This window comes from Micromonospora sp. NPDC047548 (genome assembly GCF_040642975.1).
Classification (GTDB): domain Bacteria; phylum Actinomycetota; class Actinomycetes; order Mycobacteriales; family Micromonosporaceae; genus Micromonospora.
This window is the reverse complement of sequence record NZ_JBEYTI010000021.1, coordinates 1-107,255: the sequence shown is the minus strand read 5'-3', so window position 1 is coordinate 107,255 and position 107,255 is coordinate 1. Positions and strand designations below refer to the sequence as shown.

At 70.5% G+C, this 107,255-nt stretch carries 62 protein-coding genes and 5 pseudogenes; 24 read left to right on the top strand and 43 right to left on the bottom strand.

Annotated elements, in window-relative coordinates; genetic code table 11:
• Window positions 1–167: 167 nt before the first annotated feature.
• Both ABZ807_RS21225 and ABZ807_RS21220 read right to left on the bottom strand, forming a co-directional pair.
• A pseudogene (locus tag ABZ807_RS21225) lies at window positions 168–686 on the bottom strand (ABC transporter permease); the annotation flags it as partial.
• A 70-nt stretch (window positions 687–756) separates the two neighbouring features.
• Window positions 757–1,596, bottom strand: coding sequence for a hypothetical protein (locus ABZ807_RS21220; protein ID WP_357160489.1), 840 nt, complete (start codon window positions 1,594–1,596; stop codon window positions 757–759).
• 155 nt (window positions 1,597–1,751) lie between these two features.
• Here ABZ807_RS21220 and ABZ807_RS21215 point away from each other — a divergent pair, with 155 nt between their 5' ends.
• Window positions 1,752–2,330 (top strand): peptidase inhibitor family I36 protein, encoded by a 579-nt coding sequence (locus ABZ807_RS21215; protein WP_357160486.1) that lies wholly within the window; start codon window positions 1,752–1,754, stop codon window positions 2,328–2,330.
• A 76-nt stretch (window positions 2,331–2,406) separates the two neighbouring features.
• Here ABZ807_RS21215 and ABZ807_RS21210 read toward each other — a convergent pair whose 3' ends face one another.
• The 10 genes and pseudogenes from ABZ807_RS21210 to ABZ807_RS21165 form a co-directional block, all read right to left on the bottom strand.
• Window positions 2,407–3,444, bottom strand: a complete 1,038-nt coding sequence (locus ABZ807_RS21210) for a CU044_5270 family protein (RefSeq protein ID WP_357160483.1) — start codon at window positions 3,442–3,444, stop codon at window positions 2,407–2,409.
• A 1-nt stretch (window position 3,445) separates the two neighbouring features.
• On the bottom strand, window positions 3,446–3,994 hold the full coding sequence (locus ABZ807_RS21205) for a sigma-70 family RNA polymerase sigma factor (RefSeq protein WP_357160480.1): 549 nt from the start codon (window positions 3,992–3,994) through the stop codon (window positions 3,446–3,448).
• Between the two features lie 352 nt (window positions 3,995–4,346).
• Window positions 4,347–4,598, bottom strand: a pseudogene (locus tag ABZ807_RS21200) (ABC transporter permease); the annotation flags it as partial.
• Complete coding sequence (locus ABZ807_RS21195; RefSeq protein ID WP_357160477.1) at window positions 4,595–5,440, bottom strand: ATP-binding cassette domain-containing protein; 846 nt, start codon at window positions 5,438–5,440, stop codon at window positions 4,595–4,597. The pseudogene ABZ807_RS21200 and the gene ABZ807_RS21195, both read right to left, overlap by 4 nt.
• Window positions 5,441–5,929: 489 nt before the next feature.
• The gene (locus ABZ807_RS21190; protein WP_357160474.1) at window positions 5,930–6,268 is read right to left on the bottom strand and encodes a hypothetical protein; all 339 of its coding nucleotides are present in this window, start codon (window positions 6,266–6,268) and stop codon (window positions 5,930–5,932) included.
• Between the two features lie 490 nt (window positions 6,269–6,758).
• Window positions 6,759–7,403 (bottom strand): winged helix-turn-helix domain-containing protein, encoded by a 645-nt coding sequence (locus ABZ807_RS21185; RefSeq protein WP_357160471.1) that lies wholly within the window; start codon window positions 7,401–7,403, stop codon window positions 6,759–6,761.
• A gap of 579 nt (window positions 7,404–7,982) precedes the next feature.
• The gene (locus ABZ807_RS21180) at window positions 7,983–8,234 is read right to left on the bottom strand and encodes a hypothetical protein (protein WP_357160469.1); all 252 of its coding nucleotides are present in this window, start codon (window positions 8,232–8,234) and stop codon (window positions 7,983–7,985) included.
• Between the two features lie 281 nt (window positions 8,235–8,515).
• Window positions 8,516–9,436 (bottom strand): carbohydrate ABC transporter permease, encoded by a 921-nt coding sequence (locus ABZ807_RS21175; protein WP_357160466.1) that lies wholly within the window; start codon window positions 9,434–9,436, stop codon window positions 8,516–8,518.
• Window positions 9,436–10,887, bottom strand: coding sequence for an ABC transporter permease subunit (locus ABZ807_RS21170; RefSeq protein WP_357160463.1), 1,452 nt, complete (start codon window positions 10,885–10,887; stop codon window positions 9,436–9,438). Before ABZ807_RS21170 ends, ABZ807_RS21175 begins: the two co-directional genes overlap by 1 nt.
• On the bottom strand, window positions 10,887–12,188 hold the full coding sequence (locus tag ABZ807_RS21165) for an extracellular solute-binding protein (RefSeq protein ID WP_357160460.1): 1,302 nt from the start codon (window positions 12,186–12,188) through the stop codon (window positions 10,887–10,889). The genes ABZ807_RS21170 and ABZ807_RS21165 overlap by 1 nt, the downstream gene beginning before the upstream one ends.
• Window positions 12,189–12,762: 574 nt before the next feature.
• On the opposite strand from ABZ807_RS21165, the gene ABZ807_RS21160 reads away from it, so the two are divergent.
• The gene (locus ABZ807_RS21160; RefSeq protein ID WP_357160458.1) at window positions 12,763–13,872 is read left to right on the top strand and encodes a uroporphyrinogen-III synthase; all 1,110 of its coding nucleotides are present in this window, start codon (window positions 12,763–12,765) and stop codon (window positions 13,870–13,872) included.
• A gap of 426 nt (window positions 13,873–14,298) precedes the next feature.
• Here ABZ807_RS21160 and ABZ807_RS21155 read toward each other — a convergent pair whose 3' ends face one another.
• The 16 genes from ABZ807_RS21155 to ABZ807_RS21080 all read right to left on the bottom strand — a co-directional run bounded on the left by ABZ807_RS21155 (window position 14,299) and on the right by ABZ807_RS21080 (window position 67,391).
• Complete coding sequence (locus tag ABZ807_RS21155) at window positions 14,299–44,439, bottom strand: toxin glutamine deamidase domain-containing protein (protein ID WP_357160455.1); 30,141 nt, start codon at window positions 44,437–44,439, stop codon at window positions 14,299–14,301.
• A 90-nt stretch (window positions 44,440–44,529) separates the two neighbouring features.
• Window positions 44,530–44,868, bottom strand: coding sequence for a hypothetical protein (locus ABZ807_RS21150; protein WP_357160452.1), 339 nt, complete (start codon window positions 44,866–44,868; stop codon window positions 44,530–44,532).
• Window positions 44,865–45,284, bottom strand: coding sequence for a YbaB/EbfC family nucleoid-associated protein (locus tag ABZ807_RS21145; protein ID WP_357160449.1), 420 nt, complete (start codon window positions 45,282–45,284; stop codon window positions 44,865–44,867). Before ABZ807_RS21145 ends, ABZ807_RS21150 begins: the two co-directional genes overlap by 4 nt.
• A 68-nt stretch (window positions 45,285–45,352) precedes the next feature.
• Window positions 45,353–48,217, bottom strand: a complete 2,865-nt coding sequence (locus ABZ807_RS21140; protein ID WP_357160446.1) for a hypothetical protein — start codon at window positions 48,215–48,217, stop codon at window positions 45,353–45,355.
• Window positions 48,217–48,591 carry a hypothetical protein gene (locus tag ABZ807_RS21135; protein ID WP_357160443.1) on the bottom strand — a complete coding sequence of 125 codons (375 nt, stop codon included), beginning with the start codon at window positions 48,589–48,591 and terminating at the stop codon, window positions 48,217–48,219. Before ABZ807_RS21135 ends, ABZ807_RS21140 begins: the two co-directional genes overlap by 1 nt.
• 211 nt (window positions 48,592–48,802) lie before the next feature.
• Window positions 48,803–49,090 carry a WXG100 family type VII secretion target gene (locus ABZ807_RS21130; RefSeq protein ID WP_357160440.1) on the bottom strand — a complete coding sequence of 96 codons (288 nt, stop codon included), beginning with the start codon at window positions 49,088–49,090 and terminating at the stop codon, window positions 48,803–48,805.
• A gap of 70 nt (window positions 49,091–49,160) precedes the next feature.
• The gene (locus ABZ807_RS21125; RefSeq protein WP_357160436.1) at window positions 49,161–49,478 is read right to left on the bottom strand and encodes a hypothetical protein; all 318 of its coding nucleotides are present in this window, start codon (window positions 49,476–49,478) and stop codon (window positions 49,161–49,163) included.
• 121 nt (window positions 49,479–49,599) lie between these two features.
• Window positions 49,600–50,931, bottom strand: a complete 1,332-nt coding sequence (gene eccB / locus ABZ807_RS21120) for a type VII secretion protein EccB (protein WP_357160433.1) — start codon at window positions 50,929–50,931, stop codon at window positions 49,600–49,602.
• Between the two features lies 1 nt (window position 50,932).
• Window positions 50,933–52,342: a type VII secretion integral membrane protein EccD gene (eccD, locus tag ABZ807_RS21115; protein ID WP_357160430.1), complete on the bottom strand. Its 1,410-nt coding sequence runs from the start codon at window positions 52,340–52,342 to the stop codon at window positions 50,933–50,935.
• 31 nt (window positions 52,343–52,373) lie between these two features.
• Entirely contained in the window at window positions 52,374–54,401 is a 2,028-nt protein-coding gene (locus ABZ807_RS21110) for a hypothetical protein (protein WP_357160429.1), read from the bottom strand.
• Window positions 54,398–58,468: a type VII secretion protein EccCa gene (eccCa, locus tag ABZ807_RS21105; RefSeq protein ID WP_357160425.1), complete on the bottom strand. Its 4,071-nt coding sequence runs from the start codon at window positions 58,466–58,468 to the stop codon at window positions 54,398–54,400. The genes ABZ807_RS21110 and eccCa overlap by 4 nt, the downstream gene beginning before the upstream one ends.
• Window positions 58,469–58,723: 255 nt before the next feature.
• Entirely contained in the window at window positions 58,724–59,233 is a 510-nt protein-coding gene (locus ABZ807_RS21100) for a hypothetical protein (protein ID WP_357160422.1), read from the bottom strand.
• A gap of 104 nt (window positions 59,234–59,337) precedes the next feature.
• A complete protein-coding gene (locus ABZ807_RS21095; protein WP_357160420.1) occupies window positions 59,338–62,826 on the bottom strand; it encodes an AAA family ATPase in 3,489 nt (1,162 codons plus the stop codon).
• Complete coding sequence (locus ABZ807_RS21090) at window positions 62,823–64,637, bottom strand: hypothetical protein (RefSeq protein WP_357160417.1); 1,815 nt, start codon at window positions 64,635–64,637, stop codon at window positions 62,823–62,825. The genes ABZ807_RS21095 and ABZ807_RS21090 overlap by 4 nt, the downstream gene beginning before the upstream one ends.
• The gene (locus tag ABZ807_RS21085; RefSeq protein ID WP_357160414.1) at window positions 64,634–65,884 is read right to left on the bottom strand and encodes a hypothetical protein; all 1,251 of its coding nucleotides are present in this window, start codon (window positions 65,882–65,884) and stop codon (window positions 64,634–64,636) included. The genes ABZ807_RS21090 and ABZ807_RS21085 overlap by 4 nt, the downstream gene beginning before the upstream one ends.
• A gap of 91 nt (window positions 65,885–65,975) precedes the next feature.
• Window positions 65,976–67,391 (bottom strand): galactosyltransferase-related protein, encoded by a 1,416-nt coding sequence (locus ABZ807_RS21080; protein WP_357160412.1) that lies wholly within the window; start codon window positions 67,389–67,391, stop codon window positions 65,976–65,978.
• 319 nt (window positions 67,392–67,710) lie between these two features.
• On the opposite strand from ABZ807_RS21080, the gene ABZ807_RS21075 reads away from it, so the two are divergent.
• Both ABZ807_RS21075 and ABZ807_RS21070 read left to right on the top strand, forming a co-directional pair.
• Window positions 67,711–68,259: a sigma-70 family RNA polymerase sigma factor gene (locus ABZ807_RS21075; RefSeq protein ID WP_357160409.1), complete on the top strand. Its 549-nt coding sequence runs from the start codon at window positions 67,711–67,713 to the stop codon at window positions 68,257–68,259.
• A gap of 86 nt (window positions 68,260–68,345) precedes the next feature.
• Complete coding sequence (locus tag ABZ807_RS21070) at window positions 68,346–69,440, top strand: ATP-binding protein (RefSeq protein ID WP_357160406.1); 1,095 nt, start codon at window positions 68,346–68,348, stop codon at window positions 69,438–69,440.
• 47 nt (window positions 69,441–69,487) lie between these two features.
• Here the strand turns inward: ABZ807_RS21070 and ABZ807_RS21065 are convergent, their stop codons facing one another.
• The gene (locus tag ABZ807_RS21065; RefSeq protein WP_357160403.1) at window positions 69,488–71,845 is read right to left on the bottom strand and encodes a hypothetical protein; all 2,358 of its coding nucleotides are present in this window, start codon (window positions 71,843–71,845) and stop codon (window positions 69,488–69,490) included.
• A 4-nt stretch (window positions 71,846–71,849) separates the two neighbouring features.
• Window positions 71,850–72,503: a response regulator transcription factor gene (locus ABZ807_RS21060; protein WP_357160400.1), complete on the bottom strand. Its 654-nt coding sequence runs from the start codon at window positions 72,501–72,503 to the stop codon at window positions 71,850–71,852.
• Window positions 72,504–72,646: 143 nt separating this feature from the next.
• Between ABZ807_RS21060 and ABZ807_RS21055 the strand changes: the two genes are divergently transcribed.
• Both ABZ807_RS21055 and ABZ807_RS21050 read left to right on the top strand, forming a co-directional pair.
• Window positions 72,647–74,638, top strand: a complete 1,992-nt coding sequence (locus tag ABZ807_RS21055; protein WP_357160397.1) for an Hsp70 family protein — start codon at window positions 72,647–72,649, stop codon at window positions 74,636–74,638.
• Window positions 74,639–74,681: 43 nt separating this feature from the next.
• Complete coding sequence (locus ABZ807_RS21050) at window positions 74,682–74,810, top strand: hypothetical protein (protein ID WP_357160394.1); 129 nt, start codon at window positions 74,682–74,684, stop codon at window positions 74,808–74,810.
• Window positions 74,811–74,911: 101 nt separating this feature from the next.
• On the opposite strand, the gene tnpA is transcribed toward ABZ807_RS21050, so the two are convergent.
• Window positions 74,912–75,343, bottom strand: coding sequence for an IS200/IS605 family transposase (gene tnpA, locus ABZ807_RS21045; protein ID WP_357160390.1), 432 nt, complete (start codon window positions 75,341–75,343; stop codon window positions 74,912–74,914).
• A gap of 23 nt (window positions 75,344–75,366) precedes the next feature.
• Between tnpA and ABZ807_RS21040 the strand changes: the two genes are divergently transcribed.
• Window positions 75,367–76,542: a transposase gene (locus ABZ807_RS21040; protein WP_357160388.1), complete on the top strand. Its 1,176-nt coding sequence runs from the start codon at window positions 75,367–75,369 to the stop codon at window positions 76,540–76,542.
• A gap of 17 nt (window positions 76,543–76,559) precedes the next feature.
• On the opposite strand, the gene ABZ807_RS21035 is transcribed toward ABZ807_RS21040, so the two are convergent.
• Window positions 76,560–77,459 carry a hypothetical protein gene (locus ABZ807_RS21035; protein ID WP_357160385.1) on the bottom strand — a complete coding sequence of 300 codons (900 nt, stop codon included), beginning with the start codon at window positions 77,457–77,459 and terminating at the stop codon, window positions 76,560–76,562.
• A 424-nt stretch (window positions 77,460–77,883) separates the two neighbouring features.
• Here ABZ807_RS21035 and ABZ807_RS21030 point away from each other — a divergent pair, with 424 nt between their 5' ends.
• The 3 genes and pseudogenes from ABZ807_RS21030 (at window position 77,884) to ABZ807_RS21020 (ending at window position 79,468) form a co-directional block, all read left to right on the top strand.
• Window positions 77,884–78,885 (top strand): hypothetical protein, encoded by a 1,002-nt coding sequence (locus ABZ807_RS21030; RefSeq protein WP_357160382.1) that lies wholly within the window; start codon window positions 77,884–77,886, stop codon window positions 78,883–78,885.
• A 110-nt stretch (window positions 78,886–78,995) separates the two neighbouring features.
• A pseudogene (locus tag ABZ807_RS21025) lies at window positions 78,996–79,221 on the top strand (MerR family DNA-binding transcriptional regulator); the annotation flags it as partial.
• Window positions 79,222–79,249: 28 nt separating this feature from the next.
• On the top strand, window positions 79,250–79,468 hold the full coding sequence (locus ABZ807_RS21020; protein ID WP_357160379.1) for an integrase core domain-containing protein: 219 nt from the start codon (window positions 79,250–79,252) through the stop codon (window positions 79,466–79,468).
• A gap of 340 nt (window positions 79,469–79,808) precedes the next feature.
• Here the strand turns inward: ABZ807_RS21020 and ABZ807_RS21015 are convergent, their stop codons facing one another.
• The 6 genes and pseudogenes from ABZ807_RS21015 to ABZ807_RS20990 form a co-directional block, all read right to left on the bottom strand.
• Window positions 79,809–81,275: a cell wall anchor protein gene (locus tag ABZ807_RS21015; RefSeq protein ID WP_357160376.1), complete on the bottom strand. Its 1,467-nt coding sequence runs from the start codon at window positions 81,273–81,275 to the stop codon at window positions 79,809–79,811.
• A gap of 423 nt (window positions 81,276–81,698) precedes the next feature.
• Window positions 81,699–82,301, bottom strand: a complete 603-nt coding sequence (locus ABZ807_RS21010; RefSeq protein ID WP_357160373.1) for a GNAT family N-acetyltransferase — start codon at window positions 82,299–82,301, stop codon at window positions 81,699–81,701.
• The gene (locus ABZ807_RS21005; RefSeq protein WP_357160492.1) at window positions 82,298–82,639 is read right to left on the bottom strand and encodes a WhiB family transcriptional regulator; all 342 of its coding nucleotides are present in this window, start codon (window positions 82,637–82,639) and stop codon (window positions 82,298–82,300) included. Before ABZ807_RS21005 ends, ABZ807_RS21010 begins: the two co-directional genes overlap by 4 nt.
• A 392-nt stretch (window positions 82,640–83,031) precedes the next feature.
• Complete coding sequence (locus tag ABZ807_RS21000; RefSeq protein WP_357160370.1) at window positions 83,032–83,622, bottom strand: acetylxylan esterase; 591 nt, start codon at window positions 83,620–83,622, stop codon at window positions 83,032–83,034.
• Window positions 83,573–83,776: pseudogene (locus ABZ807_RS20995) on the bottom strand (DUF4259 domain-containing protein); the annotation flags it as partial. The gene ABZ807_RS21000 and the pseudogene ABZ807_RS20995, both read right to left, overlap by 50 nt.
• Before the next feature lie 165 nt (window positions 83,777–83,941).
• On the bottom strand, window positions 83,942–87,391 hold the full coding sequence (locus ABZ807_RS20990) for a CHAT domain-containing protein (RefSeq protein WP_357160367.1): 3,450 nt from the start codon (window positions 87,389–87,391) through the stop codon (window positions 83,942–83,944).
• A 98-nt stretch (window positions 87,392–87,489) separates the two neighbouring features.
• Here ABZ807_RS20990 and ABZ807_RS20985 point away from each other — a divergent pair, with 98 nt between their 5' ends.
• The 3 genes from ABZ807_RS20985 to ABZ807_RS20975 are packed head-to-tail and all read left to right on the top strand — an operon-like array spanning window position 87,490 to window position 90,238.
• Window positions 87,490–87,864: a hypothetical protein gene (locus ABZ807_RS20985; RefSeq protein WP_357160364.1), complete on the top strand. Its 375-nt coding sequence runs from the start codon at window positions 87,490–87,492 to the stop codon at window positions 87,862–87,864.
• Window positions 87,861–88,757, top strand: coding sequence for a hypothetical protein (locus ABZ807_RS20980; RefSeq protein WP_357160361.1), 897 nt, complete (start codon window positions 87,861–87,863; stop codon window positions 88,755–88,757). Before ABZ807_RS20985 ends, ABZ807_RS20980 begins: the two co-directional genes overlap by 4 nt.
• 17 nt (window positions 88,758–88,774) lie before the next feature.
• A complete protein-coding gene (locus tag ABZ807_RS20975; protein ID WP_357160358.1) occupies window positions 88,775–90,238 on the top strand; it encodes a hypothetical protein in 1,464 nt (487 codons plus the stop codon).
• 22 nt (window positions 90,239–90,260) lie between these two features.
• Here the strand turns inward: ABZ807_RS20975 and ABZ807_RS20970 are convergent, their stop codons facing one another.
• Window positions 90,261–90,578: a hypothetical protein gene (locus tag ABZ807_RS20970; RefSeq protein WP_357160355.1), complete on the bottom strand. Its 318-nt coding sequence runs from the start codon at window positions 90,576–90,578 to the stop codon at window positions 90,261–90,263.
• Between the two features lie 76 nt (window positions 90,579–90,654).
• Complete coding sequence (locus tag ABZ807_RS20965; protein WP_357160353.1) at window positions 90,655–91,029, bottom strand: hypothetical protein; 375 nt, start codon at window positions 91,027–91,029, stop codon at window positions 90,655–90,657.
• Window positions 91,030–91,230: 201 nt separating this feature from the next.
• Here ABZ807_RS20965 and ABZ807_RS20960 point away from each other — a divergent pair.
• A pseudogene (locus ABZ807_RS20960) lies at window positions 91,231–91,817 on the top strand (transposase); the annotation flags it as partial.
• Between the two features lie 167 nt (window positions 91,818–91,984).
• On the opposite strand, the gene ABZ807_RS20955 reads toward ABZ807_RS20960, so the two are convergent.
• On the bottom strand, window positions 91,985–93,343 hold the full coding sequence (locus ABZ807_RS20955) for a hypothetical protein (protein WP_357160350.1): 1,359 nt from the start codon (window positions 93,341–93,343) through the stop codon (window positions 91,985–91,987).
• A gap of 470 nt (window positions 93,344–93,813) precedes the next feature.
• Between ABZ807_RS20955 and ABZ807_RS20950 the strand changes: the two genes are divergently transcribed.
• From ABZ807_RS20950 to ABZ807_RS20915, 8 genes are read left to right on the top strand one after another with little or no spacing between them, the layout of a single operon-like run.
• A complete protein-coding gene (locus ABZ807_RS20950; RefSeq protein ID WP_357160348.1) occupies window positions 93,814–94,860 on the top strand; it encodes a LacI family DNA-binding transcriptional regulator in 1,047 nt (348 codons plus the stop codon).
• Window positions 94,861–94,899: 39 nt separating this feature from the next.
• Window positions 94,900–96,495, top strand: a complete 1,596-nt coding sequence (locus ABZ807_RS20945; RefSeq protein ID WP_357160345.1) for an FAD-dependent oxidoreductase — start codon at window positions 94,900–94,902, stop codon at window positions 96,493–96,495.
• Between the two features lie 23 nt (window positions 96,496–96,518).
• A complete protein-coding gene (locus ABZ807_RS20940) occupies window positions 96,519–97,799 on the top strand; it encodes a sugar ABC transporter substrate-binding protein (RefSeq protein WP_357160342.1) in 1,281 nt (426 codons plus the stop codon).
• A 7-nt stretch (window positions 97,800–97,806) separates the two neighbouring features.
• On the top strand, window positions 97,807–98,754 hold the full coding sequence (locus tag ABZ807_RS20935; RefSeq protein ID WP_357160339.1) for a sugar ABC transporter permease: 948 nt from the start codon (window positions 97,807–97,809) through the stop codon (window positions 98,752–98,754).
• Complete coding sequence (locus ABZ807_RS20930) at window positions 98,744–99,586, top strand: carbohydrate ABC transporter permease (RefSeq protein ID WP_357160336.1); 843 nt, start codon at window positions 98,744–98,746, stop codon at window positions 99,584–99,586. The genes ABZ807_RS20935 and ABZ807_RS20930 overlap by 11 nt, the downstream gene beginning before the upstream one ends.
• Complete coding sequence (locus ABZ807_RS20925) at window positions 99,583–100,482, top strand: ROK family protein (RefSeq protein WP_357160333.1); 900 nt, start codon at window positions 99,583–99,585, stop codon at window positions 100,480–100,482. Before ABZ807_RS20930 ends, ABZ807_RS20925 begins: the two co-directional genes overlap by 4 nt.
• 48 nt (window positions 100,483–100,530) lie before the next feature.
• Window positions 100,531–101,244 (top strand): putative N-acetylmannosamine-6-phosphate 2-epimerase, encoded by a 714-nt coding sequence (locus ABZ807_RS20920; RefSeq protein ID WP_357160330.1) that lies wholly within the window; start codon window positions 100,531–100,533, stop codon window positions 101,242–101,244.
• The gene (locus ABZ807_RS20915; protein ID WP_357160327.1) at window positions 101,241–102,881 is read left to right on the top strand and encodes a DUF4127 family protein; all 1,641 of its coding nucleotides are present in this window, start codon (window positions 101,241–101,243) and stop codon (window positions 102,879–102,881) included. The genes ABZ807_RS20920 and ABZ807_RS20915 overlap by 4 nt, the downstream gene beginning before the upstream one ends.
• Window positions 102,882–102,964: 83 nt before the next feature.
• Here the strand turns inward: ABZ807_RS20915 and ABZ807_RS20910 are convergent, their stop codons facing one another.
• Window positions 102,965–103,327, bottom strand: a complete 363-nt coding sequence (locus ABZ807_RS20910) for a hypothetical protein (RefSeq protein ID WP_357160324.1) — start codon at window positions 103,325–103,327, stop codon at window positions 102,965–102,967.
• Between the two features lie 358 nt (window positions 103,328–103,685).
• Here ABZ807_RS20910 and ABZ807_RS20905 point away from each other — a divergent pair, with 358 nt between their 5' ends.
• Window positions 103,686–104,777 carry a DUF6461 domain-containing protein gene (locus ABZ807_RS20905; protein WP_357160321.1) on the top strand — a complete coding sequence of 364 codons (1,092 nt, stop codon included), beginning with the start codon at window positions 103,686–103,688 and terminating at the stop codon, window positions 104,775–104,777.
• A gap of 174 nt (window positions 104,778–104,951) precedes the next feature.
• A complete protein-coding gene (locus ABZ807_RS20900; RefSeq protein WP_357160318.1) occupies window positions 104,952–105,299 on the top strand; it encodes a VOC family protein in 348 nt (115 codons plus the stop codon).
• Between the two features lie 344 nt (window positions 105,300–105,643).
• Here ABZ807_RS20900 and ABZ807_RS20895 read toward each other — a convergent pair whose 3' ends face one another.
• Window positions 105,644–106,999, bottom strand: coding sequence for an IS4 family transposase (locus ABZ807_RS20895; protein WP_357160316.1), 1,356 nt, complete (start codon window positions 106,997–106,999; stop codon window positions 105,644–105,646).
• Between the last annotated feature and the right edge of the window lie 256 nt (window positions 107,000–107,255).

Genomic DNA, 107,255 nt, shown 5'->3' with positions numbered 1-107,255 from the left:
GGCACACCCGCACCCGCACCGGCCCCCGCACGACCCGCCAACGCGAAACGGAACGTACCCGCGACATCACGTACGAGATAATCATCGCCCCATCCAGCCTATACAAAAGCACCGAAACGGCCAAAGTTTAGGTCAGTGCTTCATGCCTGCACGAAGGAGACACATCGTCAACTGATCTTGCGGTGGTAGATGGCCATGGCGACGCCATACGCGACGATGAGGAGGCCGGCACACCAGGCAATGGCGATCCAGATGTCGCCACCGACCTGCTGCTGAGCGAACAAGTCGCGGATCGCGTTGACGATGGACGTCACCGGCTGGTTCTCGGCGAAGGCGCGCACCGGGCCGGGCATGCTCTCCGTAGGTACGAAGGCCGAGCTGATGAATGGCAGGAAGATGAGCGGATAGGAGAAGGCGCTCGCGCCGTCCACGGACTTCGCGGTCAGGCCCGGGATGACTGCGAGCCAAGTCAGGGCCAGCGTGAACAGCATCATGATGCCAGTGACCGCGAACCAGTCCAGCGCGCCGGCCCCCGAGCGGAAGCCCATGACGAGGGCGGCCAGCACCACCACCACGAGCGAGATCAGGTTGGCGACCAGCGAGGTCAGCACGTGCGCCCACAGTACGGACGAGCGTGCGATCGGCATGGACTGGAACCGCTCGAAGATGCCGCCCTTCATGTTGAGACTGGGCGCGTTAGTTGGCCGCTGAGCGGCGCAGTTGGCCGCATGATCATTTGTGGTAGGTGGGAACGGTTCAGCGGTGTGCCGGTGCGGAGGTGAACATGCCGGTCTCCTCCGGTTGGCCATCTATCGTGCGAATAATTTGGTTGATGCAGGTCTCGATGATTTGGGCTAGTGCGTCGTGGTGGCGCCAGGGGTCCTTGTGGAAGGCTCGCCACTCGCCGAGGAGGCTGCCTCTCAGGCCGTAGCGGTCGGCGGGGTTGTGCGCGGGCAGGATTGTCGTCGGGGCGAGGAGGTGTTCGCTGCTGGTGATGGTCGTCCAGGCGACCCAGGAGACGAAGCGCCTTTTGCGTTCTCCCCAGTCGGTGATGCCTCGTCGTGACGGTGGGGTGTGGCAACGACCGAAGGTGACGGCTTCCCATTCCTCGGCGGATATCGACCAGTGTGCCAGGCGTTGCCGGCGGGTTCCGTAGTCGATCAGGGCGGTGGCGGCATCCAGTTCGTCGGCGAGGTTGTTGAGGGCCGCGGTGAATGCATGGGAGTTGGCCTTGTTCCGAAGCCACGGGCTCAGCTGGATCAAGGTGGTCTTGGTGACGGATTCGGGTAGGCCGAGGTGTCTGCCGGCTTGGGCGTAGGAACCGCCGTTGACCATGCGGACCAGCCGGATCGCCGCGGCGCGGCGTAGAAGCCGGGGGCTGCCTTTCGGCAGGTGACGGAAGTGACCGTCGAACCAGGCGTCGGGCAGCCGCTGCGGGATGTGGCGGTGGTCGAAGTTCCCGCGGCGGGTGGGCCCCAAGTGGCTGCCGAGCGTCCCGGCCGCCGGGCTTGCCAGTTTGCCGAGGCGGGGCTGCAGCGCGGTTTGCAGGCCGGGTGAGACGTTGCGACGTTCGGAGCAAACCTCGCCTACCCGCATTACGGGGTCGCGCCGGGATCGATCGGCGTCTAGCTTCGGCAGCAGGTTGTCCGCCTCCCCAACGGACCAGCCGATGGGGAGGCGGACAGTTCGCAGCCGTGGTGCGCCAACACCGCGGCCGCAACCGCCCTCATTTCCTGTCCAGAGGAGGTTTCATGAGGACACGTACCAGATTACTCGCCGGCGCGGCAGTCGCCGTTCTCGGCGTGACCGGACTAGCGAGTCCGGCGACCGCCAGCCCGGCGCTGCGCGACCCGTCGCTCGCCTCGTTCCAGGGACGCACCATCGACCTGTCCAAGAGCTGGGAGGGCGCGCAGGTCTGCGCCGTCCTGTCCCTCAGCGAGGTGCGCTGCTACGCCTCGAACTCGGAGGCGAGCGCTGACCTGGCCTCTCGTATCACGTCGACCGGCACGCCGCGCGATGCCGCCGGTCCCATTGGGACCCTCGCCTGGCACGGGTGTGACAACGACTGGCTGTGCATCTACGAGCACGCGGACTTCGGGGGCCGCAAGCTCCAGTTCAGCGACGAGTACTGGCACGACCTGGACGAGTGGGGGTTCGTGGACATGACCTCGTCCTGGGTCAACAACCAGGGCGGAAGCTGGACCGGGTGTTCGGGCAGCGACAGCGGCACCCTCGGCGACGGGGCTGGCAACAACCGCACGATGACCGACTGCACGGCGTCCGCGAACCTCGGCAGCTACAACGACAAGGCCGAGGACATCCACGGCTGATGCCCTGACCTGACCAGCACCAGCTCGATCACCGGGTGGGTGACGCCTTCGCGGTGTCACCCACCCGTCTCGCTTTTCAGCGGGGCATGGCGGCATACTCGGCGACCAGGTATGACCGATAGGTGATCACCGCGGGGATTGTCACGTTCAACTTGCCTGCCGTCTCCGTCAGCACCGCCTCGTACCCGAGCAACGAGCCGGATCGAGGATCAACGATCACGGCGTACTGGGCAGGCAGACCGTGGGCGCTGGACGTGATCGAGAACGCTTCACCGGAGCGCCCGGCCCGGTCGGTAACCGTGCCGGCCACCGTGATGCCCGGAAGGTCAGCCAGGAACCTGAGCACCGCCGCACGCTGCGCCGGGGCCAGCAGCCGCACGCCAGCAAGCTCAGCGACATCCTCCAGATATTGCACCGGCGCCTCATGCTCCGATGCACCCGCGGTCAGCCACTCACGCAGCGCGGTGACGTCCGTAGGCACCGCGCCCTTCCAGCGGCTGTGGAACTCCCCGGCCGCGTAGTCACGCACCTCCTGCGACGGGTCCACCCGGCCACCCCGCCGCTGCCACTCCCGCCGGTCAGCATCGGAGCGGAACGTCGGGGGCAGTTCCTTCTTGACCATGCGGCCGGCGTTGTCGTCGGTGCGCCAGGACCGCCACTGCTGTGGCACCACGGCGGACGTCGTCCGACCGCCAGTGATCGAGGAGTTCAGGAACCAGTTCGCCGACTCCAGGTACTCCGCGGTCCCCGCCGGCCGCTCCGGCGCCGGCTGAGCCGCCGCCACCGCGGCCAGGCGCCGCAGCCGGGCGTTGGCCGGTTCCGTACTCGCCGGCGGACCATAGCTCAGGATCGCGGGGGTAGCCGCGTACGCCGGCTGCGGCTGCCGGTACGTCTCGAGCGCGACCGCCCCAGTAGCAACCGCCAGGGCCGCCGCGCCGGCTGCTGCCAACACGAAACGGCGCCGCGGAACCGTTCGCCTCGCGCTGCCCGTAGCGCGGTCAGAGGCGAGGATGCGCGCAAGGTCTTGCACGCGGCGGTTCTCGTCGGCAGGTTGGACGTCTCGTGCCGGATCCAAGCCGCCCAGCAGCTGGCGCACCTCATCGACGGCGTTCATCTCATGCACCCCAATTCGACATCGACGGCGCCGTCCACGGCGTCCGCTCCGCCCCGTCACTGACCACGCCCAGCTGCGTCCGAAGCCGGCGGCGAGCTCGCATCAGCCGCATCGCGTACGTCGCCCGGGATTGGCCGAGTACGACCGCGGCCTCAGCGGTGCTCAGCCGCTCCCAGGCCACCAGCCGCAAGACCTCCTGATCGGCGGCGGATAACCGGCCGAACGCCACCGCGACGTCACGCTGGCTGACCACCTCGTCCGCGTGATCCACGATCACCGACCGGTCCGGCTCCGCCGCGACCCGTAGCGCAAGCTCCTGCCACCGCCGCTGGCCTCTGGCTTCGTTGGACAACACCAGACGAGCCACCCCGTACAACCACGGCAACGCCGACCCGGACGGAACATCGCCCACACGTCGCCACGCAACCAGGAAGACCTCGGCAACAACATCGCCGACGTCCGGCCCGACGATCCGCCGAGTCACATACCGCCACACGTCACCGTGATGACGCTCGTACAACTCGGTGAACTGCTTCTCCGCGACGTCCATCGCACCTCCTACTGTGCTTATGTCCGGCACCGACCAGAACGTCACACCCAGCAACGAGCGAATCACCCGATAGCGCCACTCCCGGCCTCGGCAGCTCGGACCCGCATCCGAGCCTCGCCAGATCTCGAACAAAGACGCCCTGCCTCAAGGGCCGGCCGCTCGTGCAGCGACATCCGACGCGAAACCGGGTGGTGGGGCTGGCGGCGTCGGCTCGCGGCACCATGATCGGAGCTGCACGGCAGATCCAATCGGCCAACAAGACTGCCCAGGCCCGGCCAACTACCGCGCCCAACCATCCCGGAAAAGGTGAGATCACGAGCCGCCATCCGGCCAACTACCGAGCCCAGTCACACATGTCCAAAAAGAGCCGGTATGCGGTGTAGGAGATGCCCGAGGCCACTGTGATGAGCAGGATGCCTGGCAGCAGGTAGTTCACGTACTTGTCCGACCCGGTCTGGATCGCGCCGCCGAATACGTAGACGAACAGCAGCATGAATGCGATCGGCATGACCACGGTCGTGATGATGGTGTCCGGGCTGCGGCCGATGTGGCGCAGGGACCGGCCCAGCAGGACGGCGGTGTCACCGAAGAAGTGCTTGGTCATCGAGGGTCCTTGTTGTTCGTGCCGTCGGGGCTAGCGGCGCCTACTTTGCTGTCAGTGCCGTCGTCACCGACGGTGGCGAGGAAGACGTCCTCGAGGGTCGGCTGCTTCTCGACGTACTCGACCTTGGCAGGCGGGAGCAGCTGCTTGAGCTCGGGGAGAGTGCCGTTGGCGATGATGCGCCCCCGGTGGAGGACCGCGATCCGGTCGGCGAGCTGTTCGGCCTCGTCAAGGTACTGCGTGGTGAGCAGCACCGTCGTGCCCTGCCCGGCGAGCTCCCTGACGGCCTGCCACACCTCGAAACGCGCCTGTGGATCGAGCCCGGTCGTCGGTTCATCGAGGAAGATCACCGGCGGGTTCCCGATGAGGCTCATCGCGATGTCGAGGCGGCGGCGCATGCCACCCGAGTACGTCGACACCTTCCGTGTCGCCGCGTCAGTCAGTGAGAAGCGGGCCAGCAGGTCATCCGCGACCCGGCTCGGATCCCTCAGATGCCGCAACCGGGCGACCAACACCAGGTTCTCCCGCCCGCTGAGGATCTCATCGACGGCCGCGAACTGTCCCGTCAGGCTGATGGACTCCCGCACGTTCGCCGCTTGCGTGGCGACGTCGAAGCCGTTGACGCTGGCCGTCCCCGCGTCCGGCTTGAGCAGCGTGGACAGGATCCTCACGACCGTGGTCTTACCCGCCCCGTTGGAGCCGAGCAGGGCGAAGATGCTGCCTCGCGCCACGTCGAAGTCCACGCCACGCAGCACGTGCAGATCCTTGTACGACTTCTCCAGGCCCTGGACCTGGATCACAGGCCCGCGGACCTGCTCGGTTGACATCTGGAAATCTATGGCCATGGTGCCAGCATGCAGGGTTGACGCTGCGTCAAGGTCAAGCCCGGGAGCAAGGCAGCGTCTATCTGCTCAGATTGCGGGAGTGGCGTCAGGGCTCCATCCACCGCTCGCTCATCGGCCAGCGGGTTGGTGGGTCGAGCGGCATGGGAAGAGGAACTCCGAGCGATTACCCGAGACCGCGGTGCCAGATTCGCGCCCAGCGGTCCTCGCGGACGGGGCACGCCAACGTGACGCGGGACCGTCCGGGTGGACACCCCAGCTCGGGCATGCGCGGCCTGGCCGGTGACGCTCAATCCCGCAGGCGAGGCAGTGCGTGTCGATGGTGATCCCGGCGGCGTAGCGGTCGAGTACGCCCTGCACGACCGTGGCGAGAGGTGCCGTCGGGTGGCGCTCAGGGTCGGACAGTAGGCGATCCGACTCCAGCCCCACGGGCACCACAGTGGCATCGACTGCGGGATGCGCATACCGGCCGCCTTCTCCCGGCGCCGCCGCTCAGCGTACTCCTGTGCCTGCGGCATACCACGTCGCGAGCCTGTTGGAGTTCGTCCGCGGCGCGAACGAGTGCGTCGGGATTCGCATCGCCTCGGCCGCCTGCCGATCGGTCAGGCTCTCAACGATCTGCAGCACCGTGACCAGCGCCAACCGGCCCGGAGACCAACCCGGCCGGCCCCAGGCCCCGAACGCGACGCTGAACTGAGCATCTGCGAACAGCTCACCCAGCTGATCTCTGATCACCACCGGCAACGGCGCCTCACGCCCGGCATACCTTGCCCATATCGCCGCCGCCACCTGCTCGTCAGGGGCCGGCCACGGCAGCGGCTGCATCGACATCACACGACCTCAACCGCGGCCATAGGGAAGGACAGCCGCGCATCAGATCCTCTATCCGGAGTAGAACGACGTCATGCCGCCTCGCCGAATTAGCCAACAGGATCCAGCATGCGGCGCAGGTCGGACCAGGCTGCGTCGGAGATGACGCGGGCCAGGTGGCGGTTTCCAGCCACACGCCGCCGCCAACGAGCAGCTGGGTGGCGTGGGGTGCTTCGGTCGGATCGGTTAACCACCAGCCGGCCCTGCCAGTGGCCACCCGGTCCCGGCCGATCTTGCTCCGCAGGCGTGAGATGACGCTGCCTACTGCCATGGCGTTCTTCGGGCCCGCCCTGATGCTCATCTCGTCCCGGACCTGTGCACCGCTACGAGGTTCGCCCTGCGCTTCGGTCAGCACCTGCAACGTCTCGGCCTGCTGGGGACTCAGCTTGACGGGCGCGTTCCGGCCGGCCAGCCAGGTTTCGCTTGTGGTGCGCTCCAATCGCACGCCGGCTCACTCCGCCGCGGGCGGCTGGGGCGTCGCCGGACCGGCCAGCCGCCAACCGCCTCCGCCTCCGCCTGTGATAATCCGGTTACGCCCGAGGCGTTCCCGGAGGCGATGGATGACCACGCCCACCGCGGCGATCGTGGCGGGCCGGTCATGCGGTGGCAACGACGACCAGATCCAACTCCTGCTGCGCGGCATTCCCCGCGCCTCGACGAGTACCCGCAGCATGGCGAACTCCTGCGGGCCGAGCCGGATGGGCCGAGCCGGCCCGTCGAGGACGTACCGATGCTCGACATCGAGTCGCAGGCTGCCGAACGACAGCACGTCGGCGCCGTCGACCGGTTCCGGCGCGATCGGGTCCCGCACCCACCAGCCGTCCACCCCGGTGAGAATGCGTGCGGCACCAATCTTCTTACGGATGTTGGCGATCACCACGCCGATCTGGGCAGCTGTTGGCGACCGATACCCGCGCGGCATGGCGGCCCAGATCGCCTCCCGGCTGAGGGGCGTCCCCCGCGCCGTGATCAGGACGGCCAGCACGGCGACCTGCTGGCCACTAAGCATGACCGCGCTCGACTCAGGGTGCAATCGGACCAAGCCGGTGGACGTCTGCAACTCCACCCCGGCGTAGCACAGCGGGACATCCAGCACGGGTATGTACAGCTGGCGCCGACCGGTGCTGGTCCGCGGGCGCCGCCCTTGACGGCACTGAGAGATCGCCAATAGCGCAGAGCCTGCCGCCGGAGAAACATCCTCAGCCGGGAGGCGGCAGGCCGACCGGCCGACCATGGACTGATCAACCACCATGAAGGACCTCACTATCTGGCTAGCTGGCCGCCGCTACCCCAACCGGCCAGCGTGAACCTCACTCCGTGCTTCTGAAACGGGCCATAGCGGCGGTGTGCCTGGTGCCGGGGCGGACATCGGGGCCAGCCGGTGCGGTCGCCTTAGCCCGCTGACCTGCGGGCCATCACTGGCTAATTGCGGTGAACCAGGGGTTACACGTGTCGGTAGCTACCGACGTGAGCCCTCGTTGACGTACTGTCACCAGGGCTGCGGCGGCGGGTGGGCAGAGCGGGTTGTGCCGGTGGTGGCCGGCACGACCTTCCTCCCCCGCCGCTTTCGCGGGCAGGCCATCGGCAAACGTTTAGGTTGCTTTCTGAAGTGCGGGAGGTCGTCGGGGCGGGGCGTGGACGCCGGGAGGCATGCGCGGACACCGGACGTCGGCGGTCAGGCCGACGGCCCGACCAGCTGGTACGCCGCTCGGACGGCGGCCACGGCCCAGCGCATGCGACTGACCGCCTCGACCGGATGGTCGCCGTACTCCTGCGCGACGAGTGCCGCGCAACCGGCCGCCCGGTGCCGGCTGATGCTGTCCAGCACCGCCTGCCGGATCTGTTCGGGCGTCGGATCCTCCGACGGTTGGAGCGCGGAGGCGAAAAGCGCCTCCGCCCTGGTACTGAGCAGTTCCGACGGGCTCATCACCGGCTCCTTTCCGGTAAGTGGCAGCCACGCCCGCGAGGCAGATCCGGCGCAAGGCGCACCACCGCCGAAGCCGCACGCATGAGATGCGGGGCTGGCCGATCGCCTCGGGCGACCGGCGTACGGGCAGCCGACGGATTCGCCGAGCGGCGACGCCCGGGGTGGGGTCGGCGGAGCCCGACCCCACCCCGGTCCCGGTCCCGGCCCGGCGCCGGGTTCCGGGCGTTGGGATGTGCGCCCCCTGCGTCGTGCCCGGCGCGCACCCCATGATCCACCTCCCGTTACTTGCCTGACCCGGCGAGGACGCCCTCCACGAAGTAGCGCTGGAAGGCGAAAAAGACCACGAGCGGCAGGAGCATGGACAGGAACGCGCCGGGGCCGATCGTGTCGAGGTTGGACGAAAACGACCGCATCTGCTCCCGCAGGGCGTAGGTGATCGGGGCATTGTCGGAGGTGGCGAAGACGAGCGCGACCAGCAGGTCGTTCCAGACCCACAGGAACTGGAAGATGGCCAGCGAGGCGATGGCCGGCCAGCCGATCGGCAGCACCACGCGGGCGAAGATGACCACTTCGCGGGCGCCGTCAATGCGGGCCGCCTCGAGCATGTCGCGCGGGATGTTCAGGAAGAAGTTGCGCAACAGGAAGATCGCGAACGGCAATCCGAAGGCCACGTGGAAGGCAACCACCGCCGAGATCTCGCCGTAGATGCCGAGGGCCCTGAAGATCCGTGCGTCCGGCACGATCGCCACCTGGATCGGCACGACGATCAACGCGACGACCAGCACGAACAACCAGTCCCGGCCGGGGAAGTCCATCCAGGCCAAGGCGTACGCGCCGAGTGCGCCGAGCAGCACCACGAGCAGGGTCGACGGGACGGTGATCAGTACCGTGTTCCACAGCGAGTGGACGATCCGCTCGTTCTGCAGCACTTGGGCGTAGTTGTCGAGGGTCAGTTGGGCCGGTGCGGTGAAGACGGTCCACCAACCGGTGGCGCTGTTGTCGGCGCTGCTACGCAGGCTCGCCACGGCCAGACCGAAGGTCGGCAGCAGCCAGAAGACGCCGATCAGGACCACCAGCAGCCGCAGCAGCGCCTTGCCAAACCGCATCATGAACCGGGTCCACGGTCCTGGTCGCGGCGGGCCGCCCCGCGCGGTACCGGCGGGTATCAGTTCCGGTGCCGTGTCGATGGTGTCGTGGCTCATCAGCTATCCCTCCTCAGGCGCCGGATGTTGAACAGCATCGCGGGGAGCACCAGGGCGAACAGCAGGACCGCGAGGGCGCTGCCGAGCCCGTAGTCCAGGCCGCCGCCGAAGGACACCCGGTACATTTCCAGGGCGACCACGGTCGCGTCGTTCTGGGATGACTCGGGTGCGAGCACGTAGACGAGGTCGAAGATCTTCAGGACGTTGATGGTCAGGGTGACGAGCACTACGACGAGCACGGGCCGGACCAGCGGCACGGTTACGTGCCGGAAGGTCTGCCACTCGCTTGCGCCGTCCATCCGGGCCGCTTCGAGTGCTTCCCGGGGCAGGGCGGCCAGACCGGCCGACACCAGCACCATGGCGAAGCCGGCCCAGATCCAGATGTACGCCCCGATGACCGCGGGAGTGACGAGTGAAGGCCCGAGCCAGGTGACGCCGTTGAACGGCTCGGTGAAGTTGTCGGCGGGCAGCCGGATGACGTATGGGCCGGAGGTGAGGTCGGGGAACGCGAACCGTCCGGCGGCGTCGGTCCGGGTGGTGGCGACCACGGTGCCCCCGTTGGCCACCGCCTCGACGGTCATCTGGGGCAACCCCATCTCGCTGGCGTCGATGGTCCCCGCCCGGCCGCCGCCGCCGCGGGTGAAGTCGAGCCACACCACCCCCTGCAGTCCGGGGCCGCCGGCGCGTGCCGTGGCCGGCTTGGCGTCGGTCGGGATCCGATCCGGCGGCAGACCCACGAGGGCGAGGCGGAGGGGTTCACCCGGGTTCACCGGCCCTCTGGACTCGAAGCCACCCTTCATCGGCACCAGCTCGCCCTGCTCCCGAGCATCGACGCCGTGGTAGCGCGACGGGGACACGAAGGCGTCGTGCACCGACACGGCGACCGCGTTGAGCACGCCGCGGTCCGGGTTCTCGTCGTAGACCAGCCGGAAGGTGACGCCGGCGGCAAGGAACGAGATGGCCATCGGCATGAACAGGACGGCCTTGAGCACGGCCGCCCGACGCAGCCGCTCGGTCAACACCGCGAAGATCAGCCCAAGGGTGGTGGCCACGGTAGGTGCCACGATCACCCAGACGAGGTTGTTCAGGATGGCTCGCCGGGTGTTCGACGAGGTGAACATCGCGATGTAGTTGTCGAAGCCGACGAACCTTGATCCGTCACCGCTGCGAAAGCTGAGCCACAGCGTGTAGACGATGGGATAGCAGACCAGCAGCAACAGCAGCACCAGAGCGGGGCCGAGGAAAAATGCGACCATCAGCCGGGTCTCCCCCGACCGTCGGCGGGCCGCGGTCCCGGCGGTGGTCCGTGGGCCGCCGGGGGCGCCCCGGCGGCCCGGGCCACCGGCGACGTGCCGTGGGCCGCCGGGGCCATCGGCCACGCCCGCCCGGCCGATCGTTGTTTGGGCAGGGGACGGACGGATGCCCTGGGCCGGGTCGGGCGTGGTCGTCATCAGTTGCCTCCGAAGTCCTTCTTCGCGGCGGCCTCGAGCTGCTGGGCCAATGCCTCGGGGGCGATCGGCTTGGCGAGGAAGTCCTGCAGCAGCACCCAGAGGTGGGCGCTGGTCCCACCGCCGAACGCCTGCGGCGTGAGGTCCGACAGGTCGAAGCGCAGCGATTCGGCCTTCACTACCGCTTCGGCGATTTCCCGGGTGGTGTCGTCCGGGTACGCCGCGATCTCCAGTCCTGAGTTCGCCGAGATGAACCCGCCCTTGGCCGCCATGATCTTCGCCGCCTCGGGCGAGGCGAGGAAGGCCATCAGGGCGTTCGCCTCCGGCGTGTCCTTGAAGGCGACGGCCTGGTCGCCCGCCGTCACCACCGCCGGCTTCGAGCCGTCGACCGACGGCCAGTTGAAGAACTTCGCTGACTCGCCGACCTTCAACTCACCCAGCTTGTTGATCTCTGAGGCGACGAAGTCACCCTCGAACAGCATCGCTCCCTTCGGCGACTTGCCGAACACGTCGGCGATCGCCTGCGTGAAGGCGGTCTGCGTCGGGCTGCCGGCCAGGAACCGCGGCGTACGCCAGTAGTCGGCCAGCAGGGTCAGCGTCTTGACCACGCTGGGGTCGGTCCAGGGGATCTCGTGCTTGGCCAGCTTGTCGTACATTTCCGGGCCGGCGACCCGGAGGTAGATGTTCTCGAACCAGTCGGTCAGCACCCACCCGTCGCCACCGGCGGCGACCATGGGCGTCACCCCGGAGTCGGCGAGTGCGGCGGAGACCGTCTTGAGCTCGTCCCAGGTCTTCGGCGGCTGCACCCCGGCGTCGGTGAAGCTGTCGACCCGGTACCAGATCACCGACTTGTTGGCCACCTTGAAGTAGACGCCATAGAGCTGCCCGTTCACGGTGCCCAGTTCCTGCCAGGCAGAGCTGTAGTTGTCCTTGATCGCGGCGGCCGCGTCACCGGTCTGCGGCTTGATCGCGCCCCGCTTCACGAGCTCGGCCACCACCCCGGGCTGCGAGATCAACGCGACATCCGGCGGCGAACCCCCAGCGATCCGGCTGTTGAGCAGCACCGGCAGATCGTTGCCACCAGAGGTGTACTTCACCGTCGCGCCGGTCTTCGCGGCGAAGGCATCCAGCACCGCCTGGAAGTTCGCCTGCTCGGCACCGGACCAAGTGGCCGCCACCTCGACCGTCTTGCCGGCAAGCCTCGCGTCCGGCGAGCTGGACGCCGGGCTGGCATCGCCACCGCACCCTGCGGCGGTGGCGAGGACCGCCGTCGCCACGGCGAGCGGTACCCATCGTCGTACCATGGATCCTCCTGAATCTGGTCTGCGGATCGGGACTGGACCGGGGCGGGCGACGACCCGCCGCCCGCCCCGCGTTCGGAGTCGACCGCGGTTGAGTGGCAGCTCAACCGCGGTCGACGGGCGACGGACGCCGACCCAGGTTCGGGATTGGCGGTCGGCCCGCCCTCATCCGTCACCATCTGTGTCGGCGCTTATCGATCACATCCGATCAACCGATCGGTGATTGCGCCGAGTCTTCAACACCACCGCGTTTCCCGGAAGTCGACTGGGTGCTACGTGACGGGACCGACGAACACCTCACAAGATCCACTTGTCCGGATCCGGCCCCGACTCGCCGGTAACCATTCGACCGTCCACTCTGAACTGGCAAAACGCCGTCCGGATCGGCGTGCCGTCCCAAATCCCGGTAGCGCCAGGTCGGTGAACGAACCGTCGCGGTGTTGAGATTGGATGCCGCTGCTATGTCTGCCCTGTTACCGCGACACTTCCTTCCGACGAATAAATCGCATCGGAGTGAGCCCAGCGCCGTCCGGATCCGTGCACCTGTTGAGGTTGACCGGCGTGACAGGAGGACAGTGTGGAAAACCTGGCGGGGTACACGGTCGCCGTCCTGTCGGAGCGTCGTCGACACGACCTCGCCACCCTGCTGGAGGCCACCTCGGCACGGACGATCAACGTCCAGGCGGTCCGCTCGGTGGCCCAACCGGTGGCGGAGGCCGTTGCCGTCGCCACCCGCGACTGCGTCACGAGACCGGTGCACGAGGTCATCGTGTCCTCGGGCCTGGGCCTGCGGGCCTGGCTGCGCGTGGTCCAGCAGACCGGCCATCTCGACACGCTCATCGACCGACTGACGCACGCCCGCCTGCTGGCCCGCGACGGGCACGCCGCCGACACGCTGCGGGATCTCGGCCTGAGTCAGATATGGGCAACCGCCTCCGCGACGATCGAGGATCTGTTCCGCTATCTCCTCGCCCAGCCGATGACCGGCCGCCGGGTGGTGGCGCAGATCGAGTCGGAGCCACATCGGGAGTACTGCGAGGCCCTACGCCGCAACGGGGCGACCGTGGTCGAGGTCGTCACCAACCGGTTTCTCCCGCCGCTGCGGATCGACACCCTGCGGCGGCTGTGCAGAGTCATCATCCGGCGGCAGGTCGACGCCGTCGCGCTGACCGGGGCGACCGCCACCGAGAACCTGTTGCGCCAGGCCGAGACCGACGGCGTACTCGGCGAGGTGCTCAACGCGCTGACCGCCGACATCGTGCCGGCCTGCCTGGGTCACCTGGCGGCGGAGCCGCTGCGGGCGTTCGGCCTCAGTGCGTACGTGGCGAACACTCCCGCCCTGCCGGACCTGGTCAAGGTCCTGGCGAACCAACTCCCGGGACGGTCGCTCCAGGTCGACGTGCAGGGCCACCGGGTGGAGATCCGCAGCCAGGCGATGGTGATCGGCCACCAGGTGATTCCGGTCCAGCCCGGCCCGATCTCGGTGTTACGGGCGCTGGCCCGCCGCCCCGGCCGGGTGCTGTCCCCGGCCGAGATCCGGGCGGCTGCGCCGAGCTGGGCCGACGTCGACGATCACGCCGTCGAGATGGCGGTGTCGCGGCTGCGGCGGGCCTTCGACGACACCCCGCTGGACGGCGTCGACCTGATCCAGACCGTGATGAAGCGGGGCTACCGGTTGGCGGCCTGACCGCCCACCGAGGCAGCATCCACGACCGGGACCACAACGCGGCCCGGAACCTGTTGGCCGCTATGCACGCCGTGGCCTAGCGATGATGTCGCCGGGCAGTTCCCCGGAGACACGAAACGGCTGTGGAGGACTTGCAAGACCCGGCTTGCCAGGGCACGGACCTACGAAGCAGGAAGAGAATCACTGAGATTCTCCGAAACGGCTCGCCAGGACATCCGTGGCTATCGCATGGCTCGCCGACGCCGAGGCCGTGATCGGCGCACCTGGGGTTCGAGTCGTCACAGCGTCCAGCATGGTGAGCGAGGCCGACGAACATGGTGATGACAGCAAGGTCGCCAAGCCCTGGGACTCCCGCACGACCACATCGACACCCCGCTCTGAACTCGCGGGCGAGCGTCCGCACCAGGGGCGCGTGCGCTGCCAGGATCACGGCACGGCCTGTTCGAGGTGCTGGTCCAGCTCCGCGGCCGCTGTCCCAAGCTGGTCAAGCTGGTTGCTGAGATCCCTGACCTTGTTCGTGGGCACCGATCGGACGTACTCGCTCACCCTATGCGGCGCCCGCTCGAGGCGGAGACTCCGCAGCTTGTCGAGGTACCGGTCGGACAGCCGAGCCAGGGCGGACCGCGCCTGGCTGTCGTCCTGGCCGCGCAACGCTCGCTCAGCGCGTTCCAGCCTGTCCATACGCGTCTCGTGGTCATGGACAAGGGCGTCCCACCGCCGGATCAGATCGTCACGCTCAGCGGCCTCGAGGGCGGAATCCCGCACCGTCTGCTGACCCTCGTACACCACCTGACCGTCCCCGGCCTGCCCCGGCAACACCGCCGCCCGATCCGGCAACAACCCGATCTGATCCTCCAACCACTGCCGCGCCAGCCCGAACGCGCTCACCGCGGAGAACAACTCCGCGCGCCACTGCTCGGACACCTCCGGCACCCACCCCACCACGTCCAAGTCCCGCGGCGACAGCGTCACGCCAAGGGCACCCCGCAGCCGGGAGACCGGGTCTCCCGGACCGTCCGCCGACCACAACAACGCCACGTCCCCGCCATGATCAACCAGGAACCGGGTGAACTCCGCCCCGCCCCGATACCGCACGCCGGACAGGTCGACAATCTGCCGCCCATCGTCGTCCCGGACCACGACCGGCGAGTTCGGTGCCGTATAGAAGACCCAGGCGCCCAGATACACCGCCCGCAACACGTCCCGGACGGCGTCCGGCACCGTCCCGCCCCCTCCGGCCAAGCCGATCCCCGGTGGCACCGCCGCGGCCCACACCCGCCCAATCTCCTGCGCGACCAGGACTTCCACCTCACCGGCTACGCCCTCAACCGCCGCCAACGCCGTCACCAGCCGCTGGTTGTCGCGGTGGCCGGCCCACCTCTCCAGCCGCAGATCGAGCCGATCCGTTCCAGGCTCACCCACCCACCCGCGCGTATGCCCGACCAACCGCTCACCCAATGCCACCAGCTGCACCACCCGCTCACCCACCCGGCGATGCTCCTGCACCCCTGCCGCCGGATCGTGCACGGTCACATCGGGAAGCGCCGCCGTCAACTCCCCGACCCGACCCACCCAATCCCGAGCCGCCCCGCCCGGTTGCACCGCCTCCGCAATCCGCCGCAACTCGGCCAGCACGCGGGTCCAACCCTCCGCCTCGGCCAGATTCGACACCTCCCGAGCGCCCCCACCCACCGGAGTGCCCCCACCTACCACCGGCTGGCCGGGGACCATCTGACCCATCTGCACCGGCCACATGTCGTCCTCCGCCACATGCGCCAACACCACCGTCGACGCCCACCCACCGAACCCATGCACCACCACGTACACCGGCTCCCGCAACCCCGAATCCACCGGCGGCAACGCACTGTTCAGGAAAGTTTCGAACAAAATCCACTTCGAAACGACCGTCCCGGGATGCACCGGATGCGGCCGCGGCACACCCACCACGAACACCCGCGCGTCATTCGGCACCCACCCCACCGGCCCCACATCCGGCGCCGCCGCGGCCACACTCTCCCCGGCGAGCAACTCCGCCTGCCGCAACTCCACCACCCGCCAACCGCCGAATCCTGACGGCACCGGAGGGAACACCCAATCCCGCAAATACGTGAACGCCGGCTTCCCGAACCGCTCCCAACCCGACTCATCCTCCAGCAGGACGTACGGACCAGACGAACCGGGCAATCCAGCCGCCTCCCGATGGAACCGAGCCGAATCGTCAGCCCCCGGAAGGATCGGACGCGCCTGAAACTCCCACAACAACGCCCCACCCGCGAACGTGTCCCGACCCGAGAAATCGACACCAACCAGACCCGGCGGAACAACCCCCACCACCGTGTCCGTCACATACCGCCAACGGATCGCTACCGCGCCCGATTGGCCACGCGACGCCCGCAGCGCCGCAACCCCGACCAACGTCCGAGACTCCACCCATGGAAGGACAGACGGGTCAGAAACACCGAACGGCGACAACTCGATCACCGCCGCCGCAGGCACCACCACCCCCAACCGACCATCAAGCAACCGCTCCACCAGATCCAGCACGCCCTCATGCCGATGGTCCTCGAGCACCAGCACCACCCGCCATACCCCACCACCCGCAGGCTCGCCGGTGTCGGCAGCGTTGCGGTGGACCAGCCGCCCCGCCCTCTCACTCGCCCTCGCCGCCCACGCCTCGGCATCCGTCACCGCCTGCGCCTGCGCCACAACAGAAAGACCCTGCGGATCAATCTCAGCGCCCACACCCGGATACACCACCACCGACCCATCACCCCGGACCGTCTGGAACGGGAACAGGGGCCACATTCGCACCGTCCGGTCCCAGCCGGCGGCGGCCAACACCCGGCCCGACGCCCCCTGCCAGGACGTCAGCGCCTGCACGTCGTCGAAGCCGGTGAACGTCTGGATCTCCCGACCGTTGGCCACGTCCCAGATCCGCACCGTCCCGTCGTAGCCGGCGGTTGCCATCGCCCGGCCCCACTCCTCCTGCCACGACGTCAGCACCTGCACCTCGCCGGTGTGGCCGATCAACCTCTGGATCTTCCAACCGCTGCCCGCGTCCCAGATCCACACCGTCCCGTCCCCGCTGGCGCCGGCCACCCTCCACCCGTCCGACCCCTCCCGCCACGACGTCAACGCCCACACCTCGCCGGTGTGGCCCTCCAACGTCCCGATCAACGCACCGCTGGCCACGTTCCAGATCAGCACCGTCCCGTCCCCGCTGACGGAGACCACTACCCACTGGCCCGACTCGTCCTGCCACGACGTCAGCGCCCGCACCGGGCCGGTGTGGCCGGTCAGCCTCTGGATCTCCTTACCGCTGGCCACGTCCCAGATCCGCACCGTATGGTCCCTGCTGGCCGAGACCACCACCCGCCGGCCCGACTCGTCCTGCCACGACGCCAACGCCAACACCTCGCCGATGTGGCCGGTCAACCTCCCGATCTCCCGACCGCTGGCCACGTCCCAGATTTGCACCGTCCCGTCCCCGCCAGCGGAGACCAACACCCGCCGGCCCGACTCGTCCTGCCACGACGTCAGCGCCCACACCTCATCGGTGTGCCCGACCAACCTCTGGATCTCCCGACCGCTGGCCACGTCCCAGATCCGCACCGTCCCGTCCCAGCTGGCAGAGGCCACCACCGGGCCCGACGCCCCCTGCCACGACGCCAACGCCTGCACCGCTTCGGTGTGGCCGATCAGCGAACCCCGCCCATCCGGTATGGCGGACACCCCCGCCTGGGGTGTGGCAGCACCGGTTCGCGCCTGTCCGACGTGCTGGTCCAGCTCCGCGACCGCTGTCTCAAGCTCGTCAAGCATGTGCGTGGTGTCGCCTTCCGGCTGTCGCTGCTGGTCACGTGGTGTGTTCCCGGCCGGCGTTCTATCCGCGTCGCCGCCCTCGCCGTCAATGCTGCTGGCCGTCGCGGGTGACGCGGGGCCGCTACCCCCGTCCATACCGGCCAGATCCCAGTTTCCCGGGACCGTCGCGGTCGCGTCGTCCCCCACCATCAACGGCGCCCGCGGAACACCCACCCCGTCCGTCGTCGCCACGAACCGCAACCGACCAGGCCGAGCTGGCCCCCGGGCCAACCCACCCTGCTGACCGTCCAGGAACACCACCTTCCCGTCACCGGTCCGCACCACATTCACCACATGCGAAATCCGGTCACCCTGCCCCGTCACCACCACCACACCCCGCGCACCCGGATCAGCGGCCGCCATCACCTTTTTCACCGCCGCATAGTCCGCCGCCTCCACCAACGACCGACCCGCGTACCGCTCCAACCACACCACCGGCAGAGCCTTCTCCGGCGGCACCTGATGCCAACCTCCATCCGCCAACGACATATCCGTACCGATCGCCGTCAACACGCAGTTCGTCACGACATCGCCCCGAAGATGCCGATGCGGGTTCACCCCACGCAGCCACCGGAACCGACTCAGCACCTCCGCCTGCGACAGGTCACCCGGCAACAACCACTCACCGCGTGCCGCACCGGCCACATCCGTTGAAGGATCCGGCCCGACCGGCCGGGTCGACGGGGTGGTGGTCACCGGAACCGCCGGCGCCTGCTCGCGCATGACATAGAGGCCCCTCTTCACGTCGACCAGTAGGGTGCCGCGTGGACCGTAGATGACAGCCGTGACGTCGTAGCGGTACTGATGGAACGTGCGCTTCGCCTCCATGTTGCGCTCGTTGACCTCGCTCATCTCGGCCGCGTGGGCTTCGCCGTCCTCGCGATCGACACCGAGGCCGTCGCCGTTCCAGCCGAGCTTCTTGATGCTGCCGGCGGGAGCGCCACCCTGCGGGCCGAACGAGAACTCCCAGCCCGAGGAGGAGTCGCCCTTGTTGATCGGGCCCGACTCGTTCTGCTGGTATCGCCGGGCCTTCTGTTCGAAGGCCAGCGGTCGACCATCCTTGTCGACATAGATCTCCGCCCGCCGGATGTCCAGCCCGAGAGTGATGCCGGTGCCCGGAACCTGGTAGCGGTGTTCGAGCAGCGGCTCGAGGCGAGATCGCAGCATCATCTCGGACGCGTGGTGCGCCATCAAGCGGTCGAAATCGCTGCCACCGTGCACGCCAGGCACTCTCCAGGCGCCGTCGGTGCTCAGGTCCAGGCCCTGACGCAGCCGCAACGGTTGGGTGGTCAGCGCCGCCCAGCGTTCGAATTCCCGGGCCACCCGGTTCAGCCGCCACGGATGGACGTTGCGGTCACCAACCAGATCGTTGTTCAACCGCGGCCGGGTGGGGCTGGGCTCCGCCCATCGAGGTACCGGCCGGCCGACGCCGGTCGGGGCCGGGGCCGGCGCCGGACCCTGCCAACTCCCCGGCTGTTCGGCCGTCGGCCGGGTCAGGTATCGCGGCACGATGATCCGGACGTCCCCAGCGACCTGAATCTGCTCCTGCCAGCCGATCCCGGGGAGGTTGTGCCAGAGGTCGCGGACCGACCGTTCCAGGCTCGGCTGCCAGAGGCCGGCGAGCCAGGCGCCACCGAACAGCACGTTGCGCGCTGAGTCAAGCACGAACGTGACCGCTTGGGGCATCTCCGTGGTCAGCGTCATGTCGATGATGAATTCCAGCGGGTACTCGAACTCGTGCGACTTCTTGGCTCCGGTCCGGAAGATGTCCTTGGACTCGGACTGCATGCCGCGTTCACTGGACTCCGAGCTCTCTTGCCCGTAGTCACCATGCCCGCCGAGGACGCTGCCCTGATCGTTCCACGCGCCACGGCCGGAGAGGTTGAGTCGCCCACCCCACGACCATCCGGAGGTGTCCGTGTTGGACTGGGCGTCGTGCGTCTCGCCACGCAGGGTGAGGCTGACCTGCTCTCGCGGGCGGTCGCTCGACTGCGCGGCGGACGGGGTGGCGCTGACCCGCACCCACAGGTATTGCGTGGTGTGGTAAGGCGTGGGCACCGGGAACCAGCCGTACACGCCCTGGCCGGACAGCGGAAGGTACTGCGGCTCCAGGTTGCGGGAGGAGAATCGCTTCACCAGCGCGCGCCGCAGGTGGTCGGGGATACCCCCGCCGGAGGCGAACAGGCCGCGCTGCCGCAGCCGTCGCAGGATCGTGTCCAGCACGGCGTTGGCCCGCAACCGCTCGGGGTGCCCCACGGCGGGCAACAGCTCAGGGTCGATGATCTCGCGCGATGGCGCCGAGTCGGGCGCTTGCGTCCGGGGACGATACAGCCCCAGGTCCTCGGCCGCACGATCGGTCGCCAGGAGATCCACCGCGTCGTCGGCGTCCAGATAGACGGAATCGGTGGCCGTGGTCTCGCCGTCCTTGGTGCGCAGGGCGGTGACCTCGAAGACCACCCGGCCGTGATAGGCGTGGACGACGTCGTTGTAGGTGGCCCGGGTGATGTCGATGGCGCCGTAGTCCTTGCCGTCCGAGCCGCCGAACGAAACCCCGCCCTCGACGTACAGGCCGCCGCCGGCACGGCCGCGCTCGTGGGCCTTGTCCGAGCCGCCGCTGTCCGAGCCGCCCTTCTTCGCGGTGGTTGCGTGGTTGAAATACTGGCCCCCGAATCCGGCCTTGCCGCCGAAGCTGAGCTCGTTGCTCGTCCCGGCGGCATGACTGATCGCTGACTGCCGGTACTGCTCGAGTTCGACACCGTTCGCGCTGTCGATGTCGTCGCTGCTGTACTGGTATGCCAGACCCGCCTCGAAGAACCGCTCCCGGACCCGGATGACCTGCTGGTACCCGTCGTGGCCGGGCAGGTGCAGCTCCCACCCGTGCTCCTCGACCACCTCCGGGAACCCGCCGGCCAGTTCCGTGCCGGCGCCGAGATCGAAGATCGCGTCGGGCCAGTTCATCGGCTCGTTGAACCACTCGTCGGAAAGGCCGTTCAGCTGCTGGTACAGCCGCGCCGCGGTGGCCGGCAGCTCGGGTATGTGACGGAAGGCCGGATATAAGCCGGCGCTGCCTTGGACGTCCAACGGCAGGTGCGGCGGTTGGCCAGCCGGTGCCCACGCGGCCTCGGGTTGCTGGCTCAGGCGGGTTACGCCCGCGCCGTTGAGCTGCGCCGGCGTAATGGCCCGCTCCTCGCCGGTGTGCGGATCACGCGGCACATGCTCGACCGGTACCGGGATGTGGGTCGCCACCTCGCCGCCGCGCCCGGCACCGATCAGCCAGGTCTCGCGGGGTCCCCAGCCGCCCGGTGTCTGCTCGCGGATCACGACCTCGAACACCGTGCGGTAGCGATGGTCGATGACGTCTCCGTTGGTCTCGGTCCGGCGGTACTCCTGTACCACCTGGCTGAGCTCGTGCTCGTTTGCTCGTGCGTGCTCCGCCGTGACGCCGAGCCGCGGGAGGAACACCCTTCCCTGGTGTTCCGTCCTGCTCTCCGGCGTCTGCTCGTTCTGGTCGGACTGCTCCGTAGTGCCCGCCGGAATCGACGACCGGCCGCCCAACCGGCCACTGACGCTGCCCTCGGTCGACCGGGAACCCGACGTGGTGGCTCCGGTCAACGCGCGGGCATTGACCGTCATCGGGTACTCCGGACTGTCCAGCAGTTCCCTCCGGTGCTCGGTCACCATGACCTGGTACTGCTCGCGGCCGACCCGCACGGTGAACTTCTTTCCGGCCTGCGTCCGCGTCGGATCGGCCTCCATCCCGGCCCGACCCACCTTCGCCAGAACGGTGCGGCGCGCCACGGCGCCGATGTCGGCGCGCCCCGACTTCTGTCGCAGCACCGACTGCACCAGGTCGGCGACCTGTTCTGCCCCGGGCATGTTCGCCGCGATCCCCAGACCCTGGCCGCGCCGCATCGCCAGCGCCAGCGGCTCTCGCGGGGCCGGGCCGGCGGGGGGCACGTAGGAATGCCGCGCCTGCGGCGCCCAGAGCAGCCGCGGCGACAACCAGTTGCCGATTTCGCCTGCCGGTGTCGGAGCCGGCGGGGAAGCCGCGGCGGCCGGCGTGATCACCGCCCGCGGCTGCCCCGTACCCGGCCCACCGAATTCAGGGGTGAAGACCGTCCCGAAGACGCTGCGCTCGAACTGCTGCGCCTCGCTCACCGGCACTGCCAGCTCCCCGACCACCCGCCGGGTCACCGGTACCACCGAAGAATCGCCATGCGTGGTCAACGTGAAGTCGAACACCACCCGGTAACGAGCCTGGTCTTCATTGCGGTTCAGCACCGTGTGGTTCAGAACCTTGCCGCCCACCTCCAGCGCGGACTCACGTTCGGACTCGCCGCCGAAGCCGAACGAGAAGGCACCGGTCGTCTTGTCGGCGGCCTCCTCCTTACCACTCGGGTCGGTCGCCACGTGGGTCAGTCCGAGGACGCCCGCGTCCGCCGCGAGGCCGGCGCCGCTCGTACCCGACACCTCCTCCCCGGAGGTCGCGATCACACCGAGATCGTCCCGTACCGTGACGCCCTCGGTGATCCCCACCGGCTGCAACTCCCGCAGGACCGCCCTCGTGGCGACGTAGCCGCGGAACTTGCCGACCGTGAGCCGCTCGTCGATCGTGTCCGTCATGTCCCCGTTCGACAGCACCCACCGACTACGGTTGCGGGTCGTCCGCTCGTTGAGCAGTTGGCGGGTGACCTTCGCGGCGACGCCAGCCGCGGTGTCGGCCGGCAGGGCGGCCACCAATGCCTGGTGCCAGCCGGTCACGAGTGGGGTCAGGTCGATCGCGTTGAGCACGTCCCGGGCCTGCGACGTCGACCGCGCCGGCGGCTCGGGTAGCGACGGCGCGAGCGGGGCTGCCGGGTTCGGCGCGGCGCTGCCGTTGGCGTACAGGGTCGGCAGGGAGATGTCGAGGAGGCCGGTCTCGGCCGGCACCGACGGCCGTCCCCACTCGACGCCGTTCACGAAGACCTGGAACGACACCCCGCTGGTGAACGACGTCGACGCGGTCACGAACATCTTCCGGCCCCAGATGACCCGGGTCTCCCGGGACATCGCGTGTTGGCGATCGCCCTTGATCGACACAGTGGGGAGGCCCGCGATCAACCTGGACGCGCGCCCGGTCGAGATGTCGAAGGTTTCCTCCAGCCCACCGTCGAACTTCCGTCCGCTGGACACGGACGTGTCGTTGCCGACCTTGGTCGATCCGAAGGAGACTCCGTACACCCGCGGGCCCCCGGCGTTCCCGGCGGGCGCCGGTCGCGGATCGTGCGGCACGGGACGGATCCACACCAGCCGCCCGCCCGCACTGAGGGTCTCTCCGGAGAACAGCGCCTGCTCCCAGCGCTCACGGTGTTCCTCGCCGGCACTGGAATCCCCCTGATCCGGCGCCGTCAGCAGCGTCTGGAGCGCCGCCGACACCCGTGCGCGGATGGCTGCCTCCTGGTTGGCGGTGCCCAGGTCCAGCCGGTCAGTCGTGCCCATTTCGATGTCGCCGGGTCCCCCGGTCGGCCACCCTGACGGCAGGTCGTCCATCAACTGCGTGACCATGTCCGTCACCTCCTGCGGCGTCAGTTGCCGCACCGCCGAGACGCTCAGCTCACCGATGGCACCGTCGGCGAAGTACCACGGCGTTGCCGGCTCGGGCTCCCTGGCCTTCCCCTTGGCCGCGTCCCGAGTGGCGTCGGCTTGATCCCGCTCCTCGACCGCACGCTCCCAGGCCGTACGCGAATCGGACGCCGCATTCCGGGCGCGGTCGAGCTGCGCCTGGTAGCGTGCGACGGTCTGCTCCAGCCGCGTCCGTTCCGCCATACGCGCCGCCGCGTCGACCGCGTCCCTCAGCTCGGCCTGACGCCACGTCTCCGCCTGCCGCTCCGCGTTGTGGGCGTCCCGCCGCTCCGCCTCGACGCGCTCACGTTCATCCTCGACCGCACGCAGGTCGGCCCGCTGCCGCTCGTCCTCCTGCCGCCGCGCGTCCTCGTCCGCCCGTACCCGATCGGGCTCCGCCAGTTCGGCTTCCCGCCGGCCCTCCTCCCACCGCCGCTGCGCCTGTTCGGCCAACTGATCGTCGGCGCGCTGCTCGTCCTGCCGGATCTTCGCCGCCTCCTCGGCCAGCTCGCGCTCCCGCGTGCGCCACCGCGCTACCGCAGCGGCCGCGCGCCGTTGCTGCTCCCGCTCCGCAGCCAGGTGCCCCTGCCCGGGGTCCTGATCCGCCAGCTGTCGCCGCGCCTCATCCGCCGCGGCCCGCGCCTCCTGCTCCTGGCGCCGTTGCTCCTGCCGGTCAGCCTCCGCCTGCGCGGCATCGCGTACCGCGTTCCGGACCGCCAGCGCCCGCTGTTCGCCCTGCCACGTGTCCCACCGCGCCTGCTCATCTCTCCGGGCCTGTTCGCGTGCCGCCGCCCGCTCGCGTGCCTCCTGACTCGCCACCAGACGCTGCGCCGCCCTGGTGGCTGCCTCCTGCCGGGCCACCTCCCGCTCGCCGGCCCGCTGGGCCGCGAGCTGCTCGGCAGCCTCCTGCGCCGCGTCCCGCTGCCGGATCCGCTCCGCCGCGCGGTCCGCCGCCGCTGCCCCGCCGACCTGCAACGCCTGTAGGCCGTCCGTCCACTGCTGTACCGCCGTCCGCCAGTCCGCCTCCCTGATGGCGGCGTCCTGCTCCAGCGCCTGTCGCCTCCGGTCAGCCACCCGCACGGCCCGCTCCAGCAACTGGTGCCCGCGCCGTTCCGCTGTCCCGCGCTGCCGTTCCAGCTCAGCAACCCGGTCCTGGGCCCTGGTGAGCCGCTCCCACGCCGTACGCTCCGCTGCTTGCGCGTCATTACCACTGGCAGGCGTCTCGTTACCGTTGGTCGGCGCCTGCGCTGCGGGCGCTGGCGGCACGGCCACGCGGGCGGCGACCTGTCGCGCCACGGCCTCCCGCGCCGTGGACAGCTCGCTCTGCGCTGCGGCGAGGTCACTCTCGACGGCAGCGGCCGTGTCCCGAATGCCGGCCAACTCCTGGGTCAGCCGTTCGACCTCCGGCGGGTTTCCGGCCGGCGTCGCGTCCACGTCGCCGCCCTCGCCGTCAATGCTGCTGCCCGTCGTGGGTGAAGCGGGGCCACTACCCCCATCCATACCGGCCAGATCCCGCTCTTCCGGGACCGTCGCGGTCACACCGCCGCGCACCGGCGACGGCGCCCGCGGAACACCCACCCCGTCCGTCGTCGCCACGAACCGCAACCGACCAGGGTGGGCCGGCCCCCGGGCCAGGCCACCCCGCTGACCATCCAGGAACACCACCTTCCCGTCACCGGTCCGCACCACATTCACCACATGCGAAACCCGGTCACCCTCCCCCGTCACCACCACCACACCACGCGCACCCGAACCCGCGGCGTCCAACACCTCCACCACCGCCCCATAGTCCGCCGCCTCCACCAACGGCCGACCCGCGTACCGCTCCAGCCACACCACCGGCAGAGCCGTCTCCGGCGGCACCTGATGCCCAACCCCATCCGCCAACGACAAATCCGTACCGATCGCCGCCAACACACAGTTCGTCTCGAAATCGCCCCCACGGCCCCGAAACGGGTTCACCCCACCCAGCCACGGGAACCGACCCAACACCTCGGCCCGCGACAACCCACTCGGCAACAACACGTCACCGCGTACCCCACCGGCCACATCCGCCGAAGGATCCGGCTCGACCGGCGGGGTCGACGTCGACGCGGTCTGCGCTGCCACGTCCACGTGGTGCTCACGGGCCGACTGGTCGCGCGGGCCGTCGGCCCCGGTGGGTGTCAGCACGATGTACCAGATGTCGTTCGGTCCCGCGTCCTCGCCGGCCCGGTCCTTGGCCCAGGTGCCGAGCATCCGCATGCTGCCCGTGCTGATCTGGTTGCGGCCGGGCTCGTACCAGAGCAGTTGCGTGGTGGGCAGGACCACCCCGGCGGCGGCCGTGGACCTGGCCACGACCAGCACCCGGGCGCCCGGTGGCGGATCGGCCGGCAGGTTGCGGGTCGGCCCGCTCACGGTGAACCCGGGGCCGGGGGCGGCGGCCAGCAGGTCGGCCATCATCTCGGCGCGCTGCTGCGGGGTGTACGCCAACCAGGTGGCGGCCACGTCGTCGGGGCGGCCGGTCTCCACCGACCCGGCCGGCGGGGTGCCGGTGGGTGCCGGCCAGGCCGCGGTGTTCAGGTCGCTGGCCAACCCCCGCAGGCCGGCGGTGTCGACCGGCGGAGTCGCCTGGGTGACCCACTGGTAGGCCAGGTACCCCTGGTGCCGGTTCAGGTTCTCCACCAGGGCGGCCACGCCCGCACCGAAGTCGTGCCGCGACTCGATCTCCGCCTCGTGCATGATCTCCAGCCGGGAGTCCACATCGGGCCGGCCCCGGTGCGGGGCCAGATCGTCCTGGACGCGCTGCGGCAGCCGCCGCACGGCGTCGTCGAGGGTCTCCGGGCGGCCGGTGGCGTCCAGCCGCACCACCTCCCCACCCGGGTAGGCGAGGTACGGCGGTTGTGCGGTGGTACCGCCGCTGACCCGCAGTTCGACCGGGGTGTCCAGGCTCGCGGCGAGGTCCCGGGCGAGTTGTACCCGGTCCAGTGTGTGTACGGCTGTCTCGTCCGCCGGGGCGGCCGCGGCGATGTCGGCCTGCCTGGTCGGGTCGGTGCGCAGCACCACTCGCGCCAGGGGCGTACCGCCGTGCTGCGTGCGCACCGAGCGGTCCAACTCCTGGACGACGGACCGGCCGTAGCCGGAGCTGGCGATTTCGGCCAGCGCCGCGTCCACGTCCATGACCGGGGCCCCGCGCGGGACCGGCGGGACCGGCAACGCCATCCGGTCCACCTGCTGTTGCGCCGCGTCCCGGGCCGCCTCGCGGGCCGTCCTGGCCTCGTCGAGCACCCGGACCGTGTTGGTGTGCGCCTGCGCCGAGACATCGCGGGCTCGGAACTCCTCGCCCGCGACCTCGACCTGCCGGCGCAGGTCCGGCAGCCCCGAGCGGACCCGGTCGAGGTCCTGCTCGGCGTCCCGGAGGTCGTCTTTCGCCTTCTCTACCGCCGCCTGGGCCGCATCCAGTTCCCGCTGCGCCTGGGCGGCGGCCAGCCGGGGCTCGTCCTGCCTGGTTGCGTCGTCGACCGCCTGCCGGGCCGCTGACTCGAACTCCTGTCGCCGAATCACCTCCGCTTCGAGCCCTGGCATCGCACGGTTGAGGTGGTCGATCTTCTGCTCGAGCCGGGCACGTTTGCCTTCGGCGGCGGTGACGGCGTTCCTGGCGGCGTTGAGCGACGCCTCCGCGGTGTCCCGGGCGTCCTGCGCGACCTGTGCGTTCCGGCGCGCCTGGCCGAGGTCGTCGATGGTGCGCTGGAGTTCCTGGGTGGCCTGCTGGAGGCGCTCTCGCATGGCCTGCCGCGGGGCGTCCGGAGCGTCCGGGGTCGGATCGGGATCCTGTGTCGTGGTGTACAGCCGGTCGGCGAGGTGGGGCAGTGCCGGCCCGCGGGCGCCGGTGGCGTTGGCACCGAGGTTGCGGATCGTCTCGGCCCACTGTTGCCGCTGCTGCGCGGAGAGGGTGTGGCGCGCGTTCTGCACCAGCGTGGTGACGGCGGCATCGGAGACGTTCAGGCCGGCGAGCGTATCGGCGGTCAGCTGCAGGATCGCCGCGTCCACGGCGTCGACGGGGCCGTCCAGGGTGGCGGCCAGGTTACCGAGGGCCGACACGGCGGCCGGGTCGGCCAGGTCCGGCCGGGCCAGCAGGGCCTTCAGCATTTTCTGCCGCCCGGTCAGCGCCCCCGGTGTCGGGGCGGGTGCCCCGGCCGCTGTGGGGGCCGGTGGGGTGGGGCCGCGCAGGTACTGGTATCCGTCCTCGACGTGGCCGTAGCGGGCCAGGGTGAGCAGTGCGTCCCGGGCGGCAAGCTCGACGTCGTGGGGTAGTCCCGCCTGCCGGGTCTGAAGTTCGTGGTGTGCCCGGTCGGAGAGCAGGTCCGCCCGGTGTTTGTCGAGGAAGTCGCGGGAGTGGTCCCAGTTGTCGATGGCGAGCCACTGGTCGAGGGCGGCGGATACCACGGGCATCGGGTGGTGCACGACGTGGGCCGGCGGCAGTGGGGTGGCCGCCGTCCCGGCCCAGGCGCCGGCCGCTGGGGGCAGCGCCGGGATCAGGTCGTCGGGAGTGGAGACGTTCCGCCACGCGTGGGCCAGGGCGGTCACGGTCGTCCCGGACGCGGTCAGCCTGGCGGCGGCGTCCGGTGCCAGGTTGTCGAGCAGGTCGATGTTGTGGTACAGCATCCGCTCGTTGACGTCGAGTGCGTCGCGTAGCGTCGCCACGTCGTCGCGGCCGGCTGCCGTGGGGGGCAGCCGGTCGGCCAGGGCTTGCAGGGTTTCCGGCCAGTTCTGTTGGGGGTTGATGGTCCACGCGGCGGAGGCGATGGCCCGGAAGGTGGCCAGTGGTCCGACCGCCGGGTCGAGGATGTCGGCCACGGCCCGCAGGATGCCCGCGTCGGAGACGGCCTCCCGCTCCGGCCGGGGCTGGGTCGCCCGCGGGTCGGCATCGATGAGATCCGCCAGCGCCCGCAGCCCGGCCGGGTCGGTCGGGTCGGTCGGTGTCACTGCGGCCACCGCGCCGGCGAGTACTCGGTGCCGGGCCGCCGCGTCGGTGGCGTCGAGGTAGTCGAAGGCGGCCGTCAGTTGTCCGGCGCGGATCGCGTCGAGCAGGGCGTGGTGCCGGTCGAGTACCGGATCGCCGGGTGGTGCCGGGGTCGTCGCGGGCCGGGTCGCGTCGGGCTGGGCCGGCTGGGTCGGGGGTGGTGCCTGCCGGGCCTGCTGCTGGTACTGCGCCAGCCGCGCCGCGGTCGGGTCGGCGCGCAGCGTCGCGAGGTTGTCGTGCGCGAACTGCCGTGACGCCGCCCAGTTGCCGTCGTACAGCAGCCAGCTCGTCAGCGCGTCGGGCTCGACCAGGGTGACGGCCTGCGCCCCGGCAATTTCGCTCTGGAAATGCTGGGCGGTGAGGGTCCGCTCGGCCGCCCCGAGAGCGAGCGGGTTGTAGAGCCGGTACCTGCCGTCGGCGTCGAGACGCGCCGCGGCGGCACCCTGGGGGCGGGCGATCCACAGTCGGGTACCGGGCCGCAGCGTGTCCGGCGCCTGGGGCAGCGGCCCGGTGGTGGTCCATCCCGGGGGCAGGTCGGGAGCCACCAGCCGCCGCGCCTGACCGGCCCGCGCCTGCGGGGTGTCGATGTCGTGCCGGGCGGCGTGGGCCGCGACGGGAGTCGCGGCTCCGGCGGGCAGGCCCTGGCTGATCCACTCGCGGGCGCGGTCGTCGGCGTTGTCGCGCGCCTGCCGGATGTACTCCGCCAGTTCCGGGCCGAGCGCCGCGGCGGCCTCCATCTGCACCGCGGTACGTTCCAGCAGCTCGTGGTAGATCTCCCGCTGCCGCCCCAGGCGGATCCCGGCCGCGAAGGCCCGCAGCTTCAGATCCTGGTCCAGCTCGTGGATCACCTCGACGGGCGTGACCGGGGCGAAGTTGCCGTTCGGGGCCTGCCGCAGCTCGATGATCCAGCCCTGCGGGTCGAGCCGGTACCGGCTGGCCGCCCCCTGTTCGTCGGTGACGGTCAGGTCGAGGTGGGTTTTCAGCTCGAACGCCACCACCTGGGCCACGGTGCGCGGGTCCTGGGCGAGCAGCTCCACCTCCTCCGGTGGCGTGACCGGCGCGGAGCCGGGGGGCTGCACCGCCTGTACCCGCTCGATGATCCGGGGGATCCGCTCGTTGAACTGTCGCACGTCGGTGGCTGGCAGCTCGGCGCCGGCCGCGAGTTTGCCGACCCGGTTCTGCCAGGCGGTCAGCTCGGCGAGGTTGGCGGTGGCCTGTTGCGCGGCGTTGAGCCGCTGGAGGTGGTCCACCGCCCAGCCCAGTACCACCTGGTACCGGCGGCGGGCCTGCTCGGCGGCGCTGGCGGTGAGCCGGAGCGGGCGGACCGGGTCGAAGTTGTTGCCGAGCTGGTCGCGGATCAGCAGGGCGGCGTGCTGGGGCGCCTGGTCGGGGTCGAAGTCGCCGGCCTCGATGATGCGGCCGGCCACCGGGGCGGCGGCCATCGCCGCCGGGGTGGCGCGTTGCAGCAGGCCCTCCAGGCCGATCGTGGGCGCGCCCGCCGCCGGCGCGGGCCAGCCGGCCGGGTTGTTCGCCTTCCAGTCGTGCGGTTTGAGTGAGCGCTGGAGGTCGTGTACCTCGCCGGCGTGCATCTCGTGGAAACTGTCGCCGGTGATCCAACCGGTGCTGGGGGCGTCGTCGGCCTCGAACTGCTCCGGCCCGACCGGCGCCAGACCGGCGTCGCGGGCGAACGCGCTGTGCCAATGCGGGACCGCGACGAGACGGGCTGAGGTGCGCACCCGGACCAGGTACGTATCGCCCTCCACCGTCTTGAGGTGGTCCTCGACACGCTTGGCGTCATCGAAGGCGGCGCTGTGGCTGGCCGGCGCGTTCCGGTTCGCGCCGGTGGTGAACTTGCCGGTGACGGTCTTGTCCTCCTGCACACCGATGTCGGTCGCGCCGAGCGGCCTGGCGTACGACACCTCCCCGTCGAGGTTGGCCCGCCACCGGTTACGCGACTGGCTGGCCGACGTGATGTTCAGGAACTTGTCGTATCGGCCGGTACCGGTGGTCTTGCCGAGCTTGCTGATGATCTCCAGCGAGTGCAGCTTGACGTACAGCCGCATGGCCACCCGGTTGTTGGACGCGCCCGCGATGAACAGGTGCGAGCCGAGCAGGTATCCGGAGTCGCGCAGCGCGTCGGACAGGTGGTTGTCGACGCTGAGCCGGGACAGCAGGCCGTCCAGCGCCAGGCTGCCCCGGTAGGCCGGATCGTTGGCGTGCGAGCCGAGCACGTTGCCCATGAGGTGCCGGGCGGCCGGGTGGAGGTCGTCGACCAGGGCGCCGCTGACGTAGGCGTCGCCGGGCAGCGGCGGCAGCGCGCGCAGCTCCAGCCGCGTGGACCGGGGCATCGGCGTGGCCTCGGCCTGCCCCCGGGGGATCTTGAAGTCGATCCGCGCCTCGTAATGACGGGTCTGCACCGGCTCCACCGGCGCGAGGGAGACCCAGTCGGCGAAACCGGCGGGCGCGTGGTGCAACGCCCAGTCCGTCGCGGTGTTCAGGGCCGTCATCAGGTGGTTCATCAGGTAGCTCGGCTGCCAGCCGTGCATGTTCAACCGGCTGAGCTCCAGGGAGATGCCGGCGCCGTCAGTGGCTTGGTAGTGCCCCGACCAGTCGTAGGCGGTCCGTTCCCGGATGGACTGCGAGCCGCCCTTGACGCCGCGTGCCCCTCCCGGCGCGAACGACAGCGACCCGGCGCCGGCCACCGGGAGACCGTCGAGTGAGAAGCCGAACCTGCCCGGCGTGAGGTTCCAGCCCAGCGCCTTCCCGAGGATGCGAGCGGTGGCGTCGTAGGCGTGCGCGTAGTTCTCGATGCCGTAATCGGCTACCCAGTTGGTGTACTGCGGCCGGCCGTCCAGGGTGGCCGAGATCTTCAACTTGAACACTTGGGCCGCCATCGGGCCTTGCTGGTAGACGAAGTAGAACGTCACGCCGTTGTACCGGTTCAGCATGTCGGCGAACACGATGTTGGCGCGCTGGCCGGCCAGGGTGGCCTGCAGCGAGTCGAGGCCGCCGGGCAGCGCGCCGACCACCGACTCGTCGGGGGAGAACATCAGCACGCCCCAGTTGGTCCCCGCCCCCGGCCAGTTGGCGTGGCTGGCCCCGAGCAGCCCGGGCCTGACGGTGTCCATCAGCGTCCGGACGGCGTCCAGCAGGGTCGTGGTGGGGCGCGGCCCGCCGTCGGCCGGAGCAGGCCCGGTGAACAGCGCCAACTCGTCGACGCCCGAGTGGCCCAGTGTCCGGTCACCGGTGCGGGTCAGGTAGGGCGGCAGGGTCAGCGCGCTGAACGGGTTGACGTTCGGGTCCAGGGTGATCCCGAAGTCGGCGGCGATCTGCGCGCGGCGCCGCGGGTCGAGCACGGCACCGCGCTGCGCCAGGTCCACGTGCCGGTCGGCGAGCGTGTGCGCCCAGGTCTGGATCCGGTGCTGGACCAGGTACACGCCGAGGTCGGGCACACCGGCGACGGTGCGGCCGCCCAGCTCGCCACGCCACCGGCCGAGCAGCCCGGCCACGGTGTTGCCGCTGAGCACCAGTTCACCGCGGGACCACCGGCCCATCGCGTCGAGCAGTTGCGAATCGCTGATCGGCAGCCTTCCGGCCGCGTACTGCGCCAGGGCCTCCGCCTCCGGCAGCAGGAACAGCATCGTACGGCGCCGCAGGTCGGCTCCGGGTGGCACGCTGACCCGGCTGACGACGAACCCGACCTGCTTGTGGATGCCGGCGCGGACATTGATGTCGTATTCCGCCTCGAAGGCGTACCCCCGTCCGAAGGCCAGCTTGAGCATCTCCAGGCCGCCGACGCGCTTGGTCTCCGCCGTCTCGCTCTCGCTCACCCGCACGCCCGCCGACTCGCCGTAGCTGACGTTCAGCGGACCGAACTTGCGGCCGAGGCCGACGTTGGGCAGGTTCAACGCCTTTGCGAACGACCGGCTGGCGGCGTTGCCGGCCTCGGCCAGGTACAGCTCGATCAGGCCGGTGACGTACTGGTCCGGGGTGGCGCCGACGAACCGCGCCCCCCGGATGCGGGGCACGTTGATCGAGATCGCGGCGCTGGTGTTCGCCACGAAACCGGGCTCGACCAGGGTGGTGGTGCCGTAATGGCCGCCCAGGATCTCCTTGAAGTTTGCCTCGACGGCGATCTGGTTGGACATGACGTCCACCGGCCCGGCCATCGGTCGGCCGGCCCGGGTCAGGTCTGGCGGCAACTGGTCCCGCACCGCGGCGCGCAGCCCGTGCGTGTCGAGGAAGTAGACGACGCCCTGGTTGAGCACCGACGGTTCGGTGTCGACGGAGGCCACCTCGCTGAAGGTGGCCGGCTCGGAGTTGAAGCGCAGCAGCGCGGCGCGCACGGTGGCGCGGACCGACTCGGGCGAGGTGATCGGGGCGTCCCGGTCGCTGATACTGACCGTCCAGACGAAGTCGTACGGGAAGTTGAACAACATCACCCGGCCGCCGTACTCCTTCAACTCCGGGCGGTTGATGATGCGGGTCAACCGCTCGGCGGCGCCGACGTTGCGGCTCCACGACGCGCCGATGAGTCCGACGGACTGAAGCCACTCGACGCTCGGCGGCATCGCGGCCCCCAGCCCGAACTCCGCCGACCAGCCCTGGTTGCCGCTCGCGCCCTGGCCGGCGATGCCGAGCGCCATGGCGAGGGTGACCACGCTCAACTCGTCGCTGAGCCGGTCGAAGTGCACCGAGTTGCCGTCCGGGGTGACGTCCGCAGTGATCCGGGAGATGGCGTGGATGGTCACCTCGGCGGTACGCATCACCCCGTTGCGCCAACTGTGCAGGGTGAAGGTCATCCCCGCTGCCGGCTCCGGGGCCGGCTCGCCCTCCGGGACAGCCGCCGGGGCCGGCTCGCCCTCCTGGGCATCGGGGACAGCAGAGACGCCGTCCTGGCTGAGCGAGTTGAAGTGCGACTCCAGACCGTCGCTGCTCACCATCTTGTTGAACAGGTCCAGATTGTCGATCGCGGCGTCGGTGTCGCGGTGGACGACCTCGTCATAGGCGTCACGCGCCCCCTCGATCACCCTGCCCAGCAGCGGCTGCTCCTCGGTGGGCGTACCCGGATCCGGGGTCGCCGGTCGGCTCTGCTCCGCATGCGCCCACGGCCGGTCCCCGTCCACGGGAAGGAACCCCTCGTCGGCCAGCACCTGCATGAGACCGGCCCGGATCTGCTCTACCGCCGGCTTGTCGACCTGCGGCAGGGACTGGCCCAGGCTGCCATGCCCCTCCAGAATGTGCCGTGGCACCAGGTTGCCGCCGGTGTCCTCCGGATGCGCGCCGACGTTGCGCAGCCGCTGCCGCCACTGGTCGTGCGGCACCCTCTGCGGCCGCCCGCCCGTGGCGGGGTCCGAGGTCGGGATACCATCCGCCAGCCCGGGGATGGGATCGGGGGCGAAGGCGCCCGCGTCGACGCTGAACCCGTGGTCGAAGGCGTCCGGCTCGGACATCCGGATCACCGCCGACCCGTCCACCGCGGGCGTCGGCCGAGGCCAGTCCCGTGGCCGGCGCGAGGTGGCCACCTCGGCGGTCCATTCGAACCGAACCTCACGACCGACCGTGTAGCCGGTGTACCGCTCGACCTCCACGTTCAGCGACGCCCGCGTGACGCCACCACTGTCGTTGCTGGTCCAGCTCATCCCGGCGCGAGCGGAGATACCGAGCTTGGCCTTCTCCTTGTACACCTGCGGATCGTTCCAGCGCTTGGCCAACGGCAGATCGGCCGCGCCACCCACGGACAGCCCACTGGACTGCTGGACGGTGACTTCGCCGCCCTGCCCCACGATCCCGGTACGTACCTTCTCGATGTGGGCCTTGTCGCTGGCCTCGCCCACCGGCTCGCCGGCCTCGCCCACCGGCGTGGAGTCACCCTCGCCGACGCCCACCTGCACGGAGTCGCCGACCCGGCGGCCGTACACCCGGATGCTGGCGGCCGCGAACCCGCGGTCGTGCACCGTGAACAAGAAGCCCCGGGTCGGCGCGCCGGCATCACCGTCCACCGCCGGCGTACGCCAGTTGTTCACCGCCTCGTCGAGGTGGACTTCCAGGTTCCACAGCTTGCGCTGCAGCTCATTGCGCATCGGACTTTCGATGGACATGTCGAAGCCGTCGGCACGCAGCTGGGCGATGATGTGGTCGTACAGCTCGTTCAGGCCGGTGATGTTGCTGGCGGAGAAGAGTTCCGGCAACCGGGTCAGGTTGTCCCGCATGTCGTTTGGCAGGTCGGCGACCACCTGCTCGCCAGCGGTCTTCAGCAGGTGGTTGGGGATCGCCACCACCAGCGGGGCGGCCTCCTGCCCGTCCGGCGGCTCCGGCACGTCCACCGCCTGGAACGACTGCTCGTCGCCGCGCGTCTCGATCGACCACCCCGGCTCGTCGTACGAGTAGAACGTCGAATCCGCGCGGGTGTCCAGCACCCGGCCCTTCTCGGCGTCGATCAGGTAGGAGGTTTTCTGGTCGACCTTGTTGAGGGTGGCGTTGAAGCGGGGTCCCCAGTGGGTCATCGGGCCGAGCGGCACGTCGGCGTTGAAGTCGCCGCGCAGCCGCACCGCCCGGGTCGTGGTGCCGTCCGCCTGGCTGTGCGCACCGGTCTGGAAAACACCCTGGGTGAACTGGTTGGCGTGGAAACCGTCGTCGTTGACGCTCGTCCGGCCCTCGGTGTCATCCGGCGACGGCCCGGGCGTCTCGGGGTCGAACGAGCCGGCCGGGTTCGGGACGAGCCGCGGGCCGTCCGGTCGCAGGCGGGCGAGCACCTCCATGCCACCCAACGTGAACAGGTACCCGTCCGGGGCGACCAACTGCCGGTAGTTGTTGAGCAGCCGCTCGTGCAGCAGTTCCCATTCGTTGTCCCGCACCGTGACGCCCCGCCGGGCCGCGTCGGCGCGCAACGCCTGCTCGATGCGGTCCAGGTCCGGCAACCCCGCCTTGGGATCACCCAGTGCGAGCGCCCGCCGGTCCGGGGTGGCCGGCGGCGCCCACGCCTGCCCACCCGACCCGTCGGCGTCGGGTGCGGCCGGACCGGCGCTGGCCGCATTGCCGAAGACCCGGACATGCCGGTCGGCCTCGGGAACACCGGACAGCAGCCGGGTGGCCGCACCGGCCACCTCGCGCGGGATGGGACCGCCCCGGGACTGGATCACCACGGCCACCCCGGTCGCGGGGGCCGCCAGGGTGTCGGGGGACAGCGTGTCCGGGCTGGTGCCGTGCTGAGCGAACAGGACGACCCCCCTGTGCTCCCGGACCGTCCAGCCGCGGTGCACCTGGTACCCGCCGGTGGCAGACCGGCTCAGGCCCAGCGGCCCGGGCCGCTGGGGCGGCGGCGGGTGCAGCGGCACCCGCCAGGCGTGCGCGGCGGCCGGGAAGGTCTCCTGCCCCCGGGCGTCGATCGGGATCAGCTCGTCGAAACCGGCCGGCTGCCGGCCCACCACGGAGACCGGCAACACCAGCTCCAGCAGCCCCCCGAACCGCTGCCGCAACAGGTCCGCCACCTCGGCAGCGGCGGCACCGGGTGGCGTGCCCGGGGCACCGGCGGGCGCAGTGCCGGCGGGTGACGTGGCCGGGGCCGCCACGAAGACCTGGAGCGGGCCGGCGCCCGAGGGGAGTCCCTGGCGTACGGCCTCCACGACGGCGACCGGGTCGCTGACCGACTCGTCCAGCAGCAGCCGGGGCCGGTCCGGGGTGTCCAGGTCGGACCAGTGCAGTGTCGTGGCGCCGGCCGGCGGCCGCGGACCGGTGTGGGCGACCACCCCACCCGGGACGTGGCTCAGCTGGACCCCGGTGGGCAGGCCGGACACCTCGGACGGGACGAGGGTACGCCGGTCCAGCCCCATCCCCGAGGTGATGAGGTGCGCCGGTGCCGTAGCCGGCATACCCCCGAAGATCCGGCCCACCCGGTGGCGTACCCCGTCGGGCAGCGGGGTCGCCCGCCAGCCCAGGAACACCACCGGCTCGGCCAGCCAGCCGCCGGTGTCCGGCAGCAACCGCCGCGCCCCGTCCAGTTCGGTCGCCGGCCCGATCCACAGGTGGCTGCCGCCGTCCCAGACCACCCAACCGTCGCCGAGCCCGTACACGCCGGGTGACTGCTCGGGCAGCCCGTACGGGGCGGGCCGGGGCGGTGCACCGGCGATCCCGGGCAGGAACAGGTACCGCTCGGGCCGCCCACTGAAGAACGTCACCTCGCCGTTGGCGTCCAACGGGACGATCTGCGGGCTGGGCGCCGGCCGGTCCCGCAGCGCCGACCGGGGTACCGACAGCATGGCCGAGGACTGCTGCGGCCCCAGCGCCTGCGCGGTGATCTCCAGCGCCCGGGCCAGGCTGACCGGCTGGTCCTGCGGCCAGTGCAGGACGGCCATGGTGGCGTCCTGCGCCTGCAACCCGGTCAGCGCGGCACCGAGGCTGGCCGGGTCGAGCACCGAGGAGTGCAGCAGGATGGCCGGGCCGGGGCCGGTCGGGGCCAACACCCGCGAGCTGATCGGGCCGGACGTGCTGCCCCCGTCGTGCAGCAGGGTGCCGCCCACCGCACGCTGGAGCCGCAGGTTGTCCGGCAGCCCCTTAGCCATGGCGACCAGTGGCGCGTCCGCGGGCGCAACGGCCGTCTGGACGACCTGCTGCTGGCTGCCGGCCGGGTCGGACCATTCCATTGCCGCTGGCTGGCCGGGTAGGGGATCGGGAGCTGGGTGCGGGGGTTCGGGGTGTGGTGCGGGTGGGAGAGCTGGTCGTGGTGTCAGGGTGGGGGCGGCGTACGGGACGGCGGTGTCGAGGATCTCGCGTAGTTTCCGGGGGGTGAACCCGGTGTCATGTGGGTGGTCGTCGGCGGTGTCGGTGGAATTCTTGAGCAGGGCGTTGGGTGTGTGGGCGTGTCGGATGCCAAGGAAGTGTTCGAGTTCGTGTCCGTACCTGTCGGGGGGGAGGTCCGTGAGCCAGTGGAACTGATGGATCCGGCCCCCGCCGCTGCCGGCATGGACGTTGTGGGTGTCCCGTAGGTCGCTGCCGTGGCGGCTGAGTCGGACCTCCGTGGTGGCCGTCGGGTCGAACTCGACCCCAACGACGAGCCGCGCCCCGACCTCGGGCAACACGTGCGCGTGGTCGTTGGTCTGGTCCACCCACTGCTGGACCGCTTGGAGGGTGTGCTGGATGGAGTCCGGGTCCAGATCCGGGTCGGGTTTCAGCCGGATGCGGAACACCGCGGTCCAGGTGTGTTCCGAGCGGTGTAGGTGGTAGTCGACGAAGGTCCGTTCACCGGCGGGTTCGGTCAGGGTCTCCGTCACCTCGACCCGGTAGGGGCGTCCCTCGCCCGGTGTCGGGACGAACCGCAGCGCACCGCCGTTGGTCCAGGTGAACCGGTCGGAGAACACCGGCGTCATCTCGTCCGGTCGGGGCAGGTCCACCGCGCTGCGGTATGACACCCGCCAACCGCCGTCCACCCACTCGATGGTGGGCTCCCCCGCCACCCACACCGCCGTTGAGGACGAGATATCCCCGGCACCACCCGAGAACGAAGGGCCTCCGGCAGGCTCCCACACGAACGCCGCCGGCCCCCCAGGCAGCGACCCACCCCCGATACGCGGACGTTTCCCGGCCGGCTCAGCCGACTCGGCTTGCTGTTTGCGCTTGGCGAGCATGCCCTTCCGCTTGGTGAACTGTTGTCTGAGCTCAGCGAAATTCTCGTCTTTCACGCCCGTGTTGATGAGCCGGTAGGCGTTTCCGGATCCGTCGGCCAACGGTGCCCCGACCACGGCGAAAACACCTGTGACGACATCCGATCCGACCAGCATCCGCCGCCGTCCTACCCGCAGGGTGATCGCCGTGCCCCGGGAGAGATTCACCTCCTTGCCATCTAACGTCTTGGTCGGGCCGCCGATCTTAAAAGATAGGGGTCTGGGCAATTTTTGTTCCGCCCCCATTGTGTCATCGATAGATAGTCCGTCGGCAAGTGCCCACCGATCTCCTGATTCCCACAGCGCCTTTTTGCGCTGCCACTCGATGTCGTCCCGGGTGGGGGCGAGATTGACCAGTTCCAGGTACAGGGCCCGTCCGATGACGTTCTTCTCGGCCGGTACTTCCACGACCACGGTGGGTCGACCGTTCACGGCATACCCGAGTCGGAGACGAACCTCCTTCATGTCCCCGGGGAAGGCAAACGAACTTCCGTCGACCACCTTGACGCGTGGGACATAGGCGCGGGTTCTGCCTTCTGAGTCGGCCATGCCGAAATAGGTGGCCAATACCCCATTGCTGCGCACTGACGACGTGATGTGGTAAAAGTCGGTCCAGTTCCATCGGTTGTCGAATTCCCACACCTGGCCGCCTGCCTTGTTCTTCAGTTCGGCCAGTTCGTCGTCGGTGAACCCGCGGTCGATCTTTCGATAGATGCGTATTTCGGTCCCGTCGGTCGCGGTGTACCGGATTTCGGCAATACCGACGCCTCCCCCGTCGACCTTCCCGAAGTCGATAGGGACCACATCGCCCGGGATGGCCACTCGGCCGATACGACCGAGATATCTAAGCTTGCCGCCCAGCATGATGCGCAACTCCGAGTGCCGCCCGTTGGGGGTGACGGGGACGCCGATGGTGAATGGGTCTTCGAGGTTCCATCGATTTTGGTCTTCCCAGCCGCTGTCTTGCTCAAGGCTGTTGCGGTATCGGGCGTGTTCTGCGAGTTCGTGGGACTGGTTGCTGGGGGAGGCGGGGTGTTGACGGATGAGCGCGAGGTTGCGGTGGAACGTGTCTCGCAGGATAGGCCAGTGAATGTTGGCGGGATTCTGTTCCGCCGTGTCGATTTCCGCTCGCAGCAGACCGAGCGCCTCGTCAAACGCGGCAGCCCGTTGGCGCTGCCCGTCGGGGGTCACCGGTGGCCGCGGGAAGCCCGCGTCGATGCCTGCCTCGTGTTGTGGGCCACGAGGTGTGACGACGATGTAGGTGCCGTTCCACCAGACGACTGGTTGCGGGCTGGCACCGGCACCAGACGGCGGGCCGATGAGGTACGAGTCACCGAACGGGTGATGGATCCGCATCGGCTGGTCCAGCGCCCAGGCCATGACATGGGGAACCAGATGCGCGACGTCGTAATCCCCGGATTTGACGCTTCTGATCTTGCCGATCCACTGCTGGTGCAGGGCCTGTCGTCGCTGCGGGGACACGTTCTCCGGATACGGGAGAAACTCGGTGAACCTCGACGATGCACCCCGGTCGAGGTCGCTGGCCAGTTGGCTGGTCACCCACGCGCGCAGTCCAGTCAAGGTGACGGTGACGTCCAACTCCGCCAACCGCTCCCGGTAGGTGTTCAACACCGACTCGTAGAAGGCGTTGTGCAGCGAGCGGGACCGCGGAAGATCGATGTCGAACACCTCGCGCGCCCACTGGCCAAACGCCTCCTCGTCACGGGCTCCAGCGGCCTTCAACTGTTCGAACGCCGCTTTCACGCTCCCCCACCAGGCCGTTGCGACACCGCCGGACCCACCGGCCACCATCGCCCCGCTCGGCCCCGGTTCCGCCCCGCCCACCCCTGACAGCCCTGACAGCCATCGGTCGTCGAGTTCCCCTTCCGCCTTGTTCTTCAGTTCGGCCTTGTTCTTCAGTTCAGCCAGCTCGTCGTCGGTGAACCCGCGGTCGATCTTTCGGTAGATGCGTATTTCGGTCCCGTCGGTCGCGGTGTACGGGATTTCGGCAATACCGACGCCTCCCCCGTCGACCTTCCCGAAGTCGATAGGGACCACATCGCCCGGGATGGCCACTCGGCCGATACGACCGAGTGATCTAAGCTTGCCGCCCAGCATGATGCGCAACTCCGAGTGCCGCCCGGTGGGGGTGACGGTGACGCCGATGGTGAATGGGTCTTCGACGTGCCATCGGTTCTGGTCTTCCCAGCCGCTGTCTTGCTTAAGGCTGTTGAGGTATCGGGCGTGTTCTGCGAGTTCGTGGGCCTGGTTCCTGGGTGACGTGGGGTGTTGACGGATGACCGCGAGGTTCCGGTGGAACGTGTCTCGCAGGATAGGCCAGTGAATGTTGGCGGGATTCTGTTCCGCCGTGTCGATTTCCGCTCGCAGCAGACCGAGCGCCTCGTCAAACGCGGCAGCCCGTTGGCGCTGCCCGTCGGGGGTCACCGGTGGCCGCGGGAAGCCCGCGTCGATGCCTGCCTCGTGTTGTGGGCCACGAGGTGTGACGACGATGTAGGTGCCGTTCCACCAGACGACTGGTTGCGGGCTGGCACCGGCACCAGACGGCGGGCCGATGAGGTACGAGTCACCGAACGGGTGATGGATCCGCATCGGCTGGTCCAGCGCCCAGGCCATGACATGGGGAACCAGATGCGCGACGTCGTAATCCCCGGATTTGACGCTTCTGATCTTGCCGATCCACTGCTGGTGCAGGGCCTGTCGTCGCTGCGGGGACACGTTCTCCGGATACGGGAGAAACTCGGTGAACCTCGACGATGCACCCCGGTCGAGGTCGCTGGCCAGTTGGCTGGTCACCCACGCGCGCAGTCCAGTCAAGGTGACGGTGACGTCCAACTCCGCCAACCGCTCCCGGTAGGTGTTCAACACCGACTCGTAGAAGGCGTTGTGCAGCGAGCGGGACCGCGGAAGATCGATGTCGAACACCTCGCGCGCCCACTGGCCAAACGCCTCCTCGTCACGGATTCCAACGGCCGACAACTGTTCGGACGCCGCTGTCCCTGTCACCCACCAGGCCGGCGCGACACCACCGGACCCACCAGCCATCATCGCCCCGCTCGGATGTGGAGACTCGACCGGTTCGGTGCCCTCCGGCGGCGCCCACCCCACGCCAGGCGTTGGTGTCGACAGATCCATCCCTTCCAGATCGTCTTGCATCCATGGATACGGAAATGCCGGGTCAAGAAAGTCAAGAAATGCCGGGTCAAGATAAGACGGGTCGTCATCTTCCGCTGGACCGGACGGTAGTCCGGTGCCCGAGGCGGAGCCGGCCGGGTCGGCGGAGGTGGTGCCTGTCTGCATCGCCTGGGACGGACCGTGCGGCGTGCCGGTTGACGAGAGCATGGCCGCGGTCGCGTCGGTGCCGGTCGCGGCGATCGGCCGCAGGTGGCCGGCGGTGTGGCCGGGCAGCAGATCAGCGACGGCGGCGGGCCGCCCAGCCCCGTCGAACGCCGCCACCCGGGTGTCCGACACGAACAGGTGCCGCAGCCACGGATCACTGATCGGATCGTTCGGCTCGGGTCGGTCAAAGGCACCGTGCACCAGAGTGTCCAGCACCTTGACCACCGGCGGCCCGGAGACCCGCGGCTGGCTGTAGAGGGCGAACACGTGCTGCGATTCGTTCGGCGGCGCGGCCCGCACCACGACCATCGACCCCGGCACCGCCCTCAACGCAGCCAGCACGTCCGCCGGTGCGACCCCATCCGGGTGGGCGACACGCTCCGGTACCGCGTCGAGAATCTCCAACATCTGCGGCCAGCCCACACTGGGCGCGAATCGGCCGTCCGGTCCGACGATCCGGTCGTCGAACGCCGCCCTGTTGCCCAACCGCCCGTACACCGCGGTGAACGCATCGAGAGTGCGCGGCACGCACAACAACGGGTCGTAGCCGCCCCCGCGGCGCACCTGCGCCTGGGCCACCCAGCTGGCGACCTGCTCCCCGAACCCGGTCCTCGCAACGGCCGGCCCAGTTGTCGCGACGGCTGGCTCGCCGAGCTTGCCAGGGTCGCCACTGATCGGTTCGTCCAGCGACGACACGTCACTGATCGAATCCGTGTCCCTGAAGCCGAAGTCGGGGCTGAATATTCCATCGCTTGAGATGGATATGCTGCTGACCGACGCCGTATCACTGGTGCGGCTGTCGTCACTGATCGACATGCCACCGGCGCCGGAGCCAGCGCCACCCGGCACCGTACCGCGGGCGCCAGCCGCATCCGGCGTGCCGGGCGTCGCGCTGCCGCCGGCCGGGGCGAGCGCCATGTGGTATCCGTCCACCCACTCCCGTTGGAACGAGGTGGCCAGCGCCTCATAGCCGGCCGGATCGACACCGTACCGGTGGGCCAGCGCGTCGAACTGGGCTTCCGCCAGGCCGGCCGCCGCCGCGGTGTGCTGCTCGAACGTCACCGGTACGGTCGGCGCGCCGGTGCGCCCACTCCCGCCACTGTTCATAGTGGACGAGTTGGCGCCCGGTCCGGTGATGCCGGGGGTGGCCGCGGCCGAGAAGCGGGCGGGCAGGTCGGTGGCCGCCTGCCGGACCACGTTCGCCACGGCGCTGACCTGAGCGGCGCCGGGGCTGGCCGCCGTGGCGGGCAGTGCGGTGGGTAGCACGGCGGGTAGCACGGTGGTACCGAGGATCGCGTCGACGCCCCGGTCCACCTGGATCCGCACCTCGCGCTCGACCGCCGCGCGCGCGGCGGCGGACGGTACCGCCGCCGCGGCGGTCCCCGGCGCGCCGGGGCTCCCCAGCGTGCCGACGGCCGTCGGTGCACCAGTGGCGAGGTACTGGTCGATGTGGTATCGGGCGGCCAGTTGCGCGGCCGAGCGCAACGCCTGCCGGTCGAACTCGACCGGAAGTGCGGCAATGACCTGCTCCGGCCGCAGAGCGGCCGCGATCTGCTCTGGGGTGGCGCCCGACCGCGCCAGCGACTCGGTCATCCGGGCCACCGCCTGGTCCCGGACACCGACCAGGTACTGCTCGGTGAGCGCGGTGCTGGGCAGGCCGACCTCGGACAGGAAGGTGGTGACGGCCGGGTCGCCCCGCCGGACGTCGACCCACCCGGCGAAGATGCGCTCGACCGGCACGGGGAGCGTGACCAGGCTCTGCCGCGCCTGCACCACCCCGGCCAGCAGCCCGCCGTAGCGGTCCACGAGATCCCGCTGGAACCGTTGCCACTGCTCGGTCAGCGCGCCGGTGGCCGCGACCCAGTCCGGCACCGGCACAAGCGGTACCGACAACGACGGCACCGACCACGACGGCACGGACAGGGCCGGCACCGACAACGACGGCGTGGGCAGCGCCGGGCCGTCCGGCCCGGGCACCGCGACCGTGGGCGGCGGGACCTGCGTGCCGGTGCTCCCGATCGCCGGATCAGGCCGGTACGTCGTGGAGGTGTCCGGGTCGACCGGTGTCGACTCCGGATCCACCACCGGCACTACCGGCGTTCCGGTCGCTGAGAAGTCGGTGCCACCGGGCAGCCGCAGCCGGGGCAGGGTCGGCGTGAACCCGAGACGGAGGGCACCGCGGCGCCCACCGAGCCCGGCCCCGGTGGCGGCCACGCCGGTACCCCCCGCCAGCGCCCCGGAGATGGCGTCCGCCCCGGTATTGCCGGTGTCGTACGCCTGATCGACGATGTAGCTGGCGCCGATGCCGCCGGCCACCTCCATCACGATTTCCGTTGCGGGCCGCATCACCGCGCCGGCCAGCAGGTCACGCGTGGATTCCTTGACGCCGATCTTGCCGAGGCCGGCGCTGAAGCCGCCGCTGGCCCGGCCCAGCGCCGGCCCGGCCGCCGTGGTGACAGCCGCCACCGCCAGCCCGTACAGCGCCTGCTTGCCGACCACGCCCCAGTTGATCCCGGACTGGAGGCCGTCGGCCATCAGGGAGATCTGGGCCAGCAGCGAGGAGCCCGGCATGAACAGCATCTGGATCGCCGTGCTGCGCGCCGCCGCCTTGACGATCGAGGAACGCAGAACCGTCTGGATGATGGTCCGTGTGGTGGCGACGCGCCGCGCCGCGTCCACGGGGGCGAAGAACGCCTCTGCGGCGGCGATGGCCAGCTCGACCATCATGAAGATGAACATGATGAACGCCTGGCGCTTGAGGTACTCCATCTCGACGTGGTAGCCGCGCATCGCCTTGGCCACCGCGCTCTGCAGGGCTGCCTCCTGAGCCAGCAACTTCACGAACGGAGCCGTCTGGGCCACGAACCGGGCCACGACCTCACCGTCCACCGAATTACTGACCGCCTTGATCGTCTGGACCAGCTCCGGCGCCAGCACATTACGCACCCGGTCGGCCAGCATGTCCAGCATGTTCGCGTCGTGCACCAACAGCGGCAGATTCGCCCGCGGCAGCCGCATGGCGGTAAACGCCTCCACGGCCTCCATCCCGCTCTCGCTGATCTGAAGGCTCGGAATGGCGGTGACAGCCATCGCGCGACGCTCCCTTTCTACCTGTGACCGGGAACCCGGGCCCGGCGAACCTCAACCGGACCCGGGCAACTCAGCTACACCGACAGAAACTCAGTACCGGCCGCCGCCCAGGTCCCCGACCATCTCGTCGCTGATGGCCTCGGTGTTGTCCGCGATACGGCGGACGAAGTCCCACTTGTCGTGCTGGATTCCGGTCACATCACCGAGCTCGACGAACGCCGGGAACACGTACTTCATGAGCATGCCCTGCACGGCCGCGCGGGCCTGCAGGGTCACCTCGTCATCCTCGGGAACATCGTCCGCCCACCGGCACGCGGCGATATCAACCAGGGGGTTCACCGTCTTGATCAGGTCCTCCTGGAACTGGGCCAGCAACGGCACCCGCTGCGCCAGGTCGTCCCCGGAGAACTCGATCCGTGACGCACTCACGACGCCGCCCGTCCACGCCGCCGGTCGTCCCCGCCAGAGACCGCGCCCACGATGCCCTCGATAAGTTCCTCCATCGTCGCCGCCGTCCGCGCGGTGTCGCCGAGCCGGGAAAGGTCACCCGTCAGCTCGGCGGTACCGGCCATCGCCTTGCGCTGGGCGCCTTCGCGGGCGGTACGCGCCGTGGTCACGATCAGGTCGGCCAGTTCGGCCGGCGCGAGCTGCTGGTAGGCGTCCCCGTTGAAGGTGATCCGGGTCAGCTCGCCGTGGCCGCCCACGGTCACCGACAGCAGCTTCTTCTTGTCCTCCACGGTGGTCTTCGCCTCGCGTACACGCTGGCGCACCCGGTCGGCCGTGGCCTCCACATCCTTCAAGGCCGAGCGCATCTCGGCCAGCAGTTCCTCATCGCCCAAACTCATTACGGCACCTCCTCAACAAACCCACGGCTGGACCGTGGCGGCGGGTTCACCCCCGGCGCGACGGTGGTTCACCGTCCCCGGTACGGGCGGCGTTCGTCCTGGGAGCCGGGACGCTCGTCGGCAGGCGTGTCGTACTCGTCGTCCTCTACCCGCCTGTTACGGCCACGCCGGCCGATCACCGCGGGCGCACAGTCAGGGTCGGTACCCCAGACCTTCTCGTCCTCCTTCAGCCAGGTGCTGCGCTGGCGGTCACGGTCCCGGTTGGGCTGGCCAGTGCCACCGAACATGCCCGGCATGCCCGGCATATACGGCATCCCACCGAACGGCATGCCGCCCGGGCTCGTCTGCGTGATACCAGCGCCGGTACCCGCGCCCGTGGTCACGCCGGCACCCGAGCCGGCCCCACCCGGACCGCCGACGGGCCGGCCGAACCCGTCCTGGCTCAGCGCCCCGGCCGAGCCGGACACGCCGGGCACCGACGACAGGCCACCGGTACCGACCTGCACGCCGGGAATGGCCGGGAAGACGGCCGCACCGGGTTTGGTGACGTCGCCGAGCGGCGGGGGGGTGACGATCCCGCTTATGTCCGGTTTGAACGACACTTCTTTGCCATCGACCGTGGTCGGGAACGGATTTCTGTCCACCGGCGACGTCGGCCCAATGTCGTGCCACGGCAGCTTGCTCAGGTCCAGTCCTGGTACGGATACTGCCCCGCCGGACTGGCCCGAAGGGGTGGTCAGCCCGAGGTTTGCCCGCTCGGCCGGGGTGAGCGGGATCTGGTCCAGCAGCCCGCCCTTCTGCAGCGCGACGAGCTGATCCGGGGTGAGCTGACCGAGCGCCGTCGTACCGTTCGGCACCGCCAGGCCGCTCTCCCGCAGGTAGGCGGCCTGCTCAGCAGAGAGCGGCACGTCGTCCAGCAGTCCGGCCGAGTCCAGTTGCCGCAACTGGGCCGGCGTCAGGTCACCCAACGTCTGCGGGTCGGTCAGCCCGAGGTTCGCCCGCTGGGCGTCGGTGAGCGGGGTCTGGTCCAGCAGCCCGCCCTTCTGCAGCGCGGCGAGCTGATTCGGGGTGAGCTGACCGAGCGTCGTCGTACCGTTCGGCACCGCCAGGCCGTTCTCCCGCAGGTAGGCAGCCTGCTCAGCAGAAAGCGGCACGTCGTCCAGCAGTCCGGCCGAATCCAGTTGCCGCAACTGGGCCGGCGTCAGGTCACCCAACGTCTGCGGCTCGGCCAGCTTGTTGAATAGCTGCGAGCTGCTGACCGGAAAGCCGCTGTCGGCGAACGGATTGACCGACTTGCTGAACATGGAGCCGTTGTCCTGGCCGTCGGCAAGCGGAGTGTCCATGCCGCCACCGGCAAAGGAACTGTCCATGGCGCCGTTGGCAAATGGATTGTCCAACTTGCTGAACGAGCTAGTTGGAATGAGGCTGTCCTGGCCGTTGGTGAACGGAGTGTCCATACCGCCGCCGGCAAAGAGCGTGTCCACACCGCCATTGGCAAAGGGATTATCCACGCCGTTTGGGAACGGATCGCCCACGCCGCCGGATGCGAACATGGCGCCGCCGTTGGGGAATGCGCTGCCCCAGTTGGGGAATGCGCTGCCCCAGTTGGGGAATGCGCTGTCCCAGTTGGGGAACGCATTGCCCCAGTCGGGGAACGCGTTGTCCCAGTTAGGGAACGCATTGTCCCAGTTAGGGAACGCATTGTCCCAGTTAGGGAACGCATTGTCCCAGTTAGGGAACGCATTGTCCCAGTTAGGGAACGCATTGTCCCAGTTGGGCATCCCAAGGTTGTTGGGCATCGGCAGGGGTGGTACCGGATCCGGGTCGGTGATGTGCATCGGGTTGCGCGCGTCCGCGAACACCGTCACCAGGTTCTTCGCCGCGATCAGCGCCGGTGCGAAGGTGTTGATGACGTTGTCGGCCCACAGCTGGCGCAGATGATGGTCCAGCTTGTTCCACTCGCCGATGTTGAAGGCATCGAACGAGTGGTAGTTCAGCCAGGACGGCGGCGTCCACAGGACGGTACCTACGTCTTTTCCTCCGACCGTGGTTCCGTCACGGCGTTCCTGTGCTTCTTCGTCCCCGGTGTTGGCGTACTGGGTGCCCAGGTCCCAGGCGTTCGACTGGCCATTGTGCAGGTCGGCGTAGGCGAGAGTGCTCTGGTTGAACATGGCGGCAATGACCCGGTACGGGTGCTGCCAGGTGCCGGCCGGGGTGATCTGGGACCACTTGTCGATGGCGTCCAGCAGCGCCTTGACAAAGTCCTTCATGGCCGTCTCGGCCTGGGACAACGCAGTGTTCCAGCGGGTGAACTGGGGCAAAATGTCGCTGAGGTACCGGTTCGCGCTCTGTACCCGGTGGTACCAGGCCGATTCGGCGGAGCCTTTGAACTCGGGGTTCTTGACGTTCACCGACTTCATCTCATCGGTCAGCTCACCCGAGATCTTCATCGCGTGGGAGGTCAGGTTGCCCAGGATCTCGCGAACCGCCGCGATCGAGTTCGGGTCGAACGAGGTACCCACCCCGGCCACCTTGGGTATGTCGTCGCGGATCCGTTCCCACGCCGCGCCGAGCGAGACGACCGGGTTGCTCTCGCCGTTGATCGTCTTCGTCGGGTCGGTGGTGTTGCGCTCCTGCCCCTGTTGGTTGTCCTTGTTGGTCACACCCACCCACACCGTCAGCCGGGTGATGTCCTTGGTCGACCCGTCCTGGGTCCACCTGTAGAAGGTGACCGCGTCCTTGTTGTACTCGGGCGCCCAACCGCCGGTGTGTTTGAGCGTGCTTTTCTGGGTTATCAGCCAGAAACCGGGGCCCTTGATGGTCTGCGGTCGGAAGCTGTCGTTGATGGAACTCTTGTCCCCAGACTCTCCGCCGCCGAGTACCAGTCCCAGAATGCTCGCCAGGGCGTCCTCGATCGTCGCGGTGCTCGTCATCACGAACCACCGGACTGGGGCATGAAGTACTCGAACTGCTCGGCGCTCAACGTGTTCAACTGTTCGGTGGCCTCGGAGTCGGCCAGCAGGAATTTGATGCCGTACTCCAACATGCTGATTTCGCCCCGCGCGCTCTTGAAGCGCGTGGCCAGGCCAGATCGAGTCGCATCGATCGCCGACGCCAGGTCCTCCGCCTCGGTGAAGCCCTTTGCGCCGAGGTGCAGCTTGAACGGCTTCGTGAAGTCGACCTTCGATTCCGGCAGGGCGCCGTACGGGTAGACCTTGCCGTACATCAGGTCGATTTCATCGACCTGGTCGGCGTAGGTGGCCTGCAACTTCCGCAGGTAGCTCTCGTTGATGACGATGTTCTGCATCGTGTCTTCCCTTCGACGGAGACGGCGCAGCGGGGCCGCCGACTGTCCTGACCCAGCCATTCCGAGGTCTGGGCGAGTCCGTGACCAGCGGTGGGTCAGATGCACTGGTCCACCCGGCGGTGCGACGGACCAGTGCATCTGACCCGGAAGCGGCTCGGCAGGATTCAGGCATCAGATGCACTGGTCCAGGACACCGGCGCCCAGCGATCTCCTAACTGAAGACGGCCGCGCCCTGGTTGTCGCCGTGGATGTAGTTCTGAGTGATCTCTTGAAGGCGCTGCTGCCCCAGGGTCAGGGCCTGGTGCATCTCCTGCTGGCCCTGATTCCACAGCTGCTGGGCGACGGCGTAGGCCTCCGGCGCCTGTCCGTTGTTGGCCACGGTGAACCGCTGCACCGAGGCCTGAAGGGTTGCCAGCGATTGGTCGAGCTGGCGGGTCACCCTGGCCAGTTCCCCGGCGACCTCCTGTGCCGCGGCGGGATTGATGCTGTAGTTGGCCATCCTCGGCCTCCTTCACGTTCGTCGATCCGGGTTTCATCGGCCCGGGTTTTGTAGGTGGGACGCGCGACGGTCAGGATGTGGCCCAGCCGCCGGCCCGAAGGGCACTGTCGTCTTCGGTCGTGGTGGTCAGTCGCGCGTAGGTCTGCATGTTGCCGTTGAGCATGTCCAGGCCCTGCTGGACCCGTTGGAAGCCGGCCAGCCACTGGTCGACGGCCTGGAGGAACCGCGGCGCGGCCGCGTCGCTCTGCCACTGGGTGGCCAGGCTGCCGCGTGCGCCTACGACGGCCTGCTCGCTGGCCTTGGCCTCGCTCTGGCACTGGGTGAACGCGATGACCATGGCGGTGATGGTCGCCTCGTCGGCGACGATCCCGTTCATGTTGATTGCCATGACTCTCCTTGTCTGTCATCCGGCGCGCTGTCGCCGGCAAGGTGTGCGATGTGGTCGCGCCTGCCGCGTCCGTCCGGTGGGTCGGGCCGCGGCGGCGGATCGGTCGGGCACCCCGGCGGCCTCACCCCCCTTCCGGCCGGACCAGCGCCGGCCCGGCGGGCAGCATGGCGACCAGCGCGGTGGGCATAACCACCGCCTGATCGAGGGAGTACCCCAGGGTGGTGACGTCGCTGCCGCTGATCGGGTAGGCGATCCCCCGCTCGTTGACCAGCAGGCCCTGCTGCCGCCACAGATCGGTGTCCGCGCTCGTCCGGGGCATCAGCAGCGCTCCCCCGCCCGGCGTCACCCGCACCGTCACGGCGGTCTTCCCGCCGCTGTCGCCGGTCGGCATGCCGGTCGCGGTGGCCAGGACGACCGCGGGTTTCTCGCCGGCCTGCCCCGCGTACTCCACGCAGACCACTGCACCCTCCGATGTGGATGGCGGTTTGGGCGGGGTGGCCGGCAGCGTGGTCAGCGGGCGCACCGGACTGCGCTGGCCGGCGGCGACCAGCTCGGCCGCGGTGATGGCAGTCTCCCTGGCCGAGCCCGGCCTGGCCCGCTGCAGCAGGTACTCGGTCTCGGTCAGCGGGGCCAGCCCGTCGGTGGTCATCAGATAGTGGCCGAACGTGCCGTTGCCCATGTCCACGGCGAACATCTGGCCGATCGACGTCGGCCGGCCGGCCACCCTCGGCCCGGCGCCGCCGGCCCCGGCCACCCTCGGCGGGCCGGCCGTACCGCCCAGCGGGATCGACTCCAGCCAGGCGGTCGCCACCGGCACCGGAACGAGCAGCCCCAGTCCCAGCACGTCGGCCACCCAGGACTGGGTGAGCAACAGCCGCCGCCCGCCCCACAGCAGGTAGGTCTTGCCGCCCGCGGTGACCGGCAGCGCCTGCCCGTCGCCGAGCGGCTCGGGGGCCGCCGGCACATCGACGTCCAGGACGATCCGGCCGCTACCCAGGCCGCAGGCACGCCACACGCCCTGGTTGATCCGGTGGGCCGCGGGCAGCACCTGCGGCCCGGCCGGGGTACCCACCGCCGCGCCCCGCGGCACCTTGGCGAGCTTGGACGAGGACACGGTGATCGGGGTGAGCCGGCCACCGGCCAGCAGGGTGGCCGTTGCCACGTCGTTGACCGGGCGCAGTTGGCCGTCGACCAGCACGTACCGCGCCCCGGTCGAGGAGTCCACCACCAGCATCCGCGGCTGCTGCCAACGGGTCGAGCCCGATCCCGGCATCAGCGCCCAAATCGCGACCACGCCCAGCAGCACGATCCCGAGGATGAGGCCGGCGATGGTACCGGTGCGGTCCCGGCGGGTCGGTAACTCGGCGGTCTCCGGCTCGGCCCGCACCAGCGCACCGGTCACCCGGGCCATCATGTACCGCTGGGCGTCCACCTGGTCACGACGCGACGACATGTCAACCCACCCGCGCCCGGATCACGTCGATCAGGCCGGTGATGACCACGACGGTCGGCGCCAACGCGGCCACCGCCGCGGTATGCGCCAAGTCGCCCAGCCGGCCCCAGATCGCGTTGAACCGCCGGCCGGCCGGGATCCGCGCGGCCAGCCCGCACACCACCACCAGGATCAGGCAGCAGCCGATGGCCAGTTGGGCGGCGAGCGGACCCCGGACCGTGGTCGCGGTCAGGCACCAGGTCGCCATGGCGGCCAGCGCCGGGCCGGCCAGTGCCAACCGGTGCCAGGTGCTCGTCATCGCGCGGGTGACCAGGATCTGGGCGGCGGCGGCCAGCCAGGCGGCCAGCGGCGCGGCCCAGCCGGGCGCCGCCGCCAGCCACACCATCGCGGCCCCGGAGACCAGCCCGAGTGCCGCGTACAGGGCGGTCATGAACTGGTCCGCGGCGGCGGCCCGGGTGAGCACCCCGGCGGCCGGTTCCGGGTCGATGTTCTTCTGCAGGTCCGCCGGTTCGGCGGGCATGTCCGGCAGGGCGAACCCGGCGAGCTTGAAGGCGGCCGCCGGTACCACCGGGCGCAGCGCCGTGGTGACGGTGACCACGATCGCGGCGATCGCGGCCCAGTCCAGCGTGGCTTGGGTGCGCAGCCCGGGCGCGACGGCGACCAGCAGCCACGCCGCCAGCAGGCCGACGGCGACCTGCCGCCAGCCGGTGCGCGGGAAGACGAACGCGGCCACCAGCAGCGCGGCGACGGTACCGGCGGTGGCGCCCGCGAGGATCAGCCGGGGTACGGGGTGGGTACCGGCCGCGCCGGCCAGCGGGGAGTGCGGCGCCACCGCGTCCAGCGCGGCGAGCACCGCCCCGGCCACACAGGCAGCGCCCAGGACGCCGGCCGTCACCCGGTCGGCCAGCTTGCGTACCACCGCGAAGCCCGCGACGAAGCACATCGCCGCCATCGCCGCGAGCAGCACCGGGCGCCGGGGCGCGTCCGGCCACATCCGCGCGATGGCCAGCCCGGCTGCGAGCCAGGCGGCGAACAGCAGCAGGGCGGTGACCCGGGTGGTCTGCGGGCGCCACAGTCCGGACCGCTTGCGGATGCCGGCCGAGACGCCGTCGATAAGGTCGTCGTAGGCCAGCGGCGGAATCTGGTCGGTCCGTGGGCGTACATGCACGACCTCGCCGTCGAGCAGTTCGAGATCATCGACAGTGCTCGACTCGTCGAGGGCCGGCCCACCCAGCCGCTGGACGATCCAGCCGCTGTGCTCCAGCCCGCGATCGGCGAGGTCCGGTCCCAGCGCGCTCAGCACGGCCGGCATCAGGTCGGCCAACGGAATGTGGGTGGGCAGGCTCACGTCGACCTGGCTGGTCGGTCCGACGACCAGCAGCCGGCAGAGTTCCCCGCGCTCGGCGCTCATATCCCGAGCACGCCTTCACTGTCACTGGAGTTCACGGCTTCCCGCCCGCGTGTGGCTGCCCGCCGCCTGGCCCGGCGGCGGGCAGCAGCCGGGCCGGGACCGTGCGCTCGCCCAGGAACCAGTACTCCCGGCCGGCTGTCGCCTCCGGTCCGGCTCCGCAAGCGTCGCCGGAGCGGGCGCCGGAACCGAACCAGGTGGCCGGTGTCGCGGTACGGTCCAGCAGCGCCTCCGCCTCGGGCGGCAGGACCACCAGGTCGAGGGTCAGGTCCTGGTTGCGCCGCTGGTCGGTGACCGACGTGACCGGGCCGAGGTCGACGGACAGGTACCCGAACGCGAGCAGCAGCGCGGTCCACGCTGTGTCCGGCTCGGGCAGCCCGCGTACCAGCGGAGCGATCGCAGTGAGGCACAGGTCCCCGGAGCGCGACAGGTGCTGCCAGCGCAGCAGGTCCACGCAGGCGACCAGGGTCGGCAGCGGGTCCGGGTCGGGGCAGGCGACCGGCGGCTGGCCGTCGACCGGCGGCAGCCAGCTCAGCTCGCTGTGCCCGCGTACCGCCGGCGCCGGCTTGACCAGCTCGGCCGCGCCGATGCCCAGCCGGGCCAGCAGCCAGTGGTGCACCCGCCCGGTACGCATCGCGGTGACCGCCCAGGTCCAGGAGGCCGGCTCCCCCCGCCACCCCGACGCCCCCGCGACCGGCGGGCCGGACCCGGCTTGCGGTTCCGGCGTGAGCGGCGGATCCGGCGTGAGCGGCGGATCCGGCGCGGCCGGCTGGGGCGTGCCGGCGGCGTACAGGTCGCGCGGGTCGCGCAGGTAGCTGTACCGCGCGCCCTCCAGCCACAGGGCCAGCGCGGGATGCCCCGCGGGGGCCAGGATCACGTCGTTGAGGACGATCTCGTCGGTGAGCGCGTGCAGCGTGAACCCGTGCGCCGACGCTGCGACCCGGTCGAACAGTTCCGGCAACCGGGCCGGCCCGTCGGCCTCCGGCTGCCCGTGCCACCGGCCGCGGAACAGCCGGTATCCACCGCCCGCCGGGCCCTCGGCCCGCTTGTCCGCCGGGCTGCCGGCCCGATCGTCCGGCGGGAGCGCGGTGTCCGGGAGGAAGTGCAGGTCACCGTCGGCGTACAGGCCGCCGAACCGGTGTATCACCTCGACCCGCAGGTGGTCGCTGGCCGCGGCGAAGCCCTGCGGCAGCCCCCGGTTCAGCTCCAGGGCGTACGGGGTGTGCAGGGTCATCGGCGCGTTCGCGTGGAACAGTTCGGCCACGCTCACCAGGTGGATGCCGTGGGTATCGGCCCAGGCCAGCAGGGCGCGTGCCGGGGCCAGCGGATCGGGCTGGCCGGCCGGCCCGGGCGGGGTGACGCGGGCCGCGTCGAAGCGAGCGCGCGGGATGTCCGTCCACAGTACGAAGTCGACCTGGCCGGCGTAGCTGTCGGCCGCTGCGCCATAGTTGGCCCAGAAGCCGTTCGACTCGGGCAACGGCCGGCCGAGCCAGATGCCGTGCACGGTGTGCGGGATGGCGGTGGTGTCGGGAAGCGGCGGCGCGTGCTCCGGTTGGCCCCAGAGCCGGGCGGCGCCGTCGCGCCGGAACGTGCTGACCCGGCCGGCGTCGGCGGCCAGGGCCGCAGGCGCCAGTTCGGCGGCGCTCGGGGTCGGACGCGTCATGCTCAACCGCCGCAACAGCGGCGCGACCAGGTGCGGGGCGAGACGGCGTACATCGGTGCCGGCAAGGAACTCCGGTGCCCGCAGCAGCCGGCGGGAGCCGAAGATGTCGCCGCCGATCCAGCGGCGCGCCAGGTTCTCCTCGGCCGCCCAGGTGTACAGGCCGGGGTAGGTCATCCGGCGCAGCCAGTCCAGCAGCCCCACGTCGCACGGCCAGGCGGTCGGCGCCGCGGACGGCCCGGGCAGGCAGGCCGCGGCCCGCAGCCGCCGCGCCAGTTCCTCAGCCGCCGCGGCCGGCTCGACCGCCACGGCCCGCTCGGCCGGCTCGGCCGGCTCGGCCGGCTCGGCGGTGCGGGCCGGTGGGGTGGGCGTACGGCGCGGGCGGGTGGCGGTGCGGGTCATCGGCTGGCCCCGGTGGTTACCGCGGGCGCGGGTACCAGAGCCGTCTGGATCAGCCGGCTGCCGCGCCGGGTGCACAGCAGCGCCCGGCCCGGGGGCAGCGGCCGCGGCTTGGTGTTACCCAGCAGCGGACCCTCCGTCGGCGGGCAGGACAGCGCCACGTCCGGAGTGTTCAGTTCCTGGATGCGCCGCAGCAGCGGGTCCATCGACAGCCGCATTGCCCCGGCCGCAGCCCGCGCGACGACCACGTGCAGGCCGATGTCGCCGCCCTGGGGCAGCAACGGGGTCAGGCCGGCCAGCGGGTTGTCATGCCCGGCGAGCAGTTCGTAGTCGTCGACCAGGACGTACAACTCGGGGCCGGCCCACCAGTCGCGGGCACGCAGTTGCTCCGGGGTGATGTCGGAGCCGGGTACCCGCGGCTTGACGCCAGCCAGCGCCTCGGCCGCGGTGTCCCGGGTGCTGTCCGGCGAGACCGAGTAGCCCAGCCGGTAGGCGTCCGGTACGTCGTCGAAGAGCTGCCGCCGGTAGTCGACGGCCATGATGCGCGCCTGGGCCGGCGTGTGGCTGGCGACGATCGCCCGGGCGATGAGGCGCAGCAGGTTGGTCTTGCCACTCTCGGTGTCCCCCAGCACGGTCAGGTGCGGCATCGCCCGGAAGTCGTGCCACACCGGTGCGAGCTGGTCCTCGTCCACGCCGAGCGCGATGCGGGTGTCCTGCGGCGCCGGCAGTTCGGCCACCGGCAGCGAGGCTGGCAGGGTGCGTACCGCGGCGGCCCGTTCCCCGGCCCAGTTGTCCGCCACCGCGGACACCAGTTGCTCGGTGGCCGCGGCGAGTCCCTCGGCCGACTGGACGCCGTCGATGCGCGGCAGCGCGCCGAGGAAGTGCAGCTTCGCATCGGTCAGCCCGTGCCCCGGCCGGCGGGGTACCTGGGCCGCCGCGCGCAGGTCGATCCCGGACTCCACCGGGTCGCCCAGGCGCAGTTCGAGGCGGGTCCCGACCTTGTCCCGCATCGACATGTGCAGCTCCGACCAGCGGCCCATGGAGATCATCACGTGTACCCCGTAGTTCAGGCCGCGCGCCGCGATGTCCCGGGCCATCTCCTCGGCCGCCTCGAACTCCTGGCGCAGCGTGAACCACCCGTCCACGACCAGGAACACGTCGCCGAACCGGTCCTGCGGGATGCGACCGTCGGCCTGCAACTGCCGGTAGGCGTCCCGGCCATGGATGCCCAACTCCGCGCAGCGGCGTTCCCGGTCGACCAGGATCGAGCGGACCTCGGCGACTGTGCGACCCACCCGCTCCGGTTCGTGCCGGCCGGCCACGCCGCCCATGTGCGGCAGGCCGGTCAACCCGGCCAGCGAACCGCCGCCGAAGTCAAGGCAGTAGAACTGCACCTGCCGCGGCGAGTGGGTCAGGGCCAGCCCGCACACCAGCGACCGCAGCAGGGTGCTCTTGCCGCTCTGCGGCCCGCCGGCCACGCCCACGTGCCCGCCGACCCCGGCCAGGTCCACCACGAGCAGGTCGCGCATCTGCTCGAACGGCTTGTCGATGAGACCGACCGGTACGTGCAGGTACGCCTGCTGGCCGACGTCGACCGGACGCAGCCCGTGCTCGGGGTCGGGCAACAGCGGCGGCAGCACGTCGTCCAGGGTCGGCGCGTCCTCCAGCGGCGGCATCCACACCTGGTGTGCCGGCGGACCCTGGTCGACCAGCCGGTCCACCAGTGCGCGCAGCACGGTGGTGCTGCTGTCGGCCGGCTCGTCCGGCGCCTGGCCCGGTGCCTGGCCCGGTGCCTGGCCCGGTGCCTGGCCCGGTGCCTGGCCCGGTGCCTGGCCCGGTGCCTGGCCCGGTGCCTGGTCCGGTGCCTGGTCCCTTGGCTGGCTCGGCGGCGGGGTGGCGGGCGCGGCGGGCCGGGCGGTGAACGGAACCACCTGGCTGGCGATCACCTCGCGGTGCAGCCCGGTGCCGCGTACCCGGTGCGGGCCGGACACGTACGCGGCCTTGAACCGGGTGATGCTGGTGACGCTGGAGCGCAGGTACCCATTGCCCGGCTCGGCCGGCAGCTCGTACGCGTCGGGTACGCCGATGACCGCCCGCGACTCCATCGCGGAGAAGGTACGCAGCCCGATGCGGTACGACAGATGGCCCTCAAGCTGGTGGATGCGCCCGTCCTCCAGCCGCTGCGAGGCCAGCAGCAGATGCACCGCGAGCGAGCGGCCGAGCCGGCCGATCATCACGAACAGTTGGATGAAGTCGGGGTTGGCCGCGATCAGCTCGCTGAACTCGTCGACCACCACGAACAGGGTGGGCAGCGGGTCGAGGTCGGCGCCCTGGGCCCGGGCCTTCTCGTAGTCGCGCACCGAGGTGAAGTTGCCGGCCCGGCGCAGCAGTTCCTGCCGGCGTACCAGTTCCCCGTGCACGGCGGCCTGCATCCGGTCGACCAGCGCGGCCTCGTCGGCCAGGTTGGTGATGAGCGCGGAGACGTGCGGCAGCCGGTCCAGCCCGACGAAGGTGGCGCCGCCCTTGAAGTCCACCAGCACGAAGTTGAGGGTCTCCGAGGAGTGGGTGGCCGCCAGGGCCAGTACCAGGGTGCGCAGCAGTTCGCTCTTGCCCGACCCGGTGGCGCCGATGAGCATGCCGTGCGGCCCCATCCCGCCCTCGGCGGACTCCTTGATGTCCAGCTCGATGGGGGAGCCGTCGGCGGCCACCCCAATGGGTACCCGCAGCCGGCCGGCGGGCGTGCGGGCGTGCCACCGCGCACGCGGGTCGAAGGTGTCCAGATCGGTGATGTCCAGCAGGTCGGGCAGGTCGAGGACGGCGCTGAGGCCGCTGGCCGGCTGCTCGCCGGTGACCTTGGTGGCGTGCCGGGCCATGATCCGGGCCAGCGTCCGCAGCCGGGGCACGTCCAGGTGGTCCGGTGCGGCGAGCCGGGTGCGCACCTCCCGGCCCACGTGGTCCTTCTCGATCATGTCTACGTCGGTGGCGGACACCTCCAGGTTGAGCACGTTGTCCCCGTTGGCGAGGCCGCGGCCGTCGAAGTCGACGAGGACGGCGTTGCGGTACCCGGAGACGGTCAGCCGGGCGCCCGGCGGGATGACGCCGCCGTCGCAGACCACCACGACGAACGGTTCCTCGCGGGAGGGCTGGGCGTCGCCCTCGTACCGGGATCGGGCCGCGAACTCCGTACCCAGCAGCCGCTCCACCTCTTCCAGCGTGGCGCCGAACAGCCGTACCGGCCCGGCTGCGTCGACGTCGGTGGCGTGCTTGGCGTGCGGCAGCCACTTGGCCCACTCCCACTGCGCGGCCTGCTCGGCGCCGACGCACACGGCCAGCCGCAGCTCGTCCGGGGCGTGGAAGGTGGCCAACTGGGCGAGCATGGCGCGCACCATGCTCAGCGCCACGTCCCGGTCGCCACTGATCCGCACGTGCGCGAACCCGGGCAGGCACAGCGCGACGGGCTGGTCGGGCACCGTCGTGTACGCCTTGATGAACCGGCGCAACGCCTTGGCGCACACCGGTTCCAGGTCCTCCACCGGCTTGGTCTCCATCGGGGTGATGCGCACCGCGAGCCGCTGGGCGCCGGTACCGACCCGGATCTCGCCGAAGTCTGGATGCGTCGGCCGGCGCTCCCACAGCCGGCTGGTCATCGCCAGCGACCACAGCGACTGCGGGTCGGGGTGCCGCCAGGCCAGCGCGTCCTGCTGTTTCGCCGCGTACTCCCGGACCTGCCCGCGGGTCTGGGACAGATAGCGGAAGTAGTCGCGCCGGTCGCCGTTGATCTTGTCCTTGCGGTTGCCGGAGTTCATCGTCATCTGGAACAGCGCCATGCTCAGCATGCCGCCGCCCATCATGACGAGCATGACGATGCCCATCGGGCCGTTGAGCGAGTTACCCAGCAGCATGAACATGAACCCGCCGGTCATCAGCAGGGTCGGCAGGATCATCCCGAGCGAGCGGAGTCCAGCGGGCTGGATCTCCGGGACGACCGGCGGCTCCTGCAGGGTGATCTCGCCGTGCGGCAGCTCGGGTCCGTTGCGGCGGGCCGGCCGCCGGTAAGGTCTGGTGCTCACATCCATCACACGGCTGCGAGCCGGAAAGAGTTGACCGGTACCCGGGATCGATACGATCAGCATCGGCCGACCGATGGGCGCCCCCTGCTGCGATGCAAGATTCAAGAGACGCCGATTGCCGGGTGGGCCACCGTATGCCACGGTCGTCCCACCCGGCAGTGACCAGAGCTCGGCCTCAGGTCAAGCGCTCAAACTGACGCCAGCGCCCGACTCCACCGGGCGTTCCATCAACCGCCGATCCAGGGTCAGCGGCGATCACAAACCTCTTCTCCTTAGGGGAGTTCCCGCCGACGTCGGATAGCTGTACGAACGCTGCCTCTCATGCGTCACATCGGGCCTGTCCAACGATGGGAGCACCAGTGATGCCGGCAGCTCGTGCAGGTTGACATCAACAGCGTAGGGCGACCCGACCACTCCTTCTGCAGGCGCACCCGCAGACGCCGGGCGGGTGAGCAGCAGCTTCAAATCATCGTGGTCACGGTCACCAGTCCAGAGCACATCTTTCGTCGCTATGCACCGCTGGAACTCGTCGCCGTGCCTGACGATCTCACCCGCTTCCACCGAGGCGTTCGGCCGCCAAACGCCGTCACCGCGGTTGTGTTCGAACCGCAGTTTCCAACGCCTCCCACTCGCTGACGTCGAAGTCCCCAACTCTCCACTGAGCATCTTCTGCACGTCACCGGAGAACACTATCCGCTGCGCGAAGAGGGACTCCTTGCTCACCACCATGATCCGCCACGCACCGCTCATACTCACTACAGGCATTTCCCGGCACCTTCTCTCATGACCACGGCGGCTTCCTCGTCCAACTCGACCCGTCACCGCTGACTCTTCGTGCACGCCTAGAAACCACCAATGGTTCAGCTCGGTCAGGCCGCCAGGGCCGCCCGCACGTCGGCCGCGTACAACTGGCGCATTTCCTCGACGGTCGGTGCGGCAGCGCCGCGCAACCGGTTGGCCTGCTTGGTGATGGCGCGTTCGAGCAACTGGCGGGCGTACCGGCCGTTGCCGAAGGTCTCGTCCCGAGTCAGGCTCTCGAAGTGCTGGTACAGCAGGGGAATGCTGTCGTTGCTGAAATCGAAGCCGCCGTCGCGGGCCAGCGCCTGCAAGATGGATACCAGTTCCGAGGCGGTGTACGACTCGAACGGGATCTGCCGGCTGAACCGGGAGGCCAGCCCCGCGTTGTTGGCCAGGAACCGGCGCATGTCCCCGGTGTACCCGGCCGCGATCACCACCACGTCGTCCCGATGGTCCTCCATCAGCTTCACCAGCGTGTCGATGGCTTCCCGACCGAAGTCGTTGCCCTGGCCGGTCAGCGCGTACGCCTCGTCGATGAACAGCACGCCGCCACGCGCCCGGTTGAACACGTCGGTGGTCTTGACGGCAGTGTGCCCGACGTACTCGCCGACCAGGTCGGCCCGGGAGACCTCGACGAGCTGGCCGGTGCGCAGCACGCCCATCGCGTTGAGTAGTTGGCCGTACAGCCGGGCCACGCTGGTCTTGCCGGTGCCGGGCGGCCCGGCGAACACCAGGTGCCGGGAGATCGTCGGAGTGGGCAGGCCGGCCCGGGTCCGGGCCTCGGTGGAGGCGATCAGGTCGATGACGTCGGTCACCTCGCGCTTGACCGCGTCCAGGCCGACCATCGAGTTCAGCCGCCCGAGCAGGTCCTGGACGGCCTGCGCCACGCCGGCCGGCGCCGACGGTCCGGCTGCCTGTTCGCCCAGGTCCTCCGGCAGCAGCCGGGCCAGTTCGAGGTCCGGGGCCTGCGGGGTGTTCGACAGCCGGTACGCCTGGCGCCCCAGCATGTCCTCGAAGACCTGCCGCGCCACCCGGGCGTTGCCGAAGGTCTCGTTGCGGGCCAGCTCGCTGAAGTGGCGGACCAGGGCCTGCCGCGTCTCGTACTCCAGCACATAGTGGTGGGCGCGGCAGAGCCGCTCGACGATCTCGGCCAGTTCGTCGTCGGAGTAGCTGTCGAACTGGATGGTACGGGCGAAGCGGGACTCCAGGCCCGGGTTGGCGGCCAGGAAGGTACGCATGTTCGGGGTGTACCCGGCAACCACCACGACCACCTCGTCACGGTGGTCCTCCATCAGCTTGACCAGGGTGTCGATGGCCTCCCGGCCGAAGTCGTGGCCGCCGCTGCCGGTCGAGAGCGTGTACGCCTCGTCGATGAACAACACCCCGCCCAGGGCTTCCTCGAACCGGGCCGTGGTCTTCACCGCGGTGCCGCCGACATGCTCGGCGACCAGGTCGCTGCGGGACACCTCGACCAGTTGCCCGCTGGAGAGCACCCCGAGGGTGGCCAGGATCCGGGCGAAGATGCGGGCCACAGTGGTCTTGCCGGTGCCAGGCGGCCCGGCGAAGACCAGGTGCCGGGACATGGGCGGTACGTGCAGCCCGGCCTCCCGGCGACGCTTGGCGATCTGGTTGAGCCCGACCAGGGTGGCCACCTCGTGCTTGACCCCGGCCAGGCCGACCAGCCCGTCCAGTTCGCGCAGCAGCGCGGCCACCGGCCCGTCCGCTTCCCCGTCGCCGCCCGCCCCGCTGCCCGGCGCCCCGGCACTCGGCAGCCCGTCACTGGGTGCGCCGGCACCGGGACCGCGGTCGGCGGGTACCACGGGACCGGGCAGCCCGACGTTGGACGGCGCGGGGCGCGGCAGGCGGGAACCGGACGGGTTCCCGGGCGGGGCGACGCCCGGCCCGGTACCTCCGGTCGGGGCGGGTACGGATCCCGGGGCGCCGTCGGCCGCCGGTGCATCCGGCCGCCGGGTCCCCGGCGCCGGAAGAGAAATCGGGCGTCCGTTGTGGCTGGTGTCTACATCGAATAGCTCGACTGCGGCGGTCGGGCTCGGCGCGTCCACGGCGACGCCGCCGTTGCCGCGCACCACCCCGCCGCGAAGCCGCACCGGCGCATCGGTCTCCACCAGGACACCCGGGCCCTGGTTGCCCACGATCTCGCAGTCCGCCGCGGTGACGGAGCTGCCGGCGCCGGCCCGGATCCCCGGGCCGCGGCTGCCGCTGATCCGGCTGCGGGACACGGTGACCACGCTGGGTCCGCCGGTCACCACGCCCGCCCCGGCCGAGTCCTCCACGGCCACCGAGGACAGCTCGGGGCGGGCGGTTCCGGCCACCTCCACGCCGACGCGGCAGCCGGTGAACCGGGAGTTGGACAGCACGGCGGTCGCGCTGTCGGTGAGCTTCGCCCCGGCGGCCCGCGCCCCGGTGACCTGGCCGTCAGAGAACCGGCCGGCACCGCCGGTCGCGTGCAGGCCGTACCGGACGCCCTCGATGGACAGGCCGCGCAGTTGCGGGGCGGCCTCCTGCTCGATCGCCACACCGATGGGGGCGTCGCGTATTCCGACCCCGTCCAGCCGCGCCTTCGACCGGCCGGTCAGGAACACGCCCGCGTCGGCGCAGCCCGCCACGGTACCCCCGGTGAGGTGCGGCGCCGCCTCCTCGGTGACCACTACCCCGGCCGCGCCGCAGTCGCGCACCTCGCAGCCGGTCAACTTCGGCGCGGAGGTACCCCTGCAGTCGAGGCCGTGGCCGCCGGCCCGGGTGATGAGCGTGCCGGACAGCGCGGGTGCCGCCCGCGCCATGGTCACCACGGCGTGCACCCGGGTGTCCAGGATCTCGCAGTGGTCCAGCACCGGGGCCGCCTCGTCGCTGGCGAGCAGCCCGACTTCGCCGCCGAGCACCGTGGTCCCGACCAGGTACGGCCGGGCGGCCTGCTGCGCCACGACGGCGTACTGGCCGACCTCGTCGATGCTGCAGCTCTCCAGGCGCGGGGCGCTGGCGCCAACGGCCAGTAGCGCCACCTCCGCGATCCCGGTGAGCGTGCAGTCCCGGAACACCGGGGCACTCGGCCCGGACGTCAGGATCGCGGACTTGGCGATGTCGTATACGCGCACGCCGGTGTACTCGCCCGCGCCGGCCTCGTGGACGGTGCCGGCCCCGCTGGAGTTACTGATCGCGCCGCCACGCATCTCCACGGCGCCGCCGCACACGTGGATCGCGGCCGGCGCCGTGGCGTCGATGGTGCACGCCTGCAGGCGAACCCGGCCGGCGGCCACCTGAAACAACGGCATCCGCTCGTCGCCGCCGCGGATGGCGATGTCCTGGATCAGGATCTCGCCCCCGGCAGCCAGGATGGCCCCGCCCGGGGGCACCTCGATGGTGACGGTGCCCGGGCCGTCCTCGGCGACCAGGACGACATCCCGGCGGAACAGCGGCGCCTCGCGGTACACGCCAGGGCGTACCGCGACGGTGTCGCCGGGCGCCGCCGAGTCCAGGGCCCGGGAGATGTCGGCGAGGCATCCGGTGTCCCTGGCCGACACCGACAGCACGCTGGTGGTCACGGATTCACTCCTTCATGACTGTCGCCGGCCGGTCCGGGCTGGAACGCGAACGGGCGGTCGCCGGTCGCGAAGCCCAGCGGCCACGGCAGCGGCGCGGCCGCCGCGCGTTGGGGCTGTGCGGCGAGCGCGTCGCGCAGCTTGCCGGCCACCTGCTCGTCGAGCCCGCCGTCGCGGTGCTCAAAGACGATCTCCCGCAGCAGTACGCACGGCGCGCCGTCCGGCCCGTCGTCGGCGCCGAGCACCGCGAAGCGGGTACCGGCGGCGAACATGGCCCGCCCGGCCCGGGCACCCGGCCCGCCCGGGGTACCCAGTTGGTCCAGCCGCCGCGCGGTGGCCGACCAGATCGCGTACCGGCCCGCGCCGCCCCCGGTGCCGCCGTTCAGCGACACCGCGGTGAACGCCGGCTCCACCACCAGTTCCCCGGGACGGTACCGGCCGGTCACCTCCAGCCCGGGTACCGCGGCGAAGACGGGTCCCCCGATGGCCGGCAGTTGCATCAGCCCCGCGCAGGCGCACCGGGCCAGCACCTGGACGTCCTCGTCGGGCGTATCCACACCGCGAAGCGCGTCGTTGACCCGCTCGCCCTCTCCGTCGAGCAGGGCCAGCACCGCGACGAGCCCGGCCATCGCGTCGTGCGCGCCGACCGCGCTGCGCAGCCCCGGGTGCAGCGACAGCGCCCGGGCCACCGTCCGGGAGTGTGCCTGGAACTTCCAGTCCAGCACGGTACGCAGCCGCTCCCGGTCCGCCTCATCGGTGCGCGCCCTTACCTCGAACCACGCCGCCGCCGTCCGGTCGGCACGTGGTGCCGGCGGCGGGCCGGCGCCCGCGCCGTTCGCCGGGGCATCGGTGGTGTCCAGGCCGGTCGCCGGGGCGGCAGCGGCGACGGTGGCCGCGGCGACAGTCGGGGCGGCGGCCAGCGGCCGGCAGGTGTCCAGCTCCAGCCGGGGCGGTTGGAACTCGGGCAACACCATGCGCCGGACGCTGAGGTCGGGCCGGGGCACCTCGATCACCGGAACCGCCAGGCCGCGCACCCCGAGCGCCGCTTCCACCCCCGAAGGCATTCCCGGCCCCGATTCCGGTGCCGCAGCGGGTGACGCCGCCGCCGGATCGGCGGGCGACGAGGCGGCCCCCGGATCGGTGGTCACTGGCGGCGGTACCGGACCGGGCGACGGCACCGGGGACGGCGACTGGCGGTCCCGGTTGCGGCCGGGCGCCCGGCCGGTCGGGGTGTGGCGGGCGCGTACCGGCCCCAGTGGGGGCAGCAGGCGACCCACCGGCTCCGGTTCGTCCCCGCCGTCGGGGCGCCAGCACCAGAACAGCCCGCCCGCGGAGGCACGCCCGAAGGTGAAGCGGATCCCGGCGTCCGAGGCGTAGACCGGTGCCCCCAGGTCGACCGCGAGCTGGTGCAGTACCGGCCCGGCCCCGTCGGCCGGCGCGGTCCGCTGGGTGACCAGCAGCACCGGCCGACCCCGCCACCGGGGGCAGTGCCAGATCGCCTGGGCAAGGTCGGCGGCGGCCAACGGCCGGCCGCCCAGCCGGAAGCCGGACCGGTCGGCCTCGACCGCGAGCGCGAACCAACCCGCTGGGCCGGGGGTGACCGCTCCCGGGGCCTCCCACGGCCCCGGATCGAGCACCGGTACCCGCGAACCGGCGTCTGGCAGGAGGCGCGCCACGGCGGCACCCACCACCTGCGACGCCTGGCGCAGGCACCGCGCCACGTGCTGCCCGACCGGTACGCCCTGGGCTGGCTGCGAAAGTCCCCAGGACGACGGTAGGGGTACCCGCGGCATCGGGGCGAGCAGCTCAGTCATGGCATCTCCGGTTTGGCCTCGGGCGCCGCGTCCGACAGCCAAGGGCTCGCCGTCGCTACGCCGTCGGGCGAGGGGATGTCGGACAAGGGGGCGTCGGTCGGTGGTACCAGGTTGTCGTCAGCGCCGGGTGCCTGCCACACGACCGCCTCGGTGTGACGCCGGTACAGGTGCACCAGGGCACGGTGCACGGAGATCTCGTCCAGGGGCTCGGAGGGCTCGGCCCCGGCCTGCAGCCCGGCCAGGTGCGCGGCCAGCTCCGGATCCGGCATCAGGCCGTAGTTCTCCAGGTAGTACGCGACCGCCTCGCTCCACACCCAGGTCCCGTCGGTACGCAGGTGCAGCGGCACCACGTCGCCCCGCTCCGGGGCCAGGATGTCGCCCATCGCGGCGCTGCTCCACGCGATGACCACCCCCGCTCCCAGGGCGGCGAGCAGGTCGTCACGTTCCGTGGCATCGGAGGTCACCGACCGGTTGGTGGCGAACCACGGGCCGCGTACCGGATCGACGCCGTCGAAAACCCGGGCGGTGGTCATCGGCACGGCCGGCCGCGCCGCCCACAGCAGGGCGCCGCACGAGCGGGCCAGGGTCTGGTAGTACGGCGCGTCCAGCCCGGCCCAGCAGACCTCGGCCTGGGCCTCGGCGTCCCCGGCCGCGACCATGCTCTGTCGCAACCGGACAGCGAGTGCGGGCAGGATGTCCACAGTGTCATTGACGCTGACGACGGCCACCCGAACCGGGTCGTGCCAGGGCCGGGCGCTGGGCGGCATCCGCCACGCCCGCCACACCGCGCGTACCCCCGGGACTGCCGACGCCGCGGCCACCAGCGCCCGGTCCACCGGGTCGAGGACGTCGGCCGGGTCGGCGGTACGGTCCTGTGGGAGTACCATCGACGCCAGGTCGTCCTGTGTGGTCGGCAGGTCGGACAGGAACTGCCACGGTGCCGGCGGGCGTTGTCCGCGCAGCTCCTCCAGCGCCAGGCCGAGGTCAATGTCCCCGCCGCTGAGTGCCAGTTCCTCGCGCAGCGCCGCGATCTCGTCGGCGTCGAGCTGCAGCGGCTGGGAGACAGCCTCGAAGGCGACCGCCTGTACGGCGTCCAGCCGCCGGCCGGCGGCCAGCGCGTCCCGCGCGCCGGCCAGTACCCGGTCCGGCAGCGATCCGGCCAACCGCAGCAGCAACGCGTGCATAGTCGCATCACGGTCGTCCCGTGTCGTCTCCGGTGCCACGTCCAGGTCCGTGTCCACGTCCACGGTCACCACCCTCCTTCACCGCGCCTGGGTTCATCTGTGGCACGCCCGGCCCGCCGGCCGGGTTCACTCACCGCCACGGGCCCGGACGCGCCTACTTGTGCCGCCACCACGACTCGGTGCTGGCCCGGTCGCACTTACGGAACTCCGTGTTGACCTGGCGGCCGTGCACAATCATTCCCGCGTACCAGGTGCGGGCCACGTAGTTGAACGGCCCCATGTCGACCGCACCGACCTCCCGAGCGTTCGTGATGCAGAAGTCGAACACGTCCCGGCAGAAGTCCAGCACCGTCTCCCGCCGGCCGCCGGTGAGCCCGGCGTTGAGCAGCGGGGCGCCTCGGTTGTCGGACAGGAACTGCAACAGCTTGGCGCTGCCGCCATGGTGGTACACCATCCACGGGATGCACAGCGGGGCCGGCTCGTCCCCCAGGTACAGCCGGTCGTCCATCTCCGGGAACGGATCGCGCAGCATCTCCACGTCGGTACCGTCAACGCACCACACCTGGTCGATCTCGGGGTGCTCGCGCAGGTACCGCCACCAGCACAGCCAGCGGTGGAAGTACGGCGTGCCGCCCGGCCCGCCCGGCGCTACCCGCACGTGCGTGACCAGGTCGGTGTCCGGCTCGTCGAGGCAGTCGTGCAGCACCACCAACCGCCGCCCGTGCCGTTCGACAGAGCGGCGCAACTCGGCCAGGTCGGCGTAGTTCGGCGTCCAGGCGATGCCGCGCTGCGGGTCGGGCTGCGCGGTGAGGTACGTGGTCAGCACCACGTTCTGCGCCGCCGCCGCACCGACCGGGCGGGTGCGGAACTCGCGGTACTCCGCCGAGGTGTAGCTAGCCTCCGACCGGGTCTTGAGCGTGCGCACCAGGTGGAAGCGCTCGATGTCGGACACGCTGGAGCCGACCTTGGTGCGTTCGTCGCAACTGAAGATGAGGTCTTCGCTGCCGACCACGTCGGCAAACCGGAACGAGGTCAGGCCGGCGTTGTAGATCCGGTTGGAGAGGTCCAGGTGCTCGTACCCCCACCGGCCGTACCGGGTGTCGTACCCGCCCACCCGGTCCAGCACCCGCCGCTCGAAGTAGAGCATGCAGCCGCGGGGATGGGTGTACGCCCGAAGCTGCGCGTCCCGATAGATCTCCAGCGAGTCGGTCAGCCGTCCACGCGGGGTGTCGGTGAAGATGTACATCAGGTGCGGCTCGGGACTGTCGATATATGGCCGCTCCCAGCCGTCCACGACCGGCCAGCAGTCGTCGTCGAACAGGAACAGGTGCGTACACCCCCGCTCGACCAGCAGTTCCAGGCACTTGTTCTTGGCCCGGGCGATACCGGCGTTGCTGTCGAAGCGGAATGTCGCCTCCTCCACCGGCTCATCGCTGGCGTCGTCGACCACGACTATCGCGGCGCCGCTGGGCGCATACTTGCGGATCGCCTCCAACGCGGTACGAAGCACGGCGCCCCGGTTGTGCGTCGTGATCCCGATGCCCACCGCCGGAAAGTCCGTCTCCTGCATGCCCACCTCTTCGGTCGGGGCGCCACGGCGCCGTCACTCGGGCCACCGCCGCCCGGCCGCAGTACCGGCCGTCGCGGCGGTGCCGGACGACCGTCGCCGCTTGCCGTGCCGCCGGCCTGTGCGAGGTCGTCCACATGGGGCACGGCATCGCGGCGCCGTCGGGTTCACCGGCCGACAGGCGAACCAGCGGCGGCGCGGCGCGGGCCGCCGGTACCGGCGCAGGGGGTAGGGATAACCCTCTCCAACCCGAGGGGTGGCACCCGCGGGAGCAGGGGCCGCACCATGTCGAGCGACCGGCCCGCGGCGGCACTGTCCTTGCATGGCCGAACGAGTACAGAGCAAGCGACACAGCAGCGCGCTGGAAAGCGAATCCCACCTGCGCGAACTGGTGGACATTTACCAGCAGCCGCTGCTGAGGTACGCGCAGCGGCTGACCGGCGGCGACACTGGGCGCGCCGAGGACGTGGTGCAGGAGGCGTTCCTGCGGGCGTGGAGGCACCTGGACCAGCTCACCGCCGACCGCGGGTCGGTAACGGGCTGGCTGCGCCGGGTGGTGCACAACCTGGTGATGGATGGGTACCGCATGAAGAAGGCCCGGCCTACCGAGGTGGACATCGAGAACGCCACCGAGGTGGCCACGGCGGACCCGATGGCCGTCGTGGTGGACTCCCTGCTGGTCGAGCAGGTGCTGCGCGGGCTGTGGCCGGAGCACCGGGCCGCGCTGGTGGAGACGTACCTGAACGGCCGGACCGCGGCCGAGATCAGCGCAACGCTCGGGGTACCGGTCGGCACGGTCAAGAGCCGGGTGCACTACGCGCTGCGGGCGGCCCGCAAGGCAACGGCCAACCACCTGCTCTGCGCCGCGTGAGCCCCTAAAGGCTACCGTGGCGGCGGGCCATCGCGGCCCACGAGCCGGGTCAGCCGGCCCGACCGGAGCCGCCTACAGTGACGGGCATGCGCCGCTCGACGCAGCAAGCCGACGCGCCATCCCTGGTGCCAGGGCCGCCGGACAATGTGGCCGGGGTGGTCGACGCGGTGCACGGCCTGCCGGGTCGGCCGCTGCCGGGAGCGCAGGCCGAAGCCCTGGCCCGGGCGCTGGGTGGATGCCTGGAGGCCGCAACGGTCACTATCGCGCTGTGGCTGCCCCTGCCGGCGGGCCACGACGCGGACACGGCGGCCGAACACACCGTGCAGGAGTACCGGTGGAACGCTTCCGGCGCCGACGCGGCGGTACCCGTGACCGGGACGGCGCCGATTCGGCTGTGCGACGGCGAGCAGGTCCTGGCCGACCTCATGATCGAGCCGCCGGCGGCGGCCGAGCGGCTGCGCCGGTGGCCCGAGCTTCACGCGGTGACCCGCCTGCTGGTCAGCGACATCCAGGCCCAGCTGATCACCGGCAGCGCCGAGAGGCTGATCGGCCAGAGCGACCTGCTGCTGGCCGACGCCCGGCTGCGGGCCGCGGGCGAGATGGAGCACCAGCGGCACCAACTGGAGCGCGACCTGCACGACGGCGCCCAGCACCACATGGTCGCGTTGCAGATGTCGCTGGCCATGGTCGAGCACCAGCTGGGCGCCGGCAATGCCGCCGAGGCGGGCCGGCACCTCGACCGGCTGCGGGAGCTGCTGGCCAGCACCGAGGAAGTGCTGCACACCACCGCGACCGGCCTGCTGGCACCGTTGGCCGACCACGGTCTGGTGACCGCGTTGGCGGCCCGGCTGGACACGCTCGACACGGTCACCCTGGACATCGACCCGCAACTGGCCGGCCATCGGTACCCACCCGAGGTGGAGGCCACCGTCTACCTGGCCTGCCTGGAGGCGGTCAGCAACGCACACAAGCACGCCCCGGGCGCCGCGGTCACGCTGACGCTACGTAGCTCCCCCCGGGGCCTGAGCTTCGAGGTGGCCGACACCGGGCCGGGCTTCGACACCGACGGGCGGATGCCGCTGCGCCAGCTCGCCGCCCGTTTGGCCTCGGTCGACGGCACGCTGACGGTACGGTCGAGCCCGACCACCGGTACCCGGGTCAGCGGGTTCGTGGCGATCTGAGCCGTCCCGCCGGCGCCGCCGGGCCGCCCGCCCGTGCCTCGCGCCGGTCACTCGGCGCCGTCGGTGAGCAGCCGCTCGCACGCCCGTACCAGCAGCGCGCACGCACTGCGCCCGGCCGGTCCCGAGTCCGGCGCCATGGACTGGGTCCGCCAGAACACCAGCGCCCGGCTCGCGGCCTGGGTCACCTGCCCCGAGCCGGCGTCGCCGGCCAGGCCGAGCCGGGACCGCGAGTCCGGACCGTGGGCGCCGAGCAGGCGCAGCGCCTCGTCGTGCCCGCGCGGCAGCCGGATCCGCCGGCCCTGCAACGCCTGCAACAGGTCCAGCTCGGCCACCTCGTACGCGCCCGCGACGGCCTCCTCCACCGCCCGGGCGAACTGGTCGTCCAGCTGCCCCGCGGCCAGGCAGGCCACCAGTGCGCGCAGCGCCCACCGGGCGGCCACTACCCCCGCCCAGGCCCGTACCCAGGTGCGCAGCGCCGCCTCGACCGCGGTACCGCCACCCGGGACCGCACGCCAGTCCACGATCGCGTCGCACATCGACCCCAGTCGATGCTGTGATCCGGGCGTCGCGGCGGTGCCCTCGCGCAGCGCGCAGATCACCACCGGGGAGAACCCGTCGCCCGGCGACCGCAGGACGGTCAGGAACTCCGACTCCGCCGCGCTGGCCGGCCCGGACAGCACCAGCACGACCGCGTCGGGGGGCCCGTCGGCAGTACCCGACCAGCGGCGCAGCCGGGCCGCGAGGTCGGCGTCGACCCGGTCGCGGTGGTGCAGCAGCCGCAGCCCGCGCAGCGCGTCCACGGGTCCTTCGACCAGGATCCGGTCCACCCCGGCCGCTGCGCCCGGCCACGCGGCGCCGGACCAGTCGGGCAGCCGGACCGGCCGCCACGGCGGTGCCCCGCGAGCCGGGTCCAGCGTGATCCGCGGGTACGGCTGGTACTGGTAACCGGTCGGCGGGACCACCTCGACCGGCGGCTCCCATCGGGTGGTACCGGCCGGCCCGTACAGCACCGATACCAGCTCAGGTGCCGAGGCCCCGACCACCACCACCCGGGCCTGACCGTCCTGGCGGTCGACCGCGACCCGTAACGGCGGGCTGTCCGCGGGCGCCTCCCAGCCGGTCACAAGCAGGGTCAGCAGGCGGCGCGCGGAAACACCGACCAACAGCTCAGGTGCGGCGGCGTTGGCCTCGCCCGGCTGCGGCCCGGCCGGCTCCGGCACGGAGGTACGCGCGGGCTCCGGCCAGTCGCCGCCGAGCCGCTCCGGCAGCAGGATGTCCACCACGGTCGCCGCGCCCCGACCGGCCCGCTCCACCCGCAGCCGGCCGCCCAGCCCGGCCAGCCGCCGGGAGTCGTCCCGCAGCGCCGCGGCGACCCGGGTCGGATCGGCGCCGGTCCGCTGCGCGCGGATCGTCAGCACGCCGCTGGACCGGCCTAGTTCCAGGTACACCGGCTGCTCGCCGCCGCTGGCGCCCAGCGCAGCCGCTGCGGACGCACCGGCCTGGTACAGCCCGGACTCGACCTCCCAGCCCTGGCGCCGGCCCAGTTCGCCGCGGAAGACCACCGGTACCGGCAGCGCCGCGGTGACCTCCTCCAGCGCCGCGCGCACGCCGGTACTGCGCAGCACCTGCGGGTACACCCCGCGGACAACGGACCGGAACTGCTCGATCATCTCGCCCAGCCCGGCCCGGATGCCGCCAGCGATCGCCGTGGCCTGCGGTGAGCCGGCGCGCAGCGCCCGCTCCAGGTCCGCGGTGCGGTCCAGGATCGCCCGCAGCTGCCGGCCGGGCGTCGCGGTGACCGCGGTGGCGAGCCGGTCGCGCTCCACCGCCTGCACCGTGAGCAGCTCCAGCTGGGTCGCGCTGACCCGCTGTACCGCCCGGTCGACCCGGGCCCGCACGGCGGTGCACGCCGCGCGGTGGCCCGCCTGGCGCAGCAGCAGGCCAACGCAGACCGCTGTCTCGCCCAGCGGCGCCGCCACGGCCAGCGGGTACCGGGGATCCTCCGGGTGTGCCAGCACCAGCACCCCGTACCGGGCCCCGCCGTCGGTCACGTCCGCGGTCGCGACCACACCGGCCGCGCCCAGCAGCAGGTCCGGGTCGGCTACCGGGTTCGGCAGCGCTCCCGGCACCCAGCGCCGGGACTGCCACCTGACCGCGGGTGTCCACGGTGGAGTACTGGTACCGTGTGCCGTTTCTGCCGGCAGCCACAGCGCTGCGTAGCGCACCGCGTGGGCCCGGGCGACCTCGCGCAGCAGCGTGCGCAGGATCGGCCGGTACCCACCCAGCGGATCCTGCGGCCCGGCCGGCGGGGGCAGCGCGCCCGAGGACGCCAGCGGGATCAGGGCGGTGAACGGCCCGGCTGGGCGGGGTGGGTGCGCCACCTCGCCGCCTGTGGCCCGGAACACGGCCCTAGCCCGCCATCCGGTTCGAGCGCAGGTACGCGAGCACCGCCAAGACCCGCCGGTGGTGCGCGGCCGGCTCAGCCGGCAGGCTCAGCTTGGTAAATATGCTTGCGATACACTTTTCGACCGACTTGACCGACAGGAACACTCCCGTCGCGATCCCGGAATTCGACCGTCCTTCCGCCATGAGTCGCAGCACGGCGCGTTCCCGCTCCGTGAGATCGGCCAGCAATCCATGTACCGGGGGGCTCGGCCGGTCCACCAGGTTCGCGGCCAGCGCCGGCTCGATCACGATCTCACCGGCGGCGATACGCACCAGCGTGTCGGCGAGCACGCCCACCCCGGCCACTTGGTCCTTGAGTCGGTACCCGATCCGCTCGGTGCCGATCTCCAGCAGCCGGAACAGGTAATGCGCCTCGGCGTGCTGAGACAGTAGCAGCAGCCCGACGTCGGGGTATCTCGCCCGTACGCGCTGGGCGGTCTGCAGTCCGCCGTCCGCGCCTGGCGGCATCCGAATGTCCATGATGGCCACATCGACGGGGGTACGGGCCAGTAACTCCAGCAGTCGATCGCCGTCCTCCACGCAGCCGACCACCTCGTGCCCCGCGGCGGACAGCAGCAGTTGCAGCCCCTCCCGGAACAGCGCGCCGTCGTCGGCCACCGCAACGTCCAAAGCTCGCCCTCCGATGTCAACACAGACGATCTTGTGGCCCGCGAATTCGGCAGCGTATCGTGATGGTGCTGTTAACCGACTATGACGTTTATACACAATAGCGGCCGTGGGCTCGGCGAGGGGACTCTGGTATGTACGGGGTGGGTATCGACCTGGGTACCAGCTTCACCGCCGCAGCGACCGCCTCTGCCTGGGCGCTGGACATGGCGCCGCTGGCTGGGCAGGCGGTCGTCACCCCGTCGGTCGCCTACCTTGACGAGAAGGGCACGCTGCTGACCGGTGAGGCGGCCGACCGCCTCGGTCTGCAGGACCCCGGTCGGGCGGCGCGGGAGTTCAAGCGCCGCCTCGGTGATCCCACCCCGGTGATCCTGGACGGGGCGCCATACTCCCCCACCGCCTTGATGGCCGCCCTGCTCCGTTCCGTGGTGGACACCGTCAGCCAGGCCCAGGGCGGCCCGCCCGACCGGATCGTGCTGACCCACCCGGCGGTGTGGGGCCCGTACCGGCGCGAGCAGTTCGCGGCCATCCCGCACCTGGCCGGCCTGCCCCGCCCGCAGGCCGAGCCGGGGTCCGTGGCCGGCTCGGACGGCCCGACCGTCATCACCATCACGGAGCCGGTGGCCGCGGCCACGTACTACTGCTCCACCCAGCCACTGCCCCCGGACGGTCTGCTGGCGGTATACGACCTGGGCGGGGGCACATTCGACAGCGCGGTGGTACGCAACGGCCGAGACGGGCTGGAGATCGTCGGTACCCCCGAGGGCATCGAATGGCTCGGCGGCGCCGACTTCGACCAGGCGATCGTGGACCACGTCGACCGCCAGCTGGACGGTGCGATCACCGCGCTGGACCCGACCGATCCCGGTACCGCTTCGATCCTGGCCACCCTGCAGCGCGACTGCATGCTCGCAAAGGAGGCGCTGTCCACCCGCGAGCAGGCGGACATCACAGTGCCGCTACCCGGCTCGGTCCGGCACGTGACCGTGACTCGGAAAGCGTTCGAGCAGATGATCACCCCGTCCGTGGAGACCACCATGGAGACGTTCCGGCGGACCCTGACCGCCGCCGGCATCACCCTGCAGGACCTCACCGCCGTGCTTCTGGTCGGCGGATCGTCCCAGATCCCCCTGGTTACCCAGTTGCTGCGGGACACACTGCGGCGACCAATCATGATCAATACCCACCCGAAGCACGCGGTCGCGCTGGGCGCCGCGATGCTCAGCGCCGACGTCCGCACGGAGCGCGGCATCCCGGCGCCCCGGCGGCCCGAGCCCGGCGCGCCGGCCACCACGGCGGCCCGGACCGGCGCTCCACCCACGGCGGCCGGAGGTGACAGCGGCGCGCCCGCGTCTGCGTCCGCAGCCGCAGCCGTGGGCGCGCCGGCGCCCAAGGCGAGGCGCGGCGCGAAGCACCGGGCGCAGCCGCTGGCCACGTCGGTACGCCCGGCCAGCGGCCCTGCCGGGCACACCCGCCCGGCGGCCGTGCCGCCCCCGGCGCGGCGGCGGTGGTCACGGCTCGCGATCGCGCGCTTCGTCGTCGCGCTGGTCGTGGTCTTCGGCCTGCTGGGCGCAGTGATCGTGTTCGGGACCAACGCCCCGAGCGACCGGCCGCAGGTGCCCGGCGCAACGTCCGGAACCAACGCCCCGAGCGACCGGCGCGACCGGATGGTGATCAAACTGGAGGACGTCCAGGTGCGCAAACCGTCGAAGCTGACTACGGTTCGCCCCGCGAAAAAAGGTGCTAAGCACTTCGTCGACCGGACGGTCACCATCGCCAGCCTTCCCGACCCGCTCACCGGAGGAGTGCTGGTCCCCGGCGCCAGCGACGACAAGCGACTGACCTCCCCGGCGGACTACCTGGTCTTCGATGTCGCGCGCGACGCCACCGTGTACGTCGCCTTCGACGGACGCGGAGCACCGGATGTGGACAACTGGTGGCCGGCGTGGTTGAACCTGCAGGGCTTCAAACCCACTGACATGACCATCAAGACCACCGACAGTGCCCAGGGCGGCCTCGTCGTGTTCGCCAAGGAGGTGCCGGCAGGGCGCGTCACGCTCGGACCGAACGCGGCAACAAGCACGTTTTCAACCAGCTACGTCACGCTCGTAACCGCTTATGGATGATCCGTGACAACGTGACTGTACGTCCCCCGACGGCAGCGATCTGATGGTGTACGAGATCTGCTCGACCAACGACTCGTACCGGTACGCGGCGTACCTACGCAAGTCGGCCGACGGTGCCAACTGGGGTGCCGCCTCGAACGTCGGTATCCCGGATCACCACCATAAACGGTAAGTATTTCGCACACATCCACCGGCCGCACGGGCGCGGGCGGGTCCAGGTTCAGCAGTGAATAAGGCGGGAACCCCGGCCGTTTACGGTCGGGAGGAACGCCGTTACGGACCCGGGCGCTTCTGGTTTTCGATGTATTCCTTGACCACGTCCAGTGGGGGACCCCCGCACGAGCCGGCGTAGTACGACGGCGACCACAGGTGACCGCCCGACAGGTACCGATTGAGGTGGGACGAGAACTCCTGCCGTAGGTATCGGGCCGAGACACCTTTGAGCGAGTTGACCAACTTCGACAGGGCCACGGCTGGTGGGTAGTGCACGAGTAGGTGGACGTGGTCGTCTTCGCCGTTGAACTCGCGTAGCTGTGCGCCGAAGTCTTCGCACACCTTGGACATGACCTGCTGGCAGCGGGTGAGGATCGGATCGGTGAGGGCGCCGTGTCGGTACTTGGTGGTGAAGATTAAGTGCACGTGAAGGTTGTAGACGACGCTGCGCCCTCTACGAACGTCGGGGTCTGGAGTCCATCGAGGTGACATGGACCAAATGATACGGTGCGCTGGTGAGGCTGGTCGTGCAGGTGAAGCTGCTGCCGACGCCCGGGCAGGCGTCCGCGCTGACGGCGACCCTGCGCGCCTGCAACGAGGCGGCGTCCGATGTGGCGCAGAGTGCCCGCGACATCGGCTGCTACCGCAACTACGACCTGCGCCGGCACGCCTACCACGGCATCAAGACCGACTACCGGCTCGGGGCGCAGGCCGCGCAGCACGCCATCAAGAAGGTCGCCGACTCCTACACCACCCGGCACGCCAACATCAAGGCCGGCAACTACGGCAAGCCAGGGTCGCCGCGCCGGCGGCGGGTCGAGGCGACGCCGGTCCGGTTCCGCTGGGACGCCGCGCAGCCGTACGACGCCAGGATGCTGTCGTGGCAGTCCGACGCGCGCACCGTGTCGATCTGGACGATCGACGGACGGTTGAAGGGCGTCGCCTACACCGGTTTGCCTGACCAGCTCAAGGCCGTGGCCGAGTTGCCGGTCGGGGAATCCGACCTCGTGCACCGCGACGGCATGTGGTTTCTGTACGCCACCGTCGAGGGTGCCGAGGCTGATCCGGTCGACCCGCAGGGGTTCCTTGGCGTGGATCTCGGCGTGGTGAACATCGCCACCGACTCCGACGGGCGGGTGCACGCCGGGGAGAAGCTGAACCGCTACCGGCGGCGGCAGCTGCGACTGCGCGCCCGTCTACAAGCCAGGGGCACCAAGTCCGCGCGGCGGCTGCTGGCCCGGCGCAATCGCAAGGAAGCGCGGCATGCCACCGACACCAACCATGTGATCTCGAAAAGCATCGTGGCCGAGGCCGCACGCACCTCGTGCGGGATCGCCGTCGAGCAGTTGACGGGGATCCGGCAGAGGGTACGGCTGCGCAAGCCCCAACGGGCCGCGGTGCATTCGTGGGCGTTCGCCCAGCTCGGCTCTTTCCTGACCTACAAGGCACACCGGGCCGGAGTCGCTGTTGTCCAGGTCGACCCGGCGTACACCTCGCAGGCGTGGGCGCAGTGTGGCCACCGGGACAAGCGGAACCGGCCCGACCAGGCCACCTTCATCTGCCGGTCGTGCGGGGTCGTTGCCCACGCCGACCGGAACGCGGCCGTCAACATCGCCCAACGCGGTGTGGACAGCTGGGGCGCAGTCAATCGCCCACACGCGGCACCTCGTTGCACCCAGCAGCGGGGTTGATCTGCAAACCCACCCATTCATGGGCGGTAGTTGACATTCCAGGCCACCACCGCCTCCACCGGATCGGCCACCATCGTGATGCCGGTGCCGCCGGTGAGCCCGACGTGGGCCTGCCCGGTGCCGACGATCAGGCGCAGGTCGACCGATTTCGTCAACAGCGGCTTGGCCGGGCGGAAGCCGGACTTCTTGCTCACGAAAACCCTCAGTCTGTGTGCCCTGGCGTCATAGTCGATCCACACGTTGACGACGCCCTTGCCATACAGGTTGAAGCCCGGGTCCTTCCACACAAGATGCTGGGTGATGTCACCGTTCGTCGTCACCGCGACGTGCTGGCGGTTGACGGGGTCGAACTTGTTGGCCCACGCGTCGAACTCGACCGCCAGGCTCGGCTGGATCCGCGGCAGGCCGGTATTCGGCCGGGCGCCGTACCCGAGCCCTTCGCCACTGGTCCCGCGCGCGGTGCGGGACTGGCCCTGGATCACGAACGCGATGCCGTCGCTGATCTTGGTAATCTCGAAAGAGAATCCCGTGCTGAAGGAGCGGGACGGGTCGATCTTGGCGGTCGCCCACGCGCTGCCCGCCTTGTCTCGCCCGGAGGCCAGCACCAGCCGGCCGTCCGCGACGGTCGCCGATCCGTTGAGCCGCAGGTTGGCGGTGTCGGGGAAGCCCTGGAACGAGAAAACGGGCGCGACCTTGCTCATCGGCGTCTGGAACGCCGGTGGCTGTGTCTGTTTGACTGCCAGTGGTGGCGTCGGCGCAGCCTTGGTCTGCTCGGGGGTCGCCGTGGACGGCGAGGGCGCGTTCGTCAGCACCGGGACGAGGGGCGCGTCGAACGGGACCGCCGTCGGGATTTCGGCGGCGTTGCTGGCCGAGAACGCAAAGACACCGGCCGCGGCGACCACCGCGACTGCCGCCACCCTCGCGACGCCGCGCCGCGAGATCTGCCATCGGGATGGAGGCCGGATGATCCGGCCAGGACGTGCGAACATCACATTCGGCTCCCGCCTTGTGAGCACATGCCCGTGTCGTCATCGAGCTACGCTCCCTGCACGTATGGAAGCGGGTCGCGGTTCACGGCGAGCAAACCGGGCTCAGCCAACAGGCCGGTGGTGCTGGCGGCATCGCTGGCCGAGGCCCGCCGAACCCGCCTTGCTAGTTCGTATTAGCATCTTGACGCCGCCGTAACGGCGCGCGCAGACTCATCGACCAAAGAACCCGTCCGCGACGAGCGTCCACACCATACGGGCCGCTCGGCGAGGTTGAGTGACACTTGCTGACTCGTCACGGCCGGCCCCGCTCCCACTGCCCCGGTCGGCCCGCCTTACGAACGGAGGGAATGCGATGACGCGCGCCCCTGAAGGCTCTATCTCCCGACGCACGCTGCTGCGTGGCGCGGCGGCCGCCGGCGTCGCGGCCACCGGCGCCGGCCTTGCCGCGATGCCCACGCCGGCGCTCGCCGTACCGGCCGGCTTCCCCAACTATCAATACGTGCGCGACGCGTTCGCCAGCCCGTTGCGCTACAACCCGACCGGCGAGTTCATCTTCCCGTGCGTGCGCGGTGTCTACGACAAGATCAGCGGCTATCTCGGCCGCTACTACCTCTACTACGCGCCGCACGACGCGCCCGGCGGGATCTGCCTCGCCTACGCCGACCGTCTCGAGGGCCCCTACACCGAGTACGCCAACAACCCCATCATTGACCGGGTGCTGCCGACCGCGACGGTGAGCCACGTGTCGTCGCCGCACGTCGTCTGGGACGCGCCGACCCAGCAGTTCTACCTGTATTTCCACGGCGAGAACTACACAACCCGGGTCGCCCGCTCGACCGACGGCATCCACTTCACCGACGAGACGCCGATCCTGTCGACGAGGCTGGTGCCCAACACGACCGAAACCTCCTACGCGCGGGTCTTTGAGAACTCGGTGGCCGGCAAGGGAAACCGCTACGTGATGGTGTTCATGGGCCTGCACACGATCGGGCCGGGCGCTCGGAAGATCTTCTGGGGCTGGTCGCCGAACGGCTGGAGCGGCTGGCAGTTCGCGCCGGACCCGCTGGTGTCACCGTCCGGCGACGGGCTCACCGACATTTCCGCGCCGCACCTGTTGAAGCGCAACGGCACCGCGTATCTCGCGTATCACGGCAACAGCGGCAACATGTATCTGACCGAAATCGGCAACAACTTCGACCGCGAGGTCCACCTCGGAGTGTTCCACCGACCGATCGCGTCGGACAACGGCCGGGTCGCGGCCCCGGCGTTCGGCACCGACGGCGGCGTGCAATACATGCTCTACGAGGCCGGGCCCCGCCTTGACGCCAGGATCTGCGTGGCCCGCGCGGTCTAGTAGTACTCTATTGGGCTGGTATGCCGTTGGATGGTCGGGGAAAAGCGGCTAGTAATCGCTATCCTGGTTAGAGCTGTCTATGATCGACTGTTGCGAGTAGTGCTTATCGGATCGGCGAGTTCGCCAAGCGAGTCGGCCGCTCGGTGAGCACCGTGCGCCGGTGGGAGGCGGAGGGCGCGGATCACGGCCCGCCGCCTGCCGTCGGGTCAGAGGTATTTCGACGACTCCGATGTGCGCAAGGTGCTGCAGCCCGGCTTTGACGCCGCCCAGCGGAAGGTCGTGGTGTACTGCCGGGTCTCCTCGCCGGGACAGAAGGCGGACCTGGCCTCGCAGGTATGTGACCCGCGGCGGCACCGTCGACGGAGTGATCTTCCACAGCGACCGCGGCAGCGAGGGGGAGTACACCGCCGCCGACTACGCCAAGGCCTGCCGACGTCTGGGAATCCTGCAATCCATGGGCCGGGTCGGCTGCGCCCTGGACAACGCCGCCGCTGAAGCATTCAACTCCACCATCAAGGTCGAGTACATCCACCGGCAGCCGTTCCGCACCCGCGCCGAAGCCCGCATCAAGATTGCCACCTGAATCGTCGACTTCTACAACACCCGCAGACACCACAGCGCCTGCGACGGCATGTCACCCATCGACTACGAACGCTCGGCCCGTTCCGGCTCGCCGACCCTGGCCGGGCGCCGACGTCCACAGCCGACGTGCCTGGCGTGCCGCTCGCCGTCGCGCGACCGGCCGACACCTACCCCGGTGCCGGCCAGTCCCGACGTGACCGCCGCCGCCCACCACGGGCGACTCAAGGATCAGTTGGTCCGCGGAGGCGCACCTCACCAGCTATCGGTGGGGGCGCTCGCCCCCAAGGCGAGGATCCACAACCACCACCGGCCACCCGGCGGACGTGGTGGACACGCACTGACTAGAGCTCGTCCGTCAACGCCCTTCTGCGGCGCGCGAAGATGACCAGGGCCGCCCCGACGGCGACCATCAGGACTCCGATGAGGCCAATCCGAGCGGTCATCGCACCTGTCGTCGGCAGCTTCTCGCAGGTGCCCGGGTCCTCGTACTCACCGATCAGCTTGTAGTCGTAGCCGGGAAACACCACATTGACGACGCGCCCTCGTCCGGCGGTGAAGACGACCGTCTCCGATTCCCCGCCGGAGGCCGTGACCTTGTTTTCCTGCGTTCCATAGGTGGCGACCGCCTCCATCGGCGGCATTCCCTGACCCGGATGGGTGATGGTCACCTTCAGCTCGGCGCAGGTCGACTCGGTGGACATCGTGGGCAGCCCGCAGGTCGACGGCCGCGACCAGAGATAACGAGCGACTTCCTTGCCCCGCTCCGCCACGACGATCAGGCCCGCGCCCGCCGGCATCGGCAACTCCACCGACTTTCCCGCAGGCACCTCGACGGCACGGTCCACACCGGTCGCGGTGACCCGGAACGTCACCGGATAGTTGCCACTGCTGAGATGGACGGCGACCGACCCGTCGCAGGCCGGCACGAAGGTGGCCTTCGGCTGTGCGCAGGACACGGCACCGCCGCGGTAGGCGCCGAGCGGGCCGGCGGAGCGGTTGCCGGGCTTGCCCTTGCTGCCCAGCTTCTTGTCGCCGTAGCGCTTGCCCTTTTCCACCAACGGCGTGATCAAGTCGCTCTTGCCGCCCCAGACGAGGTCGACTTGGGTGTAGCACTTCGGCACGTCGACCTTCAGCTCAACCTTGCGGTGCTTGGCGTCGATCGCCGCGACGTCGTGGTCGTGCGCGTACTGCGGCCAACTCTTCTTGATGCCCGGCGCGAAGTACGAGACAAGGAGGAACTCCTGCTTCTGGTCCTGGCACAGGGGCAGATCACCGGCGAGCTCGACCGTCGCCCGGCCCTTCGCACCGTCGAACGTATGCTTGTACGTTGCCTGTGCCATGCCGACGCATTGCGGTGTCTCCTTGCACGTCCCCTTGAGGCCAGCGGCGTGGCCGACGTCGGTGCTGGAGATGCCGGTCCGGTCGCCGTTGCGCTCGAACCAGATCGCCGACACCGACAGGGTGGCACTCGTCGTCGTGCCCGGCACCCGCTGCACACCGGTCACCACGCCCTTCGGACCGTCGCCGTCGGTGTCGGCGCTGATCGCGCTGCCTACCTTGATCCCATCGATCGGCCTCTGCGGCCGCGCGACGAGCTTGGTGATCTGAGCGTATCTGTTCTCCCAACTGCCGTTGTTTACCTGCCAGGTGATCTCATAGGTGCCGTCCGGCTGACACTCCGCGGCGCCGCTGACCCGGGTGTGATGCGCTGCGGCGGGGCTCGCCGCCACCAGCGCCGCGAGCATGCCGAGCAGCATGACGCCCGCCAGGGCGAGCAACCTTCGGAAGGGTTTGTTCACGTCAGTCACTCCACTGATGGAAGGGATGGTTTCGGGGTCCGGCGCCTCGGCGGCGGTGCCGCACTCTTCGCGTCCCTGTCTCCACGTACTGGAGAGCCTGCGGGGATCAATCCCTGGCGAAGTTGACTTGCAAAGGTTTCTGTCGATGATCGACCGCGCGGTCCACGGCCGCGGAGCACCGCCAGCCGCGCGCAGCCCCAGTCACCGCAGTCGGCAACCGTCCGCAGCGCCCACCGCATGCGCTCTGCAGCTTCTTCCGGATGCTCACCAAACTCGTACGCGACCTCGGCTACGTGGCCGCAGACCCGGCGGCGCACGAGTTCGCCGGCGATTGCCCGGCGCACCTGCTGGCGATCTGGATGCTGCGACGGCTGTAGCGCCGACGCGAACAGAGCTTCGGCAAGCATCAGGGCCCGGTACCTCAGCATTGCGTCACCTCCTCATTGCCGGCCACGCACCGCGGTCCCCCGTGCGCCCCACCGAACCGTCCCGCCACGGCAGATCGCGGCCGAGGATGGCGAATGCACGCGGGTCGCCGGGATAGCGCAGCTCGCGGCGCAGGTCACGGAATCCCATCCGCCGATACAGCTGCCACGCCCGCGAGCGCGCGTCGGCCGTCTCCGCCATGGAAAGCACCGCCGTCCGTGTCCCGGCCGCTGACAACATGCCTCGCAGCATTGCCTCACCCAGCCCTCTGCCCTGGCAGGCCGGGCGGACCTGTAGCTCCGATACGGTGCAGGCGTCGTCGAGCCACCGCCGGCGATCGGCGACGACCGGCAACGCACCGGCCACCCAGTCCCGCCACCGCTGGCCGGGCCGACACAGATGGCCGTAGCCGAACCCGACGATGTCGGCCAGCGGCCCCAGAATGGCCACCGCCCGGAACCCGGGCATCGTCAGGTGCTCGATCAGCTGCCGACGGCTGCCTTCCCGCATCGCCGGGCCACAGCCCATCGCCTCGGCAAGGACATCGATTGCCTCGTCCACCCGGATGGCGAGCTGCTCGGGCGTCCACACGACCAGGCAGGCGCTCATTGCATCTGGCACCGGTACCTCCGACAGGTCGGGCAGTGGCGGCTGACCGTCGACTGGGTGAAGGCCACCGGGCGGCTGCCGCACGCCTCGCAGATCAGCGGCAGGATCTGCCGGCCATGCCTGCTGTCGGTGAACCAGGACGCGCCTCGGACCACGCCGAGGTCACCAGAGTGGATGGCGTCCTCGATGCATTGATCGCGTACGGGGCAGACAATGCAGCAGTGCGCGGCTTGCTGCCACATCAGGCGTGACTCGAACCACCACGATGGGTCCAGCCCCCTGCATTCGGCTTGCTCCCACCACGACTGGTGGGGCTTCGTGATTTGAAGTGTCGTCACACTCCCCAATACGGGCAGGCCCGGCCCGTGGGTCAGTTCATATCGATCCCGGGAGCGCCGGCGTTCGTAGCGCAATGCACGCGAGCGGGAGGAGACGCCGATGGTGCGAGCACCAGAGCGCGACAACCATCGACCGCGCACGTGAGGAAGCTACGGCCTGCCGCGCGCCGAGGTTCACCGACGTGAGACAGGTCTCGATGGGCCGCCGAACAGACCCCTCCTCGGCCGGCACACGTGGATTCGACATCACCGAACGGCGATCGCGCCGGCCGGCCGGTCTGAACCTCGGCGGAAGGCGCGCGATTGGACATGGCCGGACACCGACGGCGGGTCGTGCTTGCCGAACGCGACCACCGCACGCTCACCGGCGCCCGCCGCGCCCTGCGCGACCCTCAGTCCAGCCCAGAGGCCGATGCCAGCATCTCGGCCAGGAACCACAGCCGAACCCGATCCTGGAACGACTCGCCTCCCTCGTGCCCGTTGAAGGGATACACCTCCATTCGACGGGGCCGGCGGTAGTGGTGGTAGGCGCCGAAGACCGTGGAGGGCGGGCAACTGAGATCCATCAACGCGACGCTGAACAGCGCCGGGCAGGTTGCTCTAGCGGCGAAGTTGACCCCGTCGACGTAGCTCAACGTGTCAAGAACCGTGTCCACCCGCGACCGATGGACCCTGAGGTAACTGGCGATCTCCAGGTACGGCCCAGCGGTGGCGCGTTCCGTGCCACGGCCGAAGTCGCAGAGAAGTGGAACGTCCGGCGCCACGGCACGAAGATCGGAGACGAGCGCCGCGAGCGCGAGGCCGCCACCCTGGCTGATGCCAGTCACCGCCACCCGCCCCGCGTCGACCAGGGGGTGTTCCCGCGCCGCCTGCACCGCCCGCACCGCGTCGGTGATAACCCGGCGGTAGTAGAACGTGCGCCGATCCAGGCAGATGCGCGGCGACGATCGCGGCCGCGATCGTCTCGCAGGCGACGTCGGCATCGAGGTATCCGCCCTCGCTGGCGGCCCGTGTCAGCGCTTCGCGGACCAGCGCTGGGCGCTCGGCCATGGTGGCGTCGTCGAGGTCGCCACACCAGACGGCAGCGGTGTCGTTGTCGAACGGCCCGCTGTCCCAGATTCCCACTGAGCCTCCCATGATCGGATGCGCGGCATTCTCGCACCGGCCACCGGCAAACCTCGGGTACGACGTGTGGCTCTGGGTCGACGGGTCCGCACCGGGTGGCGCCGCATGTTCAATGACGCGACCGACACCTTCCGGCCGTCGTCATCGAGGAGGTCAAGCGGCGCACGCCGGGCGAGGTCACGCGCCGGTGTGGATGTGTGCGCCCCAGAGACTCGGCGTGTCTGGGTACGTCGCACGGCATTCGCGTACGGCCGCGTGCAACGCCGCGGCCGAGCCATGGTGGGCAAGTCCGCGGTAGACGCTCCTGGCGATCAGGCCGGTGACGCGGTCGTTCACCCGCCAGAGGGTCCCGATGACCTGCGGATAACCGGCCAGCAGAAACGCCGACGTGATGTGTACGGCCTCGTCGGACAGATGCGTGGCACCGTGTGCGGTCTGGCACGCCGACAGGTACGCCAGCCGCGCGCCGGTGAGGTCCAGCCGCGCGACGTCCTGCACGGTCAACGGATCCTTCTCATGGTCGTGCAACAGCAGTCGTCCCGCCGACGGCTCGCTCTGGTCGCTGATGCCGTGGCAGGCGAAATGGACCTGTGCGTGCCGCGTCATCTCGGCCCGCACCCGCTCCGCCGTCGCCTCGGGGCCGGTGAGTCGGAGGGCGGTGTCGAGGCGCATGACTTCCCGCTGTGCGTGGGGTAGCCGTGCGGCGCCGGGGGTGTCGGGCATCGCTACCGCGAGGAGTCCCCGCTCCGTCGCCCCCGCCGCTCGGGCCCGCGCGTGCCGCAACGCGCGCACCGTCGGGGTGTAGGACGAGACCACCCGGTCCAGCACCGAACGACCTGGCCGTTCGTGATGCCCGGCGGCGTGCAGCGGCAGGAACGCCAGTTGCCCCGTCGGCGACCACCAGACGCGCTCCGCAGCGGTCAGCCGGTCCAGGACCGGGTCGGCGAGCGCGTCCCACAGCCACCCGAGGATCCGCGTCAGCGTCTGCTGAGCCCGCCTCTCGTCCGGTCCGGGGATTTGCGCGACGTGGAGGGCGCGGTGGAACTCCCCGGCCTGTTCGGCGACCCTCGCCGGCGTGATCTCCGGTAGCGGCACGACGTCGGTCCCGCCGGCGGTGAGGATGAGCGCATCGCTCCGGTAGCGGCTGACGTTGATCAGCACGATCGGCCCGGGGGCAGCCTCCGCCCGCAGCGCGTCGAGCGGGGGCGCGGCGAGGAAGTCGGCAGACCCGGGCAGCGCCCGGATGCGCGCGATCAGCCCCTCCCATTCCCGGCTCAGAGCGTGCCGACGGTCGGCTTCCCGGCCGGCGTTGTCGAGCCAGTCACCGCCGGCGGGGGCGGCGGAGCCGGGCCCGGATTCCAGGTCCGACCGGAGCCGGTCCACCGCGTCGGCGAGTTCGGGGTGCCGCGCACGCAGCGCGGTCAGGTCCGCCCGCGGGTCGAGCTGTTGGGCGATGAGGATCCCACGCCCCTGTTCGAGCAGGCGAACGGCCTTCGCGGTGTCCCCGGCATGCAGCGCGCAGGCCGCCGCGTCGGTGGCGAGCCCGTCGAAGCGCCCGAGACCGTGTTCCCGATCCCGACGACCCACCCCGTGCGAGGCGATCCGCGGCAGCAGCTCGACCGCGAGTTCGAACCCGGCCAGCGCACGGTGCCAGTCACTGCCGCGAGCCCACGTCCGCCCCCACTCCCGCGCGTCCTCGACCCGGTCCGGCGTCGGCGACAGCGGTGACAGCGCCGCCTCCTGGAACATCGCGGCGACGTCGGCGTCCCGACCCGGCCGCCGCGCGAGCGCGAAACCCAGGTTGCTCAACCGCCTCGGCCTGGCCGCGCTCGTTGCCGGAGCGGCGTCCGCCGCCTTCCGCAGCAGACCGATCGCCTCGTCGAGTGACGCCGCGTCTCCGGTGCGGTCGAACCGTTGCCGCAGCGCGATGCCGAGGTCGTTCCAGAACGACGACTCGTCTGGACCACCCGGGCGTGCGGCGGCGATCGCCTCCCGCAGCAGGCTGACGGCCTCGTCGTACTCTGTGGCGCCCCTGAGCGCGTTGCTGAGATTGCGCAGCATCCCGGCCCGACGCGGATGCGTCGGTGGGGTGGCCGCGACGGCCGCGCGGAACGCGTCGGTCGCCTCGGCGAGGACCGGTCCGACGCCCGTACGGTCGTACCGGCTCAGCAGGATGCCGCCCAGCGAGTTGAGGTGGTTGGTGCGGTCCGGATGGCCCTCGGGAAGCAGGGCGACGGCACGCCGACACGCCGCCGCCGCCTCGTCGAGGGCAACCGTGTCGCCCGTGCTGGTGTGCCGTTTGAGCAGGGCCGTTCCCAGCAGATGCAGCGCCCTGGCCCGGGTGACCGTGTCCCCGCCGGTCGCCACGGCAACCCGGAGCAGTTCGACGGCCCGATCGAGGTGCGCGGGATCGCCGGTCCGGTCGAACTCCCGCTGCCGCGCCAGCGACAGCGCGATGGTGCCGCCGCCGAGCCGATGGGCTTCCTCACCGGACTCGATCGCCTGGCGCAGGGCGCTCTCCACACCGGTGACCTCGTAGAGGCGGCGCAACGCTGTCGACCGGTTGTCGAGGGCCGCGACCCGGACCTCCGGACTGGACGAGGTACGGATGGCCTCGTCGGTCGCCCGGGCGGCCTCGCCCAGTGCAGCCGGGTCGTCGGGCCCGTCCAACAGGGTCGCGGCGAGGTTGGTCGACATCGCGGCGAGCCTCGGATCGTCCGGCGCGAGGAGGTCGAGACACCGGCGGCGCAGAGCGAGCGCCTCCGCCACTAGGGAGTCATCGCCCGTACGGGTGGCCAGCCCTTGTGCCGCCTCCGCGGCACGGTCCAGCAAGCCGGGGAAGTTGCGGTCCCGCTCGGGAAGTTCGCGCGATCCGCGTCGTCCGACGTCCAGGGCCTCTTTCAGTGCGACGACGTCCCCGGCCGCCTCGAACCGGTCCGTCAGGGCGGAGCACAGGCCCGCCGTCGCGGCGACCTTGTTCGGGTCGTCCTGCTTCAGCGACCCGGCGGCGTGCCGGAGCATGGCGATCGCCTGGTCGAGCGTGGACGGTTCCCGGGTACGGGCGAAGCGGTTGCGCAGGTCCTCACCGAACACCGCCACGAACGACAGCAGGTCGTCGTCGAGCCTGCCGCCGGCGGCCGCAACGACCTCGTTGCCCAGGTCGGTCAGCCCGACCACGTCCCCACCCGCGGCGCGAACCACCACGTACAGGTTCGTCAGGCACGCGAGCCGTTCCGGTGAACCCGGTACGGTCGCCGCCACGGCGTCTTCCAGCAGCTCGACCGCCTCGTCCGGGCACCCCGCTTCGACCAGGTCGAATGCCTGGTGCTGCCACTCGTCGGCCGTCGTGCCGACCTGGCGCAGCTGCTCCAGCACCCGGGGTGGGACCTGGTCGGCCAACGGGACCAGCAGCCGCGCCGCCCGCCGCGCGTCCCGCGTCGTCCCCGACGCCCCGCAGGCCATGTGTCGGCACAGGTACAGCAGCCCGACGGCGTGGTCGACGGTCGGATCACCGCCCCCGGCGACCAGCAGAGCGGTCGCGTCGTCGAGGGCGGCGGGTTCGAGCACGGCCTGGCTGTCGCCGTCATCGAGGTACCGTCGCACCCTCGCCCGCACCCGGTCGACCATCCCAGCAGCTTTCCACGCCGACGCAAGCCGTCGAGACGGGAGGCGCGAACCCGCTACCATGGCCCGAAAGTCCGGGGCCGGGCCGAAGAAGGGCAAGGGTGGAGACGCTCGCGCAGGAACAGCTCGCCGTGCTCTGCGCCCGGCTCGACGAGGAGGCCGGCCCGCTCGCCGCAGAGGGCCCGATGCGTACTCTCGCGACGTCGATCGCCGAGCGGGTTCGCGCGGGCGAGGATCCGGCGGCCCTCGCGGAGTGCCTCGACGAACTGGACGACCAACTGCTGCGCGCCGGGTACGCCGGTGGCCTCGGCTCGCACCGGTCGGCGCCGCCGCAGTTGCCCGGCCTCGGCGGCCACCCGGTGCTGGAGGTCATGACCTGCCCGGGCGGTCGCTGCGCACGGGTGGCCCGGCCGGGTCGGGACGGCACCTGCCGGGTGTTCGGTAGGCCGCTCGAGCCTGTCCGGCTGCGCCCGTGATCAAGCTGTTGGAGACCATCGGCGGCAAACTCGCCGACCGGTGGTGGCAACTGCTGGTGCTGCCCGGCGCGTTGTATCTCATGGTGGCCGTCGCCGCCCTGCGCTACGGCACCGACATCGGCGGGCTGACCAGGGGCGTCGACCAGTTGGCCGCGGACCCGGCCACGCGGAGCGCGGGCACGTTCGGCGTAGTCCTGCTCGGGTTGGCCGCCGGCGCCGCGCTCGTCGGCCTCGCCGTACGAGCCCTTGGCTCGGTTATCGAACGGATCTGGCTCGCGGAGGCCACCCTCCCCGTGACGCGACTGCTCACGCGTCGGCGGCTGCGGCGCTGGGAGGCCGCCGAGCAGCGGTACCAATCCGCGCTGCTGGCGGCCGGCCGGGCGCACGTCACCGGATCGGTCGACGCCACCGCGCTGGCCCGGGACGCGGAGCGCCTCGCGCTGGCCCGCGACCGTATCGCGCTCACCGCGCCGCGCCGCGCGTTCTGGCTCGGCGACCGGATCGACGCGGCGGACCTGCGCGTGCTGTCGGCGTATCACCTGGATCTGGTCTCCGCGTGGCCCCGGTTGTGGCTCGTGCTGCCCGAGCAGGCGCGGGCCGCGCTGCAGGTGGCCAGGTCGGACTTCTCGTCGGCGACCCAACTGGTGGCGTGGGGCGTCGCCTATCTCCTGCTTGGCGTCGCGTGCTGGCCCGCGCTGCTGGTCGGCGCCGGGACGGCGGTGGTCGGTTGGCGCCGGGGACGGGCCACCGGCTCCGCCCTCGCCGAGTTGCTGGAGTCGGCGGTGGACGTGCACGGCCGCGATCTCGCTGCCATGATGGGCGTCGACTGTCCGCAGCGGCTCACCCGGGACGTGGGTGAACAGCTGACCTCGCTGCTCCGCAAGGACAACTGACCGGAAGGCGATCGGTCGTGAACAGGGATCAGCTTCTCGACGCCATCCGCGCGCGGCTTGCCCGCTACACGACCACCGGGGACACTCGCCCGATCCTGGAACCGGCCGCGGTACGGGAGGCGAATTGGCTGCTGGCGTCCGTCGCAGATCCAGGGCACGACATCGACGTGTGCTACGTCGTCGGTGGACTGTACTGGTGCCGCTGGGGCGAGCAGGGCAACGGACAGGACACGCCCGACTTTCAACGCACGATCGAGTTGATGGTCCACGTGCACCGGGATCGGCCGGAGCTGGTGCCACGGATGCTGGCCGACATGTTCGACCGGACCGGGCACACGACGAGCGCGCTCCGTGCCGGAGCCGCGTCGAACGAGGGCAACCGGCGGTTCGAAGAACACCAGCGGACGGGTGACCGGGCCGCACTCGACGAGGCGGTCGCGTTGCTGCGCCAGGCGGCCCGAGCGCCCGGCCGGGATCCCGACCGGCAGCGTCACGACGCCATGATGTTCTCGCTCGCGCTGCACCAGGTGGTGCAACTGGACAATGATCCAGAGGTGGCCACGGAACTGATCTCGTGGCTGCGCGAGGTGCTCGCCGACGAGCCGCCCGACCCGGCGCACTTCCTGGCACTGCTGGTCTCGGCCCTGACCTACCGGTTCGCGGCCACGCACGATCCCACGGATCTCGACGACGCGGTCACCACCGGCAGCCGGCTGTTCGCCATGACGGAAGAACCGTCACATCGGGGCGCGGTCTGCATGGCCGGCGGGCTCTGGCTGCGGCACAACGGGGACCCGGCGCGAATCGGCGAGGTCGCCGAGCTCACGCTGGCCTGTCTCGCGTCCGGGCCGGCGGCGGGTCAGGACCGGGTCGCCCAGCTCAGCACCGTCCTGGCCGGTCTGCTGGAGGTTGTCGACCGGGAACCCACGCTGCTGGACCGCACGATCGAACTGTGCCGTGAATTCAGTACGAGCGTCGGCGCCGACCCGATGTCCGGACGGCAGGGCCTGCTGATGGCGCTGCGACAGCGATACCAGGCGCGGAGCTGGCCCGGCGATCTCGACGAGTGCATCGACCTCGGGCGGTGGGTGGTGGGCACGCTCCGAACCGACGATCCGGCGTACCGGTCCCAGGTCGCCGGACTCTCGGTGGATCTCGGCAACCGCTTCCGGACGACGGACCGCCGGCAGGATCTCGACGAGGCAATCGCCCTGGGCCGGCAACTGGTCGCCGCCACGCCGCAGTGGGAGGATCTCAACAACCTGGCGGCGTGGCTCGCAGACCGCTACCAGCTGACGGGCGAGGTGGCCGATCTGGAGGAGGCCGTCACGCTGCTGCGCCGGGTGGTGGCGGCCGGTCCCGCCGAGGCGGGTCCGCTGCGGAGCCTCGCCGCGGTGCTGGAGCTGAAGCATCACCGCACAGGCGAGTTCGCGGCGCTCGACGAGGCGCGGTCCCTGTACCGGCGTGCGGCGGAGTTGTAGCGCACGCCAGCGGCCGCCCAGATCAGAGGCTGCCCTTGCCGAAAACCTCATCCGCCCAGGTGGGACCAGCTGTAAGCGGATCATGACGGCGGCGCAGCCCGTCCGCACATCGGGTCTGCTCGGCGTCCGTGCGGCAGTCCGCCGCGTACCAGGCAAGGTCGCTGGTGTCGATGCCGCTGCCGAAGCTGGGCGAGAAGCTCACGCTGCTGCTGACGCATCCGATGACGTGCTCGCCGAGCATGAGCCGGGCACGGGTTCCGCCGGTTGCGGGGACGGGCCCGATGACCTCGCGGCTGGTCAGCGGCCGGCCCTGCCAGTTCATGGTGATGTGGGAGAACACTCCTGCTCAGAGCCTCGCCGCCCGACTACGCAATCGCCCCGCGGGCCCAAAGGGCGCGCGGGGCGATTGTGGGCCGTCAGTTGTGTGAGAGGGTGAAGGAAGGCGAGGAGATCGAGCCGTAGGTCCGGAACACGTTGTGCTCGCCCGTCTTGATCGTCCGCCAGCCGATGAAGACCGTCACGCCGTTGCTGTGGCCATACACGTCGACACGCTCAGTGCTGCCGGCGGTGAGTTCGACGCTCCAACACTTGCCCGGCGCGATCAGCCAGCTAGAGAACCCGCCACGCGAGGGGAACTCCAGGGTCGACGAGTAGGTTGACTTGTTGCAGAGTCCGGTGCGGTTGGTGGTCGCTGCGCTTGCCGGCGTCGCGGTGGTGGCCATCCCGGCCAGGGCGAGGGCGCCGATCAGGACCGGTCGCCACGCCTTGCGCGTGCGAGTCAAAGCTGTCATCTGGGCCTCCTAGGGCCTTGTAGTGGGACGTTGCCCGTGGATCAGTTGCGCCTGACACGCGCGTAACACGCGCGTCTATGGGAAACACGGATGCATCCGGTGGATGAGTTCACGGAACCTCAATATCGTCGGTCTCCACGCCTGTCATCCTGTCGGAGCGGGGGGACTGCCCCCGGCTCGGTTGACTCCTGACCTGTGAGGATGTGTTCCTCGCTGGAGTTCCGTCGTGACGTGGTCGCGGTCGCCCGCAAGGGCGAGGCGCCGTTGAGGCAGATCGCGAAGGACTTCGGGATCTCCGAGGCGTGCCTGCACCGCTGGCTGAGGCTCGCCGACGTTGAGGACGGCGTCCGCCCGGCTACCAGCAGCGAGTCGGCCGAGCTGCGAGAGCTGCGCAGGCGGAACAAGGTCCTTGAGCAAGAGAATGAGATCCTGCGTCGAGCTGCGGCCTACTTTGCTAAAGAGATCTCCCCAAAATGACGTGCCCGCTGGTCGCGGACCTGACCGCGGACGGGATCCCCGTCGCGGTGACCTGCCGGGCGCTGGGCTTCAGCATGCAGGCGTACTACGCGTGGAAGAAGACCCCGGTCAGCCGGCGTGACCTGGAGGACGCCTACCTGATCAACGCCGCCCTCGACATCCATGGCGACGGTCCTGCGTTCGGGTATCGGTTCATCGCCGACGAACTACCCGCCCACGGGTTCACCGCCGGCGCGAACCGGGTCGCCCGACTCTGCTCACAACAGCGGATCTGGTCGGTGCTCGCCAAGCGCAAGGGCTTGACCCGGCGGGAGTCAACCAAACCCAGGGCAGTCCCGCCGGGCAACACCTGTTCCCGCAGCCTGAGTCGCTCCGCCACGACCCGGCCCCGGATCCGCGCTGTCGCGTCGACCCGGGGCCGGGTCGCATGTCTGGAAGCCGACCAGTGCCGACCGCGCCGAACGGTCGCAGCCGCCCGCTAGTCGGCGCCCTCGTCATGCGGGACGGTGACGGTGACCGTGCAGCCGACCGGTCGCCCGACCTCGTCGTGGCCGGTGTACGTCAGGTGGTACACCCGATCCCCGCCGTTCCCTGCGCGCTCGGCCCGCAGCTTGCCGCTGGTGTCCGGCGCGCCGGTGGCGAAGCCGTTGACGTCGGTGGCGTCACCGCCGGTCACGCTGGTCAGGGCGAACGCGTTCGGGCCGAGTACCCCGTCGTGCAGGTCCACGGTCACGGTGACGTCGACCAGCTCGTGGTTCGGCGGCCACAGGACCGGTCGGTCCACCGTGCAGTCCAGCTGCCGTACCGGCAGAGGGTTCGCCAGGGTGGCGGTGGCGTGCCCGATGGTCGCGGTGAGTCGGCCGCCGGCCTCGTAGTACATGTGCGCGGTACGCCCGTCGAAGTAGAACGTCGGCGCAGCCGAGCGGCCGAGGTCGGGTGCGGCGGACATCGAGTCGTGGACGATGCCGAGGTGGATCTCCTGGTCGAAGTCCTCCCCGACGTCCACCGCGTGCATGTTGCCGTCGGCGGCGTGGTAGATGACCAGGTTGCGGTCGTTCCAGCGGAGGAAGAACGGCCCTGAGGCGTTCGGGCCTTCGACGCCCTGTGGAGTGACGATGGGTTCGGGTTGCATGGCCCAGGTCCGTGCGTCGTTGGAGACGGCCCAGCGGATCCGGCGGGACACCGGTCCGGTCGGTCCGGGCGGCGCCGCGGTGGGGTTGTCCATGAAGAGCATGAGGTACCGCGTGCCCAGGCGTGGCACGGACTGCTCGAACACCCGGGCGTAGGAGGTCTCCCCGCCGGTGGTTTCGTTCCGGCTGATCGCGGTGCCGCCGTAGCTGAAGTGGATGCCGTCGTCGGAGGTCGCGTACCGGGTGATGGAGTTCTCGCCGTGGAAGTAGAGGAACAGCTTGCGCTCGCCCTCGATCCACACTGCATGCGGTGAGGAGATGTGGCTGACCGTGGAGTAGTACGGCAGCCAGGTGTTGCTGATCAGCGGGTTGGCGTCGTATTCGGTCCACGGGCCGTCGATCGAGTCGGCGTAGGCGAGGGCGATCCCGCCGGGACGCTCGTGCGGCGCGTAGTACAGGTAGTAGGTGCCGAGCGGGTTCGGGAAGTAGTCGGCGGCCCGGATGACGCTCGGGAAGATGAACTCGTTCGTCGGGTTGTAGGCGAGGGTGCTCTTGTCGAACGCGGTGCCGACGTAGGTGAACTGGGGGAAGCCGAGGTCAGGGTCGGCGGCGGCCGGGGTGGCGCCGGTCATGGCGGCGACGAGCAGGCCGGCGCCGGCGGCCGCCATGGCAGCGCGTCGGGGTGATGGGGCGGGTGGTCTCGTCATGCGTCTTCCCCTTCTGTCGGTCCGGATGTTGGTCGCGACGGTGCACGCCGGGCGAACGCCATCGCTGGCGGCGGCACGGAAGGCTGCTGTCCCGGGTGCGGCGCTCCGCGCCGGCCCGGGCAGGGCGCCGAGCGGCGGGCGATAACTCTCAGTAAGAGCACATGGGTCATCGAACGTCGGAGGCCCCTTCTGGACCGCCGCGCTAATACGTATTAGCATCTATGTTTCTCGAATGTTGCTCTCTCGGCAGGGCTCCTGTCAAGAGGTCGTCGCGCCTCCCCCAGCGCCGGGCACATCCCCGGCGTCCGGGCGCCGCGCCACCTGGACCGGTTCTTGCTAATGCGCATTACTTCAGGGAGTTCATCCCGCCGAAATCTCTGTTCATCCTCTTGACACGGGCCGGCCGGCGCGCCAGGCTCCTTCCCAACGCCGAGCGCTAATACGCATTAGCCGCACCGGAAGGACCCGTCGTGACTACTCCCCCCAGACGCGTCACCCAACGTGACATTGCGCGGTTGGCCGGTGTCAGTCAGGCGACGGTGTCGCTGGTGCTCAACAACCGGGCCGACGCCGAGGTCCGCATCGCGCCGGAGACCCGGGATCGGGTGTTGCGGGTCATCGCCGAGACCGGGTATGCCGCGGACCCCGTGGCCCGCCGCCTCGCCTCGCGGTTCAACCGGATCATCGGCGTCTTCACGTACGAGCCGGCCTTCCCCAGTGGCAGCCGGGACTTCTTCCACCCGTTCCTGCTCGGTATCGAGGAGTACGCCGAACGGGTCGGCTGCGACCTGCTGCTGTTCACCAGCGCACCGGTCGTGGACGGCCGGCGACGCATCTTCCACCAGGACAACCGGCTGCGCCTGGCCGACGGGTGCATCCTGCTCGGGCGCGAGATCGACGGCGCGGAACTGCACCGGCTCAACCGCGACGGATTTCCGTACGTCGCCGTGGGGCGCCGCGACGACGCCGGCGGACCGGTGCCCTACGTCGGTGCCGACTACGCGACGGCGGTGGCCCGGCTCGTCGAGCGGGCGCTGCGGTGCGGTCACCGGCGCCTGACGTACGTGGGCATGGGCATGACCGCCGAGTCCTCCGAGGACCGCCGCCGGGGGTACCTCGCCGCTGCGACGACGGCGGAGAGCGCCCGCCAGGTGGCTGCGGAGGCCGGGGAGGCCGACGCGAGTCTCGACGACCTGCTGGCCGACGGGACCACCGTGGCCTTCGTGGAGGGCTTCGCCACGGCGGTGGCGCTGGAGTCGGCCGCCCGTCGGCGTGGGCTCACGGCGCCTGGCGACCTGTCGATCGTGACCTTGGGCGACCCGACGGTCCCGGTCCCCACCGACATCGCGTTCACCGGGTTCCGCATCCCGCGGGAGGAGATGGGCCGGCAGGCGGTCGAGGTGCTGACGGGCGTCATCGACGGCAGCGCAGGCGGCCTCCAGCAGCGACTCCTCCCCTGCGAACTCGTCGAGGGCGACACCCTCGGCACCCCTGATCCGGCGGTCGACCGACGCTGAGCGGTTGGCCGCGCAACTGGAAGGAAGCAAGTGGTACAGATGCGTGCGGACGTCCTCGTCGTCGGGGGCGGACTGGGCGGGGTCGCTGCGGCGCTCGCCGCGGCCCGGGCCGGCCGGTCCGTGATCCTGACCGAGGAGTTCGACTGGCTCGGCGGGCAGCTCACCAGCCAGGCGGTGCCGCCGGACGAGCACTCCTGGATCGAGCAGTTCGGCGCCACCGCCAGCTACCGGGCCCTGCGCAACGGCATCCGCGACTTCTACCGTCGCCACTACCCGCTGACCGAGCGTTCCCGGGCCTGGACCGACCTCAACCCGGGGGCCGGCTGGGTGAGCCGGCTCTGCCACGAGCCTCGGGTGGCCGTCGCCGTCCTCGAGGAGATGCTCGCGCCGTACCGGGGGTCGGGGCGGCTGAACGTGCTCCAGCCGTACCGGCCGGTCGCCGCGGAGACCGACGGGGACCGGGTCACCGGCGTCACCCTCGCCCACCGGGACCGGGACGAGCGGATCGACGTGGTCGCCCCGTACATCCTGGACGCCACCGAGACCGGTGAGCTGCTGCCGCTGACCGGCACCGAGTACGTCACCGGGTTCGAGTCGCAGGCCGAGACCGGGGAGCCGAGCGCACCGGCGCAGGCGCAGCCGCTGAACATGCAGGCCGTGTCGGTCTGCTTCGCCGTCGACCACGTCGACGGCGATCACACCATCGACCGCCCCGCGGGGTACGACTTCTGGCGCGACTACAAGCCCGACTTCTGGGGTGACCGGCTGCTGTCGTGGCGGTCGCCGCACCCGCGCACGTTGGAGATCGTCGAGCGCAGCTTCACCCCCAACCCGGACGACGACCCGTTGAGCGTCAACGCCGATCAGCGGGTCAACCCCGGTGACGGCAACCTGTGGACGTTCCGACGGATCGCCGCCCGGCGCAACTTCACCGACGGGGCGTACGGCAGCGACATCACGCTGGTCAACTGGCCGATGATCGACTACTTCGAGGGTCCGGTCATCGACGTGCCGAACGCGTCGTGGCACCTGGCCAAGGCCCGTGAGCTGTCGTACTCGGTGCTCTACTGGCTGCAGACGGAGGCGCCCCGGCCGGACGGCGGCACCGGCTTTCCCGGGCTGCGGCTACGCGGGGACGTCACCGGCAGCCCGGACGGCCTGGCGCAGGCGCCCTACATCCGGGAGTCGCGCCGCATCCGGGCCGAGTACACGGTCGTGGAGCAGGACCTCTCCCTGGCGGTGCGGGGTGAGCACGGCGCCGTGCACTACCCCGACTCGGTCGGCGTGGGGATGTACCGCATCGACCTGCATCCGTCGACCGGCGGCGACAACTACATCGACGTCGGCTCCTGCCCGTTCGAGATTCCGCTCGGTGCGCTGATCCCGCAGCGGATGGAGAACCTGCTGCCGACCGGCAAGAACATCGGCACCACGCACATCACCAACGGCAGCTACCGGCTGCACCCCGTCGAGTGGAACGTCGGCGAGGTCGCCGGCCTGCTGGCCGACTTCTGTCTGACGCGGGGCGAGTCCCCGCGTGCGGTCCGCGGCACCCCCCGCCTGCTGGCCGAATTCACCGACCGCGTCTCAGCCGCCGGCGTGCAACGCCGCTGGCCGCAGATCGCGGGCTACTAAACACCCCCGGTGAGGAGAAGATAATGAAACCAGGAAAGGGTTCGACTGTTGTCGCCGCAGCGCTGGCCGGTGTCCTCGCGCTGTCCGCCTGTGGTGGCGGCGAGGCAAAGGACAACGGCCCGGCCAATCTGCGGATGACCGTCTGGTCAGCCAACGAGGCGCACCTGAAGCTGTTCAACGAGATCGCCGACGAGTACCGCAAGACCCACCCAGACGTCGCCGAGATCAAGTTCGACCCCATCCCGTTCGAGAACTACAGCACCACCCTGACCACCCAGATCGCCGGCGGGAACGCGCCCGACCTGGCGTGGGTACTGGAGAGCTCCGCACCGGACTTCGTCGCCTCGGGCGCGCTGCTGCCGCTCGACGACACGCTCAAGAAGGCCGACGGTTACCAGTACGACGACCTGTCGCCGGCCACCCTCAAGCTCTGGCAGAACGACGGCAAGCTCTACGGCTACCCGTTCTCTACCTCGCCGTTCGGGGTGTTCGTCAACACCGACCTGCTGAAGAAGGCCGGGCAGAAGACGCCGGCCGAGCTGATCGCGGCCGGGCAGTGGACCTGGGACAACGCGCTGGCCGCGGCTGCGGCGGTCAACGGCAAGGCCGGCAAGGCCGGGCTGGTGATCCGGGACTTCGACTACAAGGGCTGGGACAACCTGTCCACCTTCTGGACCGGGTGGGGCGCCCGGGCGTGGAGCGAGGACGGCAAGAGCTGCGGTTTCGCCAGCCCGGAGATGGTCGACGCGATGACCACCCTGCACAAGGCCATCTTCACCACGAAGGCGCTGCCCGGCCCGGGCACCACCGCCGACTTCTTCGCCGGTGACGCCGCCATGACGATCACCCAGATCTCCCGCGCGTCGCTGCTGAAGGACGACGGCTTCGCCTGGGACCTCGTCCCGCTGCCGGCCGGCCCGAAGGGACCGTACTCGGTGTTCGGTCAGGGCGGCATCGGGGTGATGAAGAAGAGCCCACACGCCGACGTCGCCGCCGACTTCCTCGCGTTCCTCACCAACCCCACCAACTCGGCCAAGCTCGCCCAGTTCTTCCCGCCGCCGCGCCAGTCGCAGCTGACCGCCGAGACGCTGGCCAAGGCGAACCCGAAGCTCAAGCCGGAGCAGTTGCAGAAGGTCGTCATCGACGGCATCACCAACGGCGTGGTCAAGCCCAACCACGCCGGGCAGGCCGAGCTCAGCCAGCAGGTACGCGCCGGGCTCGACCCGCTGTGGCAACCGGACGCGGACGTCAAGGCCGTCCTCGACGGGGTATGCGCCAAGATCCAGCCGCTGCTGGCGAAGTAGGCAGATCATGACCCGGACGGACACCAGGGTGGGCTCGGTCGAGGCCCGGCCCACCCTGGGCCGGGCGCGGCCGTTCTGGACCAGCCGCCGCCGCGACCAGCTCACCGGTTACCTGCTCATCACCCCGCAACTGCTCGGCAGCGCCATCTTCGTGATCCTGCCGCTGATCCTCGTGGTCTGGTACAGCCTGCACGAGTGGAACGTGCTCGCCGGGACGTTCGACTTCGCCGGCGCCGACAACTACCAGGCGCTCGCCGAGGACCCCAACCTCGGCGCGGTGCTGCGGGCCACCGGGCTGTTCTCCATCGGCCTCGTGGTGTTCAACCTCAGCCTCGCGTTGCTGCTGGCCGTCCTGCTCAACCAGAAGCTGCGGGGCACGATCCTGTTCCGCACCCTGTTCTTCTCCCCCGTGGTGGTCTCGCTGGTGGCCTGGACCATCGTGTGGGGCTTCCTGTTGCAGGACAACGGCGGGGTGAACAGCCTGCTCGACACGATGGGTGTGGACGGGCCGAACTGGCTGCGTGGCGAGGGCACCGCGATGCTGTCGGTCATCGTCGTGCAGGTGTTCAAGAACGTCGGCCTGAACATGGTGCTGTTCCTGGCTGCCCTGCAGGGCGTGCCGGCGAATCTGTACGAGGCAGCGGAGGTGGACGGAGCGAGCCGGATGCGGCAGTTCGGGCTGATCACCGTGCCGCTGATCAGCCCGACGATCCTGCTCACGTCGATCATCACCGTGGTCGGGTCGCTGCAGGTGTTCGCGCAGATCGCGGTGCTCACCCAGGGCGGGCCCGGCACCTCGACGACCGTGCTCGTCTACTACCTCTACCAGCAGGCATTCCAGTTCCACCACTTCGGCTACGGCGCCACGCTGTCGATCCTGTTGTTCGTCATCGTGCTCGCGCTGACCGTGCTGCAGTGGCAGATGCGCAAGAGATGGGTCTTCCATGAGTCGTGACCTGTCGCGGCGGACCAAGCTGGTGCTCTACGGGGTGCTGCTGGTCCTGGCGATCCCGTTCGTCTTCCCGACCTGGTGGATGGTCACCTCGTCGCTGAAGCCGGTGGCGGACATCTTCGCCTTCCCGCCGCAACTACTGCCGGTCAACCCGCGGCTCGACGCCTACCGGCGGGTGTTCGAGTTGCAGCCGTTCGGGCAGCAGTACCTCAACAGCCTCTACATCGCGCTGGTGGTCACAATCGGCACGCTGGCCGTGTCGGCGCTGGCCGGGTACGCCTTCGCGCGGATCAGGTTCCGTGGCCAGAACGTGCTGTTCCTGGTGGTCCTCGCGGGTCTGCTCATCCCCAGCGAAGTGACGATCGTGCCGCTGTTCCAGATGTTCTTCAAGCTCGGCCTGATCAACACCCACTGGCCGCTGATCCTGGTACCGATCTTCGGCGCGCCGAGCGTGCTGGCGACGTTCATCATGCGGCAGTTCTTCATCAGCCTCCCCGGCGAGCTGGAGGAGGCGGCCCGGGTCGACGGGCTGGGCCGATTCGCCACCTTCTGGCGGATCGCCCTGCCGCTGTCCCGGCCCGCGCTGGGCGCGGTGGCGATCTTCACCTTCCTGCACAGCTGGAACCTCTACCTGGAACCGATCGTGTTCCTCTCCTCGCCGGAGAAATTCACCCTGCCCCAGACGCTCACCCAGTTCGTCGACGCCTACGGCGGCCCGATGTGGGACGTCCAGCTCGCCGCCGCGTCGATGACCGCGCTGCCGGTGCTGGTGGTGTTCGTCATCGCGCAGAAGCAGTTCGTCGAGGGCCTCGCGCACACCGGCCTGAAGGGATGACGGCCGCGGTGGTCGGGGTCGACATCGGCGGCACCAAGACGGCGGCCGCGCTGGTCGGCCCGGGCGGGGAGGTGTTGGAGCGGCGGGAGGTGTCCACCCCCGCCCGGTCCGGGCCCGAGGCGGTGCTGGACGCCGCCGCCGCGCTGGCCGCCGACCTGTTGGGCGCGGCCGGCGCCGGGCCGGTGGGGGTGGGCACCGCCGGCACGGTCGACCCGGCGACCGGCAGCATCCGGTACGCCACCGACAGCCTGCCCGGCTGGACCGGCACTCCGGTCGCCGACGCGCTGGCCGCGCGGCTGGGTCGAGAGGTACGGGTCACCAACGACGTGAACGCCGCGGCGCTGGGCGAGTGCTGGGCCGGCGCCGGCCGGGACCGGGCTCATGTGCTGCTGGCGGCCGTCGGCACCGGCCTCGGCGGGGCGATCGTGCGCAACGGCCGCGTCGAGGCCGGTGCGCGCGGCGCCGCCGGCGAGGTGGGGCATCTGCCGGCGCCCGGTGCCGACCGGCTGCGGTGCGGGTGCGACCGGTACGGGCACCTGGAAGCGATCGCGTCGGGCACCGGGCTGGCCGCCGCCTACGCCATCGCAACCGGCACCCGAGTCACCGGGCGGGCCGTGGCGGACCGCGCGGCGGCCGGAGACGAGGTCGCCCGGCAGGTCGTGGACCGGGCCGGCCGCGTCCTCGGCGCTGCCCTGGCGGGCCTGGTGGCCCTGCTCGACCCGGCGGCCGTTCTGGTGGCTGGCGGGGCCGCTGGCGCGCTGCTGCCCGCCGCGTCGGCCGCCTACGCGGCCGAGCTGCCCGCGGGCTGGGCCGACGTGCCGCTGCTGCCGGCCGCGCTGGGCGCCGACGCCGTCGTGGTCGGCGCGGCCCGGCTGGCCCTGGGCACATCGGAGTGAACGGTGACGGCGGGAGCCGTACCCGGATCAGCGAAAGGACCAAAAGGCGTGAGTGTGCTCGACGACCTGGCCGGCGGGCTGGTGGTGTCCTGCCAGCCGCTGCCCGACGAGCCGGACGACCCGATGCGGGACCCGTACGTGCAGGCCAGAGTGGCCGCCGCGGTGGTACGCGGCGGCGCGGTGGCGGTGCGGGTGAACGGACCGGACGACGTCCGGGCGGTGCGCGCCGCGGTCGGTGTGCCGGTGATCGGGTTGTACAAACATGGCACGGCGGGCGTCTTCATCACGCCGACGGCGGCGCACGCGCTCAAGGTGGCGCGGGCCAGGGCGGACATCGTCGCGGTCGACGCCACCGACCGTCCCCGGCCGGACGGGCGCACCTTCGCCGACACGGTACGCGCGATCCACGAGCATACGGACGCGCTGGTCCTGGCCGACGTGTCCACCGCGGCCGAGGGCGTCGCCGCCGTCGAAGCGGGCGCGGACGCCGTGGCCACCACGCTGTCCGGCTACACCCCGGCCAGCCCACAGACCGACGGGCCCGACCTCGGGCTCGTGGCGCAACTCGTCGCACAGCTACCCGTGCCGGTGATCGCCGAAGGGCGGTACCGCACCACGGAGCAGATCAGCGCGGCCTTCGAGGCCGGCGCGCACGCGGTGGTGATGGGCAACGCCGTCACCTCACCGCTGTGGATCACCCGCCGGCTCGTGCCGGCCGCCCCCCGCGCGGCGGGCACCCCAGATAACAGGGAGAACAGATGAAGAGACGCACCCTCCTGGCCACCGGCGTGGCCGGGCTGGTCACCACGGCCATCGGTCGGCCGGCGTTCGCCGCGCCCGCCGACCGGCAGCTGACCGTGGCGCTGGTGCCGCTGGACGACCGGCCGGTCAACACCTACTGCCCGCAGATGACCGCGGCGAGCGCCGGCGCCCACGTGCTGCTGCCGCCCCGGGAACTGCTGGGCCGCTTCTTCACCCCCGGCGACGGGGCCGCCATCGCCCGCTGGCTCGGCGCCACCGACGGCGTCGACGGGTACGTGATCTCGGTGAGCATGCTCGCCTACGGCGGCCTGATCGCCTCCCGCACCGCCTCCCCGACCCTGGCCACCACCCTGGAGAACCTGGCCGCGATCCGGAACCTGCGCACCACCCGGCCCGGGGTGGTGATCGAGGTGCACGACACCATCCAGCGGCTCGCCATCACCAGCACGGGCACCGACCTGGACAGGTACCGCGACCTGCTGGTCGAGTGGGCGAAGCTCTACGACCAGGTGGTCAACCTCGGGCAGGAGGAGCTGCGGGCCCGACTGGACGCCGTCCGGGCGCAGATCCCAGACCAGGTCGTCGAGGACTACCTCGCCGCGCGGGCCCGCAACCACCAGGTCAACCGGCTGATGGTCGAGTGGGTCGCCGACGGCACCATCAGCCACCTCGTGCTCTCCGAGGACGACACCGCGCCGGTCGGCCTGGCCCGGGCGGAGCGGGTGGAGCTGGAGGCGCTGGTGGCGCGGCTCGGCGTCGGCGACCGGGTGGAGATCTTCCCCGGCGCCGACGAGGTCGACGCGCTGCTGGTCGCCCGGGTGGTCGCCGCCGGCACCACGCCCAGCTACCGGATGGAGTACGCCGGCGTCTCGGGCGAGAACTGGACCGCGCAGCTGGAGGGCATCCCGTTCGCGGAGAACATCCGCCGGCACGTCGCCGCCATCGGTGGACGGGTGGTGAGCGGCGACGCGGACATTGTGCTCGCCGTGAACACCCCCTCGGCGGCGCCCGGGCAGCGGGCCGCCGACCTGGACGCCTTCGTCGGGCGGATCGGCGACCTGCTGGCCGCCGGCACGCCGGTGATCGTGGTGGACCCGCTGATCGTGAACAAGGCCGACCACGACCTGGTCTCCCAGATGGAGAACCGGCTGGACCTCGCCGCGCTGCTGTCGTACTCGGGGTGGAACACCGGCGGCAACGCCCTCGGGCTGGCGCTGGGTCACGGCACCGCCCGCTGGGCCCACCTGCGCTCATCGGGCAGTGGATACGGGGTGCCCGACCTGCGTGAGCCGGGCGTGGCGCACGCCGAGTACCTGCTCTACCGGTTCGTCAAGGACGACCCGTGGAAGAACGTGGTGCAGGTCGAGGCGTACGCGCACGCCCGGGCGCAGGGCTGGAACCCGCTCGCGCTCACCCCCGACCAGAAGACCTACTTCGACGGCTGGGTACGCGAGCGGCTGGTGCCGCTGACCGCGCGGTACTTCGCCGACCATTTCGCCGGGCACCGGATCGTGCTGGGCCGGCGGGGCGCGAAGACGTTCACGGCGACCCTGGCGCGGTTCGAGTCGGTGCGGGTGGAGCTGCCGTGGGACCGGCTCTTCGAGGTGACCCTGGAGCCCCGGCTGCAGTTGTCCTGACCAGCACATCCGGTCGCGCCGGCAGGAGGCCTGCCGGCGCGACCGGTGCCGGCCACCGCACGGACGGTCGCCGGTGCCGCCTCCTACCCAGGCCGTTTACCCACTGTGACCCCGGTGGCCTGCGCGATGGCCGCCTGCGCCTGCTCGAACGAACCACGCGCCGCGGCCTGCGCGGCCAGCCGCCGCAACCCGGGTGAGTATGTGCCGGCGGGCAGGTTGAGCTTCGCGTCGGCGACGACTCGGCTGTCGACGGCCTTGGCCCGGTACATGATCCGTTCCACCGTCACCTGCCCGAACACCATGGCCAGGCTGCGGGCGTGACCGGGCTCGGCGTGCCGCCGCGCCACCGCGTCGTCACCGACGACAACCGCCAGCCGTTCCTCCCGCACCGCACGAAGATCCAAGTGGTCCTGCTGCAGCTGCCGCAGCAGCTCACGCCCCTGCACCGTGAGCTGGTCCTCCAGTTCGGCGTGGGTCAGCCCGCCGCTGTCGGCACGACCCAGTTAGCCAACGATCTCCTCAAACCGCGCCCGGGACGATCCAAACCCCGCCGACGTGCCGGACTGCGCGTACACGCCATCGGGCTCCTTCTCTACCTGCCTGGCTTCGACACCCAGCAAAGTAGACCGAAGGAGCCTCTTTACGTTGTCACCCAGCACATCACACCAGCTCGACCGGCGATGATCTTCCCAGCGAAGGAGCCGCACCCATCCGATATCCGCTTCGCAGCCACTTGTCGCGCCGCCGCTGCGACGTTCCGGGGGCACCTCCGCCGAGTGGCCCGGGTCCGTAGGATCGGGCCTTGTGACTGATCTTGGGCGGGTGCAGCGGGTGTGCGACGATTTTGGGGAGATCTTCTGTCTGACGTTTGTCAAAGGGGTTGACGAGGCCGAAGCGCTGCGGCGTATTGGCGCCTACCCCGACACGGTCGAGTGGCGCATGTTGCCCGATGCTGGCGCGATGATGCACGAATTCGATCTAGGTTATCCGCGGATGGCCGCCGCGGTAGCCCTCGACGGCTGGTCGATGGTGATCGAGCCGCACGGCTTCCACGGATCCGACCGGGACCTACTGCAGGCCGTGTCTCGGGGCACCGAGGCCGTCAACGTCCTGCGACACAACTACGCCGCGTCGCACCATTTCGGGTACGCAGCCAGCGGGGCTATGGTTGTGGCGTTTCCGCCGGAGGCGCCGGTCGAGGGGCGGATATGGGGCGCGGCCCCGGACCGGCTGCACGACGAGATGCTCGCGGTGGGCATCCTTCCAGCAGACGACGAGTACGACGGGTACGCGGTGGCCCGTGCGATCCTCCTCGCCGAACGGATCACCGGCACCACGGTGCCAACCGACCTGCTGTCCCGAACACTGCTGTCGGCGCAGATCGAGCCCTGGTTCGCCACCGGTGCAGTCGCCGGGGACCTGATTCGGCGAGACCCGTACTCGCCGACGTTCGACCGCCTCATCGATGTCATAGACGCTGCCGACCCGGCGGTCCAACGGGCCGTCGCGGTGGACGAGGTGCGACGCCAAGCGGCGGCGCTCGGCCTGGCCGACACACCGGGTCTCACCCAACACTTGCTGTCGGCCGGCGGCGGTATCGTCGCGGTGGACTCCGACCTCGGCCACCATGTCCGGGCCTGGCTGACGGAACAGGACCGCGCCAGCTGGTCACTAAACGACAGCAACCGCCACCGGATGACTAACGAGCAGCGCACGGCCGCGTACGCGCTCGGCTGGTTCACGACAGCGCTGCGCGGTGTGCTCGACCCTGACCCCCGCGTCGCGGTCCTGACCGCGGTGAAGCCACTGACCTCGACCATCAGGGCATTCGGCGGTCCGGAAACCGTTGAAACGGTAATCCACGCCCTTCAGGCCACCCCAACCCCGCTGAAATAAGCCGTCCATCACCGAGCATGAACCCGACGTCACCCTTCAGTGACGAGCGCTTCGCGGCTAGATCAGGATGCCGCGGCACGCCAAGGTTCGACGCTCCGCAGCGTCCGCCCTGGCGCCTGGTGAGCGGGGCCCACTACCCGTACGAGCCAGTACTTCGCATGCCAAAATCCGGGCATGACGATTCGCCGTGCCGTGCCCGATGTCACAACCGCCGACCCGGTCGTGAGCAGCGGCTTCTACCAGCTTTTGGGCTTCCGCGAGGAGATGAACCTGGGCTGGGTGATCAACCTGGTCTCACCGTCCAACCCCACCGCCCAGGTCATCCTCATCACCAAAGATGCAGCGGCCTCCGTAAACCCGGACCTCAGCGTCGAGGTCGACGACGTCGACGCCGCCTACGAGGCGGTACGCGCGACGGGCGCAGAGATCGTGCACCCGATTACCGACGAGCAGTGGGGCGTCCGGCGCTTCTTCGTCCGCGACCCAGACGGCAAGGTGGTCAACGTCGTCAGCCACCGCTGACCGGCAGAAGGGCCAACGGCCTACCGTCCCGACAAGCCCCCTTGTCGAGTCCGGCGAACTGGTGACTCGTGCGGAGCGTGACGTCTCCGCCGGTCAACGAGCGCCCTAGAAGCAGCAGAACTCGCCGCGATCGACCGCCGCACGCACCTCGCCCGGTGTTGCCGGCGGTGGGTTGCGAAAGACGTGATGCTCATGGTTCATAGGCCGCATCTTTGCTAATCGGCGAGCCGGAGCGATCATCGGCTGGACGCTAGGCGGCCGTCGGCCACGAGTGGTCGCCGACGGGCCTGCCGGTCATCTCGTTGCTTGACATTCTCTCCGTCCTAAAGGACAAGACCGTGAAGTTAAGGATCGCCCTGGTCTGTCAATGCGGGTTGGCCTGCGATGATGTCGATGCTGAGGGTCGCGAGGTAACTCTTGCGGTCGACGCCGAGGCTTTTGTAGGCGTAGCGGGACAGGGGTCGTTTCACGGCGCGGGGGCTGATCCGTAGTCGCCGGTCGGGCATGAGGTTGTCGAGTAGGTGACCTCCGATGGTCCCGATGAGGTCGATGGTGGTCTCGGCGATGACGTTGGCGGCCTGCACGATCAGGTCCCGGGCTGCCTGCACGGCGGTGGTGAAGCTGGCCCGGTCCGGGTCGACGCCGCCGGCGGCGTCCGCGGTGTCGGCGATCGCGGTCCATACAACCTGGTAGACCGTGAGCAGGGCGTAGATCTCCTGGGCGATGAGCGCCGGGATGGGTGAGCGCAGCACCCTTCGACCCAGCATTGTTGATTTGATCTCCAGGTAGGCGGACTCGACCTCCCATCTCGCGTGATACAGCTTCACGATCTCGAGCGCCGGGAACCGCCGGTGATCGAGCAGAGTGGTGGCCAGCCGGTAGACACCGGTATGCGTGCCGGCGGTCGTGGAGATGGTGATCTCACATGCGACGATCCGGACTCGGACCCCAGCGATGATCGAGGTGTACGACCCGTCGTGGTGGTTGGCGAGCACGGGAGGCTTCCGGTTGCCGTTCAACCGGACCAGGAAGTCCGCGCCGGTACCCGCCACCGCGGCCAGGAACGTGTTGCCGTCGAAGCCGCGGTCCAACAACACGATCATCCGCGGGTGCAGGCTGCGTATCAACCGCGTCGCGTAGGTGGTCTCACCCTGGCTCTTCGGGCCGAACACCGCGTCGATGACCGCCCTCGTGCCGCAGGCGACCAGGGCCACCAGACGGACCTGCGGGTACCCGGCGGTACCGTGTTGGCTGCGGTTCTTCCCCAGCCCCGTGACGTTTCCCGGCGAGTCGGGTACGTCGAACACGGTCCCATCGATCGCGGTCACCAGCAGGCCGCACCACCACACCCCGGCCGTGCGGATCCCGGCCGCCGGACCGCGCAGCAGATCGAACAACGCCCGCAACGGTGCGACACCGACCCGGACCCGTGCATGCCACAGCCCGGTCGCCGACGGACGGACCCACCCGAGCCCGTGCAGACCAGCGACGAGTTTGTCCCACACACCCAGGTAGCCCACCTCGGCGAACAACCCCGCCGCCAGCAGCAGGTACACCACCACCCGTGAGGGCAGTAGCCGCAGACGCTGCTGCGTGCGGCCGGTGTCGGCCAGCACGGCGTCGACCATCTCGAACGGAACGATCCGGGTGAGTTCTCCGAGATGGCCCGGCGCGAACACGCCCTTCGCCACCGTGATCACCCGCGTGATGACAGAATGCTCAGACAGCGGGACTCCCCCGTAGATGGCTGGTCTTGGTCGACAAGCCGTTCTACCGGAGTCCCGCTGCCTCGTTACCGGCACCCACCACCATGCTCAGACAACCCTTGACACCACGTCCAACGCCTTAACTTCACGGCCTTGTCCTAAAGGACGGAGATTCCCTCCACGCTGCGTGTGGAACACACGGCGTCTGGGTGGATTACCGTTTCGCCGCGCGGTGCCACCATCGCTGGTG

Excerpts from the sequence above, each read along its gene's own strand:
- ABZ807_RS21220 (WP_357160489.1), bottom strand. The coding sequence starts at position 1,596 with ATGCGGGTAGGCGAGGTTTGCTCCGAACGTCGCAACGTCTCACCCGGC.
- ABZ807_RS21215 (WP_357160486.1), top strand. The coding sequence starts at position 1,752 with ATGAGGACACGTACCAGATTACTCGCCGGCGCGGCAGTCGCCGTTCTC.
- ABZ807_RS21210 (WP_357160483.1), bottom strand. The coding sequence starts at position 3,444 with ATGAACGCCGTCGATGAGGTGCGCCAGCTGCTGGGCGGCTTGGATCCG.
- ABZ807_RS21205 (WP_357160480.1), bottom strand. The coding sequence starts at position 3,994 with ATGGACGTCGCGGAGAAGCAGTTCACCGAGTTGTACGAGCGTCATCAC.
- ABZ807_RS21195 (WP_357160477.1), bottom strand. The coding sequence starts at position 5,440 with ATGGCCATAGATTTCCAGATGTCAACCGAGCAGGTCCGCGGGCCTGTG.
- ABZ807_RS21190 (WP_357160474.1), bottom strand. The coding sequence starts at position 6,268 with ATGTCGATGCAGCCGCTGCCGTGGCCGGCCCCTGACGAGCAGGTGGCG.
- ABZ807_RS21180 (WP_357160469.1), bottom strand. The coding sequence starts at position 8,234 with ATGAGCCCGTCGGAACTGCTCAGTACCAGGGCGGAGGCGCTTTTCGCC.
- ABZ807_RS21175 (WP_357160466.1), bottom strand. The coding sequence starts at position 9,436 with ATGAGCCACGACACCATCGACACGGCACCGGAACTGATACCCGCCGGT.
- ABZ807_RS21170 (WP_357160463.1), bottom strand. The coding sequence starts at position 10,887 with ATGACGACCACGCCCGACCCGGCCCAGGGCATCCGTCCGTCCCCTGCC.
- ABZ807_RS21165 (WP_357160460.1), bottom strand. The coding sequence starts at position 12,188 with ATGGTACGACGATGGGTACCGCTCGCCGTGGCGACGGCGGTCCTCGCC.
- ABZ807_RS21155 (WP_357160455.1), bottom strand. The coding sequence starts at position 44,439 with ATGGCTGTCACCGCCATTCCGAGCCTTCAGATCAGCGAGAGCGGGATG.
- ABZ807_RS21145 (WP_357160449.1), bottom strand. The coding sequence starts at position 45,284 with ATGAGTTTGGGCGATGAGGAACTGCTGGCCGAGATGCGCTCGGCCTTG.
- ABZ807_RS21140 (WP_357160446.1), bottom strand. The coding sequence starts at position 48,217 with ATGACGAGCACCGCGACGATCGAGGACGCCCTGGCGAGCATTCTGGGA.
- ABZ807_RS21135 (WP_357160443.1), bottom strand. The coding sequence starts at position 48,591 with ATGCAGAACATCGTCATCAACGAGAGCTACCTGCGGAAGTTGCAGGCC.
- ABZ807_RS21130 (WP_357160440.1), bottom strand. The coding sequence starts at position 49,090 with ATGGCCAACTACAGCATCAATCCCGCCGCGGCACAGGAGGTCGCCGGG.
- ABZ807_RS21125 (WP_357160436.1), bottom strand. The coding sequence starts at position 49,478 with ATGGCAATCAACATGAACGGGATCGTCGCCGACGAGGCGACCATCACC.
- eccB (WP_357160433.1), bottom strand. The coding sequence starts at position 50,931 with ATGTCGTCGCGTCGTGACCAGGTGGACGCCCAGCGGTACATGATGGCC.
- eccD (WP_357160430.1), bottom strand. The coding sequence starts at position 52,342 with ATGAGCGCCGAGCGCGGGGAACTCTGCCGGCTGCTGGTCGTCGGACCG.
- ABZ807_RS21110 (WP_357160429.1), bottom strand. The coding sequence starts at position 54,401 with ATGACCCGCACCGCCACCCGCCCGCGCCGTACGCCCACCCCACCGGCC.
- ABZ807_RS21100 (WP_357160422.1), bottom strand. The coding sequence starts at position 59,233 with ATGCCTGTAGTGAGTATGAGCGGTGCGTGGCGGATCATGGTGGTGAGC.
- ABZ807_RS21090 (WP_357160417.1), bottom strand. The coding sequence starts at position 64,637 with ATGACTGAGCTGCTCGCCCCGATGCCGCGGGTACCCCTACCGTCGTCC.
- ABZ807_RS21080 (WP_357160412.1), bottom strand. The coding sequence starts at position 67,391 with ATGCAGGAGACGGACTTTCCGGCGGTGGGCATCGGGATCACGACGCAC.
- ABZ807_RS21075 (WP_357160409.1), top strand. The coding sequence starts at position 67,711 with ATGGCCGAACGAGTACAGAGCAAGCGACACAGCAGCGCGCTGGAAAGC.
- ABZ807_RS21070 (WP_357160406.1), top strand. The coding sequence starts at position 68,346 with ATGCGCCGCTCGACGCAGCAAGCCGACGCGCCATCCCTGGTGCCAGGG.
- ABZ807_RS21055 (WP_357160397.1), top strand. The coding sequence starts at position 72,647 with ATGTACGGGGTGGGTATCGACCTGGGTACCAGCTTCACCGCCGCAGCG.
- ABZ807_RS21050 (WP_357160394.1), top strand. The coding sequence starts at position 74,682 with ATGGTGTACGAGATCTGCTCGACCAACGACTCGTACCGGTACGCGGCG.
- tnpA (WP_357160390.1), bottom strand. The coding sequence starts at position 75,343 with ATGTCACCTCGATGGACTCCAGACCCCGACGTTCGTAGAGGGCGCAGC.
- ABZ807_RS21030 (WP_357160382.1), top strand. The coding sequence starts at position 77,884 with ATGACGCGCGCCCCTGAAGGCTCTATCTCCCGACGCACGCTGCTGCGT.
- ABZ807_RS21010 (WP_357160373.1), bottom strand. The coding sequence starts at position 82,301 with ATGAGCGCCTGCCTGGTCGTGTGGACGCCCGAGCAGCTCGCCATCCGG.
- ABZ807_RS21000 (WP_357160370.1), bottom strand. The coding sequence starts at position 83,622 with ATGCCGACGTCGCCTGCGAGACGATCGCGGCCGCGATCGTCGCCGCGC.
- ABZ807_RS20990 (WP_357160367.1), bottom strand. The coding sequence starts at position 87,391 with ATGGTCGACCGGGTGCGGGCGAGGGTGCGACGGTACCTCGATGACGGC.
- ABZ807_RS20965 (WP_357160353.1), bottom strand. The coding sequence starts at position 91,029 with ATGACAGCTTTGACTCGCACGCGCAAGGCGTGGCGACCGGTCCTGATC.
- ABZ807_RS20955 (WP_357160350.1), bottom strand. The coding sequence starts at position 93,343 with ATGACGAGACCACCCGCCCCATCACCCCGACGCGCTGCCATGGCGGCC.
- ABZ807_RS20945 (WP_357160345.1), top strand. The coding sequence starts at position 94,900 with ATGCGTGCGGACGTCCTCGTCGTCGGGGGCGGACTGGGCGGGGTCGCT.
- ABZ807_RS20940 (WP_357160342.1), top strand. The coding sequence starts at position 96,519 with ATGAAACCAGGAAAGGGTTCGACTGTTGTCGCCGCAGCGCTGGCCGGT.
- ABZ807_RS20935 (WP_357160339.1), top strand. The coding sequence starts at position 97,807 with ATGACCCGGACGGACACCAGGGTGGGCTCGGTCGAGGCCCGGCCCACC.
- ABZ807_RS20930 (WP_357160336.1), top strand. The coding sequence starts at position 98,744 with ATGAGTCGTGACCTGTCGCGGCGGACCAAGCTGGTGCTCTACGGGGTG.
- ABZ807_RS20925 (WP_357160333.1), top strand. The coding sequence starts at position 99,583 with ATGACGGCCGCGGTGGTCGGGGTCGACATCGGCGGCACCAAGACGGCG.
- ABZ807_RS20915 (WP_357160327.1), top strand. The coding sequence starts at position 101,241 with ATGAAGAGACGCACCCTCCTGGCCACCGGCGTGGCCGGGCTGGTCACC.
- ABZ807_RS20900 (WP_357160318.1), top strand. The coding sequence starts at position 104,952 with ATGACGATTCGCCGTGCCGTGCCCGATGTCACAACCGCCGACCCGGTC.